The organism is Paraburkholderia sp. D1E, assembly GCF_052682275.1.
Window position 1 is genome coordinate 5,725,228 of sequence record NZ_JBQYMB010000001.1, and the last position, 115,343, is coordinate 5,840,570.

Here is a 115,343-nt window from a genome sequence, read left to right on the forward strand (position 1 = left end):
AGCAAACCGGGCTTTGTGGTTCCCTCTCCATCAAGGACGGCACTCTGGGATCGCAGCGCTTCTACAAGCATGATTTCCAGAAGACGGCTGAGGATAAACGTGCGTCCTGGGCGCGAGCATGATGCTTCCCGGTCGATCAGTTCGACGATGCCGCGCAAAGTGGAAGCCGAGGTGTTGGCATGACCGATGTGTATGACCGGTGACATGAGCCCGTTCAGCAAATCCGCGTTGGCCGTGGCAAAGGAAAAGTGACCTCCGATGATCCGGGTCGTCTCCACACCGCATCCAAACGACACCAGTGAATCCGACGAATGCCGAAGTGCATCAAATTCGACGGGCGTCCCAGTTTCGCCTTTAGTCAGCATCCACGCGGGAGGGGCGGGCATCAACAGGAAGTCACCTGCTTCCATAAGCGCAGACGGAAACCCTTTTGCTTCAAACCGGCAAGTGCCCGATATGAAGAGACCGAATACGACGTGGCTGTCCGCCGGGAAGCGAAGTGCCCAATCTCCCCCTCCCTCGAAATGTTTGAGGCCAAGCGCTTCCGGTCGCAGAAGGGTGATCAGTTGTGTAAGGGGTTCCATTCTGGACGATAACTAAAAAACTATGGAGCCTTACTTATAGACCGTCCAATTAGTGCCGTCTACAGTCCCGATGTGGCAATTGATCAACACAGAGAACGGGAAATAATATGGCGCAGACAGTTTTAATAACGGGTTGCTCATCCGGGTTTGGCAAAGCGACGGTGCAAGCATTTCTGACAGCCGGCTGGAACGTCGTCGCGACAATGCGTGACCCCTCCTGCTGGCTGGGTCAGGAGACCTCTTCAAACCTTTTGGTCGTCCCGCTCGATGTGCGACGCGTCGCAACGATCGCGTCGGCGATCAGCCGTGCGATCGAGCACTTCGGCCGCATCGACTGCCTTGTCAATAATGCGGGACTCGCGTTGTTTTCCGTGTTTGAAGCCACGCCGATGGACGTTGTTCGTGACTTGTTCGAAACGAATGTCTTCGGCTACATGCAGACAATGCAAGCCGTCATCCCGCATTTCCGGGGTCTCGGCCAGGGGAGAATCATAAATGTCAGTTCTGGCTCCGCAATCCTGCCCGAACCACTGATGTCGGCGTACAGCGCGAGCAAGTGCGCGGTCGAGGGACTGACGGAATCGCTGCAGTATGAATTGCAGTCGCAAAACATCCTGGTCAAGTTGATAGAACCAGGCTTTGTGCCAGGAACGAGTCTGGTGCGCAAGACGGTCGAGCAGGCAGCGACGATCTCAGTACCGGTCGCCTATCAAACGCTCGTTGACCAGACTATGAACATGTACATGCAATCGTCAAAGCTGCAATTGGCATCTGAAAACGACGTGGCGCAAGCCATCCTTGATGCGGCGACAGACGAGGCGGGGCAGCTACGTTACGTCGTGGGCGAAGATGCGAAAGAGTCATCCAGGATGCGGCGCGAAACATCGGAAAACCTATACACATCGTGGGCGAGAGAGAAGTTTCAGGTGAGGCCGCGGTGACGCTGGCGGGGGGCGATGTCCGTCGCGGGATCGTCGGTTGAGTGACCGTTTCCGAGAATTCCGAAGGTCTCTTCGGGGGCCATCAAGAGTCGTTGGCGACCGGCCCGTTCCCGGTTTGTCATTTGATTCGCTGAAGTGCGATACCTCTCTCCTGGTCGGCAGCGCCCACGGTTTGCATGACGTAAGCCAGCAAGCCACCGTAAGTTTCGCAATAAACCCGGCAAACAGGCTGATGGGTTCACACAAGTCCACCTACACGAGCAAAGCTATTTGACTGCTCACTCGCCGGACGAGCGTTGACCGTGGCCACGCAGCTCAGCCAGCAGCGCCGCGATGGCCAAGACCAGGGCCGCAATGCCGAGTTCCTCGGCCGTGTGCTGAACATTTCCCGTCGCCGTCAGGCGATAGCCGGCGAGGATGACCGGCACGCCCATGGAGAAGTAGGAGACGATGAACAGGATGGAGAGAACCCCAGCACGCGCCTCTTGCGCCAGCAGTGCCGCGACACTGCGGATGGATCCTTGGAATCCCGTGCCATAGCCGATCCCGAGCAAGGCCGTGCTGATCATGAAGGTGGCCAGCGAGGTTTGCTTTATGCCAATGGCCGACACGAGCAAACCGACGAGCAACGCAACCGAGCTCGTCTTGAGCATCTTCAAAGGCTGAGCCTTCTGTATCGCCAGTACCGAAGCTGCCGGTTCGCTGGCAGACCAGGCGACCCACTTTGGCTCATGGAATTGGACATGATGAGCTCTTATGAGAGGGCTTGACGGGGCGCTTACGGCTCAGAGCTTTGAGCCGCCATCCACGCGTAAGGTGTCGCCACTGATCCAGCGCGCTTGATCCGAGGCCAGGAAGGCGACGGCGCCGGCGATGTCCTCGGGCTGGGCCAGGCGTTGCAGCGCTTGCATGCCCAGCGCCATGGCCTGACCGGCGTCGGTCCTGGTGAAGTTGGACATGTCGGTCTCGACCACGCCAGGCGCTACCGCATTGACACGGATGCCCTTGGCGCCCAGAGCCGAGGCCCAGTGCTTGACCAGGGTGTCGATGGCACCCTTCGTCGCCGCGTAGGCAGACAGCGCGCCCACCGAGGCGTGTGCCGCGAGCGATGACAGCAGAATCACACTGCTGCCTTTGCACAGCGCGGGCAGAAGTTGCTGCACCAGGAAGAAAGGCGCGCGCACATTGACGGCGAAGAGCGCGTCGAAGTCCTCGACCGTGGTGTCTTCGATCGACGCGGCCCTGGAGATGCCCGCATTGGCCACCAGCACGTCCAGGCGTCCGCCGATGATGGCGCGGACCTGTTGGGCCAGTTGGTGCGGGCCGTTCGGCTTGCTCAGGTCGGCGCCAATTTTTTCGGCCTTGCCACCGGCGCGGCGGATCTCATCGACCACGTCTGCCGCCTCCTTCTCGCCGCTGCTGTAGTGGATCAGGACCTGGGCACCGGCATCGGCCAAGGCCAAAGCGGTGGCGCGGCCGATACCGCGGGAAGCGCCCGTAACGAGGGCGGTCTTGCCTGTGAGCGAGTTCGTCATGATTAATGGTTCGTGAATGGTACTGTTGGCTGCCGCTCAGGCGCTTGCGCTGCCTTCGGACAGGAACTGGTTGACGTGGGCGACGAAGCGCTCCGGGTACTGGTACTGCGAGCCGTGATTCGCGTCCGGGTACAGGATCAGTTGGGCGTTCGGCAGGTGGCGCTGCAGGATGGACGAGTTGCTCGTGTAGATGATCACGTCGTTGTCGCCATTGATGACCAGCGTGGGCTGGGCGATCGCCTTCAGGTAGTCGAAGGGGTTCTCGCGTGGTGCGCCCCACTTGCCCAAGGCTTCGATCTGCGCCGGGGCCACCTTGTCGTTGACCTCGGGGTCGCGGCCTTCAACACGGTGGCGGAAGCGCTGCAAGAAAGCGCGACCGGCGGCCTGGCTGGCGGCGGAGGGCGTGAAGAACACGCGCAGCCACAGATGGTCGGGCTCGGCATAGTTGGCGCCGAAGATGTCTTGCGCTTCCGGCGTCAAGGTCGCCATGCCTTCGCCGCTGCGCGGACCGGTGCCCACCAGGACCAGGCGGCGAACTCGCGCAGGTTCGGCCAGCGCAATCTCCTGGGCCACCAGACCACCGAGCGAGAAACCCAGCACGTCGATCTGCGCCAATCCCAGCGCCTTGACGAAGCCCGCGGCGTTGGCAGCCATGCCTTCGATCGAGGTCGGCACCTCGCCGCTGCTGCTGGCGATGCCGGCGTTATTGAAGAGGATCACTTCGCGTTCTTGGGCCAGGCCATCGGTCACCGTCGGATCCCAGTGATCCATGGTGCCGGTGAAATGCATATTGAGCAGCAAAGGCACGCCGCCGGTCTTGCCGAAGCGGCGGTAGGCGAAGCGGACGCCATTGGCCTCGACGTATTGAGTCGGGGCAGTTTGGTGGGTATCGTGATTCATGGAATGATTTCCTGTTTTTTGGCAAAGCAAGGCCCGCCCCCATGGCTCGGGGCACTGCGGCCAGGGTGATGAGTTGGTGTCGGGTCTTGTCAGCCAGCGGTCTTGCCGCCGTCAACAGTGACGATCTGCCCGGTCACAAAAGCGGCGCCTTCGGAAGCAAGGAAGAGCACGGCGGCCGCGATGTCGGCCGGCTTGCCTACCCGACCCAGCGGTACACCGGAGGCCAGCGCGGCCTTGTTCTCTGGCGTGCCGGTGAAGCGGTCCAGCATGTCCGTGTCGGTCGGGCCTGGCGCGACCGCGTTGACACGCACGCCCGAAGCGGCCACCTCCAGCGCTGCCGACCTGGTGAAGCCTTCGACCGCATGCTTGCTGCCGGCGTACACCGACGCATAGGCCGCACCCTCGTGGCCGTAAGTTGAGGAAATGTTGATGATGCTGCCACGCTTCTGAGCGGTCATCACGCGCAGCTCATGCTTCATGCTCAGCAAGGTGCCTAGCACATTGGTATCGAAGGTGGCGGCGTAGCTGTCGGCCGTCTGGTTGACGATCAGGCCTGGTTGGCCTTCCGTGCCGGCATTGTTGACGGCAACGTCAATGCGACCGAATCGGACAACGGCCTGGTCCACCAACGCACGCACCTCTTCGTCGTGCCGCACATCGGCCTGGATGAAGAGGGCTTGCGCACCGAGTTGATGCAATTCAGCCTCCAAGGCTTTGCCCTCGGTGGCGCGGCGGCCGGAGATGACGAGGTGGGCTCCGCTGTTGGCAAAAGCCAAGGCAGTCGCGCGGCCAATGCCGGTCAGGGCGCCGGTGATGAGGATAACGGGTTGGCTCATGATTTTTTCCTTCAGGTATGACTTGTGGCGTATGAAGCGAGGGGCTGCTTCCTTGTGTCAGAGCGATATTCCCCGCCATGGAGGACAATTTAGGGGTTCATGATCTGAAAGAAAAAGACTTTGTAAGCTGGTGGGCATGCTTGCGAAGCATGGAAACTGATGGAGACTCGATTGGAACTGAGACACCTGCGCTACTTCATTGCCGTGGCCGAGACCGGCAGCCTGACCGTGGCGGCCGAGCAAAGGCTGCACACGTCACAGCCGTCGCTGAGCCGGCAGATCCGCGACCTGGAGGACCAGGTGGGCGCGGAACTGCTGACGCGTAGCGCCCGCGGTGTCGAACTGACGGCGGCCGGCAAGGCCTTCATCGACCATGCGCGTCTGGCGCTGAGCCAGGTGGATGCGGCCGTGGAAGCGGCACGCCGGGCGGCGCAGCCCAGCAAGCAGCGTTTTGCGCTGGGCTTCCTGACTGGGCAGGAGATGAGCTGGCTGCCCAAGGCGATGCATTTGTTGAGAGACCAGTTGCCCAACATCGACGTCACCGTCTCCAGTGACTACTCGCCGGACCTTGCCGATGCCTTGGCGCGCGGCCGGCTGGACCTGGCATTCCTGCGTGCAGAGCCTGGCTTCGATCTGGACTACACCACGGTGGCGCAGGAGCCTTTCGTGGTGCTGATGCCCAGCGACCATGCGCTGGCATCGCATGAATCCATCCGTCCGCAGGAGCTGGTGGGGCAATCCTTCGTGGCCATGGCCAACAAGGCCCGCGTGCTGCGAACTGTGGTCGATGCCTATCTGGAGCGCGAGGGTGTTGTGCTGACGCCGACGCAGGGCGTGGACAACCCGGCGATGGTGATGTCGCTGGTGGCTTCAACACGCGGCCTGGCCCTGATGCCGGCTTACTTGAAGAACCTGCTGCCCTGGTCGGTGGTGAGCCGGCCGCTCGCAGGAGAAGTGCCGACCGTTGATCTGGTGCTGGGCTATAGCCGCACCAACACATCACCCATCCTTAAGCTCTTTTTGTCGCGGCTCGGCGAGTTGGTCGAAGACCGCTAAGAGCGTCGAATTTCAAAGTACGTCGGACTGGTTTGGGTCGAACTGAACCGCTCATCGTCCGGCTGAGTTCGGCCCAGAGCGTGTCAAAACGCATTTTTGGAGCGCTACAATTCTTCATCCTATAGCGGGGGATGAGCGAGATGAAGCGGTTCGTTCAAGGCGACAGTCGTACTCAGAGCTTTCTCCTCCCCGAAGCACTTGACGGCTACGTAACGGACACCAATCCCGTGCGCGTAGTTGATGTCTTTGTAGACGAGCTTGATCTTCAGAAGCTCGGCTTTGAAGGCGTCGAACCAGCGTTGACTGGTCGGCCGTCGTATCACCCATCCGTGATGCTCAAGATCTACTACGGTTACCTGAACCGTATTCAATCCAGCCGTTGCCTTGAACGCGAGGCCCAGCGCAACGTCGAACTGATGTGGCTCACGGGTCGCCTGGCGCCTGACTTCAAGACCATCGCGCGGTTTCTAAGGACAACGGCAAGGCCATTCGCAGTGTATGCCGTCAGTTTGTCATGCTCTGTCAGCGTCTCGACCTGTTCTCCGATGCATTGGTCGCAATCGACGGCAGCAAGTTCAAGGCGGTGAACCATCGGGACCGCAACTTCACCAGCGCCAAGCTCGAACGACGCATGCGCGCGGAGGGTGGGGGGCGAGTCCCTCCTGCCGTACTTCAAATGCCTGGCGCCGCGCACCGAAGCCTCACCGCTGCGATGCGCGCTTGAGCCGTTTACTCTGCCGGCTGTACGTCGATGGAATCGACCCGGTTCGGATAGAACGCCAGATGCTGGGCGATCTCTTTCACGGCTGCGTAGGGCGACTCGTAGGTCCAGACCGCATTCACTGTCCGCTCGCCGCCAATTGGAATGCTGTAATACGCGCAATCGCCCTTGTACGGGCAGTAGGTTGCGTGATCGGTGCGTTCCAGCAGCGTCATCTCGACGTCATTGCGCGGGATGTAATACACCGCCGGATACGACGCCTCGCGCAGCACCAGCGCATTGCGTGTATCCGCGACCACGCGGCCGGCTACCTTGACCACCACGCGGGCTGTGTCCGGCTCGACCGTGATCGGATGATCGGGGCCGGGGACCTTGATGATTTTTTCAGTCATGCTGTCGAACTCCTGGATGAGTGGGCAAGCCTGCAACACGTCGCTAAGGGTTTCGAGCCGCCATCGGCGGGAATGATCGCGCCCTGCGTCGAAGCATACGCCGGTCATGAAAACGCAGTGTGTCGCCGCCTGGGTCTTTCACGCGTTTCGTGTGTCGTCGGTTAGCGCGTGCGACGAACACAAAAAAGGGCAGCCGAAGCTGCCCCGTCAAGGTCCCGCCATCAGGCGGACTGTTGCTTACTGGCATTCCCGGTCCGCAGAACTATCGCGGACCGGTGAGCGTTGAGCGTCTGATGCCGTCCGCTCATCGCTAAAGGCATTGCCCGGCGCTTACTGTTTGATGTTCAGCGCGGCCGTCAGGTCGCCCATCGGCTTGCTGCCATTGCTGACCAGCGCAACATCGCGCGTGGCGATGCCTGGCAGCGTCGGCAGCGAGAAGCGGTGCGTGATGAAGCGCAGAATCGACGTCGTGTCGTACTGCGTGTGATCGACGAAACCCTTCTTCGCATACGGCGAGATGATCAGCGCCGGAATCCGCGTGCCCGGCCCCCAACGATCGGCCTTCGGCGGCGCCACGTGGTCCCAGAAGCCGCCGTTTTCGTCGTACGTCACGACCACCAGCATGTTGTTCCACTGCGGGCTTTTTTGCAGATGCGAGATCAGGTCGGCGATGTGCTGGTCACCTGAAGCGACGTCGGTGTAACCCGCGTGCTCGTTCAGGTTGCCCTGCGGTTTGTAGAACGACACCTGCGGCAGTGTGCCGGTATCGATCGCCTTGATGAACTCGGAGCCTGCCAGACCGCCGTCGAGCAGATGCTGCGAACGGTTCGCGGAGCCCGGTGCGAGATCGGCGAAGTAGTTGAACGGCTGGTGATGCGGCTGGAAGTTCGGCGCCGTCAGATTCGCGCCGTAGATCACGTTCGACGTGCCGGTTTGCGCCGCCGACACTGCCGCGCCCCACGCGCCGCCGTACCACGCCCACGACACCTTCGCGTTGTTCAGCAGATCGCCGATATGCTGTTGCGTCTGGGCCGGCAGCGTGGTGGCCTGGGTCGGATCGGCGAGATTCGCGTCGCCGCCCGAAGCCGCCTTGTTGCCGCTCGGCTGATACGGCGGCTGCATCGTGTTGATCGCGTAGAAGTCTGGCGTCAGGTTGCCCGAGAGCACATATTTCGGCGGCCCGCTCAACGCCGAAGCCGGCGAGTTGGTCGCAAGCTTCAGCGTGACACCGTCGCTTTCAACCGAAGAGATCGAGGCCGCGGCCGGGCTCTTGTCCGCATTCGGATAAGTCGGCGTGCACGCGCAAACCAGCCACTGGTGATTCAGGAACGAGCCACCGAACGCGCCCATGAAGAAGTTGTCGGCCAGCGTATATTGCTGGGCGATCTTCCACAACGGCAGCTTGTCGGCATTAAGCGTGTAGTGACCCATCACGAGGCCGCCGGAATCCGCCCACGCGGCGAACTTGTCGTTCTTGCCGCCATTGATCTGCATCTGGTTTTCATAGAAGCGGTGATACAGATCGCGCGTGGTGGCCGTGATCGGCGTGTTGAAACCCTTCGGGTCGTCGATGGCGAACGGGCTGTTCGGCAGGTTGGCCGTCATCGCCTGCGTCACCACGGGCGTCACGCCGGTTTGCGTCAGACCGTTCCACACTTGCGGCAATGTTGCAAGCGCCGTGCCGTTGCGGTCGACCTGCGTGGCACCCGCCGCCGTCACGTTCTGCAGACCGTTGGCGCCCGGGAAGTTGCCGTACAGATTGTCGAAGCTGCGATTCTCCGCGTAGATCACCACGACCGTCTTGATCGAGGTGATATCCGGCTGCTGGGTGACATTGTCGCCGCCGCACGCATACAGACTCAACGCTGCTGCGATCGCGATAGGCGTCGCGCAGATCAGTTTTTTGTTCATTTGGTATGTGTTCTCTCTCTCGCGTTGGGGACGGGCCACGTGCATTGATTACACGGATGGCCGCGAACGAAAGTTTGGAGAAGGAATTTGACAGAAAGATGTAATTAATTACGAATTGCTTTGGTTTCATCATTTCTGTCGGCTGTATGTCATTTAGCCGACATGTCGATGAAATACGCTCGCGGACTTCAATATCGCAAACTCACATCATTCATATGCGGCTTGGTCTCACGGGGATTCGGAAAATGGCGGTTCGGCCGCAGGCACGGCGGCACGCTGGGCCGGCAGGTATTGGCGCCATGCTGACGCTCGCGCTCGCGGCAATGACCATGACCTTGGCGGCGTGCGATGCCGGCTCGTCGGCTGCGGGGAGCACGGCGCAGGCGGGCGGCAAGGCAGATGCAAGCGGCTACGCGCAAGTGAATGCCCGGGCGGATATGAGCGCCAGTGGCAGCGCGGGTGTCGAGTCTCAAGCGAACGCGTCGTCTGCATCTGGGAGTATGGCGACCTCGACCGTTGGAGTGAGCGCCCGTGAAACCGGCCAGACCCGTGCGCAAGTCTACGAATCCGTGCGGCAGATGACGGCGCTGGGCAAGCAGTTGTTCTTCGACGCGTCGCTGTCCGGCTCGGGCAAGCTGGCGTGCGCGTCGTGCCACAGTCCCGATCACGGCTTTTCGCCGGCGAATTCGCTGTCGGTACAACTGGGCGGCAACGACATGCACCGCACCGGCATGCGCGCCGCGCCGACGCTCAAATATCTGCAATCGGTGCCGGCGTTTGCCGAGCACTATCACGAGTCGGACGACGAAGGCGATGAAAGCGTGGATGCCGGGCCAACCGGCGGCTTGACGTGGGACGGCCGGGTCGATCGCGGTTCGGACCAGGCGCGCATTCCGCTACTGTCGTCGTTCGAAATGGGCAGCACACCGGCGAAGGTCACGGCCGCGGTGAAGGCCGCGCCGTATGCCGACGCTTTCCGCGTCGCATTCGGCGAGCATATTTTCGATAGCGACGACGCCACCTTCAAAGCCGTGCTGCAAGCGCTGGAAACCTTCGAGCAGACACCCGAGCTTTTTTATCCCTACACCAGCAAGTACGACGCGTATCTGGCGGGCAAAGCACACCTGACCCAGGCGGAGCTACGCGGTCTGCAAGTCTTCAACGACGAAAAGAAGGGCAATTGCGCGAGCTGCCACATCAGCCAGCGCACCATGGACGGCGCGCCGCCGCAGTTCAGCGACTTCGGTCTGATCGCGATCGGCGTGCCGCGTAACCGCGCGCTGGCGGTGAATCGCGATCCGCATTTCTACGACCTTGGCGCATGCGGGCCGGAGCGTACCGACCTGAAGGGCCGTGCTGAGTTTTGCGGCATCTTCCGCACGCCGACGCTGCGCAACGTCGCGTTGAAGAAGAGTTTCTTCCACAACGGCATTTATCATTCGCTCGATCAGACGGTACGTTTTTATGCGCAGCGCGACACGAATCCGGAAAAGTTCTATCCGGTCTCGAAGGGCAAAGTGCAGAAGTTCGACGATCTGCCGCAGCGTTATTGGGCCAATCTGAATACCGAGCCGCCGTTCGATCGCAAACCGGGCGACAAGCCGGCGCTCGACGAGGCTGAAATCAAGGACGTCGTGGCGTTTTTGAATACGCTCACCGATGGATATAAGGCGGGAGATAAAGCTGGGAAAAGCACGGCCGCGAATTGATCAACGGGCGGTGGCTGTACGGCCAGTTCAGGCAGTATGTGTAGCGGACGTAGTCATCTGCCTGCGCCGGCAAGGATGTAATAGCAGCCGACCAGTAGCAGCGCGAACGACATCAGGACGCACCCAATGCCGACGCGTGTCAGCAGATTCGGCCAGCGTGGGCGCGGGAGGCTATCCATTTGCACGATGCGCCGGGCGAGACCAGGATCGCGACTGATGGCGAACGGCACGAGCGCGACGCAAAACAGCGCGAGCGCGGCGGCAAAGGTTTCGAGGGCAAACGAGATGTCCATAAGAAGGCGTTGGAAGCTTGATCAGCGCTGCAGCGCAACAGACCTATCTTAAGAAGAAGTTTCATCAGTAGATATGAGACGTGTCCTAAAATGACGCGCAGCCGTCCTGGCCGTTCGTTCTGACCAGGCGGGAATCGAACGCTGCAGGCTGCTGCGAGGCCGCTTCGAGGCGGTCACTTCAGGCGGCATGCTATGCTTTTGGGGTCCAGATCACGAGCCGCCGCGAGCGCACTCGAGACCGCCGAACTACTCTTCGAGGAGAACCCTTCATGTCGATGCAAACCCGTGCCCTGTTTCATCTGACCGTCGGTGGTCTACTGCTTGCCGGTGCCGTCGGCGCGCAAGCGGCAAACCTCGGTTTTCTGAACGACACGCCGATCAGCTACATGAAGCAGCGCGACGTCGATTCGATCAAGAATGCCGTGATCACCGCCTTGAATGACAAGCAGGACGGCGAAAGCGCGAGCTGGGTCAATGAAGGCACCGGCAACAGCGTCAAGATCGACGCGACGATCACCATCGCCAGCACCGCGAAAGACGGCGAGCGCACCTGCCGCGACGTCGGCGTCGTACTGAATGCGAAAGGGCAGTCGACGAGCCTGCGTCCGCAGTTCTGCAAACAGGGCAGCGGTAACTGGCAGTTGCAGAAAAAGCACTGAGCATGCGGGCCGGTATGACAACGGGCACCGGCTTGCCGTCGGTGCAGCCTGAAGCCGTGCGCCCTCGCGGCGCAATGCGCCGATGAGCGCGCGGGTCGTCTCGTGCGGTGTCGTACTGCTCGACCCGCACGGTCGAGTCTTGCTCGCGCACGCTACCGAAACATCTCACTGGGACATTCCAAAAGGGCATGGCGAAGAGGGCGAGGCGCCTTACGTCACGGCGTTGCGCGAGATGGTCGAGGAGACCGGCATCGTGATTGAGCCCGAGCGTTTGAAGGATCTCGGACTATTCGTGTACCGGCGCGACAAAGATCTGCATCTGTTCGCGGTGCGTGCAACGGCCGACGAACTCGATCTGACGGTGTGCACCTGCACGTCGCTGTTTCCGCGCCGCTCTGACGGTACGCTGATTCCCGAAATGGACGCATATCGCTGGGCCGCGCCGGACGAGGTCGAGCGGTACGCGAGCCGTAGTCTTACCCGGCTCTTTCAGACCACGCTTTCGCTTGCGGAACTGCATCGAACGCTATAACGGCAGATTTTAAGCGCCGGCGCCACCGGCACCCGCGCGTTTACTCCACGCGCTCAGTCGAGCGCGCGGTCGTTCGGATGCGCGAATAGCGCGCGGTTCTGCTCCGACAGTGGAAAATTCAAATTGATGCCTTGCGGCGGAATCGGCTGCGTGAACCACTGGTTATACAGACGTTCCGCGTCACCGGCAGTCTGGCCACGCGCGATCACGCCGTTCACGAGCGTGCGGAACGGCTCGTCGCCTTTGCGAAACATGCAGGCGTAAACCTCGTAGCCGAGCGGCGTGCCGGTCACCACGAAATCTTCGGGGTGCGTGTCGGTCGATCTGAAACCGTACACAATCGGCTCGTCCATCACGAAGGCCACCGCCCGGTCCTCCTTGAGCGCGGTGAAGGCCTCCGGATGATCGCGTGCGCTCGTGATGCGCATGTTCAGATGCTTTTCTGTGTTCAGGCGGCGCAGCAGGCGTTCGTCGGAAGTGCCTGCGGTTGTCACGACCGTCTTGCCGGCCAGGTCCGGAAAATCCGTGATGCCACTGTTTTTGCGGGCGAGCATGCGTACTGCGTACTGGAAGAAGCTGTCCGAGAAGGCGGCCACGTTTTCACGTTCCACCGTATGCGTAGTTGAGCCGCACTCCAGATCGATCTGGTTGTTCAGCAACATCGGCGTGCGGTTCGACGAGGTCACGGTGATTTCGTGCACTTTCAGTTGCGGCAGACCAAGCGTTTTCTTGATTTCGTCGACGATCTGCAGCGCGATGGTCTGCGAGTAGCCAACGGTGTGCTTGCCGTCGAAGTACGAAAAGGGAATCGACGCTTCACGCACGCCGAGCACGACTACGCCGTCGTCGTGGATTTTCTTCAGCGTGCCGGAGAGTTCTTCCGCATGAGCGGGGCACCCGAGCACCGCCACGCCGAACGCGACCAACGCCATGAGTGCGCAACGCACGCTTTGTGCGACGCGCGGGGCGTGCGTTATGTACGGAGCAGGAGCAGTACACGCCTGGCGCGTACCTCGTGCCGAGCCCCATGCACTGGCCCCGCGGCGGGCTGCAACTTTCATCGGGTCTCCTGGACTGGCGCGTGCACGTATGCCGCGCTGTCACTTGTCGATGGAACATGATGCAACAAAAACGGCGTGCATCCCGCTCACGAAATGCACGCCGTATTCAACTTCAGATGCGCTTCGCGCGGTAGCCGCCCCAGCTTACGCCGGCTTGCCCCAACTGTCGCGCAAACTGACGATGCGATTGAACACGGGCTTACCCGGTTTCGAATCGACGCGGTCGGCGACAAAATAGCCATGGCGCTCGAACTGATAGCGCTGTTCCGGCAACGCGTCACGCGCACCCGGCTCCAGGTAGGCGTTGACCACGCGCTTCGAATCCGGATTCAGCGCTTCGAGGAAGTCGCGGCCACCGGCGTCCGGTTGCGGTTCCTTGAACAGACGGTCGTAGATACGCACTTCGGCCGGGCACGCGGTTGCCGCGCTGACCCAGTGAATGTTGCCCTTAACCTTATAAGTGTTCGCGCCTTCGGTGCCCGATTTGCTGTCCGGGAAGTAATTGCAGTGAACTGCGACGATGTTGCCGTTCTCGTCCTTGTCCGCGCCAATGCACTCGATCACATAGCCGTAGCGCAGGCGCACCTTGTTGCCCGGGAACAGGCGGAAGTAGCCTTTCGGCGGCGTCTCGGTGTAGTCGTCGCGCTCAATCCACAGTTCGCGCGAGATCGGAAACTCGCGGATGCCCTGTTCTGGATGATGCGGGTGGACCGGTGCGCTGCACGGCTCGGTCACGCCTTCAGGGAAGTTGTCGATGATCAGCTTGACCGGATCGAGCACGGCTGCGGTGCGCGGCGCCTTATCGTCCAGATCGTCGCGCAGCGCGCCTTCGAACACGCTCATGTCGATCCACGAATCGACCTTGGTGACGCCAATACGCTCGCAGAACAACTGGATCGCTGCCGGCGTGAAGCCGCGGCGGCGCACACCGACAATGGTCGGCATACGCGGATCATCCCAGCCCTCGACATGACCTTCGGTCACCAGTTGCAGCAGTTTGCGCTTGCTGGTGATCGCATAGGTCAGGTTCAGGCGCGAAAACTCGATCTGTTGCGGCAGCGGGCGCGTGAAGATCCCGGCTTCGGCCAGTTCGTTCAGAATCCAGTCATACAGCGGGCGATGGTCTTCGAACTCGAGCGTGCACAGTGAGTGGGTGATGTTTTCCAACGCGTCCGAGATGCAGTGCGTGTAGTCGTACATCGGATACACGCACCATGTGTCGCCGGTGCGGTAGTGGTGCGCGAAGCGGATCCGGTAGATGACCGGGTCGCGCATGTTGAAGTTCGGCGACGACATGTCGATCTTCGCGCGCAGCACATGCTCGCCTTCCTTGAACTCGCCGGCTTTCATGCGGCGGAACAGGTCGAGGTTTTCCTGCACCGAACGGTCGCGGAAGCGCGACGGCGTGCCGACCTCGGAGGCCGAGCCGCGGTTCGCGCGCATTTCTTCGGCCGACTGGCTGTCCACATACGCTTTGCCGCGTTCGATCAGCAGTTCGGCGAACTCGTACAGCTTGTCGTAGTAGTCGCTTGCGAAGTAGAGCTGTTCGTTGCCGTCTTTTTCCCACTCGAAACCGAGCCAACGCACGGAGTCGATGATCGAATCGACGTATTCGACGCTTTCCTTTTCCGGATTCGTATCGTCGAAGCGCAGATGGCACACGCCGCCGTAGCTGCGCGCCACGCCGAAGTTCAGGCAAATGCTCTTGGCGTGGCCAATGTGCAGATAGCCGTTCGGCTCAGGAGGAAAGCGCGTTTCGACGCGCTGGCCCCACTTGCCGGTGCGGTTGTCTTCGTCAATGATATTGCGGATGAAATTGGATGCCGCTGGCGCGTCGTTGCGTTCGGTATTCATGCGAGAAGGTGAAAGTCGGTCGGGGCGCGCAATGCGCCCACTTATCCGTCAATTCTACCTGACGAGTTCGCTCGCGGCAGGCGAGTGCGGCGCGCAGCCAACGTTTGAGCGGTTTCGGCTGTTTTTTGGGGGCAGGTGAAATCCGGCAGGCTGCGTTTAAGGTGCTGTAACAGGAGGTAAAACGGTTTGTTGGCGCATGCGCCAGCGATTTAGGATGCGGTCGGCGCACTCTCCGCCTGCGCGCTGCCCGATCTTTTGCGGGGTAGCGCGGCCCACGCCCGGTCGCGCAACGCGTGCTCGCGCCGCCGCAGTCCAGTCAGGACACGCTTCCCTTGTCGTTTTGCACGAACCTATGCCATTCGTGCAACATGATGTCCTCAGTTAGTTCCCGGAGTTTCTCGGATGTCCGTTCCCTCGCACGACGCGCCTCGCGCGCCTTTCGCCTCTTTGTTTTCCGCCCGAATCGTGACGGCCGCGGCCATGTTCGGCACGCTCGCCGGCAGCTTTGTCGCACCGGCCCCCGCGCTCGCGAAAACGCCGCCGCCAAAGGCCGTACTGGACGCGTCGGCGGTGGCCGTGCCGGATCGCTACAGCGCCGACACCGCGCAGCAGATATTCGCCGCCGGCGGCAACGCGGTGGACGCCGCCGTGGCGATCGCTTTCACGCTGGCCGTGACCTGTCCGGATGCGGGGAATATCGGCGGCGGAGGGTTCATGACGGTATTCATGGACGGCAAACCGTACTTTCTCGACTACCGCGAGCGCGCGCCGCAACAGGCAACCCGCGACATGTACCTGGACGATAAAGGCAACCTCGTGCCGGGTATGAGTCTCGTCGGCCATCGCGCGGTGGGCGTGCCGGGCACTGTCGAGGGCATGTGGGAAGCGCAGCAGCGCTTCGGCAAGCTGAAGTGGAAACAGGTGCTGGCGCCCGCAATCCGTTACGCCACTGACGGCTTCCAGGTCGAGCCGTGGTTGCAGCAGCGTCGCGACGCGGCGGCGAAGAATTTCGCCGGCAAGACCAACTTCAATGCCTACTTCTCGAACCTGAAGGCGGGCGTGATGTTCCGCCAGCCTGAACTCGCGCAAACCCTCTCGCGCATCGCCGGCGATGGCGGCCGAGAGTTCTACGAAGGCCACACCGCGGATCTGATCGCCCAGCAGATGTACGGCCACGGTCTGCTCACGAAGCAGGACCTGATTCAATACAAGGCCGTTTGGCGCCAACCGCTCACCGCCGATTGGAACGGCTACAAGATTGTGACCGCGCCGCCGCCGAGCTCGGGCGGTATCGGACTGATCCAGATGCTGAAGATGAAAGCCGATCTGAAGCAGGCGTTCGATGGTCTCGAGCTGAATTCCGTGCCGTATATCCATCTGATCGCGCAGATCGAAGACCGCGTGTTCGCCGATCGCCAGCAATACATCGGCGACCCCGATTCGTACAAGGTGCCGGTCGACAAACTGACCGACGACGCCTACCTCGCGCAACGCGCCGACGAAGTGAAACCCGACGAAGTGCCGGGCGCCGTGCCTGTCAAAGGCGGCCTCGGCGACGCCCTGCCGGAAAAAGCGCAAACCACGCATTTTTCGGTGGTCGACAAGTGGGGCAACGCCGTGTCGAATACCTATACGCTGAACGGGTCGTTCGGTTCCGGTGTGGTGGTGGACGGCGGCGGCTTCATGCTCAACGACGCAATGGACGACTTCGTCACCAAGCCGGTTGCCGTTGGCGCGCCGGGCGCTGCGGCCGACGACCTGAACACGGTGGCGCCGGGACGGCGGCCGCTTTCGTCGATGACGCCGACCATCCTGTTGAAGGACAACAAGGTGTCGCTCGTGATCGGCACGCCCGGTGGCTCGCGAATCCTCACGTCGATTTTCCAGGTGATGACCAACCTGTACGATTTCAATATGACGCCCGCCGACGCTTTGGCCGCGATGCGATTCCATCATCAATTGCTGCCGCCGAAGACGATCTACTTTGAGCCGTATCACCCGATCACGGGTGAGCTGGCCGACCAGTTGAAAGCCAGAGGCTACACGCTGGAAGGGCAGTCGTTTAATGGTGACGTGCAGATGATCCGCGTCGAAGGCACGACGCCCGAGCCGGCGGCCGATCCGCGTGGCGTGGGTGTGGGCCGCGTCATGCCTTGAAGCGTGGTTTCGGCCGGGCGAAGCGAATAATTGCGGATGGGAACTGCGGAAAGGAACTGCGGAAGCAAATTGCAGAAACGAACTGCAGAAACGAACTGCAGAAACGAACTTGATAACCGCATTTGATAAAACCACCTGAAAAACAAACTGCGACGGGGAGCGCAATGAGCGGACAAAAACTAAACGTACTCGTACTGCCGGGCTACCAGAATTCTGGAGCGGGGCACTGGCAGACACGCTGGGAAGCGCTCGATCCCGCCTTCGTGCGCGTGCAGATGCCGGACTGGGACCATGTGGCGCGCGACGCGTGGTGCCGCACGCTCGATGCCGCGGTGGCTGCAGCCGACTCGCCAGTGGTGTTGGCCGCGCACAGCCTTGGCTGCCTGACGACCGCCTTCTGGGCGTCGCAGTACGCGAGCGCAGCCCAGCTGGCGAAGGTGGCGGGCGCACTGCTGGTGGCGGTGCCCGACCCGTCAGGGGCACATTTTCCGCAGGATGCCAGCGGTTTTGCGCCGGTGCCGCTTGCGCGCTTGCCGTTTGCGAGCATCGTTGTGGCGAGCAGTGACGATCCGTACGGCGGCGTGTCGTTCTCGCAGACCTGTGCGAGCGCATGGGGTAGCCGCTGGATCGACATCGGTCCGCGTGGTCACATCAATGCCGACAGTGGGCTCGGCGATTGGGACGAGGGGCGGCGCTGGCTGGCTTCGTTGGGCGAGCGGCGGTGAACTCGTCATCGCCGGCGTAGCCAGATGGCGATTGATCTGACACCCTCAGCCAGGCTGAAAACCGGCGCCGTAGAGGCCCTGCCTCAAATCACCGACTGGTCCCGCAACGCCGCAATCCGAGCCTCGTCATAACCCAGCACGTCGCGCAGGATGCTATCAGTGTGCTCACCAAGCATTGGCGGATGGGACAGCGCTTCGGGCGGTGTGCCGGTCATGTTGATCGGATTGCGCACGAGTTTGACCGTGCCGCCCGACGGATGCGGCAGATCGACCCGCATGCCGCGCGCCACCACCTGCTCGTTCTCGAACACTTCGCCCAGATCGTTGATGGGCCCGCACGGCACACCGGCCGCTTCCAGGACGGCAATCCATTGCTGCTTGCCCTGCAGACGTACCATGTCGGCAAGGATCGGCACGAGAATGTCGCGGTGGCGCACGCGCGCCGGATTGGTCGCGAATCGCTCGTCGTTGGCGAGTTCGGCGCAGTCGCCTGCCTCGACGAACTTGCGGAACTGCCCGTCGTTGCCGACCGCGACGATGATCCAGCCGTCGCTGGTCTGGAAGGTCTGGTAGGGCACGATGTTCGGATGTGCATTGCCCCAGCGTACCGGCGGCTGGCCGCTCGCCAGGTAGTTCGAATTCATGTTGGCCAGCATGGCCACCTGCACGTCGAGCAGCGCCATGTCGATGTACTGGCCTTCGCCCGTACGGTCGCGGTGCGTGAGCGCTGTGAGCACGGCGATGGTCGAATACATGCCGGTCATCAGGTCGGCAATTGCGACGCCGGCCTTTTGCGGACCGCCGCCCGGCTGGCCGTCACGCTCGCCGGTAATGCTCATGAAGCCGCCGATGCCTTGCACGATGAAGTCATACCCGGCGCGCTGCGCATACGGTCCGGTTTGCCCGAAGCCGGTCACCGAGCAGTAGATCAGATCGGGCTTCACTTCTTTGAGTGACGCGTAATCGAGGCCGTACTTCTTCAACTGCCCGACCTTGTAGTTCTCCAGCACCACGTCGCTTTGCGCGGCCAGTTCGCGGATGATCCGCTGGCCTTCGGGCGAAGCGATATCGACGGTGACTGAGCGCTTGTTGCGGTTCGCGGCGAGGTAATAAGCGGCTTCACGCGTGTCGGCGCCTTCCGGTGTTTTCAGGTACGGCGGCCCCCAGTGGCGGGTGTCGTCGCCCACTTCAGGCCGTTCGATCTTGATGACGTCGGCGCCGAAATCGGCGAGTGTCTGTGCGCACCAGGGCCCGGCGAGCACGCGTGTGAGATCCAGCACGCGGATATGACTGAGAGCGCCCATATTCTTCAATGTCTCCTGTGTCGACCGGAGTTAGCGCTTTAGCGCTTACTTCGGTCCCATACAAAGTTGTCGACCGGAGTTAGCGCTTTAGTGCTTACTTCGGTCCCATACAAAGTTGTCGACCGGAGCTAGCGGTTTAGCGCTTACTCCGGCCCCATGCAAGATGTGTGGGTGGTGACGCGGCGCGCATGTCGCCGCAAATGGAGGCAATCTTAAGCGATTCCCGCGCACCGGCGCAGTCAGCCGAACGGCATAAGACGCGCGATGCGCCTTGCCGTGTCGCTCGGTATCGAGCCAGACGCGGCCAAACCTGGCCGAATGGCTACGCGGGACAGGGCCGCCGCCGCGTACGGGCGCCGATCCCGTATAATCAGTCGTTTAAGAAACAAACAGTTGGCGCATCCCCATGATGCCGCCGGTAACAGCCAGGACCGTCCCCCGCACGCTATGAAAGCCGCCGAAATCCGCGAGAAATTCCTCAAGTTCTTCGAATCGAAGGGCCATACGATCGTTCGCTCGTCGAGCCTTGTGCCCGGCAACGACCCGACACTGCTTTTCACCAATTCGGGAATGGTGCAGTTCAAAGATGTGTTCCTCGGCGCGGAATCGCGTCCATATTCGCGCGCCACGACCTCGCAGCGCAGCGTGCGCGCCGGCGGCAAGCATAACGATCTGGAAAACGTCGGCTACACCGCGCGTCACCACACGTTCTTCGAAATGCTGGGCAATTTCTCGTTCGGCGACTACTTCAAGCGCGACGCGATCCACTACGCGTGGGAGTTGCTGACGGGCGTGTACCAGTTGCCGAAAGACAAGCTGTGGGTCACCGTCTATCACGAAGACGACGAAGCGCACGACATCTGGGCGAAAGAAGTCGGCGTGCCGGTCGAGCGGATCATCCGCATCGGCGACAACAAGGGTGCGCGCTACGCGTCGGACAACTTCTGGCAGATGGCCGACGTCGGCCCGTGCGGCCCGTGCTCGGAAATCTTCTACGACCACGGCCCGGACGTGTGGGGTGGCCCGCCGGGATCGCCTGAGGAAGACGGCGACCGCTACATCGAGATCTGGAATCTCGTGTTCATGCAATTCAGCCGTGATGCGCAAGGCAACATGACGCCGTTGCCCAAGCAGTGCGTCGACACCGGCATGGGTCTGGAGCGCATCGCAGCCGTGCTGCAGCACGTGCACAGCAACTACGAGATCGATCTGTTCCAGGCGCTCATCAAGGCCGCGGGCCGCGAAACCGGCGTGACCGATCTGACGAACAACTCGCTGAAGGTGATCGCCGATCACATTCGCGCGTGCTCGTTCCTGATTGTCGACGGTGTGATTCCGGGCAACGAAGGCCGCGGCTACGTGTTGCGCCGTATCGTGCGCCGTGCGATCCGCCACGGCTACAAGCTGGGCAAGAAGGGTTCGTTCTTCCACCGCATGGTGCCGGACCTCGTCGTGCAAATGGGCGGCGCCTATCCGGAACTGAAAGACGCGGAGCAACGCGTGACCGACGTGCTGCGTCAGGAAGAAGAGCGCTTCTTCGAGACCATCGAGCACGGCATGTCGATTCTCGAAAGCGCGCTGGCCGATCTGGAAGCGAAGGGCGGCAAGACGCTCGACGGCGAACTCGCGTTCAAGCTGCACGACACTTACGGCTTCCCGCTCGATCTGACGGCGGACGTGTGCCGCGAGCGCGAAGTGACGGTCGACGAAGCCGCCTTCGACGAAGCAATGGCGCGTCAGCGCGAGCAGGCTCGCGCGGCGGGCAAGTTCAAGATGGCGCAAGGCCTCGAATACTCGGGCGCGAAGACCACGTTCCACGGCTACGAAGAAATCGTCTTCGACGATGCGAAAGTGATCGCGCTGTATGTCGACGGCGCGTCGGTCAAGGAAGTGGGCAACGGCCAGCAGGCAATTGTCGTGCTGGACCACACGCCGTTCTACGCGGAGTCGGGTGGTCAGGTTGGCGACCAGGGCGTGCTGGCGAACGCGAGCGTGCGCTTTGCAGTGGCCGATACGCTGAAGGTGCAGGCGGACGTGGTCGGCCATCATGGCACGCTCGAGCAGGGCACGTTGAAGGTCGGCGACGTCGTGAAGGCGGAGATCGACGCGGTGCGTCGTGCCCGCACCGAGCGCAATCACTCGGCCACCCACCTGATGCACAAGGCGCTGCGCGAAGTGCTCGGCTCGCACGTGCAGCAGAAGGGTTCGCTGGTCGACGCGGACAAGACCCGTTTCGACTTCGCGCACAACGCGCCGATGACCGACGAGCAGATCCGTCAGGTCGAAGCGATCGTGAACGCGGAAGTGCTGGCGAACGCGCCGGGCATCGTGCAGGTCATGCCGTTTGACGAAGCGGTGAAGGGCGGCGCGATGGCGCTGTTCGGCGAAAAGTACGGCGACGAAGTGCGCGTGCTCGACCTCGGTTTCTCGCGCGAGTTGTGCGGCGGCACGCACGTACATCGCACGGGTGACATCGGTTTCTTCAAGATCGTGATGGAAGGCGGTGTGGCTGCCGGTATTCGTCGCGTGGAAGCGATCACGGGCGATAACGCCGTGCGCTTCGTGCAGGATCTCGACGCGCGGATCAATGCGGCCGCGGCCGTGTTGAAGGCACAGCCGTCGGAACTGACGCAGCGGATCGTGCAGGTGCAGGATCAGGTGAAGTCGCTGGAGAAGGAACTGAGCGCACTGAAGTCGAAGATGGCTTCGAGCCAGGGCGACGAGCTTGCCGGGCAGGCGATCGAAGTGGCCGGCGTGCATGTGCTGGCTGCCACGCTCGAGGGCGCGGACGTGAAAACGTTGCGCGAGACTGTCGACAAGCTGAAGGACAAGCTCAAGAGTGCGGCGATCGTACTGGCCTCGGTCGAGGGTGGCAAGGTGAGTTTGATCGCCGGTGTGACGGCGGACGCCAGCAAGAAGGTCAAGGCCGGTGAACTGGTCAACTTCGTTGCACAGCAAGTTGGTGGCAAGGGCGGCGGGCGGCCGGACATGGCGCAAGCTGGCGGTACCGAGCCGGCGAATCTGCCGGCGGCGCTGGCAGGCGTGAAGGCTTGGGTCGAAGCCCAGCTTTGATTCGGGTTTGATTGGGCCATGCGGGACGCTGGTGGTTTTTGCGTCCCGCGTGGCCTAAGTGGTTTTTGGCCTTGGCGTGTCTTGCCGGGCATCAAGCTGGCCGATTGCGGTGGCGGTTAGTGTTCCCCGCCACGCAGGCAAAGCATCAAGCCACGCTTACCGATTCAGCGGCAGGTAACTCCACCGCATTCTCTCCCGCCACAAGCGTTTGCCGCAGCGCATTGAGCGCGGACGAAAAATGCCCTCGTCGCCAGACGAGAAGCGTCTCGATCACGCCAATATCCGGAAGCTCATGAACGGCGAGATTGCGCGTATCGGTTTGCAGATCGAGCACTGAGCGCGGTGCCACGGCCACCCCCGCGCCGGCGGCGACACAAGCCACGATCGCATGATACGAGCCGAGCTCCAGAACGCGAGCCGGCCTCACGCCATGCTCCAGATACCACTTCTCGATGTACGTCCGGTAAGCACACCCGCGCTCGAACGCGATCAGCGTCGATAAAGCAATATCGCGCACTTCGTGAATCGGGCGATGGCCTCGCGGCGACAGCATCACCAGTTCTTCGCGGAAAACCGGCACCGTTTCGAACAGTTCGCCGAGCGAGGCGGGGTCCAGCGGCGTCGCGACCAACGCCGCATCCACTTCGAATTCGCGGACCCGCTCGATCAGCTTGCCGGTCGTGCCGGTTTCGAGTTCCAGCGCGACATCCGGCCACTGCTGGTGATAACGCGCGAGCAATCCAGGCAGACGCGTCGCCGCGACGCTTTCCATCGTACCCAAACGCAGGCGCCCGCTCGGACGATCCTCGCGCACCGCATGACGCGCCTCGTCGGCGAGCGCGAGCAGACGCTCCGCGTAGGGCAGCAGCGTTTCGCCAGCCGGCGTCAGAACGAGGCGCCGGCCGTCGCGGATGAACAGGTCGGTGCCGAGTTGCTCCTCGAGTTGCTTGATGCGCGTCGTGACGTTCGATTGCACCCGATTGAGCTTGGCAGCGGCGCGCGTCACACCGTTTTCCCGCACGACAGCCCGAAAAATGGTCAAGGCAGCCAGATCCATTGATCTCTCCTGGCGATGGTTGGTATTCTAATTATTCATTTTTCGTGATCGAAAGGTCAAGCTAATATGAGTTGAAGAAACCGGTGACTGCCGGTCCGATTCCATTTCCGGTTTGCTCATGAACGATCTCGCTTCCAGCACGCACGAAACCCCTGCCGAACGTCATGCCGCCCGCCGGGCGGCGCTTGCCTGCATGGTCACCTTGGCCGTGGTGCTGGGGATTGGACGTTTTGCATTCACGCCGCTTTTGCCGCTGATGCTTCACGGCAGCACGTTCGGTCAGCCGCAGATCGATATCCAGCACGGTGGCTGGCTTGCATCGTTCAACTACGCGGGCTATTTCGTTGGTGCGGTCACCTGCGCGGCGCTGCGGGTCGAGCCGGCGCGCATGGTGCGCGCGGGGCTTGTTGCAACGGTCCTGCTGACGCTGGCAATGGGCGTAACAAGCCAATTCTGGGTGTGGGCTGTCGTGCGCTTTGCCGCCGGCGCGGTTAGCGCCTGGACCTTCGTGTTCGCCTCGCAGTGGGGCTTGCGGCGACTTGCCGGACTCGGCGCGCACGGCTGGAGCGGGGTGATCTATACAGGCCCTGGCGTGGGCATCGTCGGGACGGGCTTGCTGGTCAGCGCTGCAGGCGGTTACGGCGCGACGGTGGGTTGGATTGGCTTCGGGCTCATTGCGGCGGTATTTTCGATCATGGTTTGGTCTGTGTTCGGGACCGTGACCGATCCCACCCCAGCAGGCGCGGCGCGCGCCACGGGCGGATCAACTACCGCCGTTCATGCGAGTCAACGCTCATCCACGAGCCAACTGTCCCCCACAAACCGCCCCCCACACCGGGCCGACGCTTTCTGGTTGATTTTGCTCTACGGCGTGCCCGGCTTCGGCTACATCATCACCGCGACGTTCCTGCCGGTGATCGCGCGCCACGCGCTGCCGGGCTCGTCCTGGCCCGATCTGTTCTGGCCGATGTTCGGCGCTGCCTTGATCGTCGGCGCATTGCTCGCGGCACGCCTGCCGGTGCATTGGGACAACCGCACGCTGCTCGCCGGTTGCTACGCACTGCAAGCTGCCGGTATTGCGCTCGGCATCGTCTGGCCTACGGCGGGTGGCTTCTCGCTCGGCAGCATCCTGATCGGTCTGCCATTTACCGCAATCACCCTGTTCGCGATGCGCGAAGCCCGGCTTCTGCGCGGCGACAAGGCGGCTGGCCTGATGGGCTATGCGACCGCGGCGTACGGCGTCGGTCAGATCGTCGGTCCGCTGGTGGCTGCGCCGATTGCCGAACACACCGGGTCCTTTTCGCCGGCTTTGTGGCTGGCAGCGGGCGCATTGCTGCTGGGCGCGGCCGGCCTGGTCATCGTGGCACGCATGCCACGTGGCCGCGGCCGCATGCCTGATTGCGGCTGCAACTAACGGCTTTCCATTCGACGCCGAGGTATTCGCCCGGCAATTCCCACGATTGAAAAACAAATAACCCCCCGGCGCACTAAAATGACCGTTTTCCCGTCATCTCAGTGCGCCTGTCGCCGGGCGCGCCGCCCGCTATGCAACATTTCGCGTCCGACAACTACGCCGGCATCTGTCCCGAAGCGCTCGAGGCGCTGATCACGGCCAACAGCAGCGGTCACGAACCCGCTTACGGCGACGACTCCTGGACCAATCAGGTCTGCGACCGCTTGCGGGATCTGTTCCAGACCGATTGCGAAGTGTTTTTCGTGTTTAACGGCACGGCCGCCAATTCGCTGGCGCTCGCGTCGCTGTGCCAGTCGTATCACTCGGTGATCTGCCATGAACTCGCGCACATCGAGACAGATGAATGCGGTGGCCCTGAGTTCTTCTCCGGCGGCTCGAAGCTGCTGACCGCACCGGGTGTCGGCGGCAAGCTCACGCCGGATGCGATCGAAGCGGTCGTCACGCGCCGCGCCGATATTCACTACCCGAAGCCGAAGGTCGTCACGCTGACCCAGTCGACCGAAGTGGGCACCGTCTATACCGTCGAGGAAGTGCGCGCGATCGCGGCGATCGCCAAACGGCGTCATCTGAAAGTGCACATGGACGGTGCGCGCTTTGCGAACGCGGTCGCGGCGCTCGACGTGCATCCGTCCGAGATCACGTGGCGCGCGGGCGTCGACGTGCTGTGTTTCGGCGGCACCAAGAACGGTTTGCCGGTCGGTGAAGCCGTGGTGTTCTTCGACCGCGCGCTCGCCGACGATTTCGCCTACCGTCTGAAGCAGGCCGGCCAACTCGCCTCGAAAATGCGTTTCATCTCCGCGCCGTGGCTCGGTCTGCTGGATAACGACGTCTGGCTGCGTAATGGGCGTCATGCGAATGCGATGGCGGAATTGCTGCAAACGCGGTTGCAGGAAATTCCCGGCGTGAGCATCATGTTTCCGAGAGAATCGAACGCGGTCTTTGCGCAATTGCCCGCGCAGGCCGCCAAGGCAATGCGTGCACGCGGCTGGAAGTTCTACGAGTTCATCGGCGCGGGCGGTTGCCGGCTGATGTGCGCGTGGGACACGCAGCCGGAAACCGTCGAGCGTTTCGCCGCGGAAGTGCGCGACTTGTGCATGGCCTGAAACCGCATCGACTGCGCGCCTGAACCAGGCAGGAACGGTGCACCTGAACCGGAAGCTGAAAGCAGGAACCAGACGTTTGAACCAGGCGTACAAACGAGGTTGGAACCAGGCGCACGAACAAGACTACGCACCAGGTGCTGTGCCAGCCGCAGCACGACATTCAACGCTGAACAAAGCCACACACAAAACAGAAGAGACGAGCCACTCGCCATGACCGAATACCAATTTTGCCCGCGCTGCGCCACGCCTTTGACCGAGCGCGCGGATGCCGAACACGAAGGCGGCCGGATCCGCCAGACCTGTCCCGATGCGGAATGCGGCTATGTCCATTGGAACAACCCGCTGCCAGTGGTGGCCGCGATCGTCGAGTACGAAGGCAAGATCCTGCTTGCGCGTAACGCCGCGTGGCCGGAAGGCATGTTCGCGTTGATCACGGGCTTTCTGGAAAACGGCGAGACCCCGGAAGAGGGTATTGCCCGCGAAGTGCTGGAAGAAACTTCGCTGCACGCGGAGACCGTCGAGTTGATCGGCGTGTACGAATTCATCCGCAAAAACGAACTGATCATCGCGTATCACGTGAAGGCATACGGAACGGTCGCGTTGTCGCCGGAATTGCTCGAATACCGGCTGATTGAACCGGCCAAACTGCGTCCATGGCGTGCGGGTACCGGCCAGGCGCTCGGCGAATGGATGCGGCGGCGCGGCTTGCCGTTCGAGTTCGTCGAGAAGCCAGGGCAGTAAGCGCGGCCAATGAACGGGCCAATGACCTTGCGCTCCCGGACGAGCACGGCATGGCTCGAATCTTCTCCCTGACTAAAACGCCACGTCACGATGAACAAACCCGCACCCGCACCCGCACCCGCACCCGCACCCGCACCCGCCACGCGCAGCGCCTACCCGCATTTTCTGCCGATCACCACACGCTGGATGGACAACGACGTCTACGGCCACGTCAACAACGTCGTCTATTACAGCTACTTCGACACGGTGGTGAACGAGTATCTGATCCGTGCGGCCGTGCTCGACTTCGAGCACGGCGCGACGATCGGCCTCGTGGTCGAGACACATTGCAATTACTTCGCGCCGCTGGTGTTTCCCGAGCGGATCGAAGCAGGCTTGCGAGTGATGCGGCTCGGTACCTCGAGCGTGCGTTATGAAGTGGGTCTCTTCAAGGAAGGTGAAGATCAACCCTCCGCACAGGGTCATTTTGTGCACGTGTATGTGGATCGTGTCATGCGTCGCCCGGTGACGCTGCCCGCCGATTTACGCGCGGCGCTCGAACCGCTCACTGTCGCTGTGCAGGCGGAATAGGCGCGTGCAGTCGTTCGTCATCAACCTGCTTAACGGTGTCAGTTACGGCCTGCTGCTGTTCATGCTGTCGGCGGGTTTGACGCTGATTTTCAGCATGCTCGGTGTGCTAAATTTCGCGCACGCGAGCTTCTACATGCTCGGCGCGTACGTCGGCTTTTCGGTGGCGGCGCACGCGGGTTTCTGGAGTGCGCTGGTGATCGCGCCGCTTATCGTCGGCTTGATCGGCGCAGCGTTGGAGCGCTGGCTGCTGCGCCGCGTGCGTGTGCACGGTCATCTTCCTGAGTTGCTGCTGACTTTCGGCGCAGCGTATCTGCTTGGCGAGCTGGTCAAGCTCGGCTGGGGTTTGAGTCCGCTTAGCGCGACCGTGCCGGCCGTGCTCGACGGGCCGCTGTTCACTATCTACGGCGCGGCCTTTGCACGCTATCGGGCCTTCATGATGGCCGTGTCGCTGGCGATGCTGGCGGTGCTCTACGCGGTGCTGCGGGTGTCGAAGGCGGGGTTGATCGTACGCGCGGCGCTGACGCATGCGAGCGCTGTCGAGGCGCTCGGCCACAACGTGCCGCGCGTGTTCACCGGCGTGTTCGCAGCGGGCACGGCGCTCGCCGCATTGGCCGGCGTGATCGGCGCGCCGCTCTTCGTGATCGAACCGGGAATGGCCGAGTCGCTCGGCTCGATCGTGTTCGTGGTGGTTGTGATCGGTGGATTGGGTTCGTTGAGCGGGGCGCTGGCGGCGTCGCTGATCGTCGGTTGCGTGCAGACCTTCGCGGTGGCGAGCGACGTGTCGTTAGGCGATATCACATCGGTATTCGGCGGCGCGCTGCCGGCCGAATGGGACGCGCTCACGCTTGCGCAACTCGCGCCGCTGATTCCCTATCTGCTGCTTGTCGCGATGCTGGCGTTACGCCCGCGTGGACTGTTCGGACGGCGTGACGATCATGCGTGAGCCGCCCGAAAAGTCTACTGAGTTTGCAGCTGCGGTTCGCTCGATGTCGCGAATGGTCGCGCCGTGGCTCGCGTTCGTCCTGTTCCTCGCCGTGCCGCCCTTCGTCTGGCCGCAAAGCTGGCTGCTCGCTTATCTCGCGCAGACCGCGACGATGATCGTGTTCGCGCTCTCGTACAACCTGTTGCTCGGCGAAACAGGCTTGCTGTCCTTCGGTCATGCCGCTTATTCCGGCCTCGGTGCGCTCATCGCGGCGCAAGTGTTCAACCGCATCGGCGTGCCGTTGGCGCTGCTGCCGTTGATTGGTGGCATCGGCGGCGCGCTGTGCGGGGTGCTGTTCGGTTTCGTGTCGACGCGGCGTGCCGGGACGGCTTTCGCGATGATCACACTCGGCATCGGTGAGCTTCGTCGCGGCGGCGGCGTGGACGCTGCCCGACTGGTTCGGCGGCGAGGCTGGCGTGCCGATCGACCGCGCGAGCGGGCCGATGCTCGCAAGCTGGAGCTTCGGCCCGGCGCGCGAAGCCTATGCGTTGATTGCGCTGTGGTGCGTGCTGGCGAGCGTGGCGATGTTCGCATTGTCGCGCACGCCGTTCATGCGGCTCGCCAACGCCGTGCGCGACAACCCGGTGCGCGCCGCGGCGATCGGCTGCTATCCGCGCCGCATCCGCTACGGCGTGGTGGTGATGTCGGCGTTTTTTGCGGGCATTGCCGGCACGCTGGGGCTGATCAATGTCGAACTGGTGTCGACGGAAAGCGTCGGCATGATGCGCTCGGGCGCCGTGCTGATCGCGACGGTGATCGGCGGCACGGCGACGTTTTTCGGGCCGGTCGCCGGCGCGATTGTCTTGACGTTTTTCAGCGTCGCGGTGGCGAGCGTCACGCGGGCTTGGCTGTTCTATCTGGGGCTGTTCTTCATCGTGGTCGTGGTGGCCTCGCCGGATGGACTGGCGGGTTTCGTACAGCGGCACACGGCACGCGTCGCCGCCTACGGTTGGCGCGTGTGCGGCAAGGCTTATCTATGGGGTGCGGCCTCAGCGGTGCTGTGGACGCTGGCCGTCGTGCTCGCGGTGCAGTGGGCTTACGCAGTGCAATTTGGCGCGGACGACGGCGCGGCGTTCAACATCATTGGCGTACCGTTGGAAACCGCGTTGCCGCATCTTTGGCTTGGCGTTGCGGTGTTCATGCTGGCAGCGCCTGGAGCGCTCGCAGCGCACTACGCGGTTCGCGCGCAAGCACGTCTTGCCGTGCGGACAAGCGCCGTGCAGCCGATCACCGGAGACGCACGATGATCCCGGCCCTCGCGGTCTACGGTGTCGAAAAACGCTTCGGCGCCGCGCAGATTCTGCGTGGCGTCGATCTTGCCATCGAGCCCGGCGAGCGCCATGCATTGATCGGCCCGAACGGTGCCGGCAAGTCGACGCTCTTCAATCTGATCGCAGGTGGCGCGCGGCCGAACGCCGGACGCATCGATCTGTTCGGCGCGGAGATCACGCGTCTTGCGCCGGCCGCGATCACACGCCGTGGCCTCGCGCGCAGCTTCCAGACCACCAGCGTGTTCGCTCGCCTGAGCGTGTTCGACAACCTGCGCTGTGCGGCCATGCTGGCCGAGCGCGACCGTACTCGCTGGTGGCAGCGTTTCAGCGGTTCATGCACGGTCGATACGCGCGCCGAGCAGGTGCTCGAAGCAGTGGGGTTGAGTGCGCGCCGGCGTATCCAGGCCGGCACACTGAGCTATGCCGAGCAGCGTGCGCTCGATCTTGGCCTCGCGCTCGCGGGCGGCGCGCATACCTTGCTGCTCGATGAACCTACCGCTGGCATGAACCGCGCCGAGGCAGCGCGCGCCATCGAGCTAATTCGCGCGACCACGGCGGGCCGCACGTTGCTGATGGTCGAGCACGACATGGACGCTGTGTTCGCGATCGCCGACCGCATCTCGGTGCTGGTGCAAGGCCGCATCATCGCGACCGGCACGCCGGCGGCGATTCGCGCAGATGCGGCCGTGCGCGCCGCTTATCTTGGCGACAGCTTCCGCCCATAACCATGACCGTCTTGCTCGACATTCGACAACTGAACGCATGGTACGGCGCAAGTCAGGCCCTGCACGGCGTCACGTTGCAGATCGAAGCAGGCGAAGTTGTGGCGCTGGTCGGGCGTAACGGTTCCGGACGCTCGACGCTGGCGCGCGCGATCATGGGCCTCGTGCGCAGCGAGGGCGAGTTGCGTTTTGCCGGTCATGCGCTCGGCGGCCTTCGGACCTTCGAGATCGCCCGCCTGGGGCTCGGTTACGTGCCCGAACATCGCGATGTCTTTCCGGCCCTGAGCGTCCACGAGAATCTTCAACTCGGTGTGGCGCCGCGCGCTCGCGGGCGCACACCGCGCTTTGCCTTCGACGACGCCTACGAACTGTTCCCCGTCCTGCGCGAAAGAAAACGCACGCGCGCCGGTGCGTTATCGGGCGGCGAACAGCAGATGCTGACGCTCGCCCGGGCATTGCTCGGCGACCCTGACCTGCTGGTTATCGACGAACCCGGCGAAGGCCTGGCCAGCCAGGTGATGGGACAGGTCGCGCAATGTCTGCGGATGCTGCGTGATCGTGGCGTGGCGATGCTGTTGATCGAACAGCGGCTCGTGATTGCGCAAGACATTGCCAGCAGGGTTGCGGTGATGGGACATGGCGAAATTGTCTTCAACGATGCACTGGCGTCGTTTTTGAAGCGACCGGACGTGATGCAGGAATGGCTCGGTGTAGGTTAGCCGGGCTGTGGCATAGCTGCGTGTAATCGCTGGTTCACCGGCCTCGCCGTGCGTATCACCGGCATTGATCGCCTGACTGAGGGACACCCCAGGTGGGCCTGGTTCCATGCGGCGCCAAACTTGGTTTCCCCAGAACCGGGCAGTAGCGTCTTTGGCAGCCATCGCATCGCGTTTTATTGCGGTGCCGCATTCGAATTTGCGGCCATTTTGCTGTCCTGACGTGCACGTCAGGCACCGTGCGATGCATGTGCCCCTCGCTTCGCGTCGAAATCACACTCGAGATGCCGTTTGAATCCCGTTTGCGCGTAGGTCGCTTAAGCCCGATACGTGGGGCTTTCCAGTAACTTGTTGTAGCGATTCAAACGCTTGATCGTTTGGTGAGCGCCCTCCAGAAATCTTGTCGGCACCGCGCCGACAAATACAGACAATCAGGTCAAAGGCGCGCAACGGCGGCACGGTGTTTAAAGCCGGCGTATGTGCGACAAACCATGCCGTACCGGACGCGCGAAAGACGTGCCACGGCTTCAGGAGGAGACGTCATGAAACAGACAGGCGCATTGCGCGAAAAATCGGCTGACGACGTGCAGGCGGAGGTCTCGCTGCGACCGCTGCAAAGGATGCTGCCGCTTCATGTGTCGAGATCGTCGCTCGGTGAAACGTGGCGCGCGCGCGCTGGTGCGGGCGCCGTGCTGGTGACGGCCGCGCTGTTGATGTCCGCATGCGCCGACGCCAGTTCGACGACGAGCGATGCGGCGTCTGCACCGTCGACGCAAACGAGTGCGGCAGCGAACGCAGTGAGCAACAACGACAGCCCGCTGACCGCAAAATCGCAGCCGGATGTGGGAGTTGCCGCCAACACCACGAACGACGCTGCCACCGCGAGCGCCGCCCAACCCGCCTCCGCGTCGCGCCCCGCGCTCGAACTTGCGAAGGCCAAACAGCTCGCCGCCGAACAGAGTGTCGCGGGACGTGTGCCATCTGCGAGTGGCATGTCTGAGAAACGCAGCCGTCCGGTGACGCTGCGTGATTCTGGCATCGACGGTTCATTGATGTTCGCACGCGACGTCGACTTTCGCGTGACCGGCGACATCGGCTTCATGATTCACGACATGGCGGCAACGCTGACCCCAGCGCATGCCGGTCAGCCGATCGTGTTCGACGATCCGACCAGCGTGACGATCAATGTCCACCGCGGCGACGTCACGCTCGACAGCGCCAGGCTCACCGCGATTTTCAATCGCTATCTGTTCCAGTACCAGGGCTCGCCGCTGCGCAACATGCGTGTCGTGCCGCAAGACGGCGGCACCTTGCGCATCACCGGTGACATGCATCGCGACACATGGGTGCCGATCGTGCTGACAGGCTCACTGTCGATGCGCAACGCCAACGATCTGGTGTTCCATGCCGATCACGTCGAAGTGGCGGGCGTCGGTGCCGACAAGCTGATGCAGGCCGCGCACGTGAAGATGGCCGACCTGTTGAAAGTAGACACGCCGATTGCGCGTCTCGACGGTGACGACGTGGTGATGCAGGTGGCCAAGCTCACGCCGCCACCTGCGTTGCGCATGACCATCACCCGGATCGACACCAGCGCTGCGGGTGTTCGCTTTACGCTCGACGATCATACGGTGCAGAAGATCGACTGGCCCACGACGATGCCGCCGCGCGGCATGCTGGTGCAGGGCGGCGACGTGAAGTTCATGCGTTCGATGCCGATGAACATCGACATGGCGTTGACCCCGCTCGATGCAAACGCGCCGTTCGTGCTGGACCTTTACCACTACCGTGAGCAGATGGCGGCCGGCTACTTCACCTTCGACGAGGCGGGCGCTCTGGATGTGCACCTACCGTCATATCCGACGCTGGCCAGCGCGGCGAAAGATGCGCCGATGCAGATGGGCAGTGCGAGCGCGCGCTTTAACGATAGCTTCATTCGGACGCAACAGGCGTCGCTCGCGCAGGCGCGTCTCGTGTGGCAGCACGTGCCGCAGACTTTGCGGACCGCGTCGGTTGCACGCGCGATTCCGGTCGGCACACGCGCGGCGTTTTCCGCTCAGAGCATGGCGGCACCGGGCTCCGCCATCAGCGACGAGCGGCACTCGTCGGGACCTGCGCCGTTGATTCACGTCGAGAATGTCGACTTCTACGTATCGGGCCGAATCGGTTTTCATGTACGTTCGCTGGATGCGCAGATGGTGCCGAAGAAACCTGGTCAGCCCGTCGATCTCGACGATCCGGACCAGTACGACATTCGCATCATCGGCGGCGAAGTGGTGGAGCCGTGGCCTGCGATGGCGGCCTTATTCAACGACTACCTCCTCGACTACGAGCCGCGTTCGCTGAACGATTTGCAGCTGAAGCCGGTGGACGGAAAGTTGGAAGTGACGGGCGGGATCAAGTTGTGGAATCACTTTCCTGGCGTGTGGCTGCCCACGACGATGAACGGCACGATCGTGGCCAAGGACGAGCGGCACCTGGTGTATGAACCTACCTCGGTGAAGGTGCTGGGGGTGCCGCAGGCGGGGTTGCTGCGGGCGCTGGATATTCCGTTGGCGTCGCTGACACCGTTTACGCGCAAGGGTGTTGCATTGAAGGGTAACCAGTTGGTGTTCGATCAATACACGGTGTTTCCGCCGCCGGTTTTGCAGGGGCGGCTGGCAAGCGCTACGGTAACGGACGAGGGGTTGGTGTTGAAGTTCAAGCGCGATAGTTCGGTTGCTGCTGCGAGGCCGCCTGCCGGCGCTGGGAAGAGTTTTGTCTGGATCGAGTCTGGGGACGTGAAGATGTTTAATTCGTTGGTCACGAATGCCAAGACTTTTATTAAGGATAGTTCTAATCCTGGGGTGATGAAGTTTGACCTTTATGGGTATCGGAGGGATGTTGCCCGGGGGACTGTGAGGATGGGGGAGGATGGTGGGTTAGATGTTGATTTGGCCGCCAGGAAATAGCGGAGGGTGCCCGCGCGGCGCTTTTTTGGTTGTATGCCTACGGTGTTGGCCTTTCCTTGCTTTCTTAGTGGGCTATTAGTGTTGCCCCTGTGCGGGGCAGGCGAGGGTGTCCGGAATTTTGTGTAAACGGGTATTGATTTAACCCGGTAACAGGCGGTCTTCGAACTGGATAGTGAAGCGGTTCAGGGCTGCCTTCCAGTCCCGGATCGGCATCGACCACTTCTTGCTGATGTTGTTAAGTGCCAGGTAAAACAGCTTGGTCACGGCCTCGTCGGTCGGGAACGAACTGCGGGTTTTGATCACCTTGCGCAGGCTCATGTTGATCGATTCGATGGCATTGGTGGTGTAGATCACCTTCCGGATCTCCGGCGGATAGTCGAAGAACGGAATGACGCGTGCCCAGTTGCGCCGCCAGCTCTGCCCGATGGACGGATAGTCCTTGTCCCACGTGGCTTCGAAGGCACTCAGCTTCTGCTCGGCCAGCTCGACCGTCGATGAAGTGTAGATCGTCTTCAGGTCGGCGGCGACCTCGCGCTGCACCTTCCAGGACACGAAGTTCAGACTGTTGCGCACCATATGCACGATGCACAGTTGAACTGCTGCCTTCGGATAGACTGCTTCGATGGCTTCGGGGAAGCCCTTGAGCCCATCGACACAGGCAATAAAAATGTCCTGCACGCCGCGCGTTTTCAGCTCGGTCACCACCTGCAGCCAGAACTTCGCGCCCTCGGTCTGGGCGATCCACAGCCCCAGGACTTCCTTGTGGCCGTCCATGTTCACGCCGATGGCGAGATAGACCGCCTTGGTCCGTACAGCACCGCTGTCGCGCACCTTGACGTGGATGCAGTCGAGATAAACGATGGGGTAAAGCGCGTCGAGCGGGCGGGCTTGCCAGGCCTTCACATCCTCGCTCACCGCGTCTGTTACGGCCGAGATGAGCGTGGGCGACACCTCGGTACCGTACATTTCTTCCAGATGCCCCTGAATCTCCCGCACGCTCAGGCCGCGGGCATATAGCGAGATGATCTTGTCGTCAAAGCCCGACCAGCGCGTCTGATGACGACTCACCAGCTTCGGCTCGAACGCACCCTGACGGTCACGCGGGATATCGAGCGGCAACTCGCCAAACTCCCCCTGCAACGTCTTGGCGCTATGGCCGTTGCGGGTGTTGCCCGTGGCATTGGTGACCGCTTCGCTCTTGCCGTGGCCCAGGTGTTCGGACATCTCCGTCTCTAGCGCCCGTTCAACCAGCATCTTCGTGAGCTGCTTGAGCAGGCCGTTCTCGCCAATCAGGTCCTCTGGTTTCTGGTAGTTCGCCAGCAGGCTGTCGGCCAGCTTGACGAGCTCAGGGTCGGGTTTCACGCGTTTGTTGCGTTTCGCTACGGTCATCGTCGCTCCTGATTACTGGCAGTCTCCTGCCAAATGACCGTTTACACAAAACTAATTACACCCTCGGGCAGGCACCTACTTTTCTTTGCATGCCGCAAAGAAAAGATAGGCAAAAGAAAGCGGCTTACACCGCTAGCGCATAAGCGGGTCCCCCGCGCAGTCGCGGTAGTGGTGCATCTGGAATCCGTGCTCCCGCACACTCCGCGTTCGTGACAAGGCAGTCATACTTCCGGCGGCGCCGCGCGCGCCGATGCGCACTTTCTCAAACCCGATTGCTGTGTTTTCGCACTCACTCTCCATTCGGCGTTCCGCCGAGGCGAAGCCGATGGCCCCCACCGCCCGCAAACGAGGCTACTTGGTTTCCCATGCAAGTCCGTCGTTGCCGAGGCAACGACGGCTCCCATCGTGCCTCAACGAAGCCTCAGGTTTCCCTGGCAGCCCCATCCGCGACGCACGCAGTGCGGAGTGGCAGCGGATGAGTGCTTTGTCACTACGGCTGAATGTGCGAGGGCACGGATTCCAGATGCGCCACTACCGTGGCTGCGCGGGGGACCCGCTTATGAGCTAGCGGTTTGAGCTGCTTTCTTTTGCCTACTTGTATATTCCCTCCTGTGGCGTCGACCCGATCAGTTGTCGCCACACGGACAGTCAGCTCGTCTGCCTACAGTGCCTCGAGCCCGCAGAAAAGCCTGAGCGACTGTCCTTTTTATCCTCGTAACCCGAACAGTTGACTGAGCCTCGAGCTCGTATTTTCCTGCAAGTATGGGTACCGTGATGAACCAGACTTCCTCTTCCGTTTATATCGGCATCGACGTCAGTGGTAGCACCCTCGACGTTGCCATCCACGACACTACCGAACATTTCAGTGTCGACAATGAAACCGCCGCCATCGACCAGCTGGTCCAGCGTCTGATTGCGCTGAGCCCCACACTGATCGTCATGGAGGCCACCGGCAAGCTCGAACTCGCCGTGCTCAGGGCACTCTGTGAAGCCGGTCTGCCCGCTGTCGCAGTCAATCCCCGACAGGTGCGTGACTTCGCGCGCGCTACGGGGCGACGCGCCAAGACCGACCGTATCGATGCCTTCGCCATTGCCCATTTCGGCGCCGTCATCAAACCTGTCGTGCGCCCGCTCAACGATGTGCAGACCGAGCAGTTGCAGGCCCTGCTGCTGCGCCGTGCCCAGCTTATCGACATGCTGGTGGCGGAAAAAGCCCGCCTGGAGCGCGCCCACGCCGCAGCTAAGGAAAGCCTGAATGACCATATCAAATGGCTCAAACAGCAGCTCACCGTCGCTGATAAGGACATTGATTCGTTCATGCGCTCTTCGCCCGCCTGGCGTCAGAAGGAGGATCTGCTGCGCTCCGTGCCCGGGATCGGCCCCGGTGCCGCGGCCACGCTGATTGCATTCATGCCCCAGCTCGGCTCGCTGAACCGCCGCGAAATTGCCGCACTCACCGGTGTCGCGCCGTTCAATTGCGACAGCGGCAAGCACATCGGCAAGCGTCGCATTCAGGGCGGTCGCGCCATCGTGCGTCGCGCTCTTTACATGGCCTGCATACCTGCGTTGCGCTTCAATCCGGTGATCAGAGCCTTCTACGACCGTCTGCGCAAAGCTGGCAAACCGTTCAAGGTGGCCATGACCGCATGCATTCGCAAGCTCATCGTTACGCTTAACGCCATGGTCCATAACTCAACACCCTGGAACGCATCGACGAATTAACCGGCGGTATAGCTTTGCCTGGATGCTGTGCATGAACGCGATCATTCGCGTGGGCTACGCTCGCCTGTACCAGACTGGCGAACCGCACTGAGAATCCAGCACCCGGAAACAGCCTGTCGCTTGACTTCCAATACGGTTGCTTTTCTTTGCAGCAGGTAAAGAAAAGTAGGTGCCTGCCCCGCACAGGGGCGACGCTAATAATCCAATAACAATTCAAGGAAAGGCCAACACCATAAAAACACAAAAAAACGCGCCAAGCAGGCAAAAAAACCAAGAAAAGCCCAACGTCGAAGGCATACAACCACCAACCGCTCCGCAGGAAAAAACCCTTAACCATCCTTATCAATAATCCACTCATGCGCAGGATCATTGCGGAAATGCCAGGTCCTCTTCCCCCCAGCCATAACATTCAAATAATAAGAATCATACCCATAGGGCACAACCACCGGATGATACCCACGCGGCACCATCACGACGTCGTGATTCTCAACAGCCATCGACTCATCGATGTCGCGCATATCGGTATACACGCGTTGAAAAGCAAACCCCTGCGGCGGATCGAGCCGATGATAGTAAGTCTCTTCGAGCGAACTCTCATGAGGCACATTATCGGTATCGTGCTTATGCGGCGGATAGCTCGAAGCATGCCCACCAGGTGTGCGAACCTCAACCACAAGTAAAGACTCCGCAAGCTCGGTCTGCGGAAGAATATCGCATACATATCGCGTATTGAGCCCTTTGCCACGCGTGGAGCGCTTCATCGTCGAAGGCTCAATCAACCTCGCCGGATAGGTACCCTTGGCAGGCGCACTCGCCACGCCAACCTCCGCATCGCGACAAGCGCGAACAGTCACGCGAACGCCAGGCGGGAAATAAACCGCATACGGCGCGGAATCCTCGAACACGCTATCGCGCGAACCCAGTGAACTCCAGGTGGCATCGGCGGTTTCAATATCTACAGTGCCCGTGAGCACCACGATACAAACTTCCCGAGCCGGCTCAAACACATGAACGACTTCACTCGCGCCCAACCGGTAAGCAGCAAATCCCACATACCGCCAGCACGCCGATTCGGGTGTCACCCGCGCGATTGTCTGGCCCTCGCGCTGTGCCTTCACCAATAAACTCATGCCGCCTCCTGCTGAGGTTTGTCACCGGCGTCAAGCGGCGCGTCGACCAGCGTTCGCAAAGTCTGAAATCCTTTCTGCGCATAGTCGTACGATGGCGCCACAATGGGGTCCTGTTCCGCTTCAACTACCAGCCAGCCGCGATAACCATAGCGCTTCAATCGGTCGATGATCGCCGGGAAGTTCACCGCACCGTCGCCCGGTACCGTGAAGGCACCGTTGATCACCGCATCGAGAAAACTCCAGTTGCGATTGCGCGCCAGCTTCATCACCGCCGTTCGAACGTCCTTGCAGTGCACGTGACACACTCGGCCGATGTGCTTGTCGAGTACCGCGAGCGGATCGCCGCCGGCAAACGTGATGTGCCCTGCGTCGAATAGAAGACCGACGGCGTCGCTCGTGCGGGACATCAGCTGATCGACGTCAGCCGATGTTTCGACGTATGCGCCCATGTGATGGTGATACGCAAGCCGCACGCCGCGGCTCAGCGTGTAGCGCGCGAATTCATCGACACGCGCCGCGTACACCGCCCACTGTGCGTCACTGAAAAAACGCGGACGTTGATACAGCGGTTGCGGTGCGCCCTGAATCGAATCGGCGACTTCGCCGTACACCATCGCCGTCGCGCCGTTCTGCGCGAGCAGTTCGAGATGCGGACCGACCGAGGCGATTTCCTCTTCTACACTGCACCGCGCGAGTCGTCCGGAGTACCAGCCGGATACCAAGGCCAGATCGTATTGGGCAAGCAGCGTCTTCAATGCCTGCGGCTCACGCGGAAATTTGTTGCCGAGCTCGAAACCCTGGTAGCCGATCTGGCGTCCTTCGGTCAGTGCAACTTCAAGCGGCGTTTCGCCGCCCAGCGAGGGCAGGTCGTCGTTCATCCACGATAAGGGGTTGATGCCGATACGTACGTCGAAAGCAGTCATGCGGGCGTCCTCATTCGTTGTCGATGTGACCGGGGCGGTCGCTGGGGTCAGCGGGCGCCGCGCGCGCAGCGAGTTGCGCGTCGTATTGCGAGCGTGCGGCACGCACGGTGTCGCGCGCGGAGACTTCGGGCACGGCGACTTCCCACCACCAGCCGCCGTCGTCCGTGGTGCGGGCGGGGTCGGTGTCGATACTGATCACGTAGGTGCGATCGGCCGCGCGCGCACGTTGCAGCGCGTCCTCAAGTCCGGCGATGTTCGCGACGTGTTCGGCCTGCGCGCCGAGCGAGCGCGCGTGAGCGGCGAAATCGATTTTAGGTGCGCCGAGTGGACCCTGCATGCAGTCGTCGAGCAGGTTGTTGAACGGCGCGCTACCGCAGGCCTGCTGCAAGCGGTTGATGCAACCGTAGCCACGATTGTCGAGTACCACCACAATCAGCTTTGCGCCGATCATGACCGAAGTCGCGATCTCGCTGTTCATCATCAGATAGCTGCCGTCGCCGAGCATCACGATTACTTCACGCGCGGGACGCGCGAGCTTTACGCCGAGCCCGCCGGCGATCTCGTATCCCATGCACGAGTAGCCGTATTCGACGTGATACGCGCCCGGTTTGCCCGCACGCCATAGCTTGTGCAACTCGGCAGGCAACGTTCCGGCTGCGCAAACGACGATGTCGTCCGTCGCGGAACGCGCGCTCGAACGCTGCACCGCGCCGATCACGTCGCCCTCATACGGCAGCACGGTGTCGCGTTGCGGCGCATGCGTGAGCGTGCTCACGGTATCGCGCCAGCCCGCCGCGAGTTTGTGGGCGCGCGTGGTCCATGTGCGGTCCGCGTGCCAGCCTTGCAGGGGTTCGGCGAGCGCATCCAGTGCAAGACGTGCGTCGGCTTCGACCACCAGCGCGCGATGCTTGAGACCGTCGAATGGGTTCGCGTTGATACCGATCACGTCGGCCTGCGTGAACAGTGTGTTCGACCCGGTGGTGAAGTCCTGCAGGCGTGTACCGATCGCCAGCACGCAGTCTGCGTCGTGTGCGAGCGCATTCGCGGCAGGCGAGCCGGTCACACCCAATGCGCCGGCGTTCAGCGGATCGTTCCATGCGAGCGAGCCTTTTCCTGCCTGCGTTTCCGCCACCGGAATGCCGTGCGTGGTGGCGAAGCGGTGCAGCGCATCGGTCGCGCGTCCATAGAGCACGCCGCCGCCCGCAACGATCAGTGGACGCTTTGCGCGGCGCAAATGGGCAACCACCGCGTCGATATCTTCGGCGCGCGGCGCAGGAGAATGAATCGTGACGACGCGCGGTGCAAAGAAGTCGACAGGGAAGTCCCATGCCTGCGCTTGCACGTCCTGGGGCAACGCGAGCGTGACGGGTCCGCACAACGCGGCGTCGGTGAGCACACGCAAGGCGCGCGGCAACGCATTGAGCAACTGCGCCGCGTGCACGATGCGATCGAAGTAGCGTGACACCGGCTTGAACGCGTCGTTGGCGGAGACGCCGCCGTCATGGAAATCTTCAACCTGCTGTAGTACCGGATCGGGCGCGCGCGAGACGAACACGTCGCCGGGTAGCAGCAGCACGGGCAAACGATTCACATGCGCGAGCGCGGCCGCGGTGATCAGATTGGTCGCGCCGGGTCCGATCGAAGTCGTGACAGCCATCATGCGGCGCCGGAAATGCGCCTTCGCATAGGCGATCGCGCTGTGCGCCATCGCCTGTTCGTTATGAGCGCGCAGTGTGGGCAATGTTTCGCGGTGCTGGTACAACGCTTCGCCCATTCCGGCTACATTGCCGTGGCCGAAGATGGCGAACACACCGCCAAAGAGCGGCTCGGTGCCGGTGCCGTCTTCGGTCGCAACGCGTTGCGCGGCGAGATAACGAACCAGCGCCTGAGCGGTCGTCAGGCGGACGGTGCCACCCGAGGGCGCGTGTGCCTGGGTGGCGTCGTTGGCGGACGCCGCATATTGATGCAGTACGCGCTGGTTCATGCCGCCTGCTCCTGATGTGCGTGGCTTGCCGTGGTGGGCTGAACGTCGGTCGCGCCGCGCGTTGCACGCCACGACGCGATCAGCGTTTCGAACGTGCGGCGCACCCGCGCGATCAGTTCGTTGTCATCGATCTCACCGGCGAGCCATGCATGGCTCGGCTCGTGAAAGATCGTGCGGCCCACGGTAAAGCCTCGGCATGTCGCCGATTGTGCCGCCGCGCGAAAGCCCTCGTTCAATTGCTCGACACCCGCTGACAAGCCGAGCAACACCACGCCCCGGCAGTAGGGATCGCGTTCGGCGATCAGTGCGTCGACGGCTTGCCATTGGGCGGCGTCCATCGGTTCGAGCTTCCACCATTCCGGATAGATGCCGATGTTGTACAGCCGCTTCAACGCGCGATAGACGGTGTCCGGTGCTTGCGGCAGATGCGCGTGCTTCGGCGGAATCACTTCAAGCAGTAATTCGTGGCCGCTCGCTTGCGTCGCGTCGTAGAGCGCACGCAGTTGTGCTTCCTGTTCGAGGCGTTGTTCGACCGGTTCGTCGGGATGGAATTGAACGAGGCACTTGGCGACGTGTTCCTGCGGCCACGCAATCAACGTTGTGCCGATCGAGCGGCCATGATCGAACACGAGCGGTACGGACCCGGGCAACTCAACCGGTCGGCCGATCCACCAGCCGCGGCCGGTAGCGGCGTTCAATGCGTCCTGACCGTAGCGGTCGTCGCTCAATATGCCGATGCGGCCTTGCAACCCCAAGGCGGTTTCCGTCTGCGCGACGGCGTCGACGAACAAACCCTTCAGTTGCGCGATGCGCGCTTCGTCGGCGCCGGTCTGCTGGGCGAGTTCGAAGAATTGATTGCGGTGGTCAAACGCGAAGCCGAGTACTTCGTCCCATTGTTTGCGGGCAGGGGATACGCGATGCAGCCGCGCGAGCGTTGCGTCACGGACGGGGCGGCGCATGCGTTGCGGATCGGCCTTGGCTTCGCGCAGGAAGTAGTCGAGTTCGGCGGGCGTCGGCATCGCGGGCGCACAGCCGTGACGTGAGACGACCAGCGCGCCGCTCGCATTCGCCGCCCGCGCGCACGCTTCGAGCGGCTGATCGCGCAACCATCCGGAGAGAAAACCCGAAGCGAATGCATCGCCCGCGCCGAGCACGTTCAACACTTCCACCTCGACTCCGCCATGAATCGGCGCGTCGTCGAGCGTTGCGGGCACTTTGCCGTCAATGATCTGGCAGCCCATCGGCCCGCGCTTCAGGACCAGCGTGGCCGGGGTCACGGCGCGCACCATCGCGAGTGCGTCGACGAGCTCGGTCTTGCCGCCGGCGATGCGGAACTCTTCCTCGGTGCCGATCACCAGATCGAACAAAGGCAGAATGCGCTGCAGATGCGCGGTCACGCCTTCGCTCGCGACAAAGCGGGTTTCGCCATCCGCTTTGCCCGTGAGGCCCCACAACACCGGGCGATAGTCGATGTCGAGCACGGTGCGCACGTTGTTACGTCGCGCGTAATCGAGCGCGCGGCGGCTCGTGCGGTTCACCTGTTCGGTCGAAAAGTGCGTGCCGGTAATCAGCAGCGCTTTCGACGAGGCGATGTATGCCTCGTCGAAATCCGCTTCATCCACCGCCATATCCGCGCAGTTCTCACGATAGAAGATTAGCGGAAACGTATCGCGGTCTTTCAGCCCAAGCAGAACGAGCGCGGTCAGACGTTCCTGATCGATGCGCACATGACTGACGTCGCAGCCTTCCTTCGTCAAGGTCTCGGTGAGAAACCGGCCCATATGATCGTTGCCGACGCGCGCCAGCATCGCCGATAGAAGCCCGAGCCGGGCGCAACCGAACGCGATATTCGCCGACGAGCCGCCGAGATACTTCGCAAAGCTCGACACGTCTTCGAGCCGCGCGCCGACCTGCTGCGCGTACAGATCGACGGCAAGCCGGCCAAGACAGACAATATCGCGGCTGCGGTCCGGCGCGAAACGGCTGGCCGTCGCTGCCGAAGCGGGCGTGGGCCCGTTACCGTTCACGATCCCGGTCCCGCTGGATGTGCTGGAATGATTCATGGATATTCCTGAATAGCTGAACGCGGTGACCGGCACGGCAAGCGCCGGAACCCCGCGCGAATGAATCAGATCGTCGCGCCTTCAAGTTCGCCGATCATCTTCTGCATCTCGGCGCCGCCGGCCATCATGTCGAGCACTTCGTCCTTGCTGATGGTGTCCTTCGTGAACGTGCCGAGCGATTTGCCGCGATTGAGCAGCGTGAACGAATCGCCGATCGGATACGCGTGATGCACGTTGTGCGTGATGAAGATCACTGAGATGCCTTTCGCACGCGCCGTGTGGATCAGCTTCAGCACATTGAAACTCTGCTTGACGCCGAGCGCGGCGGTCGGTTCGTCGAGAATCAGCACGCGCGCGCCGAAGTGAATCGCCCGCGCAATCGCCAGACATTGCTTCTCGCCGCCGGACATCGTGCCGATCGGTTGATGCGGGTCGCGCACGTTGATGCCCATTTCGGCGAGCTTGTCACGTGAGGTCGTGGCGCAGGTTTCGAGGTCCATCACGTTCAGAAAGCCAAACAGTTTCTTTTGCGGCTCGCGGCCCATGAAGAAGTTGCGTGCCACGGAGAGCAAGGGCACGAGCGCCAGATCCTGATAGACGGTGGCGATGCCGAGATCGAGCGCGTCTTTCGGCGACTCGAACAGCACGGGTTTGCCGTCGACCAGATATTGGCCGGAAGAGGGTTGATGCACACCGGCCAACGTTTTGATCAGCGTCGATTTGCCCGCGCCATTGTCGCCGAGCAGGCAATGCACTTCGCCGCGCTTCAGGCGCAAGGTCACACCGCTCAGCGCGATGACCTGACCGAAGAACTTGCTGACGTCTTCGAGTGCAAGGATCACGTCGTCCTGCGGCTCAGCCGCAGTGTTCACGGTATTTGTATCGGACATGGTTGCCTCCTCGTTACGACTGCGCGACGCGGCGGCGCACGTAGTGATTGAACAGCACGGCGATCAACAGCATCACGCCGAGGAACACGCGGAACCAGTCGGAATCGACATTCGTATAGGTGATGCCGATCTGCACGACGCCGAAGATCAGCGCGCCGAAGCAGGCGCCGATCACCGAGCCGTAGCCGCCGGTCAGCAGCGTGCCGCCTATCACCGCGGCGATGATGGCTTCGAATTCCGCCTGCAGCCCACGATCGGCCGCGGCTGAACCGATGTCGCACACTTGCAGCACGGCGAACAGGCACGCGCAGAACGCGGTCAGCACGAACAGTGAGATCTTGACGCGCCGCACCGGCACGCCGACGTTCTTCGCTGCGTTGGCGTCGCCGCCGACCGCGAAAATCCAGTTGCCGAAGCGGGTTTTGGCGAGAGTGAACGCGCAGACTGCGGCAAGCGCGAACCACCAGAGCAGAACTTTTGGAATGCCCGGCACGAGCGGATTGCCGTTATCGAGCAGCTTGACGACCCCCATCTGGCCGAGCCAGATGAACAGGCCCTTGAACGCGACGCCCTGGAACAGGGTATGGGCGAGCCAGTCGTGAGCGGCGACGTCGCCCACGCCGGAGATGATGGTCCGGTCGGCGAACATGACCGACAGGGCCAGCGTGAGCCCGCGCAGAATGAACAGAAACGCCAGCGTCACGATGAATGACGGCAGCCGCGTGCGCATCACCAGATAGCCGTTGAGTGCGCCGAGCAGCATCGATCCGGCGAACGCAAAAAGGATCGACAATGCAATCGGCCAGTGGAAGTACATGGTGGGCAGCGCGACCATCATGCCCGAGAAGCCAATCATCGAGCCGATCGACAGATCGAATTCACCGGCAATCATCAAGAGGCACGCACCGACCGCGATCAGGCCAAGATACGCGGCCACTTGCGACCAGTTCATCACGCCGTCGAGGTTGAACATGCCAGAGTTGCCGGCTGCTATCCCAAACACGAGGAACACCATCACGGTGCCGGCGAGGGCGGCGAATTCCGGACGGTTCAGCAGATGCCGGAACCACGATTCCTGGCGCACGCGCTCATCGGCCGCCGTGGGCGCACCGTTGGAGGTCGACGCAGACGCCGTCCCATTGCCGGAAGGGGGCTGCTTGCGGGGATGGGGATGGAAGGGTTTGGCTACGCCCATTGAAGCTCTCCTTGATGCGCCCGGCGATTGCGGTCATCAAATGACTGCAATCGGACCGCATGGCGCGTAATGCACGTAAAACGTGGTGAACGCAGGCGTGGGGCGGCCTGGCCAGTTGCGGCCGGCCGCGTCCACTTTCTTCATTTCATACCTGCCGGAACGGTTCTCCCGTATCCGCACTTCCAGCGAAATGCGTTAGCGATATTGCCCGGCGTACTTGACCACCTTGTCGATATTGGCCTTGGTGATGAAGCCCGGGCCGGAACCGATATTGCGCGGGCCATAGGCGGGCTGCAGGCCGTAAGTGGCGAGGCGTTGCTGGAACTTCGGATTGGCTTGCAAGATCTTGCGGATCTTTGCCGGATCGGTGGTGTGGTCCTTTTTCACGATGGCGAGTACGGCGACCGGGATATAGCCTTGCAGGTAAGGTTGCTGGTCGATCGCGAACTGGATCGTGCCGTCCTGGATGCCCTTCGCAATGTCATTGTCGAAATCGAATGTCGCGAACCAGATCTTGCCGGCGAGGCCCATCTGCTGCAGCGCTTTGATCGTCGGCGCTGCCGACAGCGGACCGAGGGCGAGCACCGCCTGGGTGTTCGGGTGATTGCGCAGATACGCGCTCACTTTCGATTGCACACCGGTCGGGTCCTGGCCGGCGTCGAGCGTGGAGGTCTTGAAGTCAACCCCGATCGCGTCGGCAAAGCCACGGCAGCGTTCGAACGATGCCGGGTTGGTTGCGTAATGATTGACGCACAGGAACGACTTGATGCCCGCTGCCTTCGCCTTTTGGCCCGCCGCTTTGCCCGCGGCATACTCAGGCTGACCAACGTGCATGATCGCGCCAAGCTGCGCGCTCTGCTCTTCGGTACCGGAATTGATCGTGATGAGCGGGATGTGTTTCTCGGTGACCTTGGCGATCGAACTCTTGAGTACGTCGAAGTCGGCAATCGAGACGATCACGCCGTCGTAGTTGCGCGCGGCCGCCTGTTCGACCAGACGCGCCATATCGGCAATGTCGCCGTTCGGCGGATTACGGTAGTCGGTCTCGACGTTGAAATCTTCGTCGGCCTGTTTGATGGCGTTCTTGATGGTGTTCCACCACGAATCCGAATCCGGCGCGTGGCTGATCAGCACGAAGTGAGCGTCAGCCGCGCGGGCGGCCGACGCCGCACCGAATCCCGTCGCCAACGTCAATGCCGCCACCAGAATCCTGAGCGTAGCCTTGCCCTTGCAAAGTCTCATTGTCTCCACCTTTCTCGGTCTGTCGTTATTGAAGGGAGCGTCTGGCGGGCGGCCTTTCAATTGCGTGCGTTGCGGCATGCGTCGGCCGATGCACCATCGCTCACGACCAAGATTAGGCCATCTTCCGAAGCGTTGCAATGAAAATTTCATGACAAATAAAAATAGAAAATACGTTCCATTTAACGATGTGCCTGCCTATAATCGGCAGCGTCAGGATGCTGTGTGGTGGGCGTTGGAAGCGCCTTGCGCACTGCAATAAAGCAACGAAGAGAGAGCCATGGCGGAAGAGAGCACAGAAGAATTGCCGAGCGTCGAAGAATTGATGCAGCGCATCGCGGAAAACTACGAAGCGTTGCCGCGTCAATTGAAGAATGTCGCGACTTATATCGAGCAGCATCGCTCGAGCGTGATGGTGGACCGCACCAGCGACATCGCCGCGAGCTGCGGTGTGCATCCGTCCGCCGTGGTGCGCTTTGCGCAGCGCTTCGGCTTTTCCGGCTTCTCCGATCTGCAGGCGGTATTTCGTCAGGCGTATACGGGGCAAGGCACGTCCTCGCCGAGTTATCAGCAGAGGATTCGCAAGCTGATCGACGAGAAACCCGGCGCATTGTCCGGCGGCGCAGTGGCGCGCGAATTCATCGCGGCCTCACGTGGCGGACTTGAAGAACTCGAAGCAGGTCTCGACGACAAGCAGTTCGATTCTGCCGTGAAGATGCTGCAGCAAGCCGACAATATCTATGTGATCGGCGTGCGGCGCTCGTTTCCGGTGGCGAGCTATATCGTCTACGCGTTGCAGCACACGCCGAAGCGCGTGCACCTGGTGTCCGGTTTCGGCGGGATGTACCGCGAGCAGATTCGCAGCGTGAAGAAGAGCGACGTGGTGATCGCGATCAGCTTCGCGCCTTATGGCAAGGAAACGCAGTATTGCCTGCGTGTCGCCCATCACCATCAGGCGAAGACACTGGTTATTACGGATAGCCAACTTTCTCCGCTGGCGCGTTACGCCACGACCCAACTGTACGTGAAAGAGGGCAGCGCGTTCGCATTCCGCTCCCTGACCAGCACGATCTGTTTGTGCCAGGCGTTGTTCATCGCGCTCGCGTACAAGCTCGAACTGAACGTAGAAGAATCCAAAGAGACTGGAGGATACGATGACTGAGGCGGTAAAGACGATCGATGTAGCGGTATTCGGCGCGGGGCGCATCGGCAAGATTCATGCGGCGAATCTGGCTCGGCAGCCGGGCGTGCGGCTCAAGTATGTGGTCGATGTGAATCGCGAAGCGGCTGCGGCGCTCGCCGCCGAGCACGGCGCGCAGGTTGCCGATATTGACGGTGCAATGGGCGATGCGTCGATCGGCGCGACGGTGATCTGTTCGAGCACGGACACGCACGCGGATCTGATCATGAAATCGGCCGCGCAGAAGAAGCATGTGTTCTGTGAAAAGCCGGTTGACCTGACTCTGGAGCGGGCGCGTGCCTGTGCCGAGGCTGTGGAGCGTGCGGGCGTGGTCTGCATGATCGGCTTTCAGCGCCGCTTCGACCCGACTTTTTCCGCGTTGAAAGCGCGCATCGATGCGGGCGAAATCGGCACGCCGGAAATGCTGGTGGTGACGAGCCGCGATCCGGGCGCACCGCCGGTCGAGTACATCAAGCACTCGGGCGGCATTTTCAAGGACATGTTGATTCACGACTTCGACATTTTCCGCTGGATTCTCGACGATGAAGCCGACACGCTGCACGCCACCGGTAGTTGTCTTTCGGATCCGGCGATTGCCGAAGCGGGCGATATCGATTCGACCGCGGTGACGATCCGCACGAAGCACGGCCGCCTGTGCCAGATCAACACCGCGCGGCGCGCGGCTTATGGGTATGACCAGCGTTTCGAAGTGCTCGGCAGTACAGGCATGCTGCAGGCGGGCAATGTCCGGCCCACCGAGGTCACCGCGTATTCGAGAACCGAAGTGTCGAGCGATGTGCCCGAGGCGTTTTTCCTCGAACGTTATCGCGCGGCATACGCCTTGGAAATCGCACATTTCTTCGACGCGGTCACGCACGGCAAGCCGGTGCGAACCACCGTCGCAGACGGCCTGAAAGCGCTCGAACTCGCCGACGCCGCGACACGCTCGTGGCGCGAGGGCCGCGCGGTAAAACTCGGGGAGTCATCGTGACGCAGGCGACTATTGGGCGGCTTCGTTTGGGTGTGGTCGGTTTGGGGCGATTGGGCAAGCGGCACGCGGAAAATCTGGCGTATCGCGTGCCGGGTGCGGCACTTGTGGCCGCTTGCAGTCCGATGGAAGAGGAGCGGGCGTGGGCGTGTGAGGCGTTGCCCGAACCGCGTCTCTACGCCGATTATGCGGACCTGCTCGCCGATCGCGACGTGGACGCGGTGTGGCTCGTCACGCCGTCGTCCTTGCACGCGCAGCAGATTATCGATGCATTGCGTGCCGGCAAACATGTGTTCTGCGAGAAGCCGCTGTCGCTGGATCTTGCCGAGTGCGAGCGCGTACTGGCTGAAGCCGCGCGTTACCCGTATCTGCAAGCCACCATCGGCTTCATGCGGCGTTTCGATCCGAGCTACAAGGATGCGTTCGACAAGATCGAAGCCGGCAAGATCGGCCGACCGTTTCTGGTGCGCTCGCAAACCACCGATCAGAACGATAACGACGGTTTCTTCGTGCGTTTTGCGGCGACCTCCGGTGGGATCTTTCTGGACTGCACGGTGCATGACATCGACGTCGCGCGCTGGCTGCTCGGCAAGCCGCGCGCCAAGCGCGTGTTTGCGGCGGGCGCGGTCGCATTGCACGAGGGGTTGCGGGAATTCGGCGACGTCGATAACGGCGTGGCGATTTGCGAATTCGAGGACGGCAAGCTCGCGATGTTCTATGCGTCGCGCACGCAGGCTCACGGTAACGACACGCACAGCGAGGTGATCGGCACAACCGGCGCATTGGCGATTGGCCACAATCCGCGTGCGAATCGCGTCGAGATCTACGACGCGACGGGCATCCGCACCGAATGCACGCCGACCTTCTTCGATCGCTTCGAGGAGGCGTTTTTGCATGAAGCGCGTGCCTTCGTTGCAGCGGTGCAGGGCGGCGCGGCATCGAATGCGCAAGCAGGCGCTACGCTGGCCGATGCGCTCGAAGCGACACGGATTGGCATGGCGTTGCGGCAGTCGCTACAGAGCGGAGGGGCTGTCACGCTGTAGCGCTAAAATGCCGCCGGATTGCGATAACCGACATGATAGCGGCACGTCCGGCGGCTAAACGACGCCTGCTGTAGAATTTGACCCTCTGTCCGGCGTCGCGTACGACGCCTCATCCCGAAGGTCATCGTCGATGCAAATTCAGGTTCACAAGGAAGTCGATGCGCGCGGGCTGATGTGCCCGCTGCCCATTTTGCGCGCCAAGAAGGCGCTCGCCGACATGGAAAGCGGTCAGATTCTCAAGGTCCTGGCTACCGATCCGGGTTCGCAGCGCGATTTCGCCGCGTTCGCGAAGCAAACCGGCAACGAAATCGTCGAAAGCTCGGCGCACGACAAGGTTTTTACCTTTTTGATGAAGCGCCGCTGAAATGCAAACAAAAGGCGCTGTGCCCGCGAATGCGGGGCACAGCGCCTTTTTTACGTCTGACTGATGCTATCGAGAGGCTAACAGCGCAAAAGGGTTCTGCGCGACAGTCCAGTTGCTCAGCCTTCCAGCACCGGCGAACGGGTACGCAAATATTCTTCGAAATCGGCTGCCACTTCCGGGTGACGCAGAGCGAACTCGACCGTCGCCTTCAGATAACCCAGCTTGCTGCCGCAGTCGAAACGCGTGCCGTGGTACTTGTACGCCAGCACCTGTTCATCGGCCAGCAGCGATTGAATTGCGTCCGTCAGCTGCAACTCACCGCCTGCGCCCGGCTTCAGTGCGCGCAGATGTTCGAAGATACGCGGCTTCAGCACATAGCGGCCCACCACGCCGAGATTTGACGGCGCGACGTTCGGCTCCGGCTTTTCGACAATGCCCGACATCTTGATGATCGAGTCTTCCCACTCTTTACCGTCGACGATGCCGTACGACTTCGTCTCTGCGTGAGGGATCTCTTCGACGCCAATCACCGAGCTGTGATAGTGGTCGAACACTTCGATCATCTGCGTCATCACGGGCGGCGTGCCGTACAGCAAGTCGTCTGCGAGGATGACGGCGAACGGGTTGTCGCCCACCAGCTTTTCGGCGCACATCACCGCGTGGCCCAGACCGAGCGCTTCCGGTTGACGCACGTAGAAGCAGTCGACATGGCTCGGCTTGATGCTGCGCACCAGTTCCAGCAGCTTGTCCTTGCCGCGCGCGAGGAGTTCCGCCTCGATTTCGTATGACTTATCGAAATGGTCCTCGATCGCGCGCTTGCTGCGGCCCGTGACGAAGATCATTTCGGTGATGCCGGCCGCCATGGCTTCTTCCACCGCGTATTGAATCAGCGGCTTGTCGACGATCGGCAGCATCTCCTTCGGGCTGGCCTTCGTGGCAGGGAGGAACCGGGTGCCAAGACCTGCTACCGGAAATACCGCTTTTGTAACTTTTAGCATGTGATTACCCTGAATCCTCTGGTTTAGCTTTTGGTCCTTGCCCGCCCACGACGGGGCGGACACGGAGCATCGATCAGGCCGGCAAACGGGCCAATTGAGCTTTCAGCTTGCCAATAGTGGTTTCGAATTCTGCCAGCCTTTTCTGCTCCTGCTCAACGACTGCCGGCGGCGCCTTTGCAACAAAGCTTTCATTCTGCAATTTGGCATTGCACTTGATGACTTCCGTGCCAAGCCGCGCAATCTCCTTCGACAGACGCTCGCGCTCGACAGCAACGTCGATTTCCACCTTCAGCACGAGCTTGTCATTCCCTACGATAGCAATTGGCGCGCCATCTGCTTGCGCATCCAACGTTGCCTCGTCGGCGATGATCTGCACGTCCGACAGACGGGCCAATGCCTGAGCGTACGGAGCGAAAGTGGAGAGGCGCTCCGCGTTGCCGGTAGCGAGTAACGGCACCTTGACCGCCGGCGACAGATTCATCTCGCCGCGCAGATTCCGGCACGCATCGATCACTGCTTTCAGGTCGGCCGCCCATTGCTCCGCGTCTTCGTCGATCTTCGACGGCTCGGCAACCGGGTACGGCTGCACCATGATGGACGCTTCGCCCTCGGCTTTGCCTTCGGGGTAACGGGCCGCCAACGGTGCAACTTTTTGCCACAGCGCTTCGGTAATGAACGGAATCACCGGATGCGCGAGGCGCAATACTGTCTCGAGTACGCGCAGCAGCGTGCGGCGCGTGGCGCGCTGCTGGTTCGGCTGACCCGTCTGGATCTGAACCTTGGCGAGTTCGAGATACCAGTCACAGTATTCGTCCCATACGAACTTGTATAGGGCGTTGGCCACATTGTCAAAACGATAGTCGGCGAAGCCCTTGGCGATTTCCGCTTCCACACGCTGCAGGCGCGAGACGATCCAGCGGTCGGCCGCCGAGAAGTTCAGGTGGCCGTCCGGGCCGCATTCACCGCATTGTTCCGGCTTGCCGAAACCACAATCCTGGCCTTCACAGTTCATCAGCACGAAACGCGTGGCATTCCACAGCTTGTTGCAGAAGTTGCGATAGCCTTCGCAGCGCGCCAGGTCGAAGTTGATGTTGCGGCCGAGCGTAGCCATCGAGGCCATCGTGAAACGCAGCGCGTCCGTGCCGAACGCCGGAATGCCGTCCGGGAATTCCTTGCGGGTTTTCTTTTCGATCGACGCAGCCTGCTTCGGATTCATCAGGCCGGTGGTGCGCTTGGCCACCAGCGCGTCGAGTTCGATGCCGTCGACGATATCGATCGGGTCGAGCGTATTGCCTTTGCTCTTCGACATCTTCTGGCCTTCGGCGTCGCGCACGAGACCGTGCACGTAGACCGTGTCGAACGGCACCTTGCCGGTGAAGTGCGTGGTCATCATGACCATGCGCGCGACCCAGAAGAAGATGATGTCGAAACCGGTGACCAGCACCGATGAAGGCATGAAATGCTTCAGCTCCGGCGTCTCGGCAGGCCAGCCGAGCGACGAGAACGGCACCAGCGCAGACGAGAACCATGTGTCGAGCACGTCTTCGTCGCGCTTCAGGGCGCCCGTGTAGCCGGCCGCAGTGGCCTTGGCGCGGACTTCCTCTTCGGTCTTGGCGACGAAAATTTCACCGTTTTCGCCGTACCACGCCGGGATCTGATGGCCCCACCAGAGTTGACGCGAAATACACCAGTCCTGGATGTTTTCGAGCCACTGGTAATACGTGGTGGACCAGTTTTCCGGCACGAACTTGATTTCGCCGCTGCGAACCACGTCGAGTGCCGTTTCCGCGATCGACTTGCCCGGATTGAAGGTGCCTTCCGGCGCCGGCTTGCTCATGGCGACGAACCATTGGTCCGTCAGCATCGGCTCGATCACGACGCCCGTGCGGTCGCCGCGCGGCACCATCAGCTTGTGCGGCTTGACCGATTCGAGTGCACCGAGCGCGTCGAGATCGGCCACGACCTGCTTGCGGGCTTCGAAACGGTCCAGACCGCGGTATTTTACCGGTGCGTTCTCGTTGATCTTCGCGTCGAGCGTGAGGATTTCGATCATCGGCAGTTTGTGGCGCTGGCCGACCTGATAGTCGTTGAAATCGTGCGCGGGCGTGACCTTGACCACGCCGGTACCGAATTCGCGGTCGACGTAGTCGTCGGCGATGATCGGGACTTCGCGGCCGGAGAGCGGCAGCGTGACCGTTTTACCGAGCAGGTGCGCGTAGCGCTCGTCTTCCGGATGGACCATCACGGCGGTGTCGCCGAGCATGGTTTCCGGACGCGTGGTCGCGACCGTCAGATGGCCCGAGCCGTCCGTGAGCGGATACTGGATGTGCCAGAGGTGGCCGTTTTCTTCTTCGCTGACCACTTCGAGGTCGGAGACGGCGGTGAGCAGCACCGGATCCCAGTTCACGAGACGCTTGCCGCGGTAGATCAGGCCCTGTTCGTACAGGCGTACGAACACGTCGCGCACGGCGGTGGACATTTTGTCGTCCATCGTGAAGTATTCGCGCGACCAGTCGATCGACGCGCCCAGGCGGCGCACCTGATTCGTGATGGTCGAGCCGGATTCCTGCTTCCATTCCCAGACGCGTTCGGTGAACTTTTCGCGGCCGAGATCGTGGCGCGAGATGCCTTGGGCGTCCAGTTGCCGTTCGACGACGATCTGCGTGGCGATGCCCGCGTGGTCCGTGCCCGGCACCCAGAGGGTATTTTCGCCGAGCATGCGGTGATAGCGGGCGAGGCCGTCCATGATCGTCTGGTTGAAGGCATGGCCCATGTGCAGGGTGCCCGTGACGTTCGGCGGCGGCAACTGGATCGAGAAGTCTTTCTTGTTCTCGTCGAAGGAGGGCGCCGCATAGGCGCGCTTTTCCCATTCGGGGCCCCAGTGGGCTTCGACGGTGTGGGGCTCGAAGCTTTTGGCAAGCGTGGAGGTCGGGTCGCTCGGGGTCTCGCTCATTTCTGTCCGTCTGCTGGTGGATGCAAAGAATGCTCGATTATAAGCGGCGCTGCCGGTGAGGGCCCTTGGTTGAGTTTTTTGCCTTTGGCGGCGGCGTTGTCAGGGTTCTCAGGGCTTTGGCCTTTCCTTGCATTGTTAGCGGTCTATTAGCGTTGCCCCTGTGCGGGGCGGCACCTACTTCTCTTTGCCGGCTGCAAAGAGAAGTAGGCAAGAGAAAGCAGCTTAAACCGCCAATGCTAAGTGGGCGCCGTGGCCTGCAAGTGGCAGTGGCTCCGTGGAATCCGTGTTCGTGCACCTTCAGACGTTAGTGACAAGGGTGTCATCGGCTCCCACTCCGCACTGCGTGCGTCGCGGACGGGTTTGCCAGGGAAACCAGGGGTTTCGGTTGCGCGCCGTGGGGGCCCTCGGCTTCGCCTCGGCGATGCACTAGCCGAGCTAGTACTTTGGAAATGTCACCGGCACCAAACGAAGCTCGCGGCATACGAAGTGCTGTGGGGCACTGAAAACGGCAAGCCTCCCTTTGAAGTGCCGCAGGCATCGGATACGGCGAGTTGCCTTTGGAGGTGCCGTGGGCATCGAATGCGGCAGATAGCCTTGTGAATTACCGCTGAGCGTAAAAACGGGGGCCGGCTTGATGAACTACCGCGTCGGCGCGCGCAGCGCCGCCGGAAGAATGACGGCCTTGTCACTCACGCTGAATGTGCGAGAACACAGATTCCAGATGCACCACTACCGTAACTGCGCGGGGGACCCGCTTAAGAATTAGCGGTGTGAGCTGCTTTCTCTTGCCTACTTCTCTTTGCAGCCGGCAAAGAGAAGTAGGTGCCGCCCCGCACAGGGGCAACGCTAATAGATCACTAACAAAACAAGGAAAGGCCACCGCCGTAGGCACACAGAAAGCGCCGCGCAGGCAAAAAAACCAGCCAAAGCCCGTCACCGCAGGCAGACAAACAAAAAGCGCCGCGCAGGCAAAAACCTCCAAAAAAACCCAAGCCCCGGAGGGGCCTATAATGTCGAACGCCCTCGCCGTCCTCCCAAAAAATGCCCGATCTGCTAGCCAATCTAAACCCCGAACAACACGCCGCCGTCACGCTCCCCAACGAGCCAGCGCTCATCCTTGCCGGCGCGGGCAGCGGCAAAACCCGCGTCCTCATCACGCGCATCGCATGGCTTATCCAGCACGGTCTGGCGTCGCCCGCCACCATCCTGGCGGTGACCTTCACCAATAAAGCCGCCCGCGAAATGATGTCGCGTCTTTCGGCACTCTTGCCGATCGACACGCGTGGCATGTGGATCGGCACTTTCCACGGCCTGTGCAACCGCATGCTCCGCGCGCACCATCGCGACGCCGGCCTGCCCGCCACTTTCCAGATCCTCGACACCGCAGACCAGCTCTCCGCGATCAAGCGTCTGATGAAAGGCCTTAACATCGACGATGAAAAGTACCCGGCGAAGAATCTCCAGTACTTCATCAACAATTCCAAAGAGCAAGGCCTGCGGCCGAAAGACGTCGACGCCACGGATAATTTCAACCGCAAATTCGTCGAACTCTACGAAGCCTACGACCAGCAATGTCAACGCGAAGGCGTGGTCGATTTTCCGGAACTGCTGCTGCGCTGCTTTGAATTGCTGGCGCACAATCCGCCGCTGCGCGCCCACTATCAGGCACGCTTCAGGCATATCCTCGTCGACGAGTTCCAGGACACCAATAAACTTCAATACGCGTGGCTGAAGATGCTGGCCGGGCAGACCAACTCGATCTTCGCGGTCGGCGACGACGATCAGTCGATCTACGCATTCCGCGGCGCGAACGTCGGCAACATGCGCGACTTCGAACACGAGTTCAACGTCCGGCACATGATCAAGCTGGAGCAGAACTATCGCTCACACGGTCATATTCTCGACGCGGCCAATCAGCTGATCGCCAACAACTCGCGGCGTCTGGGCAAGAATCTGCGTACCGACGCGGGGCACGGCGAACCGGTGCGGGTCTACGAATCCGCCACCGATACGCAGGAAGCCGGCTGGATCGTCGAGGAAATCAAGGCGCTAATCAGCACCGGCACGTCGCGCAGCGAAGTCGCGATCCTGTATCGCAGCAACGCGCAGTCGCGCACGATCGAACACACGCTGGTCAACGCGGGCATCGCGTATCGCGTGTATGGCGGCCTGCGCTTTTTCGAGCGCCAGGAAGTCAAGCACGCGCTCGCCTATCTGCGGCTGATCGACAATCCGAACGACGACACCGCGTTCGTCCGCGTCGTCAATTTCCCGACGCGCGGTATTGGCGCGCGCTCGATCGAACAACTTGCTGATGCGGCACGTCTGTACAACTGCTCGATGGCCGCTGCGATTCCGTATGTCGCGGGTAAGGCGGGGTCGAGCCTCGCCAGCTTCGCGAACCTGATCGGCCGGATGCGCGCGGAAACGCAGCAGATGAGCCTGCCGGAAACGGTCGAGTGCGTGATTCGCACGAGCGGTCTCACGGAGTTCTATCAGAACGAACGCGAAGGCCAGGACCGGCTGGAGAACTTGCAGGAACTGGTCAATGCGGCTGCTGCTTTCGTCAGCGAAGAAGGCTACGGCATGGATACGCCGGCGCGTTCGATTCCGCTGCGCCCGGGCGCAACGACGGCTCCTGAGTTGGCCGTCGCTACCGACGATCCGAATGTCGTTGTGCTGGACGCACCCGGCATCGACGATCCGGCGCAAAACCCGGACACGATGACGCCGCTCGCCGGTTTCCTGTCGCACGCATCACTGGAAGCGGGCGACAACCAGGCGCAAGCCGGTCAGGAAGCCGTGCAGTTGATGACGGTGCACGCGGCCAAGGGCCTCGAGTTTACGGCGGTGTTCATCACCGGGCTTGAAGAAGGGCTGTTCCCGCATGAAAACAGTGCGATGGAATCGGACGGTCTGGAAGAAGAGCGCCGTCTGATGTACGTGGCGATCACGCGGGCCAAGGAACGTTTGTATCTGTCGTTTGCGCAGAGCCGGATGTTGCACGGCCAGACGCGCTACAACATCCGCTCGCGCTTCTTTGACGAGCTGCCGCAGGAAACCCTCAAGTGGCTCACGCCGAAGGTCGAGGCGGGCGCGCGCTGGGGTGGTCGCTCGGATAACGCCGGTTACGGTCGCGACTGGTTCGCGCGGCCGGGTTACACGGGCGCCTCGTCGTCGACGCCGGCGCCGTTGCCTGCCTTCGCGAACGAACAGCGCGCGGCTGAAACCGGCTTTCGCGTCGGCCAGCAGGTGTTCCACACCAAGTTTGGGGAAGGCACGATCACGGCGCTTGAAGGCGGTGGCACGGATGCCAAGGCGCAGGTCAAATTCAAGCGGCACGGCGAGAAGTGGCTGGCGCTTGCGGTCGCCAAATTGCAGGCGGTCGAATGAGCGCGGGCACGGCAGGGTCAGCTGCGGCTAACGCGGGCGCGGCCGGTTTGGACGCGCCCGCTATCGATCTGAACCGCAGCGGCGCGTCGGTCCCGCACCGTCCGCTCGGCATTCTGGCGGCCTTGCCGCAGGAACTCGGCGATCTGATCGACGCGATGCGCGCCGAATCCGGCGTGCGCACCATCACGCATGGTCAGCGCGATTATCACCTGGGCACCGTGCACGGCGCGCCCTGCGTCGTGACGCTGGCGCGCGTCGGCAAGGTCGCCGCAGCGGCCACCGTCAGCGCCTTGATCCATGCGTTCGATGTCGAGGCGGTCGTGTTTACTGGCGTTGCGGGTGGCGTGGGGACCGAGGTGCGGGTCGGCGATATCGTCGTAGCCAACGTGCTCATGCAGCACGATCTCGACGCGTCGCCGTTGTTTCCGCGTTTCGAGGTGCCGTTGCTCGGCGTGTCGCGCTTTGCAGCCGATGCGGCGCTTGCCGATCAACTCGCCGCCGCGTGCGAGCGTTTCGTTGCTGAAGAGGGCGCGGCGTCGGCGGTGCGCTTCGGCACGCGCGAGCCGCGCGTGCATCGCGGGTTGATCATCAGCGGCGATCAGTTCGTCGCGAGTGCAACGGGCGTCAAAGCGTTGCGCGATGCGCTGCCGGATGCGCTCGCGGTGGAGATGGAAGGGGCGGCGATTGCGCAGGTCTGTTACGAGTATGGCGTGCCATGTGCGGTGGTACGCACCATCTCCGACACCGCCGACGATCACGCGCCGCAATCGTTCGTGTCGTTTCTCACGGAGATCGCCGGGACGTATTCGAATGCGATTCTGACGCGGTTTCTGGAAGCGCGTCGCGCGTAATCTGCTCACCGCTTTGGCACGCAGCGTGTTGATCAGCCAGGCCAATAGCAGCAACCCGGCAGTCACCCGAACGAGCGGCGCACAAGCGCTTCGCTCGTGCACGGCACGATCGGCCTGGGCGCTGGCTAGTGCTTCGTTGAATCCCCCAGCGCCTCGCGTACCTGCTGCAAAGCCGCCGGATCTTCGATAGTTGGCAGGTCGCCCGGTTCGCGTCCCTCGGCTAGTGCCGCAATCGCGCGGCGCAACAGCTTGCCCGAGCGCGTCTTCGGCAGCATCGATACCACGACCACTCGTGCCGGCCGCGCAATGGCGCCAAGCTGGCGATCGACCGTGGCCGTAAGATCGGCTTCCAGCTTTGCCCGCGATTTGTCGTCCGCAAAGGCTTGCGCGTCGCGCAGCACGACAAAGGCCATGGCCGCCTGACCCTTCAGCGCATCCGCCACGCCGACCACCGCCACTTCCGCGACCGCTGCGTGGCTCGACAATGCTTCCTCGATCTCGCGCGTGCCGAGCCGGTGACCGGCGACGTTGATCACGTCGTCGGTGCGGCCGAGGATCGTCACGTAACCGTCTTTGTCCTGAATGCCCCAGTCGAACGTCGAGTAGGCCTGCTGGTTCGGAATGCTCGACCAATATGTGCTGACAAAGCGTTTGTCGTCGCCCCATACCGTCGACATGCATCCCGGCGGCAGCGGATATCCCAGCGTGAGCACGCCTTTTTCGCCAGGCGGGCAGGGCTCGCCGGTCAGTTCGTTACGCAAGGTCAGGTTGAAGCCGGCCGACGGCACACCCGGCGAGCCGAGCTTGGTGGGCAGGGCTTCGACGCCGCGCGGAATCGCCAGCATCGGCCAACCGGTTTCGGTCTGCCAGTAGTTGTCGATGATGGGCTTGCCGAGCGCGTCGGAGATCCACGCGGCGGTCGGTTCGTCGAGCGGCTCGCCGGCGAGGAACAGCGTGCGCAGGCTCGATAGATCGGATTTCTTCAGCAGCGCCGGGTCCTGCTTTTTCAGCACGCGCAACGCAGTCGGCGCGGTGAACATCAGATTGATCTTGTGCTGTTCGACGAGGCGCCACCAGATGCCGCCGTCCGGACGAATCGGTGTGCCTTCGTACATCACGGTAGTGAGCCCCGCGATCAGCGGCGCATAGACGATGTAGCTGTGGCCGACCACCCAGCCCACGTCCGACGCGGTGAACATCGTGTCGCCGGGCTTGCCCTGAAAGATGTGTTCCATCGATGCCGCCAGCGCCACCGCATAGCCGCCGACGTCGCGCTGCACGCCCTTCGGTTTGCCGGTCGTGCCCGACGTGTAAAGCACATAAGAAGGCTCGTTCGATTCGAGCCATTCGCATGGCACATGCGCATCGAAAAACTGCTCGCGCAACGGCTCGTAGGCGACAAGGTAGCTCGCGTTCAGGCGCTCGGGCGCGAGCTGGCGGTCGATCAGCAGCACGTGCGGCGTCTTGTGGGTTGCGCGCGCGAGCGCTTCGTCCATCAGCGGCGTGTAGTCGATCACTTTGCCGCCGCGTGCACCGGCGTCGGCGGTCACGATCAGCACAGGCTTCGCATCGTCGATGCGAGCTGCCAGATTGAGGGCCGCGAAGCCGCCGAACACCACCGAGTGAATCGCGCCGAGCCGCGCGCACGCGAGCATGGCGAACAGCGCTTCGGGGATCATCGGCATGTAGATCAGCACGACGTCGCCGCGCTTTACGCCCAGCGAGCGCATTACCGCAGCCATGCGGTTGATTTCCGCGTAGAGCTCGGCGTAGGTGTAACGCCGCTCGATACCGGTTTCCGTCGACACATAAACCAGCGCGTTCTGCTGTGGGCGCTCGACCATATGACGGTCCACCGCGTTATGGCACAGGTTCGTGCGGCCGCCGACGAACCAGCGCGCGAACGGCGGATTCGAGCGATCGAGCACCGTATCGAACGGCGTTTGCCAATGAATCCGCTGCGCTTGTTCACGCCAGAATTCCTCGGGTTGCTCGATCGAACGGCGGTGGAAGTCGCGGTAGCTGGTCATCGGCGGCGATCCTTCTGCTGCGTGAGTGAACGGATGGCGAGTCGTACGGCTGTTGGGCACGGCGCGAGAGCAGTGCGTACGTCCGCACAAGCATAGAGCACGCGTGGCTGTGCGGACAACGCGGGTTCACCATGAGCGCCGTCAAAGAAAAAAGGCGCCGTAGCGCCTTTTCGTCATGCAACTTCTGGCGAACGCATCACGCTTTCGCGCGCTTACCTTCGACATTCGGCAGAAACACCGTCAGCACGCCGATCAGCGGCAGGAACGAGCACACCTTATACACATAAGTGATGCTGGTGGCGTCGGCCAACTGCCCGAGCACGGCCGCGCCGATCCCGCCCATCCCGAACGCGAAACCGAAGAACAGCCCTGCGACCATCCCCACTTTGCCGGGGATCAGCTCTTGCGCATAGACGAGGATCGCCGAGAACGCCGATGCCAGCACGATACCGATAATCACCGTCAGCACGCTGGTCCAGAACAGGTTCGCGTACGGCAGCAGCAGCGTGAATGGCGCGACGCCGAGGATCGACACCCAGATCACATACTTGCGGCCGATCCTGTCGCCGATCGGACCGCCAATCACCGTACCCGCCGCGACCGCCGCGAGGAACACGAACAGGTGGATCTGCGCGGCCTGCACTGGCAGATGGAACTTGTCGATCAGATAGAACGTGAAGTAGCTGTTGATGCTGGCGAGGTAGAAGTATTTCGAGAACACCAGCAGCATCAGCACGCTCATGGCGAACATCACTTTGTTGCGCGACAGCGTCGCGTGGCCGGCCTGGCTGCGCGTCTTCTTGACCGACGGATGAGCCTTGTACCAGCGACCGATTTGCGTAAGCACGACGATCGCAACCAGTGCCGCCACCGAGAACCACGCGATGCTGCGCTGGCCGTGCGGAATCACGATCAACGCGGCGAGCAGCGGCCCGAGCGACGAACCCGCATTGCCGCCCACCTGGAACAGCGACTGCGCCAGACCGTGACGGCCGCCCGACGCCATGCGCGCCACCCGCGACGATTCCGGATGAAACACCGACGAGCCGCAACCGACCAGCGCCGCCGCTACCAGCAGCACGCCGAAACTCGGTGCGACCGACATCAGCAGCAGGCCGGCGAGGGTAAAGCCCATACCGACGGGCAGCGAATACGGCTTGGGATGCTTGTCGGTATAGCTGCCGACAAGCGGCTGCAGCAGCGATGCGGTGATCTGGTAGGTCAGCGTAATCAGGCCGATCTGCCCGAACGACAGTGAAAAGTTGTCTTTCAGCATCGGGTAAATAGCCAGAATCAACGACTGGATCATGTCGTTGAGCAGGTGCGAAAAGCTGATCGCACCGAGCACAGAGTAAACCGTGCGCTGGACTTTCGCGGCCGGCTGCGACGGGGCAGCGGGGTTGGCAGGACTGGCGGGAGAGGCTGAGGCACCGGCGAGGGCGCTTTTATCGAGGCTCGTTTCCATACGCTAGATGAGAGAGGAGAGTGAAAGGTAATGATTTCAGGCTGCCGGCGCGCCGTCGTTCTTTGGAGTCGCTTGCCTGTTCGACTGCTGCGGCATTTCGACGCGGTATCCGGCGTTGTCAGGTATTTGTCGAAGTTTAATGTGGCTTCCACGAATTGTAAGGACAAGTTTTGTCGCGAATCGGACACTTATGTCTCGTCTGGGCGCCGGGGTGCCTTGAAACGGCGAGCCGGGTGCACCGTAATGGTGCTTGTGGTGGCTGTGCTGCCATGACCACGCATGGCTGGCAAGCCGTCTGATAAATGCGGTTTGGGGATTTTTGGCCATGTATAAAACGGTCGCGGGCGCGGAGCTTACAAAGCGACGCGCCGAGGACCGGGCATAGCAGTTGGAGTTGGCATCACGTGAGCGGCGTTAAAGATCGCAGACGTTTATGCCGTAGACCCGGAGAGATAAGCATCAATGCCGGAACCGACCTTTCCGGCAGTTCGATTACGTGGGGACGAGGAATATGAAAGTAGTTTCGCTGGGCGGCCAGACGGGCGCGGGGTTCGTACCGGAAGGGGAAGCGGCGGGCGAGCCGTCGCCATCGCATGGGCAGGGCAGCCGCTCGCGTGCTGTGCGGCTCAAGGGTTTGTCGGTGAAGGCCACGCTGCGGCTTGCGTTTGCCGTGTTGTTGATTGGCACGCTGGCGATCGGTGTTTTTTCGCTGACCCAGATCAGCCGCCTGAACGCCTCCGCGCAATCGATCTACGACCAGGGCCACGTGGCGAGCCGCGCTGCCGAAGAGGCGCGTGGCCACATGCTGCGCGCAAGCCGCGCACAAAAGATGCTGCTGACCGCGACCACCGCCAAGGAGCGCGACGATCTCGGCGCCGACATCGACAAGGGTCTGAGCGGTCTCGGTACGGAACTCGGCACGCTGCAACAGTACGTCGACACATCCGACGCGAAGTCTGTCGACCAGCAGAAGAAATTCGCCGCAGCCGTCACGGTGTGGAGCGGCCATTTGCGTGACTTCGTGAAGCTTGTGAAAGCGCAGCCGCTCGATCTTTCGCAGATGAACTGGCAGGTCGGCATGCAGGACGTCTCGCTGCTGGTCGAGACCGGCAAGCTCGAGAAACTCGTTGACGGACTCGTCGCGCAGCGCGGCACGGCTGCCAAGGCGACCATCGAGGCGTCGGGTTTTATCTTCCATTCGTCGTTCGTGATGATCGCGGTGATGACGATCGCATTGATCGCGCTGGCGTTCGGCATTAGCGAGTGGGTGGTGCGGCGCCTTGCCGGCCAGCTCGGCGGCGAGCCGGCGTACGCGAAGGAAATTGCCAGCCGGATCGCGGCGGGCGACCTGTCGAATCAGATCGCGTTGGGCCGCAAGGACAAGTCGAGCATGCTGTACGCGCTGCACGACATGCAAAGCGGCCTCGCGACGACGGTGTCCGACATCGCATCCAGTGCGGACGCGATTGCGACGGCATCGGGCGAAATTTCGATGGGCAATCTCGACCTGTCGCAGCGCACCGAGCAACAGGCGATGGCGCTTGAGCGGACCGCGAGCAGCATGGAGCAGTTGACCTCCACGGTGAGGCAGAACGCCGACAACGCGAAGCAGGCGAGCACGCTGGCCAACAACGCCTCGGAGATTGCCGAGAAGGGTGGCGACGTGGTGAGCCGCGTGGTCGCGACGATGAACGAGATCAACGACAGTGCGCGAAGCATCGGCGACATCATCGGTGTGATCGAGGGGATTGCATTCCAGACCAACATTCTGGCCTTGAACGCGGCGGTGGAAGCCGCTCGAGCCGGCGAAGAGGGTCGCGGATTTTCGGTGGTCGCAGCCGAAGTACGCAATCTCGCGCAGCGCAGCGCAGCGGCTGCCAAGGAGATCAAGGGCTTGATCAGTGCGTCGGTGGAGCGAGTAAGCAACGGGTCGACACTCGCACAAAATGCCGGCCAGACCATGGATGAAGTAGTCAAGGCTGTGAAGCGCGTGACTGACATCATGGGCGAGATTTCGGCAGCATCATCCGAGCAAAGCGCGGGCATCGAGGAGATCAACCTTGCGGTGACGCAGATGGACTCGGGCACACAGCAGAACGCCGCATTGGTGGAGCAGGCCACGGCGGCTGCCCGCTCGCTGGATGACCAGGCCCGCGGCCTGAAGCAGATGGTCGGAAAGTTCAGGCTATAAAACGGGCAACACCGTACCAGAAGCCTGGGGAAAGAGGCCCACGACTGACGCACCGCCTCGGCGCACGCAGTGCCGCCGAGGCGAAGCCGACGGCCCCCGCCACCCCCAAACGAAGCCGATGGTTTCCCATGCATACCCATCCGCGACGCACGCAGTGCGGAGTGGGAGCTGATGATGGCCTGGTCACTGACGCGGAGTGTGCGAGAGCACGGATTCCAGATGCACCACTACCGCAACTGCGGGGGGGACCCGCTTAAGAATTAGCGGGGTGAGCCGCTTTCTTTGCTTATCTTTCTTTGCGGCGGCAAAGAAAGTAAGTGCTGCCCCGCACAGGGGCGACACTAATAGACCACTAACAAATCAAGGAAAGGCCACCGCCGCCGGCGCACGGCCACAAAGCGCCGCGAAGGCAAACACCTTAGCTAGGCTTAACAACAACAGTACAAGTAATCCCCGCAGCCAACACAACGCCGTCGGGCACAGAATCAATCCTCACCCGCACGGGCACGCGCTGCGCCAACCGAACCCAATTAAAAGTCGGATTCACGTCAGCCAGCAGCTCCCGGCTTTCGGGATTATCCCGATCATAGATCCCACGAGAGATGCTCTCGACATGCCCTTGAAGCGTGCCCCCGCTCATCAACCGAACTTCAGCCTTATCGCCGATACGAACATGAGGCAGCTTGGTCTCTTCAAAATACCCATAAACCCAGAACGAGTGACTATCGACAATGGCCAGCTTGGCAGATCCAGCCGTCGCATAATCCCCACGAAACACGTTCAGGTTGGTGATATAGCCATCAACCGGCGACACCACCCGAGTCCGCTCAAGATTCAATTTGGCAGCATCAAGCGCAGCCAAAGCCTGCTGATAAGAAGCCTCGGCGGCCGACGCAGTGTGAGTCGCATTCTCACGGCTCTCCTTGGACACAACCAAAGCATCCATATCCGCACGCCGTTGCGCATCATCGCGCTTCATCTGCAACTCGGCCTTACGCGCAGCAACCGCAGCTTGCGCCTGCTCAACAGCAATCTGATAGTGCGAAGGATCGATCTGCATCAACAGATCCCCCTTCTTCACCAGTTGATTATCTTTAACAGGCAAATCGACAACCGCGCCTGAAACATCCGGCGCCACATTCACGATTTCAGCGCGCACGCGTCCGTCACGTGTCCACGGTTCATCCATGTAATGAACCCACAACACGCGCCCAATCAAAATCGCGATGATAAAAATAATGGCTGTCGCGACGAAGCCAACAATATTTCGGATGGTCATGTTTCGACTCTGATCAACGATAAACGGCGAGACTCAGCACGCCGCACACACACACGAGCAAGCTGGCCCGGAACAAGGATGGATGCCACACCACGCGATACAGGCCCGTATAGGCAATCACGCGGTCCAACACCCAGGTAAGCGCGGCGCCCGCGATAAACAGCAGCACGATGGCCGGCACGTAAGCGTCGAAAACGGCGATATCACGTGGCATGACGAACTCCTTCTGACGCGTCGGCACGTCCGCTCATCAACGGTTCAAGCGGCGATTGCGGATCGAGCAGCGCGGTACGAATGAAATGCAGTTGGCTCAGAATGCGTTGCAATTGATGCCGCTCGTCACGCGGTGGCGTGAAGGTGACCAGCATCTGCTGAACGGCGGCAATTGCGTCGGTGGTGGCGGCGAGCGCGCGGTCGAAGCGGTCCGCGCGCGGACGTTCGAATAGCGCGGACACCGCGTTGCGCATCGCGCGCAATGAGATGCGCCAGGGCATCGTCTGCGCATAGCGCGCGTCGCGGGGCAGGGCCGCCACTTCGCGGCGCAGGTCGATCATCGCGTTACCCACTTCGAGCACCGAGAAGAGCCAGCGCAACGTGTCGCGTTTGAGTTCGGGTTCGTTCTGCGCGAGCGCGTTGATCTGGAACATCAGATCGCGTGCGCCGCTCTCGAAGCGTGAACGTACCCGGCGCATGCCCGCGCGGCTTGCCAGCACCACCTGACGGCGCAGGTCCACCAGCAGGCGGTTGCGCAGCCATGGCGTCGAAGGCGGCAGCAGCACGGCAAAGGCGACCGCGCACACCAGCATCGACAGCACCAGCGCAATCGCGTCGTTAATGGTGCCGCTTGGGTCGTAATGAATCAGGTTGTCCGGACCGGCCAGGAAACAGAAGAAGATGCAGTAGCCGACACCGTAGCCGGCCAGTGCCGGGCGCGTCGTCATGAATACGCCGAGCAGCAGGAAGGGCGTAAGCGCGGCGCACAGCAGCGGAAAGCCGTCGATGTGCGGATATACGCCGTACACCGCGATCATGCCCATCACCGAGGCGACCAGCGTGCCGCCCGCCATCTGGAAGGCCGTGCGCTTCGGATTCGGCGACGACGACGCCAGCGCGCAGACCGCCGCGGCGTCCAGCGTCAAGGTCGAGCCGCTCGGCCACGCCGTCGCGATCCAGAATGCGCCGAGCACCATCATGACGATGGTCGCGCGCAAGCCGGCCACGCCCGCGGCGATTGCGTTCGTCTTCGGTTCGTAGCGCTCGATCCAGCGCTCGCGCTCGTGTGTGTCGACGGCAAGCGACGCATAAGTGGCTGCGTACGCGTGCAGATCGTCGATAAAGCGGTACAGCAGTTCAGCGCCGGTGTCGAAGTCGAGCAGCGGTGCGTCCGGCTGCGTTTCCAGGGCGGCGCGTGTCGCGCGGACCCGCTTGGGCAACTCCGCTTTGTACGCGTCGAGCTGCGCGGCGGCGTGGGCGGCATCCGTGGCGCTCAACACCGGTTCGCCGGATTTCGCGAGCAATGGGGCGATTTCCTTGAAGTACGGCTCCAGCGCTTCGATCGCGACGGTCGCGCCGCTCGTGTTCGCGTCGCGCAGCCGGTTCATCAACTGATGCAGCGCGTGAAAGCGCGTCGAGGCGGTCATGAACTCGCTGTTCAGACGCGCCAGACGGCCGCCACGCATCCGCGAATCGGGGCCTTCGAATACGGCGACACTGCGCGCCGCTTCGAAACCGACGATGTCGGCGACAAAACTCGCATTGGTCGCTTCGATCTGCGCGCGGTCGTTGCGGCCGGCCAACGAGGCCGACACATACTCGACGAACGCCGAGAAACGCGCGCGCACGGTGCCGCGCATCTGCAAGCCGGCGAATTGCGGAAACACGAGGCCACTAACGGCGCCCGCGCAGACGATGCCGACCACTACTTCAGCCACCCGCGTCAGCGCGCTCAGAAACGCGCCGTCCGGATGCTGCGAAGCGGGGATGCCGATCAGCGCCGCGGTATAGCCGGCCAGCACGAAACCGTACGACTTGAAGTTGCGATTGCGCGCGGCGCCCGCGGTGCAGATGCCGACCCAGATTGCGGTTGTGGCGATGAACAGTTCCGGCTGCTGTGCGAACAGACCGATCAACGCAAGCATGACGACGAGACCGACCAGCGTCCCGCAGATCCGATAGAAGCTCTTGGCGAACACCATCCCGCTTTGCGGCTGCATCACGATGAACACGGTGGTCATCGCGGTGCGCGGCTGGGGCAAGTCGAGTTTCATCGCGATGCCGAGCGCCAGAAAGCAGGCGGCGAGCGCTTTGAACAGATAGACCCACGTGAGGCCGTCGGTGCGTGCCCAGTCGGCGGCAGCCGAATAGAGCGCGGCAAACGATGCCGGACGCGAGGCGGGAGAGGGGGAGGCTGACATGGTCCGCGTCCTTACTCAGTAGCTGCGGCGGCGGCCGGGCTTTGCGCTTGCGCCGTGGCGGCAGCAGGTGCGGTGCTATCCGCATGACTCGCCGAACCGGCCTGCGTCGGCGCGTCCGAAGGCTTGCCCGCGGCGGTCGAACCTGCCGCCGCCGCTTTGCCCTTCCCGTGCGCGGGCAACGTCTCGTTCGCCTGCGGACCATTGGCCGGTTCGTCGAGTCCGCCACCCAGAGCCGTGACCAGCGACGCATGCGCGCCCAGCCGTTCAGCCTGAATCTTCGCGACGCCTTCCTGCGCGCGCAGCAACTGGCTTTGCGCGACCAGCACGTTCAGATAGTCGGTCAAACCGCGCCGATACCCTTCGCGCGACAACTCATAGTTCTTGCGAGCCGCTGCGACAGAACGGTCGGCGTCTTGCGCCTGGGTCGCGAGCGAACGGATCCGGATCACCTGATCGGAGATGTCCTTCAGCGCGCCGACAATCGACTGGTTATAGCGATCGACCGCCTCGTCGTACCCTGCCGATGCCGCACCAAGCTGCGAGCGCAGACGTCCGCCGTCGAGGATCGGCAGCGACAGCGCCGGACCCGCGCTCCAGCTATGCGACGGGTCCTTCAGGAACTGGAACAGCGGTCCCATTGCCGCATAACCGCCGATCGACGCCAGCAGGTTGATGTCCGGATAGAAGCTCGCCTTGGCGACGTCGATGCCGCGCGCTTGTGCCGCCACCGTCCAGCGTGCCGCGACCACGTCGGGCCGATGGCCGATCAGGTCCGCGGGCAGTGCGCTCGGCAGAGCGGCGGGTGCGTTGTCGAGCGAGAGCGTCGGACGCTGGATCGCATCGCCCGCGCCCGGCCCCTTGCCGGCCAGTACGGCCAATTGATTGCGGCCGAGCGCAATCTTTTCCTCGATCGCGTCGATCTGGCGTTCGTATTCCGGCATTGGCGTTTCGGCCTGGCTCACTTCGAGTTGCGTGCCGATGCCGCCTTTCAGACGCCGGTTCGCCAGGTCGACGATCTGCTGCTGTTGTTGCAGCGTGGATTTGGCGATATCGAGCAGCGCATAGTTCATCGACATCTCGATGTACGCGCGCACGACGTTGCCTTCCAGTTCGAGTTGGGCGGCGCGGAAGTCCGCCGCGCTCGCATGGGCAGCATCGAGCGCGCGCTCGGCGGCGTTCTTGTCCTTGCCCCAGAGATCCAGGTTGTACGACAGACCCAGCGTGCCGGTGTTGTTCCACGACTGCTCGCCCGCGAGCGGGCCGGGGCCGTAATAGAGGTTGTCGGCCCATTTCTGACGCTGGATCGACAGGCTGCCGTTCACTTGCGGCGACAGCGCCGAACGGGCGACGCCCGCCATCGACACGGCTTCGCGCACGCGCGCCTGGGCGACAGCGAGATTCGGATTGCCTGCCTGCGCGGTTTCGACCCACTCGTTGAGCTGCGGATCGTTATAGGCGCGCCACCAGTCGGCGGCCGGCCATTGGGCGTCCGCGTTGGCAGCCCGGATGGCGTTGCCTGCGTCGAGCGAGGAGGGCTCGATTCCGCGGTCTTGCGGCGCGATGCCTCCGGTACTGGCACAGCCGGCGATTGTTAATAGGATCGTAAGAACCGCGGCTGCGGCGATCCCTTTTTGTACCGGAGACTGCACGATTTCCTCCAAAATTGGCTATAGAAGCATGTGCGTCATTATATTTTTTGATTGATTGGGGAATAACCGGTAAAGATGCAAGGCATTTTTACGCGATATGAGATAATCGCCTTTGCGAATCGTGTAACAATCGCTCCGGGTCAGTAAGGAAAATTATGGATACGCTTCAAAACATGCGCGTATTTGTCCGGGTCGTCGAAGCGGGCAGCTTTACGGGTGCCGCGCAGCACTTGAACACGACCACGGCGTACGCGTCGCGCGCGGTTTCCGATCTGGAAGCGCACCTGCGCACGCGTCTGTTGAACCGCACGACGCGCCGTATCGCGCTGACTGAGGCAGGTGAGCGCTATCTGCAGCGCTGCGAACAGATCCTCGCGTACGTGGATCAGGCTGAAGCGGAAGCCAGCGACGCCCACGCCCGCCCGTCCGGCAAACTCAAGGTCCACGCCATGACCAGCTTCGGCCAGCACTATGTGGTGCCGGCCGTGGGCCGCTATCAGGAGCGCTATCCGGACGTCCATGTCGAGCTGACGCTCGCGCAGCGCATGCCCGATCTGCTCGACGAAGGTTTCGATGTGTCGCTGACGCTGGCAACCGGCCTGCCGGATTCGGGGCTGGTGTCGCAGCGACTGGGCAGCGCGTTCAGCATCGTATGTGCGTCGCCGGCTTATCTGGAGCGGCACGGCGTGCCCCAAACGCCTGCGGACCTCGCGCGCCACACCTGCCTGCAATTGGTCACACCGGTATTTCCGATCGACAAATGGACCTTTGACGGCCCGAACGGCGAGGAAACGATCGCCCTCGGCCCGGCCACCTTCCAGGTGAACGTCGCGGAAGCCATGGCGGTCGCGGCGTGCAAGGGCATGGGGGTCGGACTGATTCCGATCTACTCGGCGATCAGCGGTTTGCGTAGCGGCGAGCTCGTGTGGCTATTGCCGGAATACACGTCGCAGGAAATGAATCTGTATGCGTTGTATCCGTCCCGGCAGTACCTGGACGCGAAAATCCGCACCTGGGTCGAATTCCTGCGCGACGAACTGCCCGGCACGCTGGCCGTCGATCAGGAAGAATTGCGCCAGTTCGCTCGCGGCTGAAGCAGCGCCACGTGGGCGGTTGACTATTGTTGACGGTTCCAGGCCGCTCCAGCGTGACAGCCTGTTACACAAGTGCCGCGTCGCAACATTTCCTTACTTCTGCGTCGCGGTCGATTTGCTAACGTGTCGTTCATGCGCTGCCGCATTCAGCCGAGGGCGCTTAAGCCGGGCGCGCTTAGTTAGCCGCCATTCGGCAAATCGCAACAACCGCAACAACCGAAGGACGAGGAATTCATGGATACGCATCTGATGATCGGCGTGGCCGTCATGTTGGGACTGATCGGAATCGCCGCATCGCGCGATCTGCTGCGCCGTCTGCGTGACCAGCAGCCGCAACTGGTGCCGATCAAGGTCGAGCGCCCTGATTTGCAGGAACAACGGCGCGATCGTTGAGCCTGGCGCGCGGCATTTTCAGCTTCAGTGCAACGCTTCGATCAGACCCGGCTCGTCAGTGAGCGTGCGGTCTACGTCCGGACTCACCCGGTGCCAGCGAAACCGCGCGGCGGGTAGGCAGGCGCTGCGTGCGAGCTGCTCGAGTTCGTCGGACTGCAGGGCCGGATCCAGCCAGCGGCGAGCCGCCTCCGGCGCCAATGCCAGTGGGCGCCGGCCGTGCACGTCGATCAGGCCTGCGTCGGCGGTGGCCGTCACGATCACCAATCCCATGCCCTCCGTCTGCGGTTCCGTGCCGCGTACGCTCGACAGGGCTGCGAGGTACATCGGTACGTCGCTTTTCAGATGCACGAAGTAAGGCTGGCGGACCGTTGCGTCGGCTTCCGCCGCACTATCCCCGTTTGATGTTCCGGGCGCTGCCTCCATGCGCCATTCGAACCAGCCGTCTGCCGGCACCAGTACCCGTCCAGTTTTCCATAGGTCTTTGAAGTAGCGTGTATGCGGCGCGGTTTCGGCGCGTGCATTGATCGTCTGCGGCAGATGCTGCTCGCGTGCCCACGCCGGACAATAACCCCAGTGGATCGCGTGCAGCGTTTGGTCCGGATAGATCGCCAGCGGGTGAGTACCCGGCGCGAGGTTGTAGCCGGGGCGGCGGTCGGCGGCGTCGAACAGCATGAGCGGATCGGCGAGGCCAAGCTGTTGCGCGTACAGATGCGGATCGCGGTACTGGCTGATTCGACCACACATAAGTGACCTCCGGAGATGACCGGCCTGGCGGGTTTCACCGATTCGAGCTATCCGGGCGATTTGACGCGATGCTGATGTGCCAGCACGCCAGCACGCCAGCACGCCAGCACGCCAGCACGCCAGCACGCCAGCACGCCAGCACGCCCACGCGTCCACACGCCGGCAAGACACGAACCCGACGACAGCAACAGCGTAGTGCTTGCCGCCTGGCCGCGCTACCCAGATCGGCCCCAAGCCGACGCTATATCTCTACGACCTTATCCCACGTGAACTGTGGATTCTCCGGCTGACCGGTGCGCCGGTCGAGATAGCCGCGTGGATTGCAGACCACGCGCGTGCCGTTCACGGTGTAATCGAATGGCGTATGCGTATGTCCGTGAATCCACAGTGCGACGGGCGAGCGCACCAGTTCCGGCAAATGATTGACGAACCCGGCCGACACGCGGTCCTCCGCGTAGCGCTCGGCCAGACTCATCCGATGCGGCGCGTGATGCGTGACGACGATCGTCTTGCCGTCGAACGGGCTGGCCAGCTCGCTTTCGAGCCAGGCACGCGCCTGGCGGTGGAGCGCGAAGGAATCGTCAGGGGTGAAGTCGCGTGGCGAGTCCCGGGTGTCGTGTGGCCAGTTCATCTGGATCAGGCCGCGGAAGTCGAGCATCACCCGGCGCGATGCCTCGATGGATTCGGCGAGCGAGTCAGGATCCGCGCCGTATAACGCGAAGTCGGTCCACAACGTGGTGCCGAGCACGCGCCAGCGGCCTTGCGGGTCGACCAGCGTGGCATTGTTCAGCACGTGCACGTTGTCGACTTGCGCGGCTGCGTCGTAGAGGGCTGTTTCGAGCGCGCCGAATTCGCCGTCGTAGTACTCGTGATTGCCGGGCACATAGACCACCGGCACGGCGCCGTCGAAAGTCTGCGCGGCCCAGCGCGGGCCGGCTGCGTGATTGTGGATGTCGCCGGCCAGCACGATCAGATCCGCGTGCGCATGCGGGATCAACTCGGGCTCGTTGTTCTCCAGATGCAGATCGGACAGCACGCGAATCTTCACGACGACGACTCCTGCAATGAGCCTCGCACCCAACGGCGAGGGCTTCAAACCTTAGCGTAGCACCTTGCCCGGATTCATCAGGTTCAACGGGTCGAGCGCGCGTTTGACGGCGCGCATCAACTGCACCTCGACGTCCTGCTTGTAATGCATCGCCTCGTCGATCTTCAACTGGCCGAGGCCGTGTTCCGCGCTGATGCTGCCACGATGCCGGTGCACGCTGTCGTAGACGATCTGGTTGATCGGGCTTTGCCAGATGTCGAGGAATGCCTTCGCGTCGACGCCCTCGGGCGCCTGCACGTTGTAGTGCAGGTTGCCGTCGCCGAGATGGCCGAACGTGACCATGCGCACACCCGGCACGGCCTGCGCGATCGCCGCGTCGGTTTCCTCGATGAAGTGGCCGATGCGCGAAATCGGCACAGCGATATCGTGCTTGATGTTCAGGCCTTCCTCAGCCTGCGCGAGGGGGATGTGTTCGCGCAGATTCCAGAATGCCCGTGACTGTGTGAGATTTTCCGCAACTACCGCGTCTTCGACCAGACCTTCGTCGAGCGCGGTTTCCATCAGGCGTTCAAACAGTCCGCGCGCATGCTCCTCACTCTCGCTATCTGACAGTTCCAATAGCACGACTTGCGCGTGCGATTCGGCGAACGGATAGCGCATCTGCTCGAAATGCCGGCCCACTAGCCGCAGACAGAAATCGGACATCAATTCGAAGCCGGTTAGAAGCGGCCCGGCGACGCGCTGCGTGAGCGACAGGAAATCGAGTGCCGCATGCGGCGATGCGAGCGCGGCGAGCGCCGTGACGCGCGCGGCCGGTTGTGGATGTAGCTTGAGCACGGCGGCAGTGATGATGCCAAGCGTGCCTTCCGCGCCTATGAACAGATCGCGCAGGTCGTAGCCAGTATTGTCCTTGCGCAGGCCGCGCAGGCCGTCCCACAGTTCGCCTTGCGGCGTGACTACTTCGAGGCCCAGGCACAGCTCGCGCGTGTTGCCGTAGCGCAGTACGCCGGTGCCGCCCGCGTTGGTGGCGAGATTGCCGCCGATCGTGCAGCTGCCTTCGGCGGCGAGGCTCAGCGGAAACAGGCGGCCGGCTTCCTCGGCGTGCTTCTGTACTTCGGCGAGGATGACGCCGGCTTCGACCGTGACCGTATTGTTGCGCGGATCGATGTCGCGCACGCGATTCAGACGCCGCAGACTGATGACCGCCTGCGCGCCGCTTTCGTCCGGCGTGGCGCCGCCGGCCAGACCGGTGTTGCCGCCTTGCGGCACCAGCGCAATGCTATGTTCGACGGCGAGCTTGACGAGCGACGCGACTTCGCCAGGCGTGGCCGGGCAGAGCACCGCGCAGGCCGCGCCGGTGTAGCGGCGGCGCCAGTCGGTGAGGTAGGGGGCGGTGTCATGCGGGTCGGTCAGCACCTGGGCGGCGCCGATGGCTTCGCGGCAAGCAGTGAGGAAAGCGGCTTGGGTCATGTTTGGTCGGTCTGAATGGTCGGCGGATAGGTTACGCGGAAAACGCTATTTTCATCGTGCGCGTCCCTCGACATGCTCGGCGTTCTGCTTTGCGTTCTCTTTTGCTGCCCGTTTGGCGGCGCGCTTGAACGGTGCGACATACGCCAGCGTGCAGACGAAAAAAACCACGGTTAGGGCGGTTTCGAGCCAGCCGAGGCGCGCGCTCAGACCGCGGTCGCTCCAGCCGCGGACGATGCCCTCGGCAAAATACAGCAGGATCAACATCGACGCCCATTGCAGCGTGTAAAGCCGGTGCCGCCACACGCCGGGCAGGGCGAGCAGCAGCGGCACGGCTTTGAGCACTAGCGCCGAGCCGCCCGGGCGCAGCGGCGCGAGCCACCATTCCCACGCAACGGACAAAACGATCAATGCGAGCAGGGCCGCCGTTGCGCCGAAAGCGGCGGCGCGATTTTTCGGTACGGGCATGACGGTTGCGCGCTTAGGGGCGTTCGTTGCGGAATCCGCCGGGAACGAGCCGGCATGCTGCGTGTTGCGCTCGCTCACGGGCGGCGCAGAATTCGCGTCGTTCGCGGCCTGTGGGGCATTCGGCTCGTTCACGGCCGTTCACTCATGGACGCCGCCGTGCGGGCAACGCGTGCGCCGAGGGCTATTGCAAGCGTCTTTTCGTCGGCGGAGATGCCCTGTTCGGCCGTGCCCGCACGTGCGAAATGCGACGCGCCGTAGGGCGTGCCGCCGGTTTGCGTGGTGGAGAGCGCACTCTCGGTGTACGGAATGCCGACGATCAGCATGCCGTGGTGTAGAAGCGGCAGCATCATGGATAGCAGCGTGGATTCCTGGCCGCCGTGCAAACTGCCGGTGGACGTGAACACGCAGGCCGGTTTGCCGGACAGCGCACCCGAAAGCCACTGCGGCGTGGTGCCGTCGAGAAAATATTTCAGCGATGCGGCCATATTGCCGAAGCGGGTAGGCGAACCGAGTGCGAGACCGGCACATTCATCGAGGTCGCGCAGTTCGACATAGGGCGGACCTTCCGCGGGAATATACGGCTGGGTCGCTTCGCAGACGGTGGAAACCGCCGGCACGGTGCGCACGCGCGCCTGCATGCCGGGGACGCTGTCGACGCCGTGCGCGATCGCCAGCGCAAGCTCGCGCGTAGCGCCATGACGGCTGTAATAGAGCACGAGAATGTCTTTCATAGGCCTCATCGGTGAACGGGTATTATAGGGGCTGGGTCCGCTGCACAGGCCATCCATAGCCATTCGGCCAGGCCTCGCGCACTGTCCTGAAACACCGTTTTTGATGCAAGGAGGTGGGTTTGTTGTCCAGGGTGCGTTTCGATCTCGATACGCTCAAACGGCTCGCGCAGTTTGCCGCGAAGCGTAGTAGCGAAGACCGCATTCCACAGGTGGCCGGCAGCCTCACGTTCACCACCATGCTCTCGCTGGTGCCGCTCGCCACGGTCGCGTTCGCGCTGTTCACCGCGTTTCCGATTTTCAGCTCGTTTCAGATGTCGCTGCAGATTTTCCTCGCCGACCATCTGATGCCTGCGCAGCTCAACAGTCAGATTTTCGATTATCTGAATCAGTTCGCGTCGAAGGCCAAGGGCCTCACGACCATCGGCATGATTTTTCTGTTCGTCACCGCCGTGATGACGATGATGACCGTGGAATCCGCTTTCAACGTGATCTGGCGGGTGCGCAAGGCACGGCCGATCGCGCAGCGCATTCTGGTCTACTGGGCGATCATCACGCTCGGTCCGATTCTGATCGGCGTGAGCCTGTCGATTTCTTCCTACCTGTTCACGCGCTCCATGGCGTTCACGGCGGCCCAGCATATTCCGCCGGTGATCGACTGGGCGCTGACCGGCGCCTCGCTGCCATTGACAGCACTCGCCTTCACGATGCTTTACGTGTTTCTGCCGAACTGCCGGGTGGAATGGCGTGACGCGGTGATCGGCGGGATTACTGCCGCGATCGCGTTCGAACTCTCCAAGCGCGGCTTTGGCTATTACGTGCGCCGGATTCCCACTTATACCGCGGTGTACGGCGCATTTGCCGCCGTACCGCTATTCCTGCTGTGGATGTACCTATGCTGGTTCATCGCGCTGGCCGGCGCAATGATCGCGTCGGCGCTGCCGGCGATCCGCATCGGGCAGTTTCACCGGCCGATTTTCGAGGGAAGCGATCTGTTCGATTCGCTTGAACTCCTCGCGCGGCTTTCGGAAGCACGGGAGGCCGGCAAGCGCGGCTACACGGTGCAGGAGCTCTCGCGCATGCTTCGCCGTGAGATGGATACCACGGTCAAGCTGCTGCAAAAACTTGAGGAGATCGAGTGGATTGCGCGCTTGCAGGAGGACGGCACGCGGCCGCACTTCCTGCTGCTGGCGAATCCGGCGCAGATCACAGTCGAGCGCCTGTTCGATCTGTTTGTGATCGATCGCGCGGAACTCGAATATCAGCTTGAACTGAACTCTACGCGGGTGGATGGCCAAACGCTCCTGGCGGCGCTGGAAAACGACAAGCTGAAGGTCACGCTCGCTGTGCTGCTGGCGGCGCGTGCTGCCGCGCGAGCGGCGCGCGCGCAGGAAAGCGAGCAGGGCACTTCTTCCATGCCGCATCAGGCCGCATGAGCAGGCCGCCTGAAGCGGCAGCGAAACTACAGCGAAATCTTCCCGACGCAGATGTCCTTGAACATCACCCAGTCGCCCATCAGGCTATAGAGCGGATGCCGGAAGGTAGCCGGCCGGTTCTTTTCGAAGAAGAAATGCCCGACCCAGGCAAAGCCGTATCCGCAGATGACGGCAGCTGGCAGCCATAGCCAGTCACCGGTGGCGAGCGCCATGGCAAGGCAGCCTATCACGCCGAGCGAACCCACGAAATGCAGCCGCCGCGATACCGTGTTGCGATGCTCGCTCAGGTAATACGGGTAGAACTCCGCGAAACTCGCGAAGTGATCGGTGTGCGCGGTTTGAGCCATCACGGCCTCCGAATGTCGACGCTACTCGATTCCGTGCCCGTCGCTCCCAGGTTGCTTCGGCGCGCGCCGACATGCCCGGAACGCGCTCAAAACAGGACAGGCTTGACCCATTGTGCGGCTATCGGGCCATGCGTGCAACCTGGCCATTCGGCCGATGGCGGGCCTGCGCCGGTGCGGCTATCGTGACGACTCGCAGCGACTATCGAACGCCGTGTGGAACGGCGCCAGCGGCTTTCGTGGCAAAGCTGAACAGCGCGTCGAGCGTGGCATCGGGCTGCTCGGTCATCAGGGCATGGCCGGCTTCGAGCACGATAGTGTCGACCGGTACGCCGGCTTGAGAGAGCGCGTCGGCGAGCGCTTTGGCCGCGCGTGGCGGCGTCATCGCATCGCGCCGGCCCACGATCAATCGCGTCGGGCAACGCACCTGAGCCGCACGTGTGAGGCCATCCGCGTAGCTATTGCAGGCGGCGAAGTCGGTGTGGAACAGGTGCGGCGCGCCGCTCGCCGAGACACGCTCCATCAGCCGCTGGTTCATGCCGTGCAGCCAGAAGCCCGGACCGGGGCACGACGGCTTGGCGGCGAGTGTCGAATGCGACCATTGATTGACCATGCCGATTGCCTCGGGCTCGCGATGCAAGGCGGCGTCGAGCAAGGCGTCGGAGACAGTCATCGGCACGGCGGTGGCGAGCAGCGCCAGGTGCGTCGCGCGCTCCGGATAGCGGCCGGCGAAGTCGAGTGCAATCAGCGAGCCCATGCTGTGGCCGGCCGCGAATGCGCGCTGCACGCCGGCGGCGTCAAGAAGAGCGGCCAGCCAGTCGGCCATTGCTGTCACGGTGGTCAGCGCCGGACCGGCGCTGCGGCAGTGTCCGGGCAGGTCGACCGCCAGTACGCTGAAGCCATGATGCGCGAAGTAACGTGTTTGCAATGCCCACACGCTATGGTCATGTTCGGCGCCGTGGATGAAGACGGCGGTCGGCAGGCTGGGGTCGAATGGTTTGCCGCCCGTGTACGCGTAGGCGGGCTTGCCTTGAACGGTGAGGATCATGCGGACTCCGGGCGGGGTTTGGTGGCGTCGGCGGACGGTCGGCCTGGGTTGCCTTGGGCCGGAGCGGCGGATGAGCCGGATGCGCTATTTTTCGCCGCGCCGGACGGACCGGCTGGCCCACTCCCAGGCGCCCCGCTCGCTTTCTGCGCTGCTTTTAGCGCCCGCTTGAGGTCGTCGATCAGATCGTCGGGGTCTTCAAGGCCGATAGACAGGCGGATCGTGCCTTCGGCGATGCCTGCGTCGGCGAGCGCGGCGGCGTCCATGCGGAAGTGCGTCGTCGATGCGGGATGGATGACCAGCGAGCGTGCGTCGCCGACGTTCGCGAGATGCGAGAACAGCGAAAGCGTTTCGATAAAGCTGCGACCGGCGGCGCGGTCGCCGCGCAGATTGAAGCTGAATACCGCGCCCGCGCCACGTGGCAGCAGGCGCTTCGCGAGCGCATGGTCTGGATGCGACGGCAGTTCAGGGTAGGCAACGGCTTCGACGGCAGGGTGTGCGCACAGAAATTCGACCACCTTGCGCGTATTCGCGACGTGCCGTTCCATCCGCAACGGCAGCGTCTCGATGCCCTGCAGGAGTTGCCACGCGGCCTGAGGATGCAGGCACGCGCCGAAGTCGCGCAAGCCCTCGCGGCGCGCGCGCAGGAGGAACGGCGCGACCGTGCTTTCTTCGGCGAACACCATGCCGTGAAAACCCTCGTACGGCTCGGTAAATTCGGGGAAGCGGCCGGATGCGTCGAAGTCGAACGTGCCGCCGTCCACGAGTACGCCACCGATCGTGGTGCCGTGGCCGCCGAGGAATTTGGTTGCCGAGTGATAGACGAAGTCAGCGCCATGCTCAAACGGCTTGAGCAGGTAGGGCGTGGTGAAGGTCGAATCGACCAGCAGCGGCACGCGGTGCTCGTGTGCGAGCTGCGCCACCGCGGCGATATCGAGCACGTCGAGGCCGGGGTTGCCAAGTGTCTCGCCGAACAGCAGGCGCGTGTTCGGGCGCAGCGCGGCGCGCCACGCGTCGAGGTCGCCCGGTTTGACGAAGGTCGTCTCGATGCCGAAGCGTCGTAGCGTGTAGTGCAGCAGGTTATGTGAGCCACCGTACAGCGCGCTGGAGGCGACGATATGGGCGCCGGCGCCCATCAACGTGGCGATCGCCAGATGGAGCGCGGCCTGGCCGCTGGCTGTACCGATCGCGCCCGCGCCGTTTTCCAGCGCGGCAACGCGTTCCTCGAACACGGCCACGGTCGGATTCGAGATGCGCGAATAGACGTGGCCGGCGCGTTCCATATTGAAGAGCGCCGCGGCGTGGTCCGAGTCGCGGAACGAAAACGAGGTAGTCTGGTAAATAGGCGTGGCGCGCGCGCCGGTGGTCGGGTCGGGCGCGGCGCCGGCGTGCAGCGCAAGCGTATCGAAACGGTTGGCGGACATCCTGGGCGGCGAGGCCACGGACGGCCTCGCGAAAGGTGAAAGTGGCGGCCATCCTATCACCGGCATGGATCGCTTCAAGCGCGGTTTTCCCGCGGGTTGGCCTATGTGTGTGCGCCGAACGGCGCCGGGCTGACCCTGCAAACGCCCGCGGCGCCTTGGTGGGCGGGCCGCTTTCCTTTTATGGACCTTTCCGCTAGGATCGAAAGTCATTCAGGCAATATCAGCTTAGCGGGTATCACGGAGACAGAACATGCGAGTCAGCGACATTCTTAAAGTCAAAGGCAACACCCTTTTCACGGTTACGCCGGATACCACGCTGCACGACGCAGTCAACACAATGGCCGAGCACGATATCGGCTCGCTGGTCGTGATGGAATACGGCGACCTCGTCGGCATGCTGACGTTTCGTGAAATTATTCTGACCTTGAGCAAGCATGGCGGCAGCCTCGGTACCTCCACGATCCGCAAATTGATGGACGATCATCCGCTGACCTGCACACCCGAAACGGACGTCAACGAGGTTCGTCGCATGATGCTCGAGCATCACGTGCGCTATTTACCAGTGCTGGAAAGCCGCACGTTGATGGGCGTGATCTCGTTCTACGACGTCGCGAAGGCGGTGGTCGAAGAGCAGGGCTTCGAAAACCGCATGCTTAAGGCTTACATCCGCGACTGGCCGGAAGAACAGCCGGAACAGCAACCGGCGCCGCGCTAACTAACGCGCGGTGGCTCACCGCGGCGCTCGCGCCGTTGCCGTGAGTATGAAGATGCGGCCAAGGCGCGCGCGAAAGCGTGCGCTTTTTTTGTGCCCGGTCCTTTCCCCTTTGTTGCGCTTTTAGGCCGTTCTCCGAACTTCATGAGCGATCGTCCGTTACCTGCCGCCCGCCGTGCCGCCCGTCCTCACGAGGCGCACGAGTCCCAGTTTCGCCTGCTCGGCCAGCGCCGCTTCGCGCCGTTTTTCTGGACGCAGTTCCTCGGCGCGATGAACGATAACGTTTTCAAGATCGGCTTCACGTCGCTGGTGACGTATCAGGCCGCGCGCTTTTCCGGTGTCGATCCGAAAACGGCCGCGTTCCTGATCTCGGCGATTTTCATTTTGCCATTTGTGCTGCTGTCGGCCACTTCCGGGCAGATTGCGGACAAATACGACAAGGCTATGCTCACGCGTTTCGTCAAGAGCTTCGAAATCGTCGTGATGCTGATCGGCGGCGCGGGCTTCTGGCTGCACAGCGCGCCGTTGCTGTATCTGTGCACGTTTTTGATGGGCGTCCATTCGACCGTGTTCGGACCGGTCAAGTATTCATACCTGCCGCAGCATCTGTCGAAGTCGGAACTCGTCGGCGGTAACGGCATGGTCGAGATGGGCACCTTCGTCGCGATCCTGATCGGCACGATCGTCGGCGGCGTGGGCGCGGGTTTTGTCGAGCATGGCGCCGTGGTGCTGGCTTGCGCATGTGTCGGGATTGCGTTGGTGGGGCGGCTCGTGTCGAACTTCGTGCCGGTCACGGCGGCGCCGCAACCCGATCTGCGCATCAACTGGAATCCGGTCAGCGAAACGTGGCGCAATCTGAAGCTCGCGCGCGAAAACCGGACGGTGTTTCTGAGCCTCCTGGGAATTTCCTGGCTGTGGTTCGTCGGTGCGACCTTTCTGTCTTCATTTTTCAGCTTCGCGAAAAATGTGCTGTCCGCCGACCCGGACGTGGTGACCGTGCTGCTCGGCACGTTCTCGATCGGCATCGGCCTCGGTTCGCTGATGTGCGAAAAGCTCTCGAAGCGGCGCATCGAAATCGGCCTCGTGCCGCTCGGCTCGATCGGTATGAGCGTGTTCGCGATCGATCTGTTTTTCGCGAGTCACGCGTTGCCGGCGGCGGGGCATCTGCTGAGCGTCGGCGAATTCCTGGTGCGGCCCGCCCATTGGCGCGTGCTGGCCGATCTGTTCCTGCTGGCCATGTTCGGCGGCTTGTATAGCGTGCCGCTCTATGCGCTGATCCAGAGCCGCAGCCAGCCGACCCACCGTGCGCGCATCATCGCCGCGAACAATATTCTGAATTCGCTGTTCATGATCGTCTCGGCGTTGATGGCGATGGGACTGACCGCCGCGGGTTTCAGCATTCCAGCGATTTTCCTCGTGACCGCGCTGTTGAACATTGTCGTCGCGACCTATATTTATTCGCTCGTGCCCGAGTTTTTGCTGCGTTTTATCGCCTGGGTGCTGGTGCATACGTTCTACCGGATTCGTCTGGTTCATGCCGAGCGGATTCCGGAAGAGGGCGCGGCCGTGCTGGTGTGCAACCACGTGAGCTTTGTCGATGCGATCGTCATCATGGCCGAGAGCCCGCGACCGATCCGTTTCGTGATGGACCACCAGATCTTCAAGACGCCGTTCGCCGGCTGGGTGTTCAGGCAAGCGAAGGCGATTCCGATCGCGCCCGCCCACCAGGATCCGGAGCTGCTGACGCGTGCCTATGAGCGCTGCGCTGAGGCGCTCGCTGAGGGCGACCTGGTCTGCATCTTCCCGGAAGGCAAGCTGACGAAGACCGGCGAGATGAATCCGTTCCGCCACGGCGTGACCGAGATCGTCCGTCGCACACCGGCGCCGGTGATACCGATGGCGCTGCGCGGACTGTGGGGCAGCGTGTTTTCGCGCGCCAACGACGTGCGCTGGCCGCGGCCGATCCAGAAGGGCGTGATGAGCCGGCTGACGCTGGCGGTGGGTGAGCCGATCGAGCCGGCGCAGGCGACGCCGGAGGTGCTGCAGCAGATCGTCACGGAGCTGCGAGGGGCGCGGAAGTAGTGCGACCGGAGAACGGCTTGCCGATCGGGTCCCTGGCGCAAGCCGCGGCGTTATGGAATTCGCGGTTGGATTCCGTGGCGGCAGGAATTTCTGCGCTCCCATGTGCGGGCATGCCCCCGCCGGAGACTTGTCCGGAAGGCATAGATCGTTGCGCACGGCGGCCCTAGCCCCTTGAGGGCTGGCATAATAGTGCCTTCCCCGCATTTCTTTGGACGACGCCCATGTCCGGCAACACGCTCGGTACGCTTTTCACTGTCACGACCTTCGGCGAATCGCATGGTCCCGCTATCGGCTGCGTGATTGACGGCTGCCCGCCGGGCATGGCGCTTGGCGAAGCCGATATCCAGCTCGAGCTCGACCGCCGCAAGCCCGGCACGTCGCGCCACGTCACGCAGCGTCAGGAAGAAGACAAGGTCGAGATCCTGTCGGGCGTGTTCGAAGGCCAGACCACCGGCGCGCCGATCGCCCTCCTGATTCGCAATACGGATCAGCGCAGCAAAGACTACGGCAACATCGCCGACACCTTCCGCCCTGGCCACGCCGACTACACCTACTGGCAGAAATACGGCATCCGCGACTATCGCGGCGGCGGCCGTTCGTCGGCTCGTCTGACGGCGCCAACGGTGGCGGCCGGCGCGGTAGCGAAGAAATGGCTGCGCGAAAAATTCGGTACGGAGATCCGCGGCTACATGGCGGCGCTCGGCGAGATCGACGTGCCGTTCGTCGACTGGGCACACGTGCGTGAGAACCCGTTCTTCGTGCCGAATGCAGAGATCGTGCCGCAGCTCGAAGCGTACATGGACGCGCTACGCAAAGACGGCGACTCGATTGGCGCACGCATCAACGTCGTGGCTTCCGGCGTGCCAGTCGGACTCGGCGAGCCGCTGTTCGATCGCCTCGATGCGGACATCGCGCACGCCATGATGGGCATCAATGCGGTGAAGGGCGTCGAGATCGGCGCGGGCTTTGCCAGTGTCGCACAACGCGGTTCGGTGCACGGCGACGAATTGACGCCGGAAGGCTTCGTCGGCAATCACGCGGGCGGCGTGCTCGGTGGCATTTCGACTGGGCAGGACGTCACCGTGTCCATCGCGATCAAGCCGACGTCGAGCATCCGCACGCCACGCCGCTCGATCGACAAGACGGGGCAACCGGCTATCGTCGAAACGTTCGGGCGCCATGACCCGTGCGTCGGTATCCGTGCCACACCAATTGCTGAGTCCATGCTCGCGCTGGTACTGATCGACCACGCGCTGCGCCATCGTGCGCAATGTGGCGATGTCGCGGTGAGCACGCCGAAGATTGCAGCGAGCGCGCCGTAAAGGGCGTTCTCTGAGTCTCTTCGTACTGTGCGCGCAGCATCGTCTCAATGACCGATACGAACATCGAGCCGGCAGATAAGCATCTCGCGGACCTGCGTACGCGTGCTGCCGCGCCGCATGCCGGCGCGGCAGACTGCCTTGCATTCGGACAAACGCTCCTGCAACACGCCGGCCGCGACAAAGCCCGCCGGCGCGAAGCGCTTGCAGCGCTAGTACGCGCCTATCAGCTCGATCCCTCCTGTGAACCCACGCTGCTTCACACGATCGCGCAGACGGGGTTCATCGTACGCGACTGGTCCCTTGTCGACTCCGCAACCGCGCTGCTTCTCGAACGAAACAGCGAAGACGCCAACGCGCTGATCTGGCGCGCCGCTGCCGTGCAACAGCGCAACGACTTCGACACGGCCGAGCGGTTACTGCGCGAAGCGGTGCGTGTCGTGCCCGGCAATCCGGTGGCGCTTCACAAACTCGCTTTGTGCATCAAGGAGCAGGCGCGATTTGCCGAAGCGGAAGCGTTGCTCAGACAAGTGCTGGAGTTGTCGCCGGATAACGTGCATGCGCTGTTCGATCTGTCAGAACTCGAAATCCGCACAGGGCGTTTCACCGAAGGCTGGGCGCATTACGAATCCCGCGTTGCATTCGGCGACGATTTGAATAACGCGCAGCATGCGCTCGCTTCGATCAGCGCGCATTGGCAGGGCGAATCGCTGGAAGGCAAAACGCTGATCGTGTACGGCGAGCAAGGCAACGGTGATTGCCTTTGGGCGGTGCGCTTTCTGCCGTTGCTGGCGGAGCGGGCGCGACGCGAGGGCGGCCGGGTGATTTTCGGTCACGACGGGCCGTTGCGGCATCTGTTCGAACGGATGCTGCCTGCTGACTTGCCGCTCGAAACAAGCCTTGAGACGCGGCCTGATTTCCATTGCGGGTTGATGAGCTTGCCGCTGCGGCTTGGCGTTTTCGATGCAACAGGGTGGGGTGCGCGGTATCTGAGCGCCGAGCCCGCACTTGAGCAGGCGTGGCGCGAGCGGGTCCATGTGCATACGGCCGGCCGGTCTGGTGGTCGAAAAGTCGGTTTGGTGTGGAACGGCAATCCGGAGCATATCCGCGACATGCGGCGGTCAGTGCCTGTCGAGCAGTTCGAGCCGTTATTGAGCGTGCCGGGCGTGACGTGGTTTGCGTTGTCGCCGGGGCGCAGCGAGACGGTCGCGCAGTGGCGGGCCAGGCGTCTCGATGTTGTCGATTTGACCCACCATTTTCAGTCCGGCTTCGACGACGTGGCTGCGTTGCTGGCGAATCTGGATCTGGTCGTCACGATTGATAGCGGGCCGGCGCATCTGGCCGGCGCGCTAGGCGTGCCGACGTGCTTAATGATCGACCATGTGTCGGCATGGTTTTGGGGCGATGAATCGCGCACCACGGCCTGGTACGATTCTATTGAGATATTTCGGCAACCTGAGATTGGTGCGTGGGCGCCTGTGCTAGCTAAAGTGCGGGAGCGGATTGAAATGACGCGGGGCGTTTGAGCTTTTGCCTGGCGGCGCTTTTGACAATACGCCGGTGGCGCATGCCTCGTTATCTTTTTCCTGCTCGAAGCGATTTGACTGCGTGCCGCACGCGGACGGACAAACAAGCTCCGCGTACGGCAATCAAACTCCGAATCACATATTCGGATAGTTCGGCCCGCCGCCGCCTTCCGGCGTCACCCAGACGATGTTCTGGGTCGGGTCCTTGATATCGCAGGTCTTGCAGTGCACGCAGTTCTGCGCGTTGATCACCAGACGCTCGCTGCCATCATCGTTCTTCACGAACTCATACACCGCGGCCGGGCAGTAACGCGCTTCCGGACCGGCATAGGTCTGCCAGTTCACGTTCACCGGCACCGAAGGATCTTTCAGCGTCAGGTGAGCCGGCTGGTTCTCTTCATGATTAGTGTTCGAGATGAACACTGAAGAGAGCCGGTCGAACGTCAGCTTGCCATCCGGCTTCGGATAGACGATCTGCTTGCACTGCGAAGCGGGTTTGAGCATCTCGTGGTCCGAGTGCTGGTGATGCAGCGTCCAGGGCACGTTGCCGCCCAGCAGCTTCTGCTCGACGCCGACCATCAAGGTACCAAGGTACAGGCCCTTGCTCATCCATTGCTTGAAGTTGCGCGCACGATGCAGTTCCGTGTGCAGCCACGACGTCTTGAACGACTCCGGATAGGCCGTCAGTTCATCGCTGGTGCGACCGGCTTGCACAGCCTCAAATGCTGCATCAGCCGCCAGCATGCCGGTCTTGATCGCCGCATGCGAACCCTTGATCCGCGATGCGTTCAGGAAGCCGGCATCGTCGCCCACCAGCGCGCCGCCCGGGAACACCAGCTTCGGCAGCGACAGCAGGCCGCCCGCAGTAATCGCCCGCGCGCCGTACGACACGCGTTTGCCGCCTTCGAGCACTGCGCGAATCGCCGGATGGGTCTTGTAACGCTGAAATTCCTCGAACGGTGACAGATACGGGTTTGTGTAGCCGAGGCCGACCACGAAGCCCACCACCACCTGGTTGTTGTCCATGTGATAGAGGAACGAGCCACCGTACGTATCGTTTTCGAGCGGCCAGCCGGCGGTATGCATCACCAGCCCCGGCTTGTGCTTGCCCGGATCGATTTCCCACAGTTCCTTGATGCCGATCCCGTAGACCTGCGGATCGACGCCTTCGCGCAGCTTGAACTTATCGTTCAACTGGCGGCCCAGATGCCCGCGCGCGCCTTCGCAGAACAGCGTGTACTTCGCGTGCAGTTCCATGCCGAGCTGGAAATTCCCGGTCGGCTCGCCGTCCTTGCCGATGCCCAGGTTGCCGGTGGCGACGCCTTTGACCGACCCATCGTCGTTATAGAGGATTTCAGCCGCCGGAAAGCCCGGGAAGATCTCGACGCCCGCCGCTTCGGCCTGCTGACCCAGCCAGCGCGTGACGTTCGCGAGGCTGATCACGTAGTTGCCGTGGTTCTTGAAGTTTTCCGGGAGCGCCCAGGTCGGCACGCTCTTCGAACCGGTTTCCGTGAGGAACAGGAATTTGTCTTCGGTCACGTCCACCGTCAGCGGCGCGCCTTTTTCTTTCCAGTCCGGAATCAGTTCGGTGATGGCGCGCGGATCCATCACCGCGCCCGACAGGATATGCGCCCCGATCTCCGAGCCTTTTTCCAGTACGCACACGCCAATCTCGACGCCTTTTTCAGCCGCCAGCTGCTTCAGGCGGATCGCTGCGGACAGGCCAGCCGGGCCGCCGCCGACGATCACCACGTCGTATTCCATCGACTCGCGCGGACCGTACTGCTCAATGAGACTTGCGGGGGTCATTGATGCTCCTCTTACCGTTAGAATGCTTTTTTCGGGATCGTATTGTGGGCGATGGTTTCCGCCACTGCAACCAGATGAGCATAGATTAGCACGATCGTTCTATTTATATGATGCGGTATGACCCGCAGTGACGGTCCTACCGCACCTGTCAACCGCGTCTGTAACAACAACCGAACAAGGGAACGACAATGGGCCGTTCGATCAATCTGGAAGGCAAGGTCGCGCTGATCACCGGCGCCTCAAGCGGGTTGGGGAAGCGCTTTGCTCAAGTATTGTCGCAGGCCGGCGCCAAGGTCGTGCTGGCGAGCCGCCGAACCGAGCGCCTGAAGGAATTGCGCGCCGAGATCGAAGCCTCCGGCGGTGCCGCCCACGTTGTATCTCTCGACGTTACGGATTACCAGAGCATCAAGTCGGCCGTTGCTCACGCGGAAACCGAGGCGGGCACGATCGACATTCTGGTGAACAATTCAGGCGTGTCGACCACGCAGAAGCTCACGGAAGTCACGCCGGCCGACTTCGAATACGTGTTCGACACTAACACGCGCGGCGCTTTTTTCGTGGCCCAGGAAGTCGCCAAGCGCATGATCATGCGCGGCAATAGCGCGCAGAAGCCGTCATACCGGATCATCAATATCGCGTCGATGGCGGGCTTGCGGGTGCTGCCGCAGATCGGCCTGTACTCGATGAGCAAGGCCGCCGTCGTCCATATGACGAAAGCCATGGCGCTGGAATGGGGCCGGCACGGCATCAACGTGAATGCCATCTGCCCGGGTTATATCGATACCGAGATCAACCATCATCACTGGTCGACCGAGCAGGGACAGAAGCTGGTGTCGTTGCTGCCGCGTCATCGTGTCGGCAAGCCGGAGGATCTGGATGGCCTGTTGCTGTTGCTCGCGGCCGACGAATCGCAATTCATCAATGGCTCGGTGATTGCCGCCGACGATGGGTTCGGGCTCTCCTGAGCGCGGCTTTTGGGGCGCCCGTTGGTGGGCCTCTATGCAACTTTTGCGCCGCTGCCGTGAGGCTTTGCCGTGCTTCATACCAGTGCCGCTTTGGACTGCCGCCGCCTCGGATTATCCCGCAGTCGAAGAAACTGTTTTACGTGCGCGGACCTTCCGCCGAAAGCATGCCCGCGTTATGTTGTTTGTCATGTCTGCACCGGCCCACACGCCGGTTTTAACCTCGTTTCAACCCGTTAAAGAAGTACGATGAGCGATTTTCACGCAGTTTTTGAGATGTCGATGCCGATCCGCTGGGGCGACATGGATGCATTCGGCCATGTGAACAACACGGTCTATTTCCGTTACATGGAGCAAGTGCGGATTTCCTGGTTCGAGCAACTGGGTCTGGTCGGCAGCAACGCCGATGGGCAGGGGCCGGTGATCGTCAATGCGTCGATGGAGTTTCTCAAGCAGTTGCACTATCCCGGCGATGTGATCGGCCGGATGTCCGTGGCCACGCCTGGCCGCAGCAGCTTTGACACTGCATTCGAGCTCGTGCGCGCCGACGAGCCGGACACCGTTTATGCCCGTGGCGCTGCGCGTTGCGTGTGGATCGACTATGCCGCAGGCAAGTCGGTGCCAGTTCCGGACATGTTGCGCGCGACCATCGAGCGCGCGGCGCTGGTCAAGGCGGCGTAGTGGCAACTTTGCGTCAAATCCGCAGCGCGAGTTAGCGTCGCGCGCGTTACAGGCCGCCTCAGAGCCGGTTTTCCAGCGCCCGGCTTTATGCCCGAGCCGCCAAAGCCGAGGCGCTCAACGCCCGAGCCCTCAGTGCCCGAGCAAACGCTGCAATAGCTCGGTCGCGTTCCCCGTATCGTATTTGCGCATCAGCCGCGCGCGGTAGACATCGACCGTGCGCGAGCTGATATCCAGCGCCCGCCCGATCTGCTTGCTGGTTTTACCCGTCACCAGTTGCGCGGCGATTTCCCGTTCGCGCGGCGTCAATTCGACCGCCACGCGCCGCGTCGCGCTCAAATCCTCGAAAGTCCACACACCGGCGGCATGCGCGTCGGCGCGTTCCTGCGCGCGACCGGTCACGTGGCACCAGAACAATTCCCCGTTGGCCCGCTTCATGATCCGGTCGTCAGCGTAGCTGCCTTGCGCGGTCATGATCGGTGGAATTCGCGCGCCGATCCGCTTGAATTCCTCCGTCGACGGATATAGCACCTGGAACGACTGGCCGAGCAGCGCCTCGCGCGTGCAGCCGAATATCGACGCCAGCTCGTCGTTGCAGTCTTCAATGATCCGTTCGCGTGACAGTACGAGTCCGATCGGGGCGAGGTGAAACGCGGTTTGGTAATCCAGTGCGGGCATGGGTTGGAGGCAAGTACTTATGTATTTTTGCGTATTGTGCCGCATGGCGCGCCCAGCGTACCCTTTCGGGCATATCACAACGCGGCGAAGCGTCCGCAGCAGGCGTAGGCGCCAAGCAGGGCAGCCTGAGCGCATGGGCTGCCGCGGATGACTAGAATGACGTGTCGGGCGTTTGTCCGCTGAACGTCATATCGAGGTCGCAACGATCCGGCAGCCGGCGTACCGGCGGCCGGTGCCCCGGTTTCGGGTTTCCATAAAGGAAGGACATACTGATGAACAAGGTCTATCCAGGCGCCGCCGAGGCGCTGAAAGACATCGTCAAGGACGGGCAGACGTTTGCCGTCGGCGGTTTCGGGCTGTGCGGCATTCCCGAGGCGCTGATCGCGGCGCTGCGCGATTCGAAGGTGCAAGGCATCACCTGCATCAGCAACAATGCGGGCGTCGACGGTTTCGGCCTCGGTCTGTTGCTCGAAACGCGCCAGGTCAAGAAGATGATTTCGTCGTACGTGGGCGAGAACAAGGAGTTCGAACGCCAGTATCTGGCCGGCGAACTCGAACTCGAATTTACGCCGCAAGGCACGCTCGCCGAAAAGCTGCGCGCTGGTGGTTCGGGCATTCCGGCCTTCTTCACGAACACGGGCTACGGCACGCTGATCGCCGAGGGCAAGGAAACCCGCCAGTTCGGCGAGAACCACTACGTGCTCGAACATTCGCTGACGGCCGATGTCGCTTTGGTCAAGGCATGGAAGGCTGACAAATCGGGCAACCTGATCTATCGCCGCACCGCGCGCAACTTCAACCCGATGTGCGCGATGGCCGGCAAGATTACCGTCGTGGAGGTCGAGGAAATCGTTGAGGTGGGCGAACTCGATCCGGATGCGATCCACACGCCGGGCATTTTCGTGCAGCGCATTGTGCTCAATGCGAATCCGGAAAAACGCATTGAACAACGCATCGTGCGCGCGAAAGGAGACTGATCATGGCATGGACTCGTGACGAAATGGCCGCACGCGCGGCGAAGGAATTGCAGGACGGTTTCTACGTCAACCTCGGTATCGGCTTGCCGACGCTGGTGGCGAACCACGTGCCGGCGGGCGTCGAAGTGTGGCTGCAGTCGGAGAACGGCCTGCTCGGCATCGGCCCGTCACCGACCGAAGAAGAAGTGGATGCCGATCTGATCAACGCCGGCAAGCAGACGGTGACCACGTTGCCGGGTTCGTCGATTTTCTCGTCGGCGGATTCGTTCGCGATGATTCGCGGCGGCCACATCAACCTGGCGATTCTGGGCGCAATGCAGATCAGCAAGAAGGGCGATCTGGCCAACTGGATGATCCCGGGCAAGATGATCAAGGGCATGGGCGGCGCGATGGATCTGGTCGCGGGCGTCAAGCGCGTGGTCGTACTGATGGAACATGTCGCGAAGGGCGACCAGCACAAGATCCTCGAAGAATGCACGTTGCCGCTGACGGGCGTGGGCGTGGTCGATCAGATCATCACTGACCTCGGCGTAATCGAAGTCACGGAAGATGGTCTGAAGCTGACTGAGCTGGCGCCGGGCGTCAGCGTTGAGGAAATCAAGGCGAAGACGGGCGCGCCGCTGGATGTGAGCGCGGTGAGCTGAAGGGTGGCGTGAGCCGTCCACTTCGGTCTTTGTGACGGAAGCTGGCGGCAACGCGAGTTGCCTTGTGGGTCGCGGGGCGGCTTGCGAAGCGAATTGAAGCGAGGTTGTAAACGGGCGAGGCGCGAGTCTCGCCCGTTTTGTTTTGGTGCCGTCTTTTCGTGCCGTTTTGCGCTGCCCGCATCGGCGCGCCGGCGCCGCGGCGTTACCCTGGAGCGTCCTGGCGCGTCTTAGGCCGTTTGGCCGATCCTTGCCGCGCGGCAAAGCGGTTTACAATCGTTTGAAGATTCGACGTTCATTTCCCGCCGCTTGGTCTGCGCCGAGCCCATGGCGTTTTTGCAAGGAACCCAGATGACCGAAACGTCCGCTTCCAACGCCGGGCAGCCCGCGCCGCGCCAACGTTATGTGCAGTGCGCGAGCGCCGGTGGCTTGCATCGGATCGCCTACACTGAGTGGGGCGATCCGGCAAACCCGCGTGTGCTGCTGTGTGTGCACGGCTTGACGCGCTCGGGGCGAGATTTCGACCGCCTCGCGGCGGAATTCGCCGGCACTTACCGCGTGGTGTGTCCGGATGTGGCGGGGCGGGGCTTGTCATCCTGGCTCGCGAACCCCAACTTCTATAGCGTGCCGCAGTACGTCGCCGACATGATCACGCTGATCGCGCGTCTGAACGTCGAAACGGTCGACTGGTTCGGCACTTCGATGGGTGGTCTGATCGGTCTCGCACTTGCAGGCTTGCCCGAAACGCCGATCCGCAAAATGCTCCTGAACGACGTTGGTCCGCATCTGGAGCCGGCGGCCGTGCAGCGCATCGGCGATTACCTCGGCAAGCCAGTGCGTTTCGAAACGCTGCAGCAGGGCATCGATTACGCCGCGCTGCTTGCACAAACCTTCGGTCCGCTCACGCCGGAGGAATGGCGCGAGATTAATACGCCACTTTTGCACGAGCAGGACGGCGCATGGTTGCTCCGGTACGATCCGCGGATCGCACAGCCGTTTGCGGCTACGACCGAAGAGGCGGTCAAACTCGGCGAGGCCGCGCTGTGGCATTCGCTGACTGCATTTCAGGGTCCTGTGCTGGTGGTGCGCGGCGAGCAATCGGATCTGCTTTCGCGCGAGACCGTCGCGAAGATGGTCGAGACCGGACGTGCTGTATCGAGCGCTGAGATCGCGGGTGTCGGGCATGCGCCGGCGTTTCTGTCGGCCGGTCAGATCGACCTCGCGAGGCAGTTCTTTATCGGTCCGGCCGCCGACGCGTCATAATATATAGTTCCGCGCGGCGTCCTTAAGCGTTGAGCGAGCGGGCGCAATGCGAAACGCATCTTCGATCAACTTTTAACCAATCTCAGGATTCTTCATGGCAGTCATTCGTCATCACGTCGGCAAGCGCCTCTCGGAAATCGCCGTACACAACGGCACCGTGTACCTCGCGGGCCAGATTGCCGAAGACGATGATCAGGACATCACGGGTCAGACGCGCGAAGTGCTGGGCCATATCGACCGTCTGCTGGGCGAAGTGAACAGCGACAAGTCGCAGTTGCTGTCCGTGCAGATCTACATCTCGGACATGGTGCACTTCGCCGGTATGAACGCGGTGTGGGACGAGTGGGTCGCACAAGGCGACACGCCGCCGCGCGCCACCGTGGAAGCGAAGCTCGCGAACCCGAAGTGCCTCGTCGAAGTCGTCGTGGTCGCGGCGCAGCGCGCTTAAGCCCGCGCCTCGCAGTTGTTGTTGAAATTCCGTTGATCCGTCTGGCCCGGTGGGCCGTCGCACCATGACTACCGAAATCGTTACGAGGCACTCCGACCCCCATCCCTTCCTTCGACGAAGCGATGGCGTTCGTGCGCGAACAGGCGGGCGAGGTGCGGCTCTCCTCGGGTGAGTTGCTGGCGGATCACGCGGCGGGTACGGCGTCGATCATGCGCACGCTGAACGTCGATCCGCCGGCTGTGCTGGCGGCGGCCCTGTTTGCGCTGACGCCGCATCTGCAAGACCCGGAGCGCGTGATCGCCGATAACTTCGGTGAAGAAGTCGCGCAACTGGTCGGTGACGTGCGCAAGTTGCTGCGCCTGGGCACAGTGAGTTTGCGTGCCGCGCAGAATGCCATGCCTGAAGCGGGGCGAGATGCGCAGGCCGCGCGCCGCGCGCAGGTCGAGGCGTTGCGCAAGATGCTGCTCGCGTTCGCGCAAGATATTCGCGTGGTGCTGATACGGCTAGCGTCGCGCTTGCAATCGCTGCGTTATTACGCGGCGGCGAAAATCACGCCGTCGCCTGATGTCGCGCGCGAGACGCTCGATATTTACGCGCCGCTCGCCAACCGTCTGGGCATCTGGCAACTGAAATGGGAGCTCGAAGATCTCGCGTTGCGTTTCGAAGAGCCGGTCACTTACAAGCGCATCGCCAAGCTGCTCGACGAGAAGCGCGTGGAGCGCGAGAGTTATGTCGCGCAGGCGATCGAGCGGCTGCAGCGCGAGTTGGCTGCGGCGAATGTGCAGGCCGAAGTTAGCGGCCGACCCAAACATATCTATAGCATCTGGCGCAAGATGCGCGGCAAGGAGCTGGATTTCGCCGAACTGTACGACGTGCGCGCGTTTCGCGTGATCGTGCCGGACATCAAGGATTGCTACACCGTGCTCGGCATCGTGCACAACCTGTGGCAGCCGGTGCCGAAAGAGTTCGACGACTACATCTCGCGGCCGAAGCCGAACGGCTACAAATCGCTGCACACAGTTGTGATCGGCGACGACGGCCGGGCGTTCGAAGTGCAGATCCGAACGCAGGAGATGCATCAGTTCGCCGAGTATGGCGTGGCGGCGCACTGGCGTTATAAGGAAGCGGGCGCGCGTGGTTACGGTGGCCAGTTCAGCGCCAATGAGAAGTACGACGAGAAGATCGCGTGGTTGCGTCAGCTGCTCGCGTGGAAAGACGAAGTCTCGGAAGGCGAGCATGGCGAGAAGCGCGCGGCGCAGCCGTGGGAGCAACTGCGGCAGGCTACGCTCGACGACGACCACATCTACGTGCTCACGCCGCAAGCGCGCGTGATTCCGTTGCCGCACGGCGCGACTCCGGTGGACTTCGCGTATCACCTGCATAGCGAACTGGGGCACCGCTGCCGCGGCGCGCGTGTCGACGGTGCGATGGTGCCGCTCAACACACAGCTGCAGAACGGTCAGACTGTCGAGATCGTCGCGGTGAAAGAGGGTGGTCCGTCGCGTGACTGGCTCAACCCGCAACTCGGATATCTGCAGAGCCATCGGGCACGGCAGAAAGTGCGCGCGTGGTTCAACGCGGTCGAAGTGCAGGAGCACATCGCGAGCGGCCGTGCGATGGTCGAAAAGACCCTGCAGCGCGAAGGCAAGACGTCGGTCAATCTCGATCAGCTCGCCGCCAAGCTTGGCTTCAAGGCCACTGACGACCTGTTCTCGGTGGTCGGAAAAGAAGAGTTCAGTCTTCGGCTCGTTGAGCAGGCGCTGCATGATGCGCCGCCGCCTGAGCCCGTCGTCGAAGCGCCGGAACACTTCGAGAAGCGAAGTAGTGGCGCGAGCGTCGCACGCGGGGCTTCCACAGGTGTGCTGGTGGTTGGCGTCGACGCCTTGCTCACGCAACTCGCGCGCTGCTGCCGGCCCGCACCGCCTGACGACATCAGCGGGTTTGTCACGCGCGGCAAGGGCATGTCGATTCACCGCAGCGATTGCCCGACCTTCCTGCGCATGGCCGATCGCGCGCCGGAGCGTGTGTTGCAAACCGCATGGTCGGCAGATGTCATGAGCGGCCGCGGGCAATCGGTCTATCCTGTCGACCTCAGCATTGAGGCAACGGATCGGCAAGGTCTGCTGCGGGATATTTCCGAAGTTTTCGCGCGCGAGAAGATGAATGTGATCGGCGTGAAAACGCAGTCGCGCCGTAACGCCGCCTTCATGCAATTCACGGTCGAGGTGTCGAGCGCGGCGCAAATTCAGCGCGCGTGTGCGTTACTCGGTGAAGTAACGGGCGTGATGCGCGCTTCACGCAAGAATTGAAGCTCGGGCGAGATCGCGGGGTGCCAGCAGGTATCGATTAGGTGCGGCTAGACGCGCTCGAGCGCTTGAGTGGAAATTTAAAGTCGGTGCATAAAAGTACTTGCCAAGCGGTGTGGCGCTCCATATAATCTCGTTTCTTCAGGCTCGTAGCTCAGCTGGTTAGGCACCACCTTGACATGGTGGGGGTCGTTGGTTCGAGTCCAATCGAGCCTACCAACGAAAGAGAAATTCCGGTTTTGCCGGGGTTTCGCAAACTGCAGTAAGCGCCTCGGCGCAAAAAGGCGAGTAGGGTATGACACCGCGAACGTTGACCGAAATTACTTCGGAGCGACGCTAGTCGAGGACCACTTTCGCCAATGTAGTTTGCAGGAAATGTGAATGCGGCCCCTCGAAAGCGGGGCCGCATTTTTTTTGGCTTATTTGATGGTTGTATGTGCCGCCGCCGGTCGGCACCACGGAGAACGCAATGGTTTCGATACGTCTGCCTGACGGTTCTGTTCGACAGTACGAGCATCCGGTGACCGTCGCCGAAGTGGCCGCCTCGATCGGCCCCGGCCTCGCGAAGGCCGCGCTCGGCGGCAAGATCGACGGTGAACTGGTCGATACGTCCACGCTGATCGATCACGACGTGGCGCTTGCCATCGTTACCGAAAAAGACGCCGACGGTCTCGACATCATTCGCCACTCCACGGCGCACCTGCTCGCGTACGCGGTGAAGGATCTGTTTCCGGAAGCGCAAGTCACGATCGGTCCGGTTATCGACAACGGCTTCTACTACGACTTCGCGTACAGCCGTCCTTTCACGCCTGAAGATCTCGAGAAGATCGAAAAGCGCATGCAGGAACTCGCGAAGAAAGACGAGCCGGTTTCGCGCCGCGTGGTGTCGCGCGACGAAGCAGTGGACTACTTCAAGAGCATCGGCGAAAAGTACAAGGCCGAGATTATCGAGTCGATCCCTGTTACCGACGAAATCAAGCTGTACTCGCACGGCAGCTTCACCGATCTGTGCCGCGGTCCGCACGTGCCGTCTACCGGCAAGCTGAAGGTCTTCAAGCTGATGAAGCTTGCAGGCGCCTATTGGCGCGGTGATTCGAAGAACGAGCAGTTGCAGCGCATCTACGGTACGGCCTGGACGAAGAAGGAAGACCAGGAAGCGTATCTGCACATGCTCGAAGAAGCAGAGAAGCGCGATCACCGCAAGCTCGGCAAGCAACTCGATCTGTTCCACATGCAAGACGAGTCGCCGGGCATGGTGTTCTGGCATCCGCGTGGCTGGACACTGTGGCAGCAGGTCGAGCAGTACATGCGCCGCCGCGTGAATGACGCCGGCTACCTCGAGATCAAGACCCCGATGATCATGGACCGCTCGCTCTGGGAAGCGTCGGGCCACTGGCAGAACTATCGTGAAAACATGTTCACGACCGAATCGGAAAAGCGCGACTACGCGATCAAGCCGATGAACTGCCCGGGTCATGTGCAGGTATTCAACCACGGTCTGCGCTCGTATCGCGATCTGCCGCTGCGTTACGCGGAGTTCGGTTCGTGCCACCGTAATGAATCGTCGGGCGCGCTGCATGGACTGATGCGCGTGCGTGGCTTCGTGCAGGACGATGCGCACATTTTCTGTACCGAAGACCAGTTCATCAGCGAATCGATCGCGTTCAACACGTTGGCGATGAGTGTCTACAAGGATTTTGGCTTCGACAACGTCGAGATCAAGCTGTCGCTGCGCCCGGATTCACGTGCCGGCACCGATGAGACGTGGGATCGTGCCGAGCAGGGCCTGCGCGACGCGCTGACGGCCTGCGGCGTGACGTGGGAAGAATTGCCGGGCGAGGGCGCATTCTATGGCCCGAAAGTCGAATATCACATCAAGGACGCCCTCGGCCGCTCGTGGCAGTGCGGCACCTTGCAGCTCGATATGGTGTTGCCGGAGCGCCTGGGCGCCGAATACGTCGCCGAAGACAACGGCCGTCGCCGCCCGATCATGCTGCACCGGGCAATCGTCGGATCAATGGAGCGCTTTCTCGGTATTCTGATCGAGCACCATGCTGGTGCAATGCCGTCGTGGCTCGCGCCCATGCAGGTTGTGGTGATGAATATCGCGGAAAATCAGACCGAATATGCACAGTCGCTAGCCCAATCGTTGCAAAAACAAGGGGTTAGAGTAGAGGCCGATTTGCGCAACGAGAAGATTAGCTATAAAATACGGGAGCACACGCTAGAAAAGGTGCCGTACCTGCTCGTGGTCGGCGACAAAGAGCGTGAAGCCCAAACGGTAGCCGTGCGTGCCCGTGGTGGTGTCGATCTGGGTGTGATGCCTCTCGATACCTTCATTGAGCGTCTGCGCCAGGACGTGCAGTCGTTCAACTGAGCCACTTGGCAGCCCGGCTCGTTTTTTTAATTTTTAGAGGAAACGTAACATCGCTACTGATAAGTCTGCGCACCGCATCAACGGTGAGATTACAGCACCCGAGGTGCGTCTGGTCGGAGTCGAGAACGAACCGCTCGGCATCGTGAAACTCGCTGATGCGTTCCGCATGTCGGAACAGCAAGATGTGGATCTGGTCGAAATCGCTCCGCAAGCGGTGCCGCCGGTCTGCCGTTTGATGGATTACGGCAAGTTCAAGTACTCGGAAGCGAAGAAGCAGCACGAGGCCAAGCTCAAGCAGAAGGTCGTCCAGGTCAAGGAAGTCAAGTTCCGCCCGGGCACCGATGACGGCGATTACAACGTCAAGCTGCGCAACCTCATCCGCTTCCTCGACGACGGCGACAAGACGAAAATCACGTTGCGTTTCCGTGGCCGCGAAATGGCTCACCAGGAAATCGGTATGCGCGTGCTTGAGCGCCTGCGCACGGACCTTGACGAAGTCGGTCAGGTCGAGCAGATGCCGAAAATGGAAGGTCGCCAGATGATCATGGTGATCGCTCCGAAGAAAAAGAAGTAAGCGATTGGAGCGGCGGCGCGCCGTATGGTGCGCGCTCTGGTTGTTCGCGATTGAAACGATGCTGTGCCGGGTGTCCGGCGCGGTATCGGCAGGTTTCGGATCGGTGCCTATGCAAATAGGCGCCGTGTCCTGAAAAGCGGCCGCCGGCGGTATTGGTGGTCTGCATACCAAGTGGAATGGGTTTCGAAGGGCGGGTAATGGCCATCTGGTCGACCGCACACCCATATCCATCTAATAATGGAGTTGTCATGCCGAAGATGAAGACCAAGAAGAGTGCTGCGAAGCGCTTCGTGGTGCGTCCGGGCGGTACCGTCAAGCGCGGTCAAGCCTTCAAGCGCCACATTCTTACCAAGAAGACCACCAAGAACAAACGCCATCTGCGCGGTTCCACGTCAGTTCATGAGTCAGATATGAACTCCGTGCGCGCAATGCTGCCGTTCGCTTAACCCTTAACTAAAACTCACAGGAGCTAATTATGCCTAGAGTCAAACGTGGGGTTACCGCACGGGCCCGTCACAAGAAGATCATCAAGCTGGCCAAGGGTTACCGCGGCCGTCGCAATAACGTCTATCGCATCGCCAAGCAGGCGGTCATGCGCGCAGGCCAATACGCCTACCGCGATCGCCGCAACAAGAAGCGTGTGTTCCGCGCATTGTGGATCACGCGTATCAACGCGGCGGTGCGTCAGCACGACATGACGTACAGCGTGTTCATCAACGGCCTGAAGAAGGCTTCGATCGAACTCGACCGCAAGGTGCTGGCCGACATGGCTGTGTTCGACAAGGCTGCTTTTGCTGCGATCGTTCAGCAGGTGAAAGCCGCCGTTGCAGCCTGATTGCGCTTTGGGCAATTAAACTGCGTGGTTCGTTGCAGTGAATATCCGGTAGTCTCGGTGACGCTGCAGCAAAAACGGGGCTCCTCACCGAGCCCCGTTTTTGTTGGTAGAGCCAGTTTTGCTTCGATAGAACACTGACGTTGAAATGATGGGATCAATGGATCTGGACCAGATTGTCGCCGACGCGCAAAAAGCCTTCGCAGAAGCCTCTGACGTCACCACCCTCGAGAACGAGAAAGCGCGCTTTCTCGGCAAATCGGGTGCGCTGACCGAGCTATTGAAGGGCCTTGGCAAGCTCGATCCCGAAACGCGCAAGACCGAAGGCGCTCGGATCAACCTCGTCAAGCAACAAGTGGAAGCCGCGTTGACGGCCCGCCGTCAGGCGCTGGCCGACGCGTTGCTGAACCAGCGCCTCGCCGCTGAAGCCATCGACGTCACGCTGCCCGGCCGTGGCACCGGTGCAGGCAGTCTGCACCCGGTCATGCGCACATGGGAGCGCGTCGAACAGATTTTCCGGTCGATCGGATTCGACGTGGCCGACGGCCCCGAAATCGAAACCGACTGGTACAACTTCACCTCGCTGAACAGCCCGGAGAACCATCCGGCGCGTTCAATGCAGGACACTTTTTACGTCGACGGCAAAGATGCCGACGGCCGTCAACTGCTGTTGCGCACGCACACCAGCCCGATGCAGGTGCGCTACGCTCGCACCAACACGCCGCCGATCAAGGTGATCGTGCCGGGCCGCACGTATCGTGTGGACAGCGATGCAACGCATTCGCCGATGTTCAACCAGGTCGAAGGGCTGTGGATCGACGAGAACATCAGCTTCGCGGACCTGAAGGGCGTCTACTCCGACTTCCTCAAGAAATTCTTCGAGCGCGACGATATTCAGGTGCGCTTCCGTCCGTCGTACTTTCCGTTCACCGAACCGTCGGCTGAAATCGACATGCTGTTCGAAACGGGCAAGAACGCCGGCAAGTGGCTCGAAATTTCGGGCTCCGGCCAGGTTCACCCCACGGTGATCCGCAACATGGGCCTCGACCCCGAGCGCTATATTGGTTTTGCTTTTGGCAGCGGGCTCGAGCGGCTCACCATGTTGCGTTACGGTGTGCAAGACCTGCGTCTGTTCTTCGAAAACGACCTGCGTTTCCTGCGTCAATTCGCGTGAACTGGCGCGTACGAACGCGACAAGCATAGAGCGCGGCACTGCACGCAGTGCCGCAGCAGCGTCCCCGGCAGTGCTCGTTAATGACGGGCATCGAAGCATCTGCCGGACGTGGACCTAACCTGATCAGAACGTACACAGAACCATGCAATTCCCGGAATCCTGGCTGAGAACCTTTGTCGACCCGCAACTGACGACCGATGAGCTGTCGCACGCGTTGACGATGGCGGGTCTCGAAGTCGAAGACCTGCGGCCGGCTGCGCCGCCGACCTCGAAGATCGTCGTCGGCCAGGTGCTGGAAGTCGTCAAGCACCCCGACGCAGATAAGCTCAACGTGTGTCAGGTCGACGCGGGCACGGGCGTGACGCTGAACATCGTGTGCGGTGCGCCGAATGTCGCGCCCGGCATCAAGGTGCCGGTTGCGTTGGTTGGCGCGCAACTGCCGCCGGCCGAAGAGGGCGGCACGCCGTTCGCGATCAAGCTCTCGAAGCTGCGCGGCGTGGAAAGCCAGGGCATGCTGTGCTCGGCACGCGAACTGAAGCTCTCGGAAGATCATAGCGGCCTGATGATCCTGCCGGAAGATACGCCGATCGGCCAGGACATCCGCGAAACGCTCAAGCTCGACGACACGGTTTTCGAAATCAAGCTGACGCCGAACAAGGCGGACTGCCTGTCGGTGTTCGGCGTGGCGCGCGAAACCTCGGCCATCACCGGTGCGCCGCTGCGCCCGCTCGAGATCAAGCCGGTTGAAGTCAAGCTCAACGAAACGTTGCCCGTCAAAATCTCGGCGCCCGATCTGTGTGGCCGTTTTTCGGGCCGCGTGATTCGCGGCGTGAATGCGCGCGCGAAGTCACCGCAATGGATGGTGCAGCGTCTCGAACGCTCGGGTCAGCGCAGCATCTCCGCGCTCGTCGACATTTCGAACTATGTGATGCTCGAACTGGGCCGCCCGTCGCACGTGTTCGATCTGGATAAGATCCACGGCGGCATGGACGTGCGTTGGGGTCGTAAGGGCGAAACGCTCAAGCTGCTGAACGGCAACACGGTCGAACTCGACGAAACCGTCGGCGTGATTGCCGACGAACAGCACATCGAAAGTCTCGCCGGCATCATGGGCGGCGACAGCACGGCAGTCACGCTCGACACCACCAACATCTATCTCGAAGCTGCGTTCTGGTGGCCCGATAGCATTCGCGGGCGCTCGCGTAAGTACAACTTCTCGACCGATGCAGGCCATCGTTTCGAGCGCGGCGTCGATTACGCGACCACCGTCGAACACATCGAACGTATCACTCAACTGATCCTCGATATCTGCGGCGGCGAAGCCGGCCCCGTCGACGATCAGACCGTCAACGTGCCGAAGCGTGAGCCAGTGAAGATGCGGGTCTCGCGTGCGAACCGCATCATCGGCATCAAGATCGATGCGGACGAAATCGCGCAGATTTTCACGCGCCTCGGCCTCACCTTCGAACGCGAGGGCGATACGTTCTCGGTGAACCCGCCGTCGTACCGCTTCGATATCGAAATCGAAGAAGACCTGATCGAAGAAGTCGCACGAATTTACGGCTTCGAAAAGATCCCCGCACGTCCGCCGGTCGCGACCAGTGAAATGCTGCCGACCAACGAAACGCAGCGCTCGATTCACGTGATCCGTCACGCACTTGCCGCGCGCGACTACGCGGAAACGGTCAACTTCAGTTTCGTGGACGCCGAGTGGGAGTCGGACTTTGCCGGCAACGACAATCCCGTACGTCTGTTGAATCCGATTGCAAGCCAGTTGTCGGTCATGCGCACCACGCTGTTCGGCAGCCTGATCAACGTGCTGCGCACGAATCTGAACCGCCGCGCGGCCGATCGCGTGCGCGTGTTCGAAGCCGGCCGCGTGTTCCTGCACGATCCGTCGATCAAGGCAGGCGAGCTGACGGTAGAAGGCTTCGCGCAGCCGAAGATGATCGGTGGTCTCGCCTACGGTCCCTCGCTCGAAGAGCAGTGGGGCGCGCAAACGCGCACGGTCGATTATTTCGACGTGAAGGGCGATCTGGAAGCCGTGCTCGCGCCGGCCGTGGCACGTTTCGTGAAAGCGGAGCATCCGGCATTGCATCCGGGCCGCAGCGCGCGTATTGAACTGAATGGCCGCGCAGTGGGCTGGATTGGCGAATTGCATCCGCGCTGGATGCAGAAATATGATTTGCCGCATGCGCCGATTCTGTTTGAAATCGAAGCGGAAGCATTAATGCAGCGCGTATTGCCGACTCCGGCGGAAGTGTCTAAATTCCCGCCGGTGCGTCGCGATATTGCGGTGGTCGTCGATCAGAAAATCGAGGTGCAGGCGCTGCTGGACGAGCTCCATAAGGCGCAGTCCGAAGAGGCCTGCAAGACTGTCCAGAAGGTTGCGCTTTTCGACGAATTCCGTCCAAAATCAAACACTTCCGGTGGTCTGGCTGCTCATGAGAAAAGCCTTGCGTTCCGTGTGACCTTGCAAGATACTGGCGGGACCCTTCAGGATGAAACGGTCGATCTGGCCATTCAAACTCTGGTGGAACGTCTGGCTCGAGTATATGGCGCACGGTTGCGTGGATAACCCGCATTTAACATTTGCACGGCATTTTTTCGCAACCTCCGTTTCTGCTTGGCGCGCCATTTGATAGATATGAATGAAATGAACTCGAGTGATTTCGAAGCCCTTCTTACGGCGCAACGCAGCGCCATGATTCGCGATATTCCGACATCACCCGCGGCCGTTTCCCCGGAAACGCCGACGCTTACCAAGGCTGAACTTGCCGAGTTGCTGTTCGACAATGTCGGGCTCAACAAGCGGGAAGCGAAAGACATGGTCGAAGCGTTCTTCGAGGTGATCCGCGATGCGCTGGAGAGTGGCGACAGCGTGAAGCTGTCGGGGTTCGGCAACTTTCAGTTGCGCGACAAACCCCAGCGTCCCGGCAGAAACCCGAAGACCGGTGAGGCGATTCCAATCGCCGCGCGCCGCGTTGTGACGTTTCATGCAAGTCAAAAGCTGAAAGCGCTGGTCGAAAACGGCGCTGAAGCGAGCTTCGCGCGCTGATCGATTGGCGCGTTCCTGCGCAACCCACCACGACGGCTAACTGACGATGACAGCGACGATCGAAAAAGTCGTCTTGCCTCCGATTCCGGCGAAGCGCTACTTCACAATTGGTGAGGTCAGCGAACTATGCGGTGTGAAACCGCATGTGCTGCGCTATTGGGAACAGGAGTTCACGCAGTTGAGGCCGGTCAAGCGGCGTGGCAATCGTCGGTACTACCAGCATCACGAGGTGCTGTTGATCCGGCGGATTCGTGAGCTGCTGTATGAGCAGGGCTTCACGATCAACGGTGCGCGCAACCGGCTTGATTCACATGGCGGTGGCGCGCACGGCACACCGGCTGATCTGGTCGAGGAAGGCGAGGGCGCAGCGGCGCCGGCAGCCGCCACGGTGGACGTCGAGCAGTTGCGCAAGGAATTGCTGCATGTGATCGATGTATTGGGCCACTAGTTTGCTTTGTTAGCGCGGGGCGGTTTTAATCGCTTGGAGTGTCTGTTATAATCATTAGCTGTTCGGGGCGTAGCGCAGCCTGGTAGCGCACACGCCTGGGGGGCGTGTGGTCGGAGGTTCAAATCCTCTCGCCCCGACCAAAGAAATCAAGGCCTTATGGATGCATGTCCATAAGGCCTTTTTCTATTTTCGGCTTAGGCGATCGCTTGCGTACGCTCACAGGCACACACTGACTCCCTCACCACAACCCCGGCACGATATCCACAAACAATATCTTCACGATCGTCATAGCCGGAAAGATCATGGCGTAACCGATGTCCGGCTTGTCGGTCGGCGTGAGCTTGTTGGCAAATGCAAGAATCGCTGGATTGCCGCATGCGCCGGCAACGATACCCGCCACTTCGTCGTACGGCAGCCGGAACACCAGCAGGCCCAGAATCAATATCGGCACGGCCAGCGCGAGCAACACGATTGCCCCAAGGCCGAGCATCAGCAATCCGGTCTGTGAAACCGTCGCGGCGAATTTCGGCCCCGACGCCATACCCACCTGAGCAAGAAATATCGTCAGCCCCAAATTGCGCAACACGAGGTTGGCGGGCAACGGCATCGTCCAGTTGATGCCGCCTGTGCGGCGCAGCTTGCCAAGCACCAGCGCCACGATCAAAACACCGCATAAGCCAAGCGCAAGCTTGCCCAAACCCGGCAGTGGAATCTGGATCGCGCCGACCAGAAACCCCAGCGCCATTCCCAGGCCGACCGAAATGTAGCTGAACTCGGCTGTGCCCTTGATCGAATCGCCGAAGAAACTCCGCAACGCGGGAAACGCTGCGCGCTGCGTCAGCAGTCCGACACGATCGCCGTATTCGAGTACGAGATCGGGGCTTGGCATGACATCCGCGTCGCCGCGCCGCACGTGCGCCACGATTGATCCATCCGGCAGATCCAGTTCACCAAGCGGGCGACCGACCACATTCGCACGCGAGGCAAACACGCGCAGATAGTCCAGATCGCCACGGTCGCGCAACACGCGCCCAGGCGCTGCTTCGCCGAGGCTCTTACGGGCCTCGGCGAGCGCATCCTGATTCGGACTGACGGCGAGCACCACATCGTTTTCTGCCAGCACGAGTTCGGGTGTGGCGGGTGCGTTGTGATGTGCACTCCGCACAGCGACGATCTGCACGTTGCTGGGCAGGGCGGTGAGTATTTCCGCGAGGGTCTTGTCACAGAAAGCCGGGTTGCGCAGCGCGATTTCGAGGATTTCGAGGCTGGCGCCGGACGCCGTTTTGATCTTCGGCGCGAGGACCATGAACGCCAGGTAGAGCAGCAGAATCGGACCCGCCACGCCAAATGGATAGGAGACCGAATATCCAACCGCTGCGTCGTCATTGCCGAGCGTGGCAATGGCCGCCTGCAAAGCAGCCGTGCTGGTGCCCGAACCTGAAAAGAGGCCGAGTGCATAGCCCGGATTCAGCTGCATGATTTTTTGAATCGCGACACTCGCTGCACCCGCGCATAGCACGCCGATTAGCGCGAGGATGTTCGCGCGGCGGCCAGCGGCGCTGGTCAAGCCGAGGAAAAACTGCTTGCCGTATTGCACGCCGACTGTGTAAAGAAAGAGCGAGAGGCCAAGTGTGCCGACCATCGGTGCGGGTACTGACTTCGGCGCGAACCATCCGGCAGCGAGTGCGACGAACAGCACTGCACCGACGCCCAATGAGAACCCTTTGATGTTGATTTCACCAACGAAATAACCTACCGCGATGGTGAGGAACAGCGTCATTAAGGGCTGCTGCTCAAGAAGCGTTTTCAGGAAATCCACGTTTCCTCCGATAGGGTTTGAGACTTCGGGTTCTGCTGGTTTCCTGCGGTTGTGATGCTTATGCTAAATGAGTCAGGAAGGGCGTCGCGTGGGCTGGATGCCTGCCAGTATCTAACAGATTGCCTGGAAACCTGGTCTCAACCTCTGCCGAGCGCGATATACCGCTCGAGATGGTGGTCTTCATCCCCCAACTGATGATCGATCATCACAAGGCGCTTCGCATAGTGTGCCAGCGGCAATTCCCATGTCATGCCGATACCGCCATGCAACTGAATACATTCCTCGGAGACCATCGCTCCAATCCTGCCAATACTGTATTTAGCCGCCGAAACCGCCCGTTCCCGCACCGTGCGTTCAGCCCCGAGTGCCGCAGCGGCATTGATTACCGCCGACCGCGCCTGCTCGATTTCGAGCAGGAGATCCGCCATCCGATGTTGCAAGGCCTGGAAACTGCCGATAGGCACGCCGAACTGTTTGCGCGTGCGCAAGTACTCAAGCGTGTGGTCCTTTGCGACATCCATTGCGCCGACTGCTTCGGAACACAAGGCAAGCACGCCGCAACTGATCGCATATTCGAGCGTTGAAAAACCTTCTTCAGCCGTGCCGAGTAGCGCATCATCGGCGAGCGTGACGTTGTCGAACGTGACCTCGGCCGCGCGGCCGCCATCGATCTTGCGATAGCCGCGCACGCTGACACCCGCTGCGTCGCGAGGGATGAGAAAGAGCGTGATACCGGCTTCGGCATCGTCGGTGCCGGCGGTGCGTGCGGAGACCAGGAAGAGGGAGGCGTTTTCGCCCTGCTGAACCACTGCCTTCGCGCCGTTCAGGTTCCACGCATTGCCGTTGCGTTCCGCACGCGTCGTCACGCGCGAGAGTTCGTAGTGACCGTCCGGCTCGCCGTGCGCGAGGGCAACCCGACGTGAGCCGTCGATCAGTTCGGCCAGCATGACTTTCTGCGCCTCGCTGCCGTCACGTGCAATGGCCTGGCCGACGATCAGCGTATCGAGAAACGGCTCGACCACGAGGCCACGGCCCAGGCTCTCGAATACGACGGCGATATCGAAACCGCCCCCGCCAAAGCCGCCATCCGTTTCATCGAACAATGCGCCAATAACGCCAAGTTCCGCGAAGCGATTCCACAGGTCGGCACTGAAGCCTTCCGGCGAGCGTGCAATCCGGTCGCGCGTCTCGAAGCCGTATTGCTCAGTGACAAAACGGTTGAGCGTATCCGCCATCATGCGGCGGTCTTCGGTATGCTGAAAATTCATGGCGTGTGCCCCTTACAGTCCCAGGATCATTTTGGAAATGATGTTCTTCTGGATTTCGTTGGAGCCGCCGAAGATCGACAGCTTGCGGTTGTTGAAGTAGAGCGAGGCAGCGCTCGCGGCTTCGTCGGGGCCGACTGGTGTGCCATCGAAACCGTCGTGCAAGGCTTCCTCTACGAATGGCTGCGCGTAGGGTCCCATGGCGCGACGCGTGAGCGAAGAGATTTCCTGACGGATCTCGGTGCCGCGAATCTTCAGCATCGAACTCTCCGCGCCCGGCACGCCGCCGCCGGCCACCGCCGCGATCACGCGCAGGTTGGTGGTCTTCATGTTCTCCAGATCGATCTCGACGCGTGCCATGCGTGCCGCAAACGATGGATCTTCCGCGAGCGGCCTGCCGTTGCGCTGCTGCTTCGCGGCGATCTTGCGCAGCCGGTTGAATGCGGCCACTGAAAAGCCGACGCCCGCGATATTGGTGCGTTCATACGTGAGCAGGTATTTGGCGTACGTCCAGCCCTTGTTCTCTTCGCCCACGAGGTTCTCGACGGGCACGCGCACGTTCGTCAAAAATACTTCGTTGACTTCGTGCTCGCCATCGAGCGTGATGATCGGACGCACTTCGACACCCGGCGTGTTCATGTCGATCAGCAGGAAGCTGATGCCTTCCTGCTTGCGCACGTCGGTGGCGGTGCGCACGAGGCAGAAGATCATGTTCGCGTAGTGGCCGAGCGTGGTCCACGTTTTCTGGCCGTTGACGATGTAGTGTTCGCCTTGTGCATCGCTGCTGCGTAGCGCGGTGGTTTTGACCGCGGCGAGATCAGAACCCGCGCCCGGTTCCGAGTAGCCTTGGCACCACCAGTCCGAGCCGTCGAGAATGCGCGGCAACCAGTGGCGCTTTTGTGCCTCGTTGCCGTATTTGATCAGCACCGGGCCAAGCATGTTGACACCAAACGGCACCACACGCGGTGCTCCGCCAAGGCGCATTCGTTCTCGAAGATGAATTTCTGCACGGCATTCCAGCCGGGGCCGCCGTACTCTTTCGGCCAATGATTGGCGAGCCAGCCTTGCGCGTTGAGAATCGCGTGCCATTCGGCCATGTCGTCGCGGGTGAGGCGGCGTCCGCCGTGTACCTTGCCGGCGAGACGCTGCGGGAGCTTGTCGCGCAAAAAACGCTGTACGTCAGCGCGAAAGGCTTCTTCTTCAGGTGTGAAATTCAGATCCATAACGGGTTCTTCCGTGGATATTTATCGGACCGGCGAAGCGGTGGATCGGCGGCGAGCAGGCGCCCGCCGACCGAGCATGCGCCAAATGATGTGCCGTCTCAAGCTGTCTGATTGAGGCTCGTGAAATTGGTGCCGCGCTCAACCAGTTCCACCAGCAGCGGCGACGCTTGCCAGAACAGGGGGTCTTCTTTGGCGAACTCGCGGATGTCCTCGAGAACTGTGGCGAGGCCCACCGTATCGGCGTATTTCATCGGCCCGCCGCGATAACGTGGAAAGCCGTAGCCGTAGAGGAAGGTCACGTCGACGTCGAGCGGCCGCAGCGCGATGCCTTCGTGCACGACATTGGCGCCTTCGTTGATCATGGCGGCCATGTAGCGGCGCATGATCTCCTCATCGGCGAAAGTGCGCGGCGTGACGCCGGCACGTTCACGCTCGGCTTCGATGATTGCGTCGACCTCAGGGTCGGGCGTGCCGCTGCGCGAACCTTCGGGATACAGATAAAAGCCACGGCCGGTCTTCTGGCCGAACCAGCCGCGTTCGCAAAGACGGTCCGCGATCTGCACATAGCGCGCTTCAGGGTTCCGCGTGGCCGCACGCCGTTTGCGGGTGGCCCAACCGATATCGCCGCCCGCCAGATCGACCACCTGGAATGGGCCCATCGGGAAGCCGAATGCACGCACGGCCGCATCGATCTGATAGGGCGATGCGCCGTCTTCCATCATCGCGTCCGCCGCGCTGCGATATACCGCCAGCACGCGATTACCGATGAAACCGTCGCACACGCCGGCACGCACCGGCGTCTTACGCAGCTTCTTCGCGAGTTCGAACGCAGTGGCGACTACGTCGGCACTGACCTGCTTCGGCACCACCACTTCCAGCAGCTTCATGATATTGGCGGGGGAGAAGAAGTGCAGCCCGATCACATCAGCGGGGCGCGAGATGCTGGCCGCAATCGCGTCGATGTCGAGATACGACGTGTTGGTGGCAAGCACCGCACCGGCTTTGCACACGCGATCGAGTTCGGCGAACACGGCCTGTTTCACCAAGAGGTCCTCGAATACGGCTTCGATCACCAGGTCGGCTTCGGCGAGTGCGTCGTACGAGGTGCTGCCGTGCCAGCGCGTCATCACGTCGGCCTTCTTCTCCGCACTCATGCGGCCTTTGGCGATCAGACCGTCGTAGACCTTTTCGATGTGTGCGCGGCCGCGCGCGAGCGATGCGTCGTCGCGTTCGATCATCGTCACCGGCAAGCCTGCATCGAGCACCGCGACGGCAATGCCCGCGCCCATCGTGCCGCCACCCACCACGCCGATCGTATTCAGCGCGCGGGGTTTTGCATCGCGCGTTTCCGGCGCTTTGAGCACTTCGCGCTCGGCAAAGAACGCGTGAATCAAGCCGGCACGCTGTGGGCTATCGATGCATTGCAGGAACAGTTTGCGTTCGAGTTGTAGGCCGTCTTCGAAAGCTTGTTCTACGGCGGCCTCGACGGCATCGACGATTTTGAGCGGGGAGAAGAGACCGCGCGATTTCTTAGCCGTTTCCGCGCGTGCCGTGGCGACGGCGGCGAGGCACGCGGCGCGGTCGCCAAGCGCAGCGGCATCGCGTGTGCGCCGCACTGGAGCGTGAGCGGCCAGCAATTCGTGCACGTAGGTGAGTCCTTCAGCGAGGATGTCGTCGCTGCTGCCCAGCCGGTCGATGAGGCCGAGTGCCAGCGCTTCTTTCGCGCCGGCGTGGCGGCCGCTCAGGATCAGGTCGAGGGCGGCTTGTGCGCCGATCAAACGCGGTGTGCGCTGCGTGCCGCCTGCGCCCGGTAGCAGGCCGAGTTGCACTTCGGGCAAACCGAGCTTCGCGCCCTCCACGGCGAGCCGGTAGTGTGCCGCGAGTGCCACTTCCAGGCCGCCGCCGAGCGCGGCGCCGTGAATGGCGGCCACCACCGGTTTCGTACAGGTTTCGATGCGGTTGCAGACATCGGGCAGCGAAGGCGGCACCGGCGGTTTGCCGAACTCGCGAATGTCCGCGCCCGCGATGAAGTTGCGCCCGGCGCCGACGATCAGCACGGCCTCGACCGCCTTGTCGGCGTCCGCCGCTTCAATGGCGGCGAGCAGGCCGCGCCGCACGTCTGCGGAGAGGGCGTTGACCGGCGCATGGTCGATTGTGACCAGCAGGACTTTGCCGCGCAATTCGCGCGTCACAACGTCGGCGGAAGGGTTGAGGCTCATCGTGTCGTCTCCTGATTGTCACCGGACCAGATCGGGCATGCCGGGTCTGGCGAATTTTCCGATTGTCGGTTGGTCAAGGTTTATTGACAATTACATAGAGGGTTGACAGACTGTCAAAATTATTTTGACAAAGGCTGCATCATGGACGTCAATTCGCTGACTTTGCTGGTTGATATCCTCGACGCGGGCAACCTGAGCGAAGCCGCGCGCCGGCTGAAAATGAGCCGCGCGAATGTGAGCTACCACCTGAACCAGCTGGAGCGCTCGATCGGGCTGCAACTGGTCAGGCGCACCACGCGGCGGGTCGAGGCGACTGAAATCGGTCTGCAGTTATACGAGCATGGCCGCACGATCCAGAATGCGCTGCTGGCCGCGCGCGAGTCGGTTACCACCCTCGGGCAGAGCTTGCAGGGGCGGGTGAGATTGAGTGTGCCAAGCGGTTATGGGCAACTGGTGATGTCGGATTGGCTGATCGCGTTCAAGCGTCTGTATCCGGGCATCGTGCTGGATGTGATGTTCGAGAATCGCGTCGAGGATCTGATGCGCGACGAGGTCGACATCGCGGTCCGGGTCATGTCGGAGCCACCGCAGAATCTCGTCGCGCGCGACATGGGGCCGGTGCGATATGTTGCGTGTGCCTCGCCGGATTTTGCCGAAAGCCGTGGCATGCCGGTGCGGCTAGATGATCTGCGCACGACACCGTTGATTACGGCGGCGGTGGTCGGCAGGCAGTTGCGCGTGGCGGCGTATCTGCGCGACGAGCGCCATGAGGTGCTGCTGGAGCCGACGATTATTTCCGAGAACTTCCTGTTCTTGCGCCAGGCGGTGCTGGCCGGCCTGGGTGTGGGTCTGGTGCCGGACTACGTAGTGCAGGACGACCTGCGTCGCGGGGATGTGGTGACGGCGCTCGATGAATGGCGTTTAAGCATCTTCGGTACGAATATGTACATGCTCTATATGCCGAATCGCCATCACACGCGGGCAGCGGCGAGTTTTATCGAGTTCATCCTGGAGCAGGCGCACGGAAGTGGAAGAGGGGTTGTTGCCTGAGCGGCAATGAAGCGCTTTTTCTTCGGCACGCTGACGATCTGCGCGTGGCAGGCGAACAAATCAAGGATGGCCTCCATGCTTCGCCGCGCAGGAATGAACAGCACCCGCACAGGTGCTTCACTCACGGGTATGCTTAATAAAACGGCGAGATAGCCGTGCGCCTGGCATCACATCAAACTTCAGGGGAGACGGAGATGAAATGGACAATCGCATTTCTAGCTCTGCTTGCAATCGCCATTGTCATTGTGCTGGTCTCGCGTCTCTCAAGCGAGGAGGCCATCCGCCTCGCCGGTTACGCGGCCACGGCGGTTTTCGCCGCACTGGTCGGCTTCCTGATTCGCTGGCGCTCAAATCGTGCCCAACGAAACAAACGCACAGGATGACTCCGCGTGCGTGGGTATTCACCCGGTCGGCTTAAAGGCCATGCAGTATCAGGCCCGCGGTATGCACGCTAATCCGATCGAACGCTCGCTTGCAACGCGTCGCCGAGAAAGTCGACGAACGTCCTGAGTTTCGCCGACAGCCGATGTCGTTCCAGATAGATTGCGTGAATGTCCGCGTTCGGCAGCGCCCAGTCTGTGAGCAAGGGCACCAGCTCGCCGCGTTGCAGATGGCGAGCAATCTCCCATTCCGAGCGCACCGCGATGCCGCGCCCATCGAGCGCCCACTTCAGCACGGCGCTGCCGTCGTTGCTGCTCAACGGACCGTCCACTTTCACTGTCTCCGATTTCTTGCCGCGCGCAAAATGCCACGTGCCGTACGCCGATTCGTTTTCGCGTAAGACGAGGCACGCATGGCGCGTCAAATCGTGGGGCATGGCCGGCGCGCCATGCCGTTTCACATAGCTCGGCGCGGCACACACCAGCCGCTGGTTCTTCAGCAGCAAACGTGCGTTGATCCGCGCATCCGGCACCTCGCCGAAACGAATGCCAAGGTCGAAACCTTCTTCCTGCAAGCTGACCGGCCGGTCTGTCAGATGCAACTGGATCTTCATCGACGGAAAACGCTCGCTGAACCGCGAGATGGCCGGCGCAATGTGCGCGCGGCCGAAACCGAACGACGCGTTCACGCGCAATAGCCCAGTCGGCTCGGCGCGGCTGCTGGTGACCAGTTGCTCAAGTTCAGCGAGGTCGTCGAGGATGCGCGAGCCGTTCGCCAGATAGATCTCACCCTCCGCGGTGAGGCTCAGGCGGCGCGTGGTCCGGTTGACGAGACGCACGCCCAGGCGCTGTTCGAGATGCGCGAGACGCTTGCTGACCGACGGCGGCGTCACGCCGAGCTCACGCGCCGCAGCAGCCAGATTGCGGTGGCGCGCTACTAACGCGAACAGATTCAGGTCGGAAAAACCGTCCATCGATTCGTTCCTAAAAGTTAATTCCGGATTGCCTTAAGAGAAACCATATCGTTGCAGGCATCAATTAGACTGCATTCAGATACGGGAGGCAACGATGTTTACAGGTTTCACCGACGCGTCGATTCACGTCGACGGCATCCAGATCCACGCAATCCGCGCAGGCAATGGGCCGGCTTTACTGCTGCTGCACGGCCATCCGCAGACCCATGCGATCTGGCATAAGGTGGCGCCCGCGCTGGCGCAGCACTTCACCGTCATTGCGGCGGACCTGCGTGGCTACGGCGACAGCGGCAAACCGCAAGGCGCGCCCGACCACAGCAACTATTCGAAACGCCGCATGGCTGCGGATCAGGTCGCGTTAATGCGCGCACAAGGGTTCACGCAATTTGCCGTGATCGGCCACGATCGCGGAGGACGCGTTGCTGCTCGCATGGCGCTCGATCATCCGCAAGCCGTGACGAAGCTGGTCACGCTGGACGTCGCGCCGACACTCGACATGTATGAGAAAACTTCGTTCGAGTTTGCGCGCGCTTACTGGCACTGGTTTTTCCTCGTGCGTCCCGCGCCGTTTCCCGAAACGCTGATCCGTGCGGATCCCGATCTCTATCTGAAGCAGACCATCGGCGCGCGCAGCGCCGGGCTGGCGCCGTTCACGGAAGCCGCGTACGCCGGGTATTTGCGCTGTCTGTCAGACCCCGCCACTGCGCATGGCATGTGCGAGGACTACCGCGCGAGCATCACGATCGACCTCGATCACGACCGTACCTCGCTCGCTGAAGGGCAGAAGATCGAGTGCGATTTCCTGGCGTTGTGGGGCGCACATGGCGTGATCGAACAATGCTTCGAGCCGCTCGCCGAGTGGCGGCAGTGGTCGGCGCATGTGAGCGGCGCGGCATTGCCGTGCGGCCATTACATTCCCGAGGAAGCGCCCGAGTTGTTACTCGAACGCGCCCTGCCGTTCCTGCAGTCGTAGCCGCCGGTCGACCCATCATGTCAAAACGAACCCTTTACCAGAAGCTCGTCGATTCGCACGTTGTTACGCGCATCGACGAGCAAAACGTGCTCCTGTATGTCGATCTGCATCTGATGAACGAATACACCAGCCCACAGGCGTTCAGTGCGCTCGCGGCGAAAGCGCGGCCCGTGCGCCGTCCGCGGCAGCAACTGGCGGTGGTCAGCCACATCATTCCAACGCATGCGGAATCGCCGCGTGTGATTCGCGATGCCGCTTCGTTGTTGCAGGCGAATAATCTCGCGCGTAACTGCGAGCAGGCGGGTATCGAACTGTACGCGGCGAACGATCCGTTGCAAGGCATCGAACATATCGTCGCGCCCGAACGCGGCCTGATTCGTCCGGGCATGGTCGTGCTGTGCGGCGACAGTCACACGACCACGTATGGCGCGCTTGGCGCATTGGGATTCGGCATCGGCACCTCGGAGGTTGAGCACGTGCTTGCCACGCAAACGCTGGTCTATCGTGTCGCGCAAACCATGCGCATCACGATCGACGGGGCGTTGCCGTACGGCACATCCTCAAAAGATGTGATCCTGTGGATCATCAGCCGCATCGGAGCACAGGGTGCGCGCGGATATGCGGTGGAGTTCGCTGGTTCGACGATTGCATCGTTGTCCGCGGAAGCACGCATGACCTTATGCAACATGACCGTCGAGGCCGGCGCGCGCGCGGCGTTGATCGCGCCTGATGCAACCACGTTCGACTACGTCCGCGCGCACGCAACATCACTCGACGATGCCGCGTGGGCCGCGGCAATGAATGACTGGCGCGAACTGAAGTCGGACGCCGACGCGGTCTTCGATGCCGAACATCATTTCGACGCACACGATATCGCGCCGTTCGTTACGTGGGGCACGAGCCCCGACCAGGCGATTGCAATCGATCAGCGCATTCCCAGTGCAGCCGCGCAGAAGACGCCGGAGGCCGCCGCAGCGTTGCGGCGCGCGCTCGACTATATCGGTCTCGATGCGGACCAGCCGATTGCGGGCACGCCGATCGATCGCGTGTTCATCGGCTCGTGTACTAATGGACGTATCGAAGATCTGCGCGTGGTCGCTGCGATCGTCCGCGGACGCCACGTCGCGCACGGCGTGCGCGCGATGGTCGTGCCGGGCTCGGGCAGTGTGCGCCGCCAGGCCGAGGCTGAGGGCATCGCGACGATACTGCGCGACGCCGGTTTCGAATGGCGTGAGCCGGGCTGTTCAATGTGTCTCGCGATGAACGACGATTTTCTTGCGGTAGGCGAGCGCTGCGCATCCACGACCAACCGCAACTTCGAAGGACGTCAGGGGCGCGGTGGCCGCACCCATCTGATGAGCCCCGCGATGGCTGCGGCTGCCGCACTAACCGGGCGCATCACCGACGTCCGCACGCTGGAGACTCAATCATGCTAACCAGACTCACTGAAATCGATGGGATTGCCGCGCCGCTGCCGATTGAAAATCTCGACACCGATCAGATCATGCCGAAGCAGTTTCTTCGCATCATCGACAAGGCCGGCCTGAGCGAGGGCTTGCTATACGACTTGCGTGTCGACGCAGAAGGCGAGCTGCGCTCAGATTGTGTGCTGAATCAGGCGGCGTATCGCGGTGCGCGCATCCTGATTGGTGGTTCGAATTTCGGTTGCGGGTCGAGTCGCGAGCATGCGGTGTGGGGGCTTCAGCAATTCGGCTTCGACGCAGTGATCGCGCCGAGTTTTGCGGAGATTTTTTATTCAAACGCGATGAATAACCGCTTGCTGCTAGTGCAACTGGAACGCGACGCAGTCAATGTCCTGTTGCATGACGCCGCGACACAACCAGCTGCGCGGTTGCATATCGACATCGAACTGCAAACGGTGACGGACGCCAATAGTCACGTGTTCAAATTCCCTCTCGGCGCACGTCACAAACAGATGGTGATCGAAGGCATGGACACCGTCGATCTCACGCTCGCTTCGTTGCACAACATTGAAGCGTTCGAGCGAGCCCATTTTGAGCGGCATAGTTGGGCCGCCGTGCTGTAAATCCCCTGGCGGCCTTTGTGCCGCCATTCAACCGGAACGCGCGTGACGGATTCCCCGCCAGAAGGGAAGGGACGCGCTTTGCCTTTAAAAAACGGAGGAGACATGAAGCGCAAACCGCTCTATAAGGTGCTGTACGTGCAGGTGGTCGTGGCGATCGTTATCGGTGTGCTGGTGGG

The 115,343-nt window shown here is 61.9% G+C and carries 93 protein-coding genes, 2 tRNA genes and 4 pseudogenes (2 of these 99 only partly in view); 56 read left to right on the forward strand and 43 right to left on the reverse strand.

The features are described from left to right. Positions 1-584, reverse strand: the 5' portion of a protein-coding gene (locus tag ACUN0E_RS25850) for an AraC family transcriptional regulator (RefSeq protein ID WP_445568363.1). Its footprint begins 355 nt before the window's first position; 584 of the gene's 939 nt are visible here — the first part of the coding sequence; the start codon lies at positions 582-584; the stop codon falls past the left edge of the window. A gap of 107 nt (positions 585-691) precedes the next feature. Between ACUN0E_RS25850 and ACUN0E_RS25855 the strand changes: the two genes are divergently transcribed. Continuing rightward, entirely contained in the window at positions 692-1,525 is an 834-nt protein-coding gene (locus tag ACUN0E_RS25855; RefSeq protein ID WP_408341181.1) for an SDR family oxidoreductase, read from the forward strand. A gap of 278 nt (positions 1,526-1,803) precedes the next feature. On the opposite strand, the gene ACUN0E_RS25860 is transcribed toward ACUN0E_RS25855, so the two are convergent. The 4 genes from ACUN0E_RS25860 to ACUN0E_RS25875 all read right to left on the reverse strand — a co-directional run bounded on the left by ACUN0E_RS25860 (position 1,804) and on the right by ACUN0E_RS25875 (position 4,796). Further along, on the reverse strand, positions 1,804-2,184 hold the full coding sequence (locus tag ACUN0E_RS25860) for a hypothetical protein (RefSeq protein ID WP_445568364.1): 381 nt from the start codon (positions 2,182-2,184) through the stop codon (positions 1,804-1,806). A 126-nt stretch (positions 2,185-2,310) separates the two neighbouring features. Next, positions 2,311-3,060, reverse strand: a complete 750-nt coding sequence (locus ACUN0E_RS25865) for an SDR family NAD(P)-dependent oxidoreductase (protein ID WP_445568365.1) — start codon at positions 3,058-3,060, stop codon at positions 2,311-2,313. 36 nt (positions 3,061-3,096) lie between these two features. Continuing rightward, positions 3,097-3,960, reverse strand: a complete 864-nt coding sequence (locus ACUN0E_RS25870; protein ID WP_445568366.1) for an alpha/beta fold hydrolase — start codon at positions 3,958-3,960, stop codon at positions 3,097-3,099. Positions 3,961-4,049: 89 nt separating this feature from the next. Next, complete coding sequence (locus ACUN0E_RS25875) at positions 4,050-4,796, reverse strand: SDR family NAD(P)-dependent oxidoreductase (protein WP_408242154.1); 747 nt, start codon at positions 4,794-4,796, stop codon at positions 4,050-4,052. Positions 4,797-4,967: 171 nt separating this feature from the next. On the opposite strand from ACUN0E_RS25875, the gene ACUN0E_RS25880 reads away from it, so the two are divergent. Both ACUN0E_RS25880 and ACUN0E_RS25885 read left to right on the forward strand, forming a co-directional pair. Further along, on the forward strand, positions 4,968-5,852 hold the full coding sequence (locus ACUN0E_RS25880; protein WP_408242152.1) for a LysR family transcriptional regulator: 885 nt from the start codon (positions 4,968-4,970) through the stop codon (positions 5,850-5,852). 140 nt (positions 5,853-5,992) lie between these two features. Beyond that, positions 5,993-6,486: pseudogene (locus ACUN0E_RS25885) on the forward strand (transposase); the annotation flags it as partial. A 95-nt stretch (positions 6,487-6,581) separates the two neighbouring features. On the opposite strand, the gene ACUN0E_RS25890 reads toward ACUN0E_RS25885, so the two are convergent. Together ACUN0E_RS25890 and ACUN0E_RS25895 are read right to left on the reverse strand one after the other, a co-directional pair. Further along, positions 6,582-6,965, reverse strand: coding sequence for a DUF427 domain-containing protein (locus tag ACUN0E_RS25890; RefSeq protein ID WP_445568367.1), 384 nt, complete (start codon positions 6,963-6,965; stop codon positions 6,582-6,584). Between the two features lie 330 nt (positions 6,966-7,295). After that, entirely contained in the window at positions 7,296-8,876 is a 1,581-nt protein-coding gene (locus ACUN0E_RS25895) for an acid phosphatase (RefSeq protein ID WP_445568368.1), read from the reverse strand. Between the two features lie 215 nt (positions 8,877-9,091). Between ACUN0E_RS25895 and ACUN0E_RS25900 the strand changes: the two genes are divergently transcribed. Next, complete coding sequence (locus tag ACUN0E_RS25900; RefSeq protein WP_445568369.1) at positions 9,092-10,585, forward strand: cytochrome c peroxidase; 1,494 nt, start codon at positions 9,092-9,094, stop codon at positions 10,583-10,585. Between the two features lie 53 nt (positions 10,586-10,638). Here ACUN0E_RS25900 and ACUN0E_RS25905 read toward each other — a convergent pair whose 3' ends face one another. Then, positions 10,639-10,878, reverse strand: a complete 240-nt coding sequence (locus tag ACUN0E_RS25905) for a hypothetical protein (protein WP_408228588.1) — start codon at positions 10,876-10,878, stop codon at positions 10,639-10,641. Positions 10,879-11,147: 269 nt separating this feature from the next. Between ACUN0E_RS25905 and ACUN0E_RS25910 the strand changes: the two genes are divergently transcribed. Then, the gene (locus ACUN0E_RS25910) at positions 11,148-11,537 is read left to right on the forward strand and encodes an RT0821/Lpp0805 family surface protein (protein ID WP_408228591.1); all 390 of its coding nucleotides are present in this window, start codon (positions 11,148-11,150) and stop codon (positions 11,535-11,537) included. Positions 11,538-11,619: 82 nt separating this feature from the next. Further along, a complete protein-coding gene (locus ACUN0E_RS25915; RefSeq protein WP_445568370.1) occupies positions 11,620-12,069 on the forward strand; it encodes an NUDIX hydrolase in 450 nt (149 codons plus the stop codon). Between the two features lie 53 nt (positions 12,070-12,122). Here ACUN0E_RS25915 and ACUN0E_RS25920 read toward each other — a convergent pair whose 3' ends face one another. Further along, on the reverse strand, positions 12,123-13,001 hold the full coding sequence (locus tag ACUN0E_RS25920; RefSeq protein ID WP_408228996.1) for a transporter substrate-binding domain-containing protein: 879 nt from the start codon (positions 12,999-13,001) through the stop codon (positions 12,123-12,125). 273 nt (positions 13,002-13,274) lie between these two features. After that, positions 13,275-14,984 carry a glutamine--tRNA ligase/YqeY domain fusion protein gene (locus ACUN0E_RS25925; protein WP_445568371.1) on the reverse strand — a complete coding sequence of 570 codons (1,710 nt, stop codon included), beginning with the start codon at positions 14,982-14,984 and terminating at the stop codon, positions 13,275-13,277. A 402-nt stretch (positions 14,985-15,386) separates the two neighbouring features. Between ACUN0E_RS25925 and ggt the strand changes: the two genes are divergently transcribed. Together ggt and ACUN0E_RS25935 are read left to right on the forward strand one after the other, a co-directional pair. Beyond that, a complete protein-coding gene (gene ggt, locus ACUN0E_RS25930) occupies positions 15,387-17,141 on the forward strand; it encodes a gamma-glutamyltransferase (protein ID WP_445568372.1) in 1,755 nt (584 codons plus the stop codon). Positions 17,142-17,305: 164 nt separating this feature from the next. Next, entirely contained in the window at positions 17,306-17,866 is a 561-nt protein-coding gene (locus ACUN0E_RS25935) for an RBBP9/YdeN family alpha/beta hydrolase (RefSeq protein ID WP_445568373.1), read from the forward strand. A gap of 83 nt (positions 17,867-17,949) precedes the next feature. Here the strand turns inward: ACUN0E_RS25935 and ACUN0E_RS25940 are convergent, their stop codons facing one another. Continuing rightward, positions 17,950-19,170 (reverse strand): CaiB/BaiF CoA transferase family protein, encoded by a 1,221-nt coding sequence (locus ACUN0E_RS25940; RefSeq protein ID WP_445568374.1) that lies wholly within the window; start codon positions 19,168-19,170, stop codon positions 17,950-17,952. 447 nt (positions 19,171-19,617) lie between these two features. Here ACUN0E_RS25940 and alaS point away from each other — a divergent pair, with 447 nt between their 5' ends. After that, positions 19,618-22,242, forward strand: coding sequence for an alanine--tRNA ligase (gene alaS / locus ACUN0E_RS25945; protein WP_445568375.1), 2,625 nt, complete (start codon positions 19,618-19,620; stop codon positions 22,240-22,242). A gap of 145 nt (positions 22,243-22,387) precedes the next feature. Here the strand turns inward: alaS and ACUN0E_RS25950 are convergent, their stop codons facing one another. After that, positions 22,388-23,299: a LysR family transcriptional regulator gene (locus tag ACUN0E_RS25950; protein WP_445568376.1), complete on the reverse strand. Its 912-nt coding sequence runs from the start codon at positions 23,297-23,299 to the stop codon at positions 22,388-22,390. Between the two features lie 118 nt (positions 23,300-23,417). Between ACUN0E_RS25950 and ACUN0E_RS25955 the strand changes: the two genes are divergently transcribed. The 9 genes and pseudogenes from ACUN0E_RS25955 (at position 23,418) to ACUN0E_RS25995 (ending at position 33,829) form a co-directional block, all read left to right on the forward strand. Continuing rightward, positions 23,418-24,713: a YbfB/YjiJ family MFS transporter gene (locus ACUN0E_RS25955; protein ID WP_445568377.1), complete on the forward strand. Its 1,296-nt coding sequence runs from the start codon at positions 23,418-23,420 to the stop codon at positions 24,711-24,713. A 131-nt stretch (positions 24,714-24,844) separates the two neighbouring features. Next, positions 24,845-25,876, forward strand: coding sequence for a threonine aldolase family protein (locus ACUN0E_RS25960; RefSeq protein WP_408394487.1), 1,032 nt, complete (start codon positions 24,845-24,847; stop codon positions 25,874-25,876). 210 nt (positions 25,877-26,086) lie between these two features. Then, positions 26,087-26,617 carry an NUDIX domain-containing protein gene (locus ACUN0E_RS25965; protein ID WP_408228621.1) on the forward strand — a complete coding sequence of 177 codons (531 nt, stop codon included), beginning with the start codon at positions 26,087-26,089 and terminating at the stop codon, positions 26,615-26,617. 90 nt (positions 26,618-26,707) lie between these two features. Then, positions 26,708-27,187, forward strand: a complete 480-nt coding sequence (locus tag ACUN0E_RS25970; RefSeq protein WP_445568378.1) for an acyl-CoA thioesterase — start codon at positions 26,708-26,710, stop codon at positions 27,185-27,187. A 4-nt stretch (positions 27,188-27,191) separates the two neighbouring features. Next, positions 27,192-28,130: a branched-chain amino acid ABC transporter permease gene (locus tag ACUN0E_RS25975; RefSeq protein ID WP_408485683.1), complete on the forward strand. Its 939-nt coding sequence runs from the start codon at positions 27,192-27,194 to the stop codon at positions 28,128-28,130. Beyond that, positions 28,123-29,416: pseudogene (locus ACUN0E_RS25980) on the forward strand (branched-chain amino acid ABC transporter permease). Before ACUN0E_RS25975 ends, ACUN0E_RS25980 begins: the two are co-directional and overlap by 8 nt. Next, entirely contained in the window at positions 29,413-30,165 is a 753-nt protein-coding gene (locus ACUN0E_RS25985) for an ABC transporter ATP-binding protein (protein ID WP_408228634.1), read from the forward strand. Before ACUN0E_RS25980 ends, ACUN0E_RS25985 begins: the two are co-directional and overlap by 4 nt. Positions 30,166-30,167: 2 nt before the next feature. Further along, a complete protein-coding gene (locus ACUN0E_RS25990; RefSeq protein WP_408228637.1) occupies positions 30,168-30,881 on the forward strand; it encodes an ABC transporter ATP-binding protein in 714 nt (237 codons plus the stop codon). Between the two features lie 617 nt (positions 30,882-31,498). Further along, positions 31,499-33,829: a hypothetical protein gene (locus ACUN0E_RS25995; RefSeq protein ID WP_445570519.1), complete on the forward strand. Its 2,331-nt coding sequence runs from the start codon at positions 31,499-31,501 to the stop codon at positions 33,827-33,829. Positions 33,830-33,967: 138 nt separating this feature from the next. Here the strand turns inward: ACUN0E_RS25995 and ACUN0E_RS26000 are convergent, their stop codons facing one another. Continuing rightward, entirely contained in the window at positions 33,968-35,218 is a 1,251-nt protein-coding gene (locus ACUN0E_RS26000; RefSeq protein WP_408265345.1) for an IS256 family transposase, read from the reverse strand. A gap of 774 nt (positions 35,219-35,992) precedes the next feature. Here ACUN0E_RS26000 and ACUN0E_RS26005 point away from each other — a divergent pair. Beyond that, a complete protein-coding gene (locus tag ACUN0E_RS26005) occupies positions 35,993-36,940 on the forward strand; it encodes an IS110 family transposase (protein ID WP_445568379.1) in 948 nt (315 codons plus the stop codon). Positions 36,941-37,269: 329 nt separating this feature from the next. On the opposite strand, the gene iolB is transcribed toward ACUN0E_RS26005, so the two are convergent. From iolB to ACUN0E_RS26040, 7 genes are all read right to left on the reverse strand, one after another. Beyond that, complete coding sequence (iolB, locus tag ACUN0E_RS26010; RefSeq protein WP_445568380.1) at positions 37,270-38,070, reverse strand: 5-deoxy-glucuronate isomerase; 801 nt, start codon at positions 38,068-38,070, stop codon at positions 37,270-37,272. Beyond that, positions 38,067-38,993, reverse strand: coding sequence for a myo-inosose-2 dehydratase (iolE, locus tag ACUN0E_RS26015; RefSeq protein ID WP_445568381.1), 927 nt, complete (start codon positions 38,991-38,993; stop codon positions 38,067-38,069). Before iolE ends, iolB begins: the two co-directional genes overlap by 4 nt. 10 nt (positions 38,994-39,003) lie before the next feature. Continuing rightward, entirely contained in the window at positions 39,004-40,977 is a 1,974-nt protein-coding gene (gene iolD, locus ACUN0E_RS26020; protein ID WP_445568382.1) for a 3D-(3,5/4)-trihydroxycyclohexane-1,2-dione acylhydrolase (decyclizing), read from the reverse strand. After that, a complete protein-coding gene (locus ACUN0E_RS26025; protein WP_445568383.1) occupies positions 40,974-43,040 on the reverse strand; it encodes a bifunctional 5-dehydro-2-deoxygluconokinase/5-dehydro-2-deoxyphosphogluconate aldolase in 2,067 nt (688 codons plus the stop codon). Before ACUN0E_RS26025 ends, iolD begins: the two co-directional genes overlap by 4 nt. Before the next feature lie 65 nt (positions 43,041-43,105). Then, positions 43,106-43,930, reverse strand: coding sequence for an ATP-binding cassette domain-containing protein (locus tag ACUN0E_RS26030; protein WP_445568384.1), 825 nt, complete (start codon positions 43,928-43,930; stop codon positions 43,106-43,108). Between the two features lie 13 nt (positions 43,931-43,943). Continuing rightward, complete coding sequence (locus ACUN0E_RS26035) at positions 43,944-45,125, reverse strand: ABC transporter permease (protein WP_445568385.1); 1,182 nt, start codon at positions 45,123-45,125, stop codon at positions 43,944-43,946. 195 nt (positions 45,126-45,320) lie between these two features. Next, complete coding sequence (locus ACUN0E_RS26040) at positions 45,321-46,367, reverse strand: sugar ABC transporter substrate-binding protein (protein ID WP_445568386.1); 1,047 nt, start codon at positions 46,365-46,367, stop codon at positions 45,321-45,323. A 277-nt stretch (positions 46,368-46,644) separates the two neighbouring features. Here ACUN0E_RS26040 and ACUN0E_RS26045 point away from each other — a divergent pair, with 277 nt between their 5' ends. The 4 genes from ACUN0E_RS26045 (at position 46,645) to ACUN0E_RS26060 (ending at position 49,939) form a co-directional block, all read left to right on the forward strand. Further along, on the forward strand, positions 46,645-47,526 hold the full coding sequence (locus tag ACUN0E_RS26045) for a MurR/RpiR family transcriptional regulator (RefSeq protein ID WP_445568387.1): 882 nt from the start codon (positions 46,645-46,647) through the stop codon (positions 47,524-47,526). Next, the gene (gene iolG / locus ACUN0E_RS26050) at positions 47,519-48,535 is read left to right on the forward strand and encodes an inositol 2-dehydrogenase (protein WP_408228662.1); all 1,017 of its coding nucleotides are present in this window, start codon (positions 47,519-47,521) and stop codon (positions 48,533-48,535) included. Before ACUN0E_RS26045 ends, iolG begins: the two co-directional genes overlap by 8 nt. Beyond that, complete coding sequence (locus ACUN0E_RS26055) at positions 48,532-49,575, forward strand: Gfo/Idh/MocA family oxidoreductase (RefSeq protein WP_445568388.1); 1,044 nt, start codon at positions 48,532-48,534, stop codon at positions 49,573-49,575. The genes iolG and ACUN0E_RS26055 overlap by 4 nt, the downstream gene beginning before the upstream one ends. A gap of 136 nt (positions 49,576-49,711) precedes the next feature. Continuing rightward, on the forward strand, positions 49,712-49,939 hold the full coding sequence (locus ACUN0E_RS26060; protein WP_025600552.1) for a sulfurtransferase TusA family protein: 228 nt from the start codon (positions 49,712-49,714) through the stop codon (positions 49,937-49,939). A gap of 116 nt (positions 49,940-50,055) precedes the next feature. On the opposite strand, the gene galU is transcribed toward ACUN0E_RS26060, so the two are convergent. Together galU and ACUN0E_RS26070 are read right to left on the reverse strand one after the other, a co-directional pair. Continuing rightward, positions 50,056-50,937, reverse strand: coding sequence for a UTP--glucose-1-phosphate uridylyltransferase GalU (gene galU / locus ACUN0E_RS26065; RefSeq protein ID WP_408205778.1), 882 nt, complete (start codon positions 50,935-50,937; stop codon positions 50,056-50,058). Positions 50,938-51,010: 73 nt separating this feature from the next. Beyond that, entirely contained in the window at positions 51,011-53,890 is a 2,880-nt protein-coding gene (locus tag ACUN0E_RS26070; protein WP_408228668.1) for a valine--tRNA ligase, read from the reverse strand. A gap of 1,041 nt (positions 53,891-54,931) precedes the next feature. Between ACUN0E_RS26070 and ACUN0E_RS26075 the strand changes: the two genes are divergently transcribed. Both ACUN0E_RS26075 and ACUN0E_RS26080 read left to right on the forward strand, forming a co-directional pair. After that, on the forward strand, positions 54,932-57,283 hold the full coding sequence (locus tag ACUN0E_RS26075; protein WP_408333625.1) for a UvrD-helicase domain-containing protein: 2,352 nt from the start codon (positions 54,932-54,934) through the stop codon (positions 57,281-57,283). Continuing rightward, positions 57,280-58,134: a 5'-methylthioadenosine/adenosylhomocysteine nucleosidase gene (locus ACUN0E_RS26080; protein ID WP_445568389.1), complete on the forward strand. Its 855-nt coding sequence runs from the start codon at positions 57,280-57,282 to the stop codon at positions 58,132-58,134. Before ACUN0E_RS26075 ends, ACUN0E_RS26080 begins: the two co-directional genes overlap by 4 nt. Positions 58,135-58,259: 125 nt before the next feature. Here ACUN0E_RS26080 and ACUN0E_RS26085 read toward each other — a convergent pair whose 3' ends face one another. Continuing rightward, on the reverse strand, positions 58,260-60,164 hold the full coding sequence (locus ACUN0E_RS26085) for a propionate--CoA ligase (RefSeq protein ID WP_408333619.1): 1,905 nt from the start codon (positions 60,162-60,164) through the stop codon (positions 58,260-58,262). A 196-nt stretch (positions 60,165-60,360) separates the two neighbouring features. Continuing rightward, complete coding sequence (locus tag ACUN0E_RS26090) at positions 60,361-61,629, reverse strand: MFS transporter (RefSeq protein WP_445568390.1); 1,269 nt, start codon at positions 61,627-61,629, stop codon at positions 60,361-60,363. 511 nt (positions 61,630-62,140) lie between these two features. Between ACUN0E_RS26090 and ACUN0E_RS26095 the strand changes: the two genes are divergently transcribed. Beyond that, on the forward strand, positions 62,141-63,820 hold the full coding sequence (locus tag ACUN0E_RS26095) for a methyl-accepting chemotaxis protein (protein WP_445568391.1): 1,680 nt from the start codon (positions 62,141-62,143) through the stop codon (positions 63,818-63,820). 418 nt (positions 63,821-64,238) lie between these two features. On the opposite strand, the gene ACUN0E_RS26100 is transcribed toward ACUN0E_RS26095, so the two are convergent. The 4 genes from ACUN0E_RS26100 to ACUN0E_RS26115 are packed head-to-tail and all read right to left on the reverse strand — an operon-like array spanning position 64,239 to position 69,162. After that, positions 64,239-65,099: an efflux RND transporter periplasmic adaptor subunit gene (locus tag ACUN0E_RS26100; RefSeq protein ID WP_408228686.1), complete on the reverse strand. Its 861-nt coding sequence runs from the start codon at positions 65,097-65,099 to the stop codon at positions 64,239-64,241. A gap of 13 nt (positions 65,100-65,112) precedes the next feature. Beyond that, on the reverse strand, positions 65,113-65,313 hold the full coding sequence (locus ACUN0E_RS26105; protein WP_179733202.1) for a DUF1656 domain-containing protein: 201 nt from the start codon (positions 65,311-65,313) through the stop codon (positions 65,113-65,115). Next, complete coding sequence (locus tag ACUN0E_RS26110; RefSeq protein WP_445568392.1) at positions 65,303-67,513, reverse strand: FUSC family protein; 2,211 nt, start codon at positions 67,511-67,513, stop codon at positions 65,303-65,305. Before ACUN0E_RS26110 ends, ACUN0E_RS26105 begins: the two co-directional genes overlap by 11 nt. Before the next feature lie 11 nt (positions 67,514-67,524). Continuing rightward, on the reverse strand, positions 67,525-69,162 hold the full coding sequence (locus tag ACUN0E_RS26115; RefSeq protein ID WP_445568393.1) for an efflux transporter outer membrane subunit: 1,638 nt from the start codon (positions 69,160-69,162) through the stop codon (positions 67,525-67,527). 155 nt (positions 69,163-69,317) lie between these two features. On the opposite strand from ACUN0E_RS26115, the gene ACUN0E_RS26120 reads away from it, so the two are divergent. Together ACUN0E_RS26120 and ACUN0E_RS26125 are read left to right on the forward strand one after the other, a co-directional pair. Continuing rightward, positions 69,318-70,256, forward strand: a complete 939-nt coding sequence (locus tag ACUN0E_RS26120; RefSeq protein WP_445568394.1) for a LysR family transcriptional regulator — start codon at positions 69,318-69,320, stop codon at positions 70,254-70,256. 234 nt (positions 70,257-70,490) lie between these two features. Then, positions 70,491-70,649 (forward strand): hypothetical protein, encoded by a 159-nt coding sequence (locus tag ACUN0E_RS26125; protein WP_408228698.1) that lies wholly within the window; start codon positions 70,491-70,493, stop codon positions 70,647-70,649. 24 nt (positions 70,650-70,673) lie between these two features. On the opposite strand, the gene ACUN0E_RS26130 is transcribed toward ACUN0E_RS26125, so the two are convergent. The 5 genes from ACUN0E_RS26130 to wrbA all read right to left on the reverse strand — a co-directional run bounded on the left by ACUN0E_RS26130 (position 70,674) and on the right by wrbA (position 75,107). Further along, positions 70,674-71,393, reverse strand: coding sequence for an SOS response-associated peptidase (locus ACUN0E_RS26130; protein WP_445568395.1), 720 nt, complete (start codon positions 71,391-71,393; stop codon positions 70,674-70,676). A gap of 241 nt (positions 71,394-71,634) precedes the next feature. Then, entirely contained in the window at positions 71,635-72,441 is an 807-nt protein-coding gene (locus ACUN0E_RS26135) for a metallophosphoesterase (RefSeq protein ID WP_445568396.1), read from the reverse strand. Positions 72,442-72,492: 51 nt separating this feature from the next. Beyond that, positions 72,493-73,911 carry an FAD-binding oxidoreductase gene (locus tag ACUN0E_RS26140; protein ID WP_445568397.1) on the reverse strand — a complete coding sequence of 473 codons (1,419 nt, stop codon included), beginning with the start codon at positions 73,909-73,911 and terminating at the stop codon, positions 72,493-72,495. A 51-nt stretch (positions 73,912-73,962) separates the two neighbouring features. Further along, positions 73,963-74,508: a DUF2069 domain-containing protein gene (locus tag ACUN0E_RS26145; RefSeq protein ID WP_445568398.1), complete on the reverse strand. Its 546-nt coding sequence runs from the start codon at positions 74,506-74,508 to the stop codon at positions 73,963-73,965. After that, entirely contained in the window at positions 74,505-75,107 is a 603-nt protein-coding gene (wrbA, locus tag ACUN0E_RS26150; protein WP_445568399.1) for an NAD(P)H:quinone oxidoreductase, read from the reverse strand. The genes ACUN0E_RS26145 and wrbA overlap by 4 nt, the downstream gene beginning before the upstream one ends. A 119-nt stretch (positions 75,108-75,226) precedes the next feature. Here wrbA and ACUN0E_RS26155 point away from each other — a divergent pair, with 119 nt between their 5' ends. Beyond that, on the forward strand, positions 75,227-76,540 hold the full coding sequence (locus ACUN0E_RS26155; RefSeq protein ID WP_325045114.1) for a YihY family inner membrane protein: 1,314 nt from the start codon (positions 75,227-75,229) through the stop codon (positions 76,538-76,540). A 26-nt stretch (positions 76,541-76,566) separates the two neighbouring features. Here ACUN0E_RS26155 and ACUN0E_RS26160 read toward each other — a convergent pair whose 3' ends face one another. The 3 genes from ACUN0E_RS26160 to ACUN0E_RS26170 all read right to left on the reverse strand — a co-directional run bounded on the left by ACUN0E_RS26160 (position 76,567) and on the right by ACUN0E_RS26170 (position 79,353). Beyond that, the gene (locus ACUN0E_RS26160; RefSeq protein ID WP_012433756.1) at positions 76,567-76,887 is read right to left on the reverse strand and encodes an Mpo1-like protein; all 321 of its coding nucleotides are present in this window, start codon (positions 76,885-76,887) and stop codon (positions 76,567-76,569) included. Positions 76,888-77,086: 199 nt separating this feature from the next. After that, positions 77,087-77,932, reverse strand: coding sequence for an alpha/beta fold hydrolase (locus tag ACUN0E_RS26165; protein WP_445568400.1), 846 nt, complete (start codon positions 77,930-77,932; stop codon positions 77,087-77,089). Then, positions 77,929-79,353 carry an O-acetylhomoserine aminocarboxypropyltransferase gene (locus tag ACUN0E_RS26170; protein WP_445568401.1) on the reverse strand — a complete coding sequence of 475 codons (1,425 nt, stop codon included), beginning with the start codon at positions 79,351-79,353 and terminating at the stop codon, positions 77,929-77,931. Before ACUN0E_RS26170 ends, ACUN0E_RS26165 begins: the two co-directional genes overlap by 4 nt. 250 nt (positions 79,354-79,603) lie before the next feature. On the opposite strand from ACUN0E_RS26170, the gene ACUN0E_RS26175 reads away from it, so the two are divergent. The 4 genes from ACUN0E_RS26175 (at position 79,604) to ACUN0E_RS26190 (ending at position 84,992) form a co-directional block, all read left to right on the forward strand. Further along, positions 79,604-80,068, forward strand: coding sequence for a CBS domain-containing protein (locus tag ACUN0E_RS26175; RefSeq protein ID WP_408205742.1), 465 nt, complete (start codon positions 79,604-79,606; stop codon positions 80,066-80,068). Positions 80,069-80,209: 141 nt separating this feature from the next. After that, complete coding sequence (locus ACUN0E_RS26180) at positions 80,210-82,147, forward strand: MFS transporter (RefSeq protein ID WP_445568402.1); 1,938 nt, start codon at positions 80,210-80,212, stop codon at positions 82,145-82,147. Positions 82,148-82,368: 221 nt separating this feature from the next. After that, positions 82,369-83,469 carry a chorismate synthase gene (gene aroC / locus ACUN0E_RS26185; protein WP_445568403.1) on the forward strand — a complete coding sequence of 367 codons (1,101 nt, stop codon included), beginning with the start codon at positions 82,369-82,371 and terminating at the stop codon, positions 83,467-83,469. Between the two features lie 47 nt (positions 83,470-83,516). Then, complete coding sequence (locus tag ACUN0E_RS26190; protein ID WP_445568404.1) at positions 83,517-84,992, forward strand: tetratricopeptide repeat protein; 1,476 nt, start codon at positions 83,517-83,519, stop codon at positions 84,990-84,992. A 135-nt stretch (positions 84,993-85,127) separates the two neighbouring features. Here the strand turns inward: ACUN0E_RS26190 and ACUN0E_RS26195 are convergent, their stop codons facing one another. Continuing rightward, on the reverse strand, positions 85,128-86,801 hold the full coding sequence (locus tag ACUN0E_RS26195) for an electron transfer flavoprotein-ubiquinone oxidoreductase (RefSeq protein ID WP_445568405.1): 1,674 nt from the start codon (positions 86,799-86,801) through the stop codon (positions 85,128-85,130). A 188-nt stretch (positions 86,802-86,989) separates the two neighbouring features. Between ACUN0E_RS26195 and ACUN0E_RS26200 the strand changes: the two genes are divergently transcribed. Both ACUN0E_RS26200 and ACUN0E_RS26205 read left to right on the forward strand, forming a co-directional pair. After that, complete coding sequence (locus ACUN0E_RS26200) at positions 86,990-87,766, forward strand: SDR family oxidoreductase (RefSeq protein ID WP_408228737.1); 777 nt, start codon at positions 86,990-86,992, stop codon at positions 87,764-87,766. Positions 87,767-88,012: 246 nt separating this feature from the next. Then, on the forward strand, positions 88,013-88,444 hold the full coding sequence (locus ACUN0E_RS26205) for an acyl-CoA thioesterase (protein WP_408228740.1): 432 nt from the start codon (positions 88,013-88,015) through the stop codon (positions 88,442-88,444). Between the two features lie 129 nt (positions 88,445-88,573). On the opposite strand, the gene ACUN0E_RS26210 is transcribed toward ACUN0E_RS26205, so the two are convergent. Then, on the reverse strand, positions 88,574-89,119 hold the full coding sequence (locus ACUN0E_RS26210) for a LuxR C-terminal-related transcriptional regulator (protein ID WP_445568406.1): 546 nt from the start codon (positions 89,117-89,119) through the stop codon (positions 88,574-88,576). A 272-nt stretch (positions 89,120-89,391) separates the two neighbouring features. Between ACUN0E_RS26210 and ACUN0E_RS26215 the strand changes: the two genes are divergently transcribed. The 15 genes and pseudogenes from ACUN0E_RS26215 (at position 89,392) to ACUN0E_RS26285 (ending at position 103,357) form a co-directional block, all read left to right on the forward strand. Further along, entirely contained in the window at positions 89,392-90,096 is a 705-nt protein-coding gene (locus ACUN0E_RS26215) for a CoA transferase subunit A (RefSeq protein ID WP_144145859.1), read from the forward strand. Positions 90,097-90,098: 2 nt separating this feature from the next. Continuing rightward, entirely contained in the window at positions 90,099-90,740 is a 642-nt protein-coding gene (locus ACUN0E_RS26220; protein ID WP_074282763.1) for a CoA transferase subunit B, read from the forward strand. Positions 90,741-91,088: 348 nt separating this feature from the next. Next, on the forward strand, positions 91,089-92,000 hold the full coding sequence (locus ACUN0E_RS26225; RefSeq protein WP_445568407.1) for an alpha/beta fold hydrolase: 912 nt from the start codon (positions 91,089-91,091) through the stop codon (positions 91,998-92,000). Positions 92,001-92,094: 94 nt separating this feature from the next. Next, entirely contained in the window at positions 92,095-92,448 is a 354-nt protein-coding gene (locus ACUN0E_RS26230) for a RidA family protein (RefSeq protein ID WP_325044240.1), read from the forward strand. Between the two features lie 64 nt (positions 92,449-92,512). Continuing rightward, positions 92,513-94,757 (forward strand): annotated as a pseudogene (locus ACUN0E_RS26235) (RelA/SpoT family protein). Positions 94,758-94,897: 140 nt separating this feature from the next. Further along, positions 94,898-94,973 (forward strand) — tRNA-Val (locus ACUN0E_RS26240). Positions 94,974-95,223: 250 nt separating this feature from the next. Further along, positions 95,224-97,131: a threonine--tRNA ligase gene (gene thrS / locus ACUN0E_RS26245; RefSeq protein ID WP_408228758.1), complete on the forward strand. Its 1,908-nt coding sequence runs from the start codon at positions 95,224-95,226 to the stop codon at positions 97,129-97,131. Positions 97,132-97,180: 49 nt separating this feature from the next. Beyond that, positions 97,181-97,705 carry a translation initiation factor IF-3 gene (gene infC / locus ACUN0E_RS26250; RefSeq protein WP_325044246.1) on the forward strand — a complete coding sequence of 175 codons (525 nt, stop codon included), beginning with the start codon at positions 97,181-97,183 and terminating at the stop codon, positions 97,703-97,705. A gap of 248 nt (positions 97,706-97,953) precedes the next feature. Beyond that, complete coding sequence (rpmI, locus tag ACUN0E_RS26255; RefSeq protein WP_074282768.1) at positions 97,954-98,151, forward strand: 50S ribosomal protein L35; 198 nt, start codon at positions 97,954-97,956, stop codon at positions 98,149-98,151. 29 nt (positions 98,152-98,180) lie between these two features. Then, positions 98,181-98,540, forward strand: a complete 360-nt coding sequence (gene rplT, locus ACUN0E_RS26260) for a 50S ribosomal protein L20 (protein WP_006052502.1) — start codon at positions 98,181-98,183, stop codon at positions 98,538-98,540. 157 nt (positions 98,541-98,697) lie between these two features. Further along, a complete protein-coding gene (pheS, locus tag ACUN0E_RS26265) occupies positions 98,698-99,711 on the forward strand; it encodes a phenylalanine--tRNA ligase subunit alpha (protein WP_074282769.1) in 1,014 nt (337 codons plus the stop codon). Positions 99,712-99,853: 142 nt separating this feature from the next. Next, positions 99,854-102,289, forward strand: coding sequence for a phenylalanine--tRNA ligase subunit beta (pheT, locus tag ACUN0E_RS26270; protein ID WP_445568408.1), 2,436 nt, complete (start codon positions 99,854-99,856; stop codon positions 102,287-102,289). A 69-nt stretch (positions 102,290-102,358) separates the two neighbouring features. Continuing rightward, positions 102,359-102,769, forward strand: a complete 411-nt coding sequence (locus ACUN0E_RS26275) for an integration host factor subunit alpha (protein WP_325044244.1) — start codon at positions 102,359-102,361, stop codon at positions 102,767-102,769. Positions 102,770-102,815: 46 nt separating this feature from the next. After that, positions 102,816-103,217, forward strand: coding sequence for a MerR family transcriptional regulator (locus ACUN0E_RS26280; RefSeq protein ID WP_445568409.1), 402 nt, complete (start codon positions 102,816-102,818; stop codon positions 103,215-103,217). A gap of 63 nt (positions 103,218-103,280) precedes the next feature. Further along, positions 103,281-103,357 (forward strand) — tRNA-Pro (locus ACUN0E_RS26285). 98 nt (positions 103,358-103,455) lie between these two features. Here ACUN0E_RS26285 and ACUN0E_RS26290 read toward each other — a convergent pair. The 4 genes and pseudogenes from ACUN0E_RS26290 to ACUN0E_RS26305 all read right to left on the reverse strand — a co-directional run bounded on the left by ACUN0E_RS26290 (position 103,456) and on the right by ACUN0E_RS26305 (position 109,743). Continuing rightward, positions 103,456-105,036, reverse strand: coding sequence for an aspartate:alanine exchanger family transporter (locus ACUN0E_RS26290; protein ID WP_445568410.1), 1,581 nt, complete (start codon positions 105,034-105,036; stop codon positions 103,456-103,458). Between the two features lie 137 nt (positions 105,037-105,173). Further along, positions 105,174-106,304 (reverse strand): acyl-CoA dehydrogenase family protein, encoded by a 1,131-nt coding sequence (locus ACUN0E_RS26295; RefSeq protein WP_445568411.1) that lies wholly within the window; start codon positions 106,302-106,304, stop codon positions 105,174-105,176. Positions 106,305-106,316: 12 nt separating this feature from the next. Continuing rightward, positions 106,317-107,524, reverse strand: a pseudogene (locus ACUN0E_RS26300) (acyl-CoA dehydrogenase family protein). Positions 107,525-107,622: 98 nt separating this feature from the next. Then, on the reverse strand, positions 107,623-109,743 hold the full coding sequence (locus ACUN0E_RS26305; protein ID WP_445568412.1) for a 3-hydroxyacyl-CoA dehydrogenase NAD-binding domain-containing protein: 2,121 nt from the start codon (positions 109,741-109,743) through the stop codon (positions 107,623-107,625). A gap of 141 nt (positions 109,744-109,884) precedes the next feature. On the opposite strand from ACUN0E_RS26305, the gene ACUN0E_RS26310 reads away from it, so the two are divergent. After that, the gene (locus tag ACUN0E_RS26310) at positions 109,885-110,793 is read left to right on the forward strand and encodes a LysR family transcriptional regulator (RefSeq protein ID WP_408228809.1); all 909 of its coding nucleotides are present in this window, start codon (positions 109,885-109,887) and stop codon (positions 110,791-110,793) included. A gap of 194 nt (positions 110,794-110,987) precedes the next feature. Beyond that, the gene (locus ACUN0E_RS26315; protein WP_445568413.1) at positions 110,988-111,176 is read left to right on the forward strand and encodes a hypothetical protein; all 189 of its coding nucleotides are present in this window, start codon (positions 110,988-110,990) and stop codon (positions 111,174-111,176) included. Between the two features lie 68 nt (positions 111,177-111,244). Here the strand turns inward: ACUN0E_RS26315 and ACUN0E_RS26320 are convergent, their stop codons facing one another. After that, positions 111,245-112,147, reverse strand: coding sequence for a LysR family transcriptional regulator (locus ACUN0E_RS26320; protein WP_445568414.1), 903 nt, complete (start codon positions 112,145-112,147; stop codon positions 111,245-111,247). Positions 112,148-112,241: 94 nt separating this feature from the next. Here ACUN0E_RS26320 and ACUN0E_RS26325 point away from each other — a divergent pair, with 94 nt between their 5' ends. From ACUN0E_RS26325 to ACUN0E_RS26340, 4 genes are all read left to right on the forward strand, one after another. Then, positions 112,242-113,120 carry an alpha/beta fold hydrolase gene (locus ACUN0E_RS26325; protein WP_445568415.1) on the forward strand — a complete coding sequence of 293 codons (879 nt, stop codon included), beginning with the start codon at positions 112,242-112,244 and terminating at the stop codon, positions 113,118-113,120. Between the two features lie 17 nt (positions 113,121-113,137). After that, positions 113,138-114,556, forward strand: a complete 1,419-nt coding sequence (gene leuC, locus ACUN0E_RS26330) for a 3-isopropylmalate dehydratase large subunit (RefSeq protein WP_445568416.1) — start codon at positions 113,138-113,140, stop codon at positions 114,554-114,556. Continuing rightward, positions 114,550-115,167 (forward strand): 3-isopropylmalate dehydratase small subunit, encoded by a 618-nt coding sequence (gene leuD, locus ACUN0E_RS26335; protein WP_445568417.1) that lies wholly within the window; start codon positions 114,550-114,552, stop codon positions 115,165-115,167. The genes leuC and leuD overlap by 7 nt, the downstream gene beginning before the upstream one ends. Before the next feature lie 102 nt (positions 115,168-115,269). Continuing rightward, on the forward strand, positions 115,270-115,343 hold the 5' end (the start) of the coding sequence (locus ACUN0E_RS26340) for a dicarboxylate/amino acid:cation symporter (protein WP_445568418.1). It continues 1,225 nt past the right edge of the window; the window shows 74 of its 1,299 coding nt (coding positions 1-74); its start codon is at positions 115,270-115,272; the stop codon falls past the right edge of the window.

Excerpts from the sequence above, each read along its gene's own strand:
- ACUN0E_RS26030 (WP_445568384.1), bottom strand. The coding sequence starts at position 43,930 with ATGTCCGATACAAATACCGTGAACACTGCGGCTGAGCCGCAGGACGAC.
- rplT (WP_006052502.1), top strand. The coding sequence starts at position 98,181 with ATGCCTAGAGTCAAACGTGGGGTTACCGCACGGGCCCGTCACAAGAAG.
- ACUN0E_RS25990 (WP_408228637.1), top strand. The coding sequence starts at position 30,168 with ATGACCGTCTTGCTCGACATTCGACAACTGAACGCATGGTACGGCGCA.
- leuD (WP_445568417.1), top strand. The coding sequence starts at position 114,550 with ATGCTAACCAGACTCACTGAAATCGATGGGATTGCCGCGCCGCTGCCG.
- ACUN0E_RS26205 (WP_408228740.1), top strand. The coding sequence starts at position 88,013 with ATGAGCGATTTTCACGCAGTTTTTGAGATGTCGATGCCGATCCGCTGG.
- ACUN0E_RS26105 (WP_179733202.1), bottom strand. The coding sequence starts at position 65,313 with ATGCCACGTGATATCGCCGTTTTCGACGCTTACGTGCCGGCCATCGTG.
- ACUN0E_RS26040 (WP_445568386.1), bottom strand. The coding sequence starts at position 46,367 with ATGAGACTTTGCAAGGGCAAGGCTACGCTCAGGATTCTGGTGGCGGCA.
- ACUN0E_RS26310 (WP_408228809.1), top strand. The coding sequence starts at position 109,885 with ATGGACGTCAATTCGCTGACTTTGCTGGTTGATATCCTCGACGCGGGC.
- ACUN0E_RS25985 (WP_408228634.1), top strand. The coding sequence starts at position 29,413 with ATGATCCCGGCCCTCGCGGTCTACGGTGTCGAAAAACGCTTCGGCGCC.
- ACUN0E_RS26080 (WP_445568389.1), top strand. The coding sequence starts at position 57,280 with ATGAGCGCGGGCACGGCAGGGTCAGCTGCGGCTAACGCGGGCGCGGCC.
- ACUN0E_RS26295 (WP_445568411.1), bottom strand. The coding sequence starts at position 106,304 with ATGAATTTTCAGCATACCGAAGACCGCCGCATGATGGCGGATACGCTC.
- iolB (WP_445568380.1), bottom strand. The coding sequence starts at position 38,070 with ATGAGTTTATTGGTGAAGGCACAGCGCGAGGGCCAGACAATCGCGCGG.
- ACUN0E_RS25915 (WP_445568370.1), top strand. The coding sequence starts at position 11,620 with ATGAGCGCGCGGGTCGTCTCGTGCGGTGTCGTACTGCTCGACCCGCAC.
- ACUN0E_RS25900 (WP_445568369.1), top strand. The coding sequence starts at position 9,092 with ATGCGGCTTGGTCTCACGGGGATTCGGAAAATGGCGGTTCGGCCGCAG.
- ACUN0E_RS26070 (WP_408228668.1), bottom strand. The coding sequence starts at position 53,890 with ATGAGCGAGACCCCGAGCGACCCGACCTCCACGCTTGCCAAAAGCTTC.
- ACUN0E_RS26005 (WP_445568379.1), top strand. The coding sequence starts at position 35,993 with ATGAACCAGACTTCCTCTTCCGTTTATATCGGCATCGACGTCAGTGGT.
- ACUN0E_RS26130 (WP_445568395.1), bottom strand. The coding sequence starts at position 71,393 with ATGTGTGGTCGAATCAGCCAGTACCGCGATCCGCATCTGTACGCGCAA.
- ACUN0E_RS25950 (WP_445568376.1), bottom strand. The coding sequence starts at position 23,299 with ATGGATCTGGCTGCCTTGACCATTTTTCGGGCTGTCGTGCGGGAAAAC.
- ACUN0E_RS26025 (WP_445568383.1), bottom strand. The coding sequence starts at position 43,040 with ATGAATCATTCCAGCACATCCAGCGGGACCGGGATCGTGAACGGTAAC.
- ACUN0E_RS26230 (WP_325044240.1), top strand. The coding sequence starts at position 92,095 with ATGGCAGTCATTCGTCATCACGTCGGCAAGCGCCTCTCGGAAATCGCC.
- ACUN0E_RS26220 (WP_074282763.1), top strand. The coding sequence starts at position 90,099 with ATGGCATGGACTCGTGACGAAATGGCCGCACGCGCGGCGAAGGAATTG.
- wrbA (WP_445568399.1), bottom strand. The coding sequence starts at position 75,107 with ATGAAAGACATTCTCGTGCTCTATTACAGCCGTCATGGCGCTACGCGC.
- iolG (WP_408228662.1), top strand. The coding sequence starts at position 47,519 with ATGACTGAGGCGGTAAAGACGATCGATGTAGCGGTATTCGGCGCGGGG.
- ACUN0E_RS25935 (WP_445568373.1), top strand. The coding sequence starts at position 17,306 with ATGAGCGGACAAAAACTAAACGTACTCGTACTGCCGGGCTACCAGAAT.
- galU (WP_408205778.1), bottom strand. The coding sequence starts at position 50,937 with ATGCTAAAAGTTACAAAAGCGGTATTTCCGGTAGCAGGTCTTGGCACC.
- ACUN0E_RS25965 (WP_408228621.1), top strand. The coding sequence starts at position 26,087 with ATGACCGAATACCAATTTTGCCCGCGCTGCGCCACGCCTTTGACCGAG.
- ACUN0E_RS25970 (WP_445568378.1), top strand. The coding sequence starts at position 26,708 with ATGAACAAACCCGCACCCGCACCCGCACCCGCACCCGCACCCGCACCC.
- ACUN0E_RS26275 (WP_325044244.1), top strand. The coding sequence starts at position 102,359 with ATGAATGAAATGAACTCGAGTGATTTCGAAGCCCTTCTTACGGCGCAA.
- ACUN0E_RS25920 (WP_408228996.1), bottom strand. The coding sequence starts at position 13,001 with ATGGCGTTGGTCGCGTTCGGCGTGGCGGTGCTCGGGTGCCCCGCTCAT.
- ACUN0E_RS26045 (WP_445568387.1), top strand. The coding sequence starts at position 46,645 with ATGGCGGAAGAGAGCACAGAAGAATTGCCGAGCGTCGAAGAATTGATG.
- ACUN0E_RS26125 (WP_408228698.1), top strand. The coding sequence starts at position 70,491 with ATGGATACGCATCTGATGATCGGCGTGGCCGTCATGTTGGGACTGATC.
- alaS (WP_445568375.1), top strand. The coding sequence starts at position 19,618 with ATGAAAGCCGCCGAAATCCGCGAGAAATTCCTCAAGTTCTTCGAATCG.
- ACUN0E_RS26215 (WP_144145859.1), top strand. The coding sequence starts at position 89,392 with ATGAACAAGGTCTATCCAGGCGCCGCCGAGGCGCTGAAAGACATCGTC.
- ACUN0E_RS25895 (WP_445568368.1), bottom strand. The coding sequence starts at position 8,876 with ATGAACAAAAAACTGATCTGCGCGACGCCTATCGCGATCGCAGCAGCG.
- leuC (WP_445568416.1), top strand. The coding sequence starts at position 113,138 with ATGTCAAAACGAACCCTTTACCAGAAGCTCGTCGATTCGCACGTTGTT.
- ACUN0E_RS26000 (WP_408265345.1), bottom strand. The coding sequence starts at position 35,218 with ATGACCGTAGCGAAACGCAACAAACGCGTGAAACCCGACCCTGAGCTC.
- ACUN0E_RS26035 (WP_445568385.1), bottom strand. The coding sequence starts at position 45,125 with ATGGGCGTAGCCAAACCCTTCCATCCCCATCCCCGCAAGCAGCCCCCT.
- ACUN0E_RS26090 (WP_445568390.1), bottom strand. The coding sequence starts at position 61,629 with ATGGAAACGAGCCTCGATAAAAGCGCCCTCGCCGGTGCCTCAGCCTCT.
- ACUN0E_RS26210 (WP_445568406.1), bottom strand. The coding sequence starts at position 89,119 with ATGCCCGCACTGGATTACCAAACCGCGTTTCACCTCGCCCCGATCGGA.
- pheS (WP_074282769.1), top strand. The coding sequence starts at position 98,698 with ATGGATCTGGACCAGATTGTCGCCGACGCGCAAAAAGCCTTCGCAGAA.
- ACUN0E_RS26175 (WP_408205742.1), top strand. The coding sequence starts at position 79,604 with ATGCGAGTCAGCGACATTCTTAAAGTCAAAGGCAACACCCTTTTCACG.
- ACUN0E_RS26085 (WP_408333619.1), bottom strand. The coding sequence starts at position 60,164 with ATGACCAGCTACCGCGACTTCCACCGCCGTTCGATCGAGCAACCCGAG.
- thrS (WP_408228758.1), top strand. The coding sequence starts at position 95,224 with ATGGTTTCGATACGTCTGCCTGACGGTTCTGTTCGACAGTACGAGCAT.
- iolE (WP_445568381.1), bottom strand. The coding sequence starts at position 38,993 with ATGACTGCTTTCGACGTACGTATCGGCATCAACCCCTTATCGTGGATG.
- ACUN0E_RS26225 (WP_445568407.1), top strand. The coding sequence starts at position 91,089 with ATGACCGAAACGTCCGCTTCCAACGCCGGGCAGCCCGCGCCGCGCCAA.
- pheT (WP_445568408.1), top strand. The coding sequence starts at position 99,854 with ATGCAATTCCCGGAATCCTGGCTGAGAACCTTTGTCGACCCGCAACTG.
- ACUN0E_RS25865 (WP_445568365.1), bottom strand. The coding sequence starts at position 3,060 with ATGACGAACTCGCTCACAGGCAAGACCGCCCTCGTTACGGGCGCTTCC.
- ACUN0E_RS26200 (WP_408228737.1), top strand. The coding sequence starts at position 86,990 with ATGGGCCGTTCGATCAATCTGGAAGGCAAGGTCGCGCTGATCACCGGC.
- ACUN0E_RS25910 (WP_408228591.1), top strand. The coding sequence starts at position 11,148 with ATGTCGATGCAAACCCGTGCCCTGTTTCATCTGACCGTCGGTGGTCTA.
- ACUN0E_RS26075 (WP_408333625.1), top strand. The coding sequence starts at position 54,932 with ATGCCCGATCTGCTAGCCAATCTAAACCCCGAACAACACGCCGCCGTC.
- ACUN0E_RS26315 (WP_445568413.1), top strand. The coding sequence starts at position 110,988 with ATGAAATGGACAATCGCATTTCTAGCTCTGCTTGCAATCGCCATTGTC.
- ACUN0E_RS26305 (WP_445568412.1), bottom strand. The coding sequence starts at position 109,743 with ATGAGCCTCAACCCTTCCGCCGACGTTGTGACGCGCGAATTGCGCGGC.
- ACUN0E_RS26325 (WP_445568415.1), top strand. The coding sequence starts at position 112,242 with ATGTTTACAGGTTTCACCGACGCGTCGATTCACGTCGACGGCATCCAG.
- ACUN0E_RS26195 (WP_445568405.1), bottom strand. The coding sequence starts at position 86,801 with ATGACCCCCGCAAGTCTCATTGAGCAGTACGGTCCGCGCGAGTCGATG.
- ACUN0E_RS26140 (WP_445568397.1), bottom strand. The coding sequence starts at position 73,911 with ATGACCCAAGCCGCTTTCCTCACTGCTTGCCGCGAAGCCATCGGCGCC.
- ACUN0E_RS26180 (WP_445568402.1), top strand. The coding sequence starts at position 80,210 with ATGAGCGATCGTCCGTTACCTGCCGCCCGCCGTGCCGCCCGTCCTCAC.
- ACUN0E_RS26110 (WP_445568392.1), bottom strand. The coding sequence starts at position 67,513 with ATGTCAGCCTCCCCCTCTCCCGCCTCGCGTCCGGCATCGTTTGCCGCG.
- ACUN0E_RS26170 (WP_445568401.1), bottom strand. The coding sequence starts at position 79,353 with ATGTCCGCCAACCGTTTCGATACGCTTGCGCTGCACGCCGGCGCCGCG.
- ACUN0E_RS26165 (WP_445568400.1), bottom strand. The coding sequence starts at position 77,932 with ATGATCCTCACCGTTCAAGGCAAGCCCGCCTACGCGTACACGGGCGGC.
- ACUN0E_RS26095 (WP_445568391.1), top strand. The coding sequence starts at position 62,141 with ATGAAAGTAGTTTCGCTGGGCGGCCAGACGGGCGCGGGGTTCGTACCG.
- ACUN0E_RS26120 (WP_445568394.1), top strand. The coding sequence starts at position 69,318 with ATGGATACGCTTCAAAACATGCGCGTATTTGTCCGGGTCGTCGAAGCG.
- ACUN0E_RS26190 (WP_445568404.1), top strand. The coding sequence starts at position 83,517 with ATGACCGATACGAACATCGAGCCGGCAGATAAGCATCTCGCGGACCTG.
- ACUN0E_RS25875 (WP_408242154.1), bottom strand. The coding sequence starts at position 4,796 with ATGAGCCAACCCGTTATCCTCATCACCGGCGCCCTGACCGGCATTGGC.
- ggt (WP_445568372.1), top strand. The coding sequence starts at position 15,387 with ATGTCCGTTCCCTCGCACGACGCGCCTCGCGCGCCTTTCGCCTCTTTG.
- rpmI (WP_074282768.1), top strand. The coding sequence starts at position 97,954 with ATGCCGAAGATGAAGACCAAGAAGAGTGCTGCGAAGCGCTTCGTGGTG.
- ACUN0E_RS26100 (WP_408228686.1), bottom strand. The coding sequence starts at position 65,099 with ATGACCATCCGAAATATTGTTGGCTTCGTCGCGACAGCCATTATTTTT.
- aroC (WP_445568403.1), top strand. The coding sequence starts at position 82,369 with ATGTCCGGCAACACGCTCGGTACGCTTTTCACTGTCACGACCTTCGGC.
- ACUN0E_RS26160 (WP_012433756.1), bottom strand. The coding sequence starts at position 76,887 with ATGGCTCAAACCGCGCACACCGATCACTTCGCGAGTTTCGCGGAGTTC.
- ACUN0E_RS26320 (WP_445568414.1), bottom strand. The coding sequence starts at position 112,147 with ATGGACGGTTTTTCCGACCTGAATCTGTTCGCGTTAGTAGCGCGCCAC.
- ACUN0E_RS25995 (WP_445570519.1), top strand. The coding sequence starts at position 31,499 with ATGCTGCCGCTTCATGTGTCGAGATCGTCGCTCGGTGAAACGTGGCGC.
- ACUN0E_RS25855 (WP_408341181.1), top strand. The coding sequence starts at position 692 with ATGGCGCAGACAGTTTTAATAACGGGTTGCTCATCCGGGTTTGGCAAA.
- ACUN0E_RS25890 (WP_445568367.1), bottom strand. The coding sequence starts at position 6,965 with ATGACTGAAAAAATCATCAAGGTCCCCGGCCCCGATCATCCGATCACG.
- ACUN0E_RS25870 (WP_445568366.1), bottom strand. The coding sequence starts at position 3,960 with ATGAATCACGATACCCACCAAACTGCCCCGACTCAATACGTCGAGGCC.
- ACUN0E_RS25905 (WP_408228588.1), bottom strand. The coding sequence starts at position 10,878 with ATGGACATCTCGTTTGCCCTCGAAACCTTTGCCGCCGCGCTCGCGCTG.
- ACUN0E_RS25925 (WP_445568371.1), bottom strand. The coding sequence starts at position 14,984 with ATGAATACCGAACGCAACGACGCGCCAGCGGCATCCAATTTCATCCGC.
- ACUN0E_RS25940 (WP_445568374.1), bottom strand. The coding sequence starts at position 19,170 with ATGGGCGCTCTCAGTCATATCCGCGTGCTGGATCTCACACGCGTGCTC.
- ACUN0E_RS26280 (WP_445568409.1), top strand. The coding sequence starts at position 102,816 with ATGACAGCGACGATCGAAAAAGTCGTCTTGCCTCCGATTCCGGCGAAG.
- ACUN0E_RS25960 (WP_408394487.1), top strand. The coding sequence starts at position 24,845 with ATGCAACATTTCGCGTCCGACAACTACGCCGGCATCTGTCCCGAAGCG.
- ACUN0E_RS25955 (WP_445568377.1), top strand. The coding sequence starts at position 23,418 with ATGAACGATCTCGCTTCCAGCACGCACGAAACCCCTGCCGAACGTCAT.
- iolD (WP_445568382.1), bottom strand. The coding sequence starts at position 40,977 with ATGAACCAGCGCGTACTGCATCAATATGCGGCGTCCGCCAACGACGCC.